Consider the following 114,148-nt stretch of genomic DNA (forward strand, 5'->3'; position numbering starts at 1 on the left):
TCATTTTGCGTTCCTCGTTGCTGGGCCTGGTGGTCCCAACACCCCCGGGGCCCGGGGGCGGGGGGGGTGCCTTTTTGGCGGGGGGGTGTCTGGTCCTCCCGGGCGCGTGCCCGCTCGCCCAGATTGGCGCGATACCAGGACAGCAAGGCCAGCGCGTACGCATCGTCGCGGCGCACGTCGACATAACGTTGCGCCAGTTGCGCCGCGCGCCGGTATGGCACCTGCGCCTGGGCGGCGGTGTCCGGTGAGGCGGCCAGCGCATCGGCCAGATTGCCCCAGTGCAGATAGTCGTCCGGCTCCAGCACCGTGGCCTGCTGGAACAACCCTGCAGCGACGGCGTATTCGCCGCTGTCAAATTTCATCGCGCCCAGATTGGTCAGCGCCCCGGCATTGGGTTCGATCGACAACGACATGCTGAACGCCCGGCCAGCCTGGGCGCTGTCACCCTGGGCCAGATACAGACCGCCCAGGCTGCTCCACAGGCGACTGTCTTCCGGCTGCAGGAGGGTGGCGGTGACAAAGGCCTCGATCGCCTGGGGCAGCTCGCCGCGCAGCCAGTGGTGATAGCCGAGCAGACGGTAGATCTGCGCGTCGCTGGGCCGCGCCGCCACCGCCTGCTGGAAGTAGTCCAGCGCCCGCGCCTCCTGCCCGAGCGCGCCATAGGTGCGGGCCAACCCGACCAGTCCGTCGGCACGCAGCGCCGGGTCGTCGGTGGCCTGCCGGTACAGGGTCAGCGCGCGCGCGCTCTGGCCGCTGACCCGGGCGATCTCGGCCATCGCCAGGCTCACCTCGCGCAGCCCCGGATCCATCGCCTGGGCCTGCGCGCAGGCCTGCCGCGCCCGCTCGAACGCCACCGCATCGCTGACTCCCTCCAGCCGGGCGATTTCCGCCCGGCAGATGCCAGCCTGGGCGCGGGCGAAATGCGGATCGGCCGCCAGCGCCTGGCGGAAATTGGCGATCGCCCGTTCATTGCCGGTCTCACCGACCGGACGCTGCAGCAATGCCAGTCCGCGCAGATAGGCATCGTAGGCGTCGACGTCGTTGGTGGGCGTCAAGCGCTGCGCCAGCCCCGGGACTTCCCCGGGCAGGTGCCCAAGCAGTTCATGCACCACCTGGCCGGCAATCTCACTCTGCAAGGCGAACACGTCGTGGATCTCGCGGTCATAGGTATCGGTCCACAGCGTGAATCCGGTCGTGGTGTCCGACAGCCGCGCACTGATCCGCACCTTGCCGCCCTCGCGGCGTACGCTGGCATCCAGCAACGTGGCCACCCCCAACCGGCGTCCGATCCGCCGTACATCGTCCTCGTCCTCGGCATTGGCCGGCGCCGCCAGCTGCCGCGCCGCCACCTTCAGGCCCGGCACATCGGCCAGTGCATCGTGCATTTCCACCGCCAGGCCATCGGCGAAATAGCGGTCATCGGCGTTGTCGCTGAGGCTGCTGAAGGGCATCACCGCGATGGAGGCCTCGGCCACCGGCGGTTGCCCGATGGTGGTATGGCTCCGCCACCATCCGCCGGCAGCCAGCACCAGCAGCGCCAGCCCGGTCCCGATCAGCATCCCGCGCGAGCGCAGCCACAACGGCAGCGGCACATTGGCGGCCTGACGCCCCCCGGACAGCCGCGATGCCGGCCTGGGCGCCGGCTCCAGCATCAGGGGCGACTGCGCCGCAGCTGCGCTCTCAGCCAGCGTGGACAGCCCGGTCCCGGGTGGCAGCGGCTCGGTCAGGGCCGGCGTGGCGGTTGACGGCTCTTCGGCCGGCAACAGTTTGCCGATGAACCGGTATCCCAATCCGTGCTGGGTCTGGATATAGCGCGGCTCGTGCGAGTGGTCATCCAGAGCCGCACGCAGCTGGGCGATGGCGCGGGTCAGCACGCCCGGGGTGACGTGCCGGTGGCCCCAGACGGCGTCGAGCAACTGGTCGCGCTCCAGCAATTCATCGGCGTGCCGCAGCAACAGCAGCAATACCGCAAACGCCTTGGGCTCCACGGAATGGAACTGGCCGTCGCGGCTGAGCGTATGCGCGACCGCGTCGACCACGATGCCGTCAAAACGGTAGCGTTCGGTCGCGTGACCAGTGTTACCCGGGTCTCCGGTCGACCCCATCGGCAAGCCCTCATCAAAACCTCAGAAACCAGCGCAATGACTGTCTGAAGGCTCCGCCTGCCATCATGACCCATGCTACGCCCAAGCGGATGCTGGTGCTGCACCGTTCTTCACGGGCGCCCCCCCTTCCCCGCCTGGAGCACCACCATGTACGCCACCTTCGACTCCACCGCCTTCGACGGCCGCCTTCCGCTTCCGCAGGTGCTCGATCAGTCCCCCGGCAGCAATCCCCACCGCCGCAACCATGTGAACGACTTTGTGCTGCTTCCGCGGGAAGTCGAACGCTTCAACCAGCTGCTGGCCCGGTTGGGCCGCACCCGGCCACTGGAAGTCGACCAGCTGGCCACCGCTGCCCGCATCCTGGGCAGCAGCAACACCGCTCCGTCGGCCTGCATCCGGCAGCGGCTGCAGCAGGCCCGGCTCGTGGAGCAGATGCTCCAGGACGATGACTGGGAACCGGTCGCCGAAGCGGTGAGCTGCGCCCGTTGCGTGCTCGGCTATCTGCATGAGAACCGCCAGCTGATTCCTGACTCGGTCCCCGGGGTCGGCCAGCTCGACCAGGCCATCGTGATCGACACGGCATGGCCGCAGCTGGCCGGTGAGGTCGCCAACTTCCTGGACTACCAGCGCCTGCGCCGCATCGAGGCCGAACGCCAGGGGCGCGATTACACGGAAATCGCATTCAGCCGCAGCCTTTGGCTGGAGCTGCGCGAGATCGAAGCGCGCCTGCACGAGCACCAGCGTCGGGTCCGCGAAAACAGCTACGCTCCCGAGCCGATGCGCTACTTCCGCGTCCACTGACACTGCCGGGATGTCGGTTGGCCCCGGTTGCCTGGCCGGGTCGTCCGTCGCCCGGACGGCCACCCGGGCACATGCACATGGTCCTGTACCGCCTGCGGACCCCACGCCGCGGTACAGGAGGCCCATCCCCGCCCGTACCGGCACGGTCGCCAGCGCGCCGCCGGGCGGTCGTCCGGCTCCCGGACCACGAGCCGGCAACCGCCCACGGTGATGTCAAGCCTTGTCCCCACCGGCCCCCACCGCTACCCTGCCCGGGCATCATTCTGGCACAGCATGTCCACTTCCCGTTTCGTCCATCTCCACGTCCACACCGAGTTTTCGCTGGCGGATTCGACCATCCGTGTCCCGGCGAAGCCCGATCAGGCCGACCCCAAGAAAGCCAAACAGGCCAACCTGCTCAGCCGCTCGGTAGAGATGCAGGCGCCCGCGCTGGCCGTCACCGACCTGAACAACATGTTCGCGCTGGTGAAGTTCTACAAGGCCGCCGAAGGCGTGGGGGTCAAGCCGATTGCCGGTGCCGACCTGCTCATCGCCGAGGAAGGCCAGGACCCGTGGCGGATGACGCTGCTGTGCCGCGACCGCGAAGGCTACCTGAGCCTGTCGCGCCTGCTCACCCGGGCGTGGATGGAAGGCCATCGCCCCGAAGGCGGGGTGGCGGTGCATCCGCAATGGCTCAAGGACGGCTGCCAGAACCTGTTCGCGCTGGCCGGCCGCGAGAGCCTGGCCGGACGGCTGGCCGCCGAAGGCCGCCACGACCTGGCCGAACAGCAGCTGGCCGACTGGCAGCGCGTGTTCGGCGATGGCCTGCACCTGGAGCTGACCCGCACCAAGCGCGACGGTGAAGAGGCCTTCAACCAGTTCGCGCTGATGGCCGCCGGCCAGCGCGGCCTGCCGGTGATCGCCAGCAATGACGTGCGTTTCCTGTCGCCGGAGGATTTCGACGCGCACGAAGCGCGCGTGTGCATTTCCACCGGCCGCGTGCTGGATGACCCCAAGCGTCCGCGCGAGTACAGCCGCGAGCAGTACCTGAAATCGCCCGAGCAGATGGCCGAGCTGTTCGCCGACATCCCCGACGCGATCGACAACACGCTGGCGCTGGCACAGCGCTGCAATCTCGAGATGCGGCTGGGTACCTACTTCCTGCCCAACTACCCGGTCCCCGACGACGAGACCCTGGACACCTGGATCCAGAAGATGTCGCGCGACGGTCTGGAAGAGCGCCTGCAGAAGAATCCGCTGGCGCCGGGCATGAGCCGCGAGGACTACTTCGAGCGGCTCGAGTTCGAACTCAACACCATCATCAAGATGGGCTTCCCCGGCTACTTCCTGATCGTGGCCGACTTCATCCAGTGGGGCAAGAACCAGGGCATTCCGATCGGCCCGGGCCGCGGTTCCGGTGCCGGTTCGCTGGTCGCGTGGGCACTGAAGATCACCGATCTGGACCCGCTGCCCTACAACCTGCTGTTCGAGCGTTTCCTCAACCCCGAACGCGTGTCGATGCCCGACTTCGACATCGACTTCTGCATGGACCGCCGCGACGAGGTGATCGACTACGTCGCGCGCAAGTACGGCCGCGAGCGCGTCAGCCAGATCATCACCTACGGCACCATGGCCGCCAAGGCGGTGGTGCGCGACACCGGCCGCGTGCTCGGCTTCCCGTACGGGCTGGTCGACGGCGTTTCCAAGCTGATTCCGAACATCCTCGGCATCCATCTGAAAGATGCGCTGGGCATGGGCAAGGAAGGCGCCAATTCGGAAATGGCCTCGCCGGAGCTGATCGCCCGCTATGAGAGCGAGGACGATGTCCGCGACCTGATCGATCTGGCATTGCAGCTGGAAGACCTCACCCGCAACGCCGGCAAGCACGCCGGCGGCGTGGTGATCGGCCCCGAGCCGCTGAGCGAGTTCTGCCCGCTGTACGCCGAACACGACGAGAACGGCCAGGGCAAGAATCCGGTCACCCAGTTCGACAAGAACGACGTGGAAGAAGTCGGGCTGGTGAAGTTCGACTTCCTCGGCCTGCGCACGCTGACCATCATCGACTGGGCGGTCAAGGCGATCAACAAGCGCCACGAGCGCGCCGGCATCCCGCCGGTGGACATCACCCAGATTCCGCTGGACGACGCGCCGACCTACAAGGACATCTTCGCCAACGGCAACACCGGCGCGGTGTTCCAGTTCGAATCCTCGGGCATGCGCCGCCTGCTCAAGGACGCCCGTCCTGACCGCTTCGAAGACCTGATCGCGCTGGTGTCGCTGTACCGCCCCGGCCCGATGGACCTGATTCCCTCCTTCAACGCGCGCAAGCACGGGCAGGAAGAAATCATCTATCCCGATCCGCGCACCGAAGCCATCCTGAAAGACACCTACGGCATCATGGTGTACCAGGAGCAGGTGATGCAGATGGCGCAGATCGTCGGCGGCTACTCGCTGGGCGGCGCCGACCTGCTGCGCCGTGCGATGGGCAAGAAGGTGCCGGCCGAAATGGCCAAGCACCGCGAGATCTTCCGCGAAGGTGCGGCCAAGGGCGGCGTCGACGGACCCAAGGCCGACGAGATCTTCGACCTGATGGAGAAGTTCGCCGGCTACGGTTTCAACAAATCGCACGCCGCCGCCTACGCGCTGGTCAGCTACCAGACCGCGTGGCTCAAGCGTCACTATCCGGCCGAGTTCATGGCCGCGACGCTGTCCTCGGACATGGACAACACCGACAAGGTGGTCGGCTTCCTGGCCGAAGTGCGCAATCTCGGCCTGACGGTGCTGCCGCCGCGCGTGAACGAATCGGCCTACATGTTCGAGGCCGCCAACGCCGACACCATCCGCTACGGCCTGGGCGCGATCAAGGGTGTCGGCCAGGGCGCCTGCGAGGCGGTGGTCGAAGAGCGCGAACGCAACGGCGAGTACGCCTCGCTGCTGGATTTCTGCGCGCGCATCGAATCGGGCAAGCTCAACCGGCGCACGCTGGAAGCCATGATCAACTGCGGCGCGCTCGATGGCCTGGGCACGAACCGCGCCACGCTGATGCTGCAGCTGCCCGAAGTGCTCAAGGCCACCGAGCAGATGGCGCGCGAGAAGGCCTCCGGACAGAATTCGCTGTTCGGCGCTCCGGATCCGGTCAACACCGCGCTGCAGCTGGACCTGCCGGAAAGCAGGGAATGGGCACTGGGCCAGCTGCTGGAAGGCGAGCGCGAGACACTGGGCTTCTACCTCAGCGGCCACCCGTTCGATCCCTTTGCCGACGACGTCAAAGAGCTGGTCGGCACCGATCTGGGCGGGCTGGAAAAGCTGATCCCCCCGGCGCGTCCTGGCAAGGACGGCGAAAAGCGCGCCTGGCGCCAGGAAGCCCCGGTGATCCTGGCCGGCATGGTGGTGGGGGTGCGCCGCAAGGGCGAGAGCCAGGTCTTCATGCAGCTGGAAGACGGCAAGGGCCGCGTGGAATGCAGCGCGTTCACCGATGGCCTGGCCGAGTTCGGCCACCTGATGACCAAGGACCGCATCCTGGTGGTCAAGGGTGGCCTGCGCGAGGACGAGTTCAACGGCGGCTATGCGTTGCGCATCCGCCAGTGCTGGGACTACGAGCAGCTTTGCGCCGACCATGCGATCCGCCTGTCACTGCGCGTGGATGCACGCGACGGCCCGGTCTGGCAGCGCATCGATGCACTGCTGGACACCCATCGCCCCGGTCGCACACCGCTGCGTGTGGACCTGCTGCTCAAGGATAAGACCGGCAGCATCGCCGGCATGCTCGATCTGGGCGGCAGCGGTGCGGTCCGTGTCAGCACCAAACTGATCGATGCACTGCGCGAAGATCCCGCAGTGCGCACGGTCAAGGTCAAATGCAGCCCGCCGTGGGCCAATTGACCGGACGCACGCGTACGGGTTGATCTGACGCGTTCGGCTACACTTCCCCCCTTTAGAATTCATGACGGTTTCCGATGAACCCGAACTACCTCGATTTCGAGCAACCCATCGCTGATCTGGAAGCCAAGATCAAGGACCTGCGCAGTGCCAGCGCCGGGCCGGCGGTCAATGTCGATGCCGAGGTCAAGGCGTTGGAAGACAAGCTGCGCCTGCGTACCGCGCAGATCTTCCGCAACCTCACGTCGTGGCAGGTACTGCAGGTGGCGCGCCATCCGTCGCGCCCGTATCCGCTGGATTACATCCGCATCTTCTGCGATGAATTCCAGGAACTGGCGGGCGATCGCGCCTTCGCCGATGACAAGGCCATTGTTGGCGGCCTGGCCCGTATCGGCGGCCGCCCGGTGATGCTGATCGGCCACCAGAAAGGCCGTGATACCAAGGAAAAGGTACGTCGCAACTTCGGCATGCCCAAGCCCGAGGGTTACCGCAAGGCGCTGCGCCTGATGAAGATGGCCGAGCGCTTCAAGCTGCCGGTGCTGACCCTGATCGACACCGCCGGCGCCTGGCCCGGCATCGACGCCGAGGAGCGTGGCCAGTCCGAGGCGATTGCCCGCAATCTGATGGAAATGGCCGAGCTGAAGGTGCCGGTGATCTGCACCGTGATCGGCGAAGGCGGCTCCGGCGGCGCGCTGGCACTGGGCGTGGGCGACCGTACCCTGATGCTCGAATACAGCGTCTACTCGACCATCAGCCCGGAAGGCTGCGCCTCGATCCTTTGGAAGGACGCCGGCAAGGCCAAGGATGCGGCCGAGCAGCTGGGCATGACCGCCTCGCGCCTGAAGGGGCTGGGTCTGATCGACAAGGTGATCCGCGAGCCGATCGGCGGCGCCCACCGCAATCCGACGCAGATGGGCAAGCGCCTGAAGGCCGTGCTGCTCAACGAGCTGGACGCGCTGGAAAAGCTGGGCGTGGAGGAACTGCTGGAGCAGCGCTACAAGCGCCTGCGCAGCTACGGAGCCTACGAGGCGGCCTGAGCCCGCCGGCGCAACCGCGCTCTGACAGAAGGCCGGCATTGCCGGCCTTTTTGTTGACTCCCACACGACACCGCCAGGTCCACAATCCTCACCAGCACCCGTCAAGGGCAAGGCGATGAATACCGGAACGAAAGTGGTGGCCAGCGCCTCGGCCGTGGTCGCCGGCATCTATCTGCTGGCCTGCGGCTTTCTGGCCGTCAATGCCCGCGCCCTGCTCTACCACCCTGCCCCGCGTGATCCCGCCACGCCCCACTGGACGCTGCAACGCGACGATGCGCGGATCCTGATCAGCAGCAATCAGCGGCAAAGCCCGCATCTGGTGCTGTACTTCGGCGGCAACGCCGAGGACGTGGCGCAGACGCTGCCGCTGCTGGAGCGCGCCTTCCCCGATGCCGGCATCCATGCCATGCACTATCGCGGCTACGGCGGCAGCTCGGGCATGCCGAGCGAGTCGGCGCTGATCGCCGATGCGTTCTCGCTGTATGACACCCTCGCCGCAGATGCCGGTCGTATCACCGTGATCGGCCGCAGCCTGGGCTCGGGTGTCGCCGTGCAGCTGGCCGCCGCGCGCACTGCCGACCGGCTGGTGCTGGTCACGCCCTACGGCAGCATCGCCGGGCTGGCGGCGCGGATGTTCTCGCTGTTTCCGGTGCGCTGGCTGCTGCGCGACCACTACGAGTCCTGGCGCTTCGCCGGCCGCATCCGCGCCCCCAGCACGCTGATCATCGCCGGCCGCGATACGGTGATCCCCAACGACAGCTCGTTGCAGCTGGCCCGTCATTTCCGCCCAGGCCTTGCCGAGGTCATCACCTTCGCCGACGCCGACCACAGCGACATCACCCGGCACCCGCAATTCGTCGCCGCTCTGCGCCACGGCACCGCGCCGGTGCCATGAGCACGTCCGCTGCGGCGTGGGGTGTGCAACAAAAAGGCCGTCAATGCCGGCCTTTTCATCTCATTTCCTGATCCCCTCAGAACGGCTTGGCCAGCACCAGGTAGACGATGGCGATGAACAGCACCAGCGGCAGCTCGTTGAACCAGCGCAGCGCGCGCGAAGACGGCAACGCCTTGCCCTTGAGCGTGCCCTTCAACCAGCGCCCGGTGACGCTGTAGTAGACCAGCAGCAACACCACCAGTCCGAGCTTGGCATGCAGCCAGCCGGCTGCCCCCGGTGCGACCATGGTCGGGAAATCGGGCAGCACCTTGTAGCCCAGCCACAGCACCAGTCCAAGCAGGAAGGCGATGCCGAACATGATGTGGCCGAAGCGGTACAACCGCTTGCCCATCAGCTGCAGCCGCTCCACCACGGCGGCCTGCCCTGCGGTTTCGGTGAGGTTGACCAGGATGCGCGGCAGGTAGAACACGGCCGCCATCCATGCCACCACGAACACCAGATGGAACGTCTTGACCCAGAAGTACGACTGCATGCACTGGCCCCTTTGGCGGCGTAGGATGATCGCCATTTTCACCGATCCACCTCCCCTGCGCACATGCACGACAAACAGTACGACGCCGCCTACTTCCAACGCTGGTACCGGCGCGATGACATCGGCGGTCCCGCGCGCCTGGCGCGCAAGGTGCAGCTGGCCGTGGCCACGGCCGAGTACTACCTGGAACGTCCGGTCCGCAGCGTGCTGGATATCGGCTGCGGCGAGGGCGCCTGGCGCGCGCCACTGCTGAAGCTGCGGCCGAAACTGCAGTACATGGGCTTTGACAGCAGCGCGTACGCGGTGCGCCGCTATGGCCGCACCCGCAACCTGCATCTGGCCGGCTTCGGTGATTTCCAGTGGCTGCGCCCGTGCGCACCGGTGGACCTGCTGGTGTGTTCGGATGTCATGCACTACGTGCCCAGCCGCGAGTTGCGACAGGGGCTGCAAGGCCTGGCCGAGCTGTGCGGCGGCGTCGCGTTCCTGGAAACCTTCACCGCCGAAGACGACTTCCATGGCGACCACGACGGTTTCCAGCAGCGTCCGGCCCGCTGGTATCGCCGCCAGTTGCGTCGCGCCGGCTTCCAGTCCGTGGGCTCGCACTGCTGGCTCGGGCCGGCCTTCGACGAGGATGTCGCCGCGCTGGAACAGGGCCGCTGAGCCTCGACGCCCGCTTTTAACGCCGCCAGCGCTGGAGTGCGCTATGCTGCGCAGCAACATATGACCATACATAATCAGTGATCCATGCTTTATCAATTGCATGAGTTGACCCGCAACCTGCTCGCGCCCTGGGTTCACCAGGCCCAGGCCAATGCGGCGTTCTTCAACAATCCTGGCCACTGGTGGTCATCCATGCCCGGGGCCGATCGGCTGGCAGCGATGAACGAGCTGTTCCACCGCATCGGCAAGGACTACGAAAAGCCCGAGTGGAACATCCACGAGCTGGAACTGGACGGCGAGATCGTGCCGATCGCCCAGCTCACCGAGGTGGAAAAGCCGTTCTGCAAGCTGCTGCGCTTCAAGCGCCACAGCAACGAGGCTTCCAAGGTCGAGGAACTGCTGGCCCAGCCGATCGTGCTGGTGGTGGCGCCGCTGTCCGGCCACCACGCCACGCTGCTGCGCGACACCGTGCGCACGCTGCTGCGCGACCACCGCGTCTACGTCACCGACTGGATCGACGCGCGCATGGTGCCGGTGGAACAGGGCGAGTTCGGCCTGGACGATTATGTGGAGTATGTGCAGGAGTTCATCCGCCACCTCGGCGCGGAGAACGTGCATGTGGTCAGCGTCTGCCAGCCGACCGTGCCGGTGCTGGCCGCCGTCTCGCTGATGGCCAGCCGCGGCGAAGCCACCCCGCGTTCGCTGGTGATGATGGGCGGCCCGATCGATGCGCGCTGCAGCCCCACCGCGGTGAACAACCTGGCCACGCGCAATCCGCTGTCGTGGTTCGAGAACAACGTCATCCACACCGTGCCGGCCCCGTTCCCCGGCCAGGGCCGCCGGGTGTACCCGGGCTTCCTGCAGCATGCCGGCTTCGTATCGATGAATCCCAGCCGCCACCTGATGTCGCACTGGGATTTCTATACCGATCTGGTCAAGGGCGACATGGACGATGCCAACGCCCACCGCCAGTTCTACGACGAATACAACGCGGTGCTGGACATGCCGGCGCAGTTCTACCTGGACACCATCAAGGTGGTGTTCCAGCAGTTCCTCTTGCCACGCGGCGAGTGGTATGTGCGCGGCGAGCGCGTGGATCCGTCGGCCATCCGCAACACCGCATTGCTGAGCATCGAAGGCGAGCTGGACGACATCGCCGGCCTCGGCCAGACCGAGGCGGCGCAGGCGCTGTGCACCGGTATTCCGGCCTCGCGCCGCAGCCACTTCATCGTCGAGGGCGCCGGCCACTACGGCATCTTCAGTGGCCGCCGCTGGCGCGAGGTGGTTTACCCCACCGTGCGCGACTTCTTGGCCCGCCATGCGCAGCCGACCACTGCTGCCAAGCCACGCAAGAAGGCCGCCGCCGGCAGCAACGTCACCCCGCTGCGGCGTCGCGCGCAGCGCTGACGCCGGAAGTGGAACGCAAAAGGGCGGGATGCGCGAGCACCCCGCCCTTTCTGTTTGCCCGGACGGCTTACAGGCGAACCAGCAGATGCTTGGCCAGCGCGCCGTGCAGCTTGCCGATGCCGCGTGCCAGATGCAGGGTGCCCAGCAGCAGCAGCAGGCCGGCCACCACCGTCAACGGCCACATCCAGAACGGCGAGCCGATATTGACGCCATCGATCCAGATCCCGACCGGCTGCCCGAACAGCAGATCGGCCAACGGTGCGAACACCAGTGCCAGCGACGTCGACAGCAAGGCCGTTGCCAGCGTGAAGTACAGCGTTCCCAGCGGCAGCATCAGCAGGAAATACAGCATCGTCAGCCAGGTCCGGCCGTCGGAGAACATCGCCCCGATGCGCTGCAGCCAGCCCTGGCTGCGATCGGTATAGGCCGGCCGGCGCGGCATGCGCACCCCCAGCAGGGTCTCGATGATGCGACCTTCCAGCAGCGACAGCACCCTCACCGAGCCCAGGAACAGCAGCAGGATCGGGATGCCGATGATCAGGATCAGCAGGCCCAGCGACAGGCTCATGCCCGTCACCACCCAGGTGAAGAAGAAGGTGCCGGTCACCAGCGACAGCAGCATGTAGAACAGCGCGCCATAGGTGTGCGGATCGAGCACCACCCCGAACAGCCGCATCAGCAGCGAACGCGGCGGCGCGGCAGGCGGCTCGGCCTGTGCGGCTCGCGCTGAAGCCGGTTCCGGTGGTGCCGCAGCTGCGGCCACAGCCGCCGCCATCACCGGCACCACCGGTCCAGCGCTGGCACGCGGCGTGCGCAGGGCGCGGTTCACCGTCACTTCGGTCTCGCGGTAGATCTCGGCCACTTCCTCCGGTGCGCCGTAGCTGCCGGCGACCCCGGCAATCACCTCGGCCTCGCTCTTGCCCGGCTGCTCGGCCAGTTCCGAGCGCAGGTATTCCTCGGCGTCGTACAGCGCGTCCTGGATCATCGCCGGGTCCGCGCCGGCCAGCGCCGTGCGCAACTGCTCCAGGTATTCGGGAATCGTCGTCGGCAGCTGCCGCGCGGTGTTTTCGATGTTCATCAGTTGATTCCTTCCAGTACGGACTCGACCGAGTCGCGGGTGGCCTTCCAGGCGGCGATCCACTGCCGCAGAACGGCACGACCGTCGTCATTGATGCGGTAATAGCGGCGCGGTGGACCGGCCACCGACGGTTCAACGTGACTTTCCAGCAGCCCGGCGCCTTCCAGATTGCGCAGTACCGGGTACAACGCGCTCTGCTTGCCGCTGAGCACCCCCTCGCCCACGCGCTCGAGTTCCTTGGCGATCAGGTAGCCGTACAGTGGCTCGGGCGCCTTGGCCAGCACCGCCAGCAACGCCAGCGACACCGTGCCGGTACTGAGTTCTTTCTGGAACTTGCGTAGCTGGGCATCAAGCTCACTCATGGCCCTCACTCCTGCACACTAGCCTGAAGGCAACACTAGTGTTTAGTTCGCTATAGTGAATGTGCCGATAGTCACCCCATCCTGCGCATGGACTGGCCGCGGGGCCCGGCGATCCCGCAGAATCGCCCCACACCCGTTCAGGAAAGTGCCCGATGACGCTTCGCCGTTCGCTGTTGACCCTGGCCTTGGCCCTGTCTCCGCTTTCGCTGCTGGCCGCCGACGCACCGGCCAAATACCGCAGCGCGCAGGAGATCATCGACGCCTCACCGGCCAGCGACTGGCACACGCCGGCGCCGGAAAACCTCCTCTATATGGACGTGGACGGCGGCCGGGTGATCATCGAGCTGGCGCCGGACTTCGCCCCCGAACACGTCGGCAACATCCGCACATTGGCGCGCGAGCACTTCTGGGACGGGCTGAGCATCTACCGCGCGCAGGACAATTTCGTGGTCCAGTTCGGCGATGCCGAGGCCGATGACGCCGCCAAGGCCAGGTCCATGGGCAGCGCCAGAACCCACCTGCCGGCCGAATTCCAGCGCCCCGCCCAAGGCCTGGCCTTCACCGCCCTGCCCGACCGCGATGGTTGGGCCACACAGACCGGCTTTGTCGGTGACTTCGCCGTGGGCAGCGATGGCCAGCACAGCTGGCTGGCGCACTGCTATGGCGCGCTCGGGGCCGGACGCAACAACGCCGAGGACAGCAGCCTCGGCGCCGAGCTGTATGTCGTCATCGGCCAGTCGCCGCGCCAGCTGGACCGCAACATCACCTTGGTCGGCCGTGTGCTCAAGGGCATGGAGCTGCTCAGCGCGATCCAGCGAGGCCCCGAGCCGATGGGCTTCTACGACGATGCCGCGCAGCGCACACCGATCAAGGCCATCACCCTGGGCAGCACGTTGCCGGTCGAGCAGCGCGTACCGCTGCAGGTGCTGCGCACCGATTCGAAAACCTTCGCCGCCACCGTGGAAGCCCGCCGCAACCGCGTCGATGGTTTCTACAAACGCGCCGCCGGCCATATCGACCTGTGCAACATCCCGCTGCCGGTGCGCGTTGGCAGCGCCGTGAAGTAATTCCCCCACCGATTGAGAACCACTATGTCCGAGCTCGCCCCCGCTCCCGAACTGGCCCCGGGCCGCTACCGCCACTACAAGGGCATGGACTACGAGGTCCTTGGCGTCGCCCGCCACAGCGAAACCCTGGAGCCGGTGGTGGTCTACCGTGCGCTCTACGGTGAAGGCGGACTGTGGGTGCGGCCGTACGCGATGTTCTGCGAAACCGTGGTCATCGAGGGCCAGCCGGTGCGCCGTTTCGCGCCACTGGCGTCCGCCGCAGGATAAGCGCGGCGTCTGGTCCGGCATGGGTGTACCGCAGCGCGGCGGTTGCGCCCGCAGGCGGATGGGGAAACGCCTGAAGGCGTCCATCCCAACGTACGCGAGCGCTCGTCCACTGCACTGCACTGCACTGCACTGCAACAGGCTCCTCGCATACAGGCCGGCACCGGTCAGAACCGCCTGCACCGCGTGCGGGCCCGGCAAACACCCCGGTATGAAGCGCCGCGATTTCCCACGTGCGCTTCACCCGTCCTTTTCCGCGCCGTACCTATGCTGGCGCTCCATTGCCCGGAGGTTCCCAATGCCTATCCTGCGTATCCGCATTACCGGCAGCGCCGACGACGCGCGTGCCATCAGCAACCTGCTGTCCAGCCTGGAGGGCGTCGAACACATCGAGGAAACCGACGATCTGATGCCCCACCTGGATGATGAGGACTCCAGCTCGGCGGGGCTGTCCGATGAACATGGCCCGGGAATCCATGAGCTGGAAATCGAAGTCGGCAACGCCGCCACCTCCCAGAACGTGCATCTGGCGGTAGAGCGGCTCGCGCGGACGCTGGATGTCTTTGTCGAATACGAGCACGACGAAGGCTGACCGCGCCGCCAGCTCATGGCGGCAATACCGGCGTCATGCCGCCACGGGGATGCCCCTGGCTTCGCGGGGGCTCCCGGGCAGCGGCCGGTTGGCCTGCGGGCCGCCCCAGCACCGCTACACCAACCAACGGCAGGTGCAGCCGCCACCACAGCCACCTATGCTGGCCGACATCAATCGCCCCATAGGATCACCGATGCGCAAGCACCTGCTCGCCGCCGCCCTGCTCGCCAGCCTTGCCGGCTGCCAGAGTGGCGAAGCCCCCACCACCCCGTCCGCCGCCACCGAGCAGGCCGGGCAGAGCCAGGCCGACGCCCAGTTCGCCGAACTGTCCAAGAAGGCCCTGGACACCTGGATGCAGCTGTCCCCGGTCAGCGCCACGCAGATCGGCGATCACCGCTTCGATGCCGAACTGGACGACGTCAGCGCCGCCGGCCAACAGAAGAGCCTGGAAGCGAGCAAGGCGCTGCTGGCCGATCTGGAGAAGATCGACGTGAGCAAGCTCGGCCGCGAGAACCAGGTCGATGCCGCCATCCTGCGCAACCAGCTGCAGTCGGACATCTGGTCCAACGAGACCCTGCAGTCCTGGCAGTGGGACCCGCAGGTCTACAGCGGCCTGGCCGGCAGCGCCATCTACGGCCTGATGGCGCGCGAATTCGCACCGCTGCCCGAGCGCCTGAAATCGGCCACCGCGCGCATCGAGAAGATCCCGCAGATCTTCGCCGCCGCCCGCGCCAACCTCGATCCGGCGCGGGTACCGAAGATCCATGCCGAAACCGTCGCCAAGCAGAACCGCGGCATCCTCAGTCTGGTGGAAACCTTCATCGTGCCCAACCTCGGCCAGCTCGAAGCGGCCGACCAGGAGCGCCTGAAGACCGCCATCGCCGGCCTGACCAAGGCGGTGGAAGAGCAGCAGACCTGGCTGGACAGCACCCTGGTACCCAACGCCAAGGGCGAGTTCCGCATCGGTGCGGAAAAGTACGACCAGAAGCTGAAGTTCTCGCTCAACTCCTCGCTGTCGCGCGCCGAGATCGGCGAGCGCGCCCGTGCCGAACTGGCCCGCGTGCGCACCGACATGTACGGCATCGCCCAGGTGGTGTTGAAAGACAAGCCCGGCGCACCGCAGATGCCGGCCAATCCCACCGACGCCCAGCAGCAGGCGGCGATCGAAGCGGCGCTGGAACTGGCCTATGCCGACAAACCGGCCCGCGACAAGGTGGTCGAAGACGCCAAGGCCGCACTGGACCAGTCCACCGCGTTCGTGCGTGAGCACGACCTGATGACCCTGCCCGATTCGCCGGTGGACATCATCCTGATGCCCGAATTCCAGCGCGGCGTAGCCGTGGCCTACTGCGATTCGCCCGGCCCGCTGGACAAGAATCTCAAGACCTTCTACGCCGTCTCGCCGATTCCCGACGACTGGAACGACAAGCAGGTCGATTCGTTCCTGCGCGAATACAACAGCCGCATGATCCACCTGCTCTCCATCCACGAAGGCACGCCGGGCCACTATCTGGAAGGCTGGCACTCCGGCAAATTCCCCTCCACCCTGCGCGCCGTGCTGCGCTCGGGCCTGTTTGCTGAAGGCTGGGCGGTTTATACCGAACGCATGATGCAGGAACAGGGTTATCTGGATAACGACCCGCTGTTCCACCTGGTGCAGCTCAAGTTCTACCTGCGCACCATTGCCAATGCCATCCTCGACCAGGGCGTGCACGTGGACAACTGGAGCCGCGAGCAGGCCATGCACCTGATGACCCACGACGCCTTCCAGCAGGAAAGCGAAGCCTCGGGCAAATGGATCCGCGCCCAGCTCACCTCCGCGCAGCTGCCGACGTATTTTGTCGGCGCGCAGGAACACTTCGACACCCGCAAGGCCGTGGAAGAAAAGCAGGGCGCCAACTTCAACCTGAAGGCCTACCACGACCAGATCCTGTCCTACGGCGCCCCGCCGGTGCGCTTCGCCCGCCAGCTGATGCTGGACCAGCCGATCGAGTGATCGTGACCGCTGATTGATTGTCAAAAAGCCCGGCATTCGCCGGGCTTTTTCTTTAAAAAATGCCGTGGCCTCCCGGCGTTATCACCCGCTCTCGGGCTAATAGGTGCTTATCCAGCAAAATTGGGGGTTTTGCGGGGGAGCGTCGTGCGCGCTTATCCCTCCAGCAGCGGCCAAGCCACTGACCTGAAAGGCCTGCCATCCCTTTCCAACTCCTTGGATGTGGGGTAATACTCCGTGCTACACCCCACTTCTGGGGTCTACTTAGAGTTAGGCAGCACACCTCAAGGGGAGACGCATCATGAAGAAGGCTGCTCGCTGGACTTCCGTTACAGCGTTACTCGTCGTTGCATCTACTGTTAGCGCATCAACCCAGTACGAGATTGAGGTGTCGCACAACGACGATCTTTTCGTCATCAATGGCGAAAAGTACGAGGCAAAGACGTATTGTTTCAATATGGAAGAAGGTGATCGCGTGATCTTTCTGGAAGGCAGCCCTTACGGTGCTTGTGCTTCAGCAAAGATCCTAAACCTTCGCACAAAGAAGGTCTGTGAGGTTTGGTGCGAGTGATGCTGCCTAACAATTCATTCAAGCCGAAGCCGCTTCGCGGCTCGGCTTAATTCCGGCGTTAGCCTTTTGAGCAGCATTTCTCGACGTCAACAAAAATGGCGAGTAACGCTACGGAGGGAACGCCTGCTGCCCACACCGAGGGTCGCAGCGATCGCGTTTCCGGCCATATATCTGATTACATTCGCCGGGAAAATGCTTGCCCTAGGTTCGTGGCCCATCGGGCTTGGGCTGCTAGCTACAATCACCCTGTCGGTGTACTTAGCAAAGCTCCTTATTTGCTACTTACTTCAAGGGGACATCGCCGGGCGAAAAGGCGGCCCAATCATGCAGGGCGCAAGCCTCTACCCATTAGTTCTCGCGTCTTTCCTTCCAGGCTGCCTGCTTTTGATTTTCTGCTTCATTAAACTCTACTCCATGGTTCCTTCCGCTCCATTTGGAGGGCGAGGCTAACAATTCATTCAAGCCGACGCCGCTTCGCGGCGCGGCTTAATTCTGGCGTTAGGCTGCAAAAGACAATGCGTCGCTTCTCACTAAGAAACCCCGACTTTGAGATATCGCCTATCCACCATCTGGAACTGGAGTGGGCGGGAGCTGCTCATCAATCGCTGGCTAGGCAGCTAGGGTTCCAGGTCCAGTTCTCGCAGTTCTTCAAGTATCTTCTTGAGAACCTTCAGTCAGTGCCGGTGGAGCATCCTGATTGGCGGCCAATGAGCCTCTCGCTTTCTGTTCGGGCCGGAGCTATACGCACTTATGTGCTTCTGGCTGTTTCAATCGTAGAGGCGGCTCTGGCTGCTCTTGGCGAGGAGCGCGGCCTTGGTCGACGACCGGATGAACTTTACGACCGTACTTTCGGCGGCCTTCTAAAGGCGTGGGAGGACAACGGTCAACCCAGACCGGAGGTGGCGAGAATTTGGGATCACCTCCAACTACTTAAGGCTGTACGCAACTACATCCATCTTCCCAACGCTGCGGGCGCAGATGATGCCCACTGGCAAGAGATACTTGCTCGCCAAAACGACATATTGGTTGCGTGTGACACGGTGATCGATCATTTGCGAGACCTGTGCCATGTCTTTCGTGATTAGGCCGCTGCCGCAGATGCAGCCTAACAATTCATCCAAGCCGACGCCGCTTGGCGGCGCGGCTTAACTCAGGTGTTAGGCCGCATGGGAGAGTTATGAGGCTCGTACTGCAGTTCGTTCTCTACTTCCCGCTGCTGTACGGCTACTGGCACGTTCACTCACGACTCGCACTGTGGGTGCAGTGGCTCCCTGACTTGTTCACCTCACGCCCATTCCAGTTGTCTGGGCTTCTTGCGGCTTCCGCCCTCTGCGGCCTGCTCGCCGGCATCGCCTTCTCGGTTCCGGTTGCGCTGCTTTATCGCCAGTACGCCGTTCTTGCTGCGGCTACTATCTCGTTCATCGGCGCCGCCTTCGATTTCTATCTCATGTCGGCACCATCTTCTAGACCATTCACGGTTGCAGCTCTGGCAATAGACTTGCTTGTGTTCGCGGCTGCGCTTCCGGTTGTAGTTCTAACGCTCCGTCGGCTGCGGCCTAACAATTCATTCAAGCCGAAGCCGCTTCGCGGCTCGGCTTAATTCAGGCGTTAGGCCGCCATGTCGAAATTACTTGCTCTCATTGCCTATCTTCTCATGTCCACCCCCGCCGCGGCCATGTCGTGCGGCGGGCAGCAATCCGTAAGGCAGGCCTACTCGGCAGCAGAGAATGTCTTCTCGGCTCACGTCGAGGAAATCTATGCGGCACCCGGTTTTGGCCAAGACAGCTTCAACTTCGCAAGGCTACGTGTTCTTCAAGTCTGGAAAGGCGGTTTGGTTCCAGGGGACACTGTCCCGACAATCGCTGAAGACTCAATCAACTTTGTCGGTGATGGCTTCGTCCCCCTCCAAGGCTCCGACGTTCTTGTGTACACAGGCGGGAGAGAGCCCTTCGTCATCGCCACCTGTTCCAGATACGGTTTATTGGCTAGTACGCGCGACCTTTCGGCGCTGCAAAGGCTGTCCAGACGGGCCCATGGCAGCGAGTAGCCAAGGTAAGCAACGCGCACCCGGGGCTCAGTCAATGCCTGCATTGCGGTGTTTCCCCAAGTGCGGCCGATGGCCTTACCCGGGCCGAAGTACGGTGCCAGATCCACCTTTACAAAAGCAATTAGTTCAAACCTATTGCCCTGACCTGCGCGGCGCCTACAATTCCGCCTTCACCGCACAACAACTCGCAACTACGGGGACGGCTTCAACATGGAAACCAATGCAATTCTGGCCTGGACGCTGGTATCGGAATGCCCGATTCCGCAGGACGTGAACGAGATCCTGATGCCCGGCGAGACCGCCGTGGCGGCCTACAAGACTTTCCGCGATTCAGCGGTGTTCACCAACAAGCGGTTGATCGTGCGCGACGCGCAGGGCATCACCGGCAAAAAGGTGGAGATCTATTCGCTGCCGTACTCTTCGATCTACATGTGGTCGTCGGAGAACGGCCACGGCCTGTTCAACTTCAACTCCGAGATCGAACTCTGGACCAAGGCCGGTCACATCAAGGTCAACCTCAACAAGGGGCTGGACGTGCGCCGCTTGGACAACCTGATCGCCCAGGCGGTTCTGGGCGGCACAGTCGCACCGGCCGCCAGCATGGCTCAGGCGGCGCCCGGCAACCCACCGCCGTTGCCGTAACCAGCAAGTCGCCCGGGTAAGCAACGCGCACCCGGGACTTATTCAATGCCTGCATTGTGGCTTCTCCCCGGGTGCGGCCGATGACCTTACCCGGGCTACTCGGCTGATCAACGGCTCGGCCATTCGCTCAAGCCGCACCCGCCTGGCGGGCTTGCTCATTCCGATTGGCAGGTGCCAGGGACCGTACCGCCGATGCCACGGCGGCGACGCGCCCCAGACATCGGTTCGACTTACAGCACATAAGGAGACGACTCATGCGTTTGTGGATGATGCTTCTGCTCGCCCTGGGACTGGCAGGCGGATTTAACTGGTGGAGCAAGCGTGCCCCCTCCGCCCTTCCCACGATCACCGCAGACAGCGGGGTCAGCAGCAATCGATTCATTCCGTTGGAAATGCCCGGCGGCACACCACGCAATACCGTATTGGTTCTGGCGCCACCCAACTGTCCTTCGGAGCAGGCGCAAAAGGCCGAAGCCCTGATCCATGCACTGAAAGATCATGGTATTCCCGTCACAAGGGGCAGCTCGATTTCCTTCGAGCTTGCAAATCCCGATGCGGAGCAGCGTGCGGCGGTGGATCGCACCGTCGAGGTTTTCAAGCAGGGCGCGCCAGCCGTATTTATCAACGGCATGGGAATGTCCAACCCCAGCTTCGCGCAGGTTGCCGCAGTTTACGAAGACAGCCGTCGCTAGAGCGGTTTGCGTCGAGGCGATGCAGGATATGGAAGATGCCCCGCCTGCTGGCGTTTGGGTCCGCCGCGCCAGCATCTGCGACGGGCGGCTCCCATCCGCCGGATAATCTCCGAGCTACTCCGTTGAGGTTTTTTGCGGCTCCGGTGAAGTTCGGAACCGGCGCTTCCGGGCCTGTGCGCGATCCAGCGGTGGCTTCCGGAGCGGTCCATACGTCGCCACCAGCTTTCTCCGTGCAGTCCACCTTGATGACCGGAAAGCCGGTCGCAGCCGCTGGATCTGGTTCGTGGTTGAAAACCGGACAGCTGAAAAAAAACGTTCCAGAAAGTTTGGCGTCCATCTATGGCCTTCAGATTGGACTTTCAGGATGAACATGAACCCGAGATCGGTGACGCTCAACGTCCATGTATTTGTGGCTGTCGCCAGTTACCTGGCCTGCTTCTTCTTTCCGGCCATCTATGTCGGTGGGAATTTTGAGCCGCAGTCGTCCCTTGGTCTGCTGCTTATGGGATGGGCAGCGGCACTTGAATTGAATTTCGGCTGGTTCGCCAATCCCGCATTTCTGATCGCGGCATTCCTGGCACAAAAGAAACCGCGGGCCTCGGCAATCCTGGCTATCGTGGCGCTGGCTTTGGCGCTTTCGTTCCCGCTGTATAGGCATGTGCGCGTGCACGAAATATCTTCACAGTCGCCGGTCAGCGCCTATGGTTGGGGATATGCACTGTGGGTGATGTCGATGGCACTGCTTGCGGCCGGACAGTTTGCCCGCCTCCGCCTTGGGCGTGAAAGCCTCGTCCTGCTGGCGGCCCTGTCAGCCGGAGGAATGGTTGCCATGATGTATGGAATCTATGGTGCTTCCGGATCTGGCGGACTGCAGGCGCACGCGAAGGAACGGGACCGCGTGTTTGATGCCAGCTGCGTCACTGCAGGCATGCAGGTTGTGCGGCGTGCCAAGGACGTGCGCAGTGTGTTCCTGGCACCGGATTGGAGTTGGACGATCGCACCACGAGGTTCGCCGGCATCCAAACTCAAATATCGAACGTATGGCGCAATCATGCGCAATGGCCTCCTGCGTAGTGGGAAGCTCGATTTTGTGGTGACGACCGCTCCCGAAGGACAGCAAGGCTACTTTCAGTTCACACCGGACAACATGGACGGCATCACAGTGCCGCAGCCACAAGGCAGGTATGCGGTGCTGACCCGGGCACGCGATTTCCCCTGGCCGCTGGGACTGCAAGGTGAAACCATTGAGATCAAGGATCGAGGCGACGGTTCATTGCTTGCCAGTGCCAGCTACGTGCTGGATACGCAATCGGGCCGCTATTGCGGTCCACCCGGAAATACTTTTTCGGCGCAGGCATTCGCTGCCGAGGTATTGGGGCTGTAGTCCCTCCCAGGCAGGGGCGGATGCCCGCTTCGCCTGAGCGCGGCACATTCGCCCCGGCCGCCCCCTCCCTGCCCGTCAGGATGTCCCGTCGATGCCCGTGTCCCCGGTGTCGGCCGGTGCGCAGACAGCCCCTCTGCGGTAGCCGCTTCAGAAGCTTCATCGCGGTATTCCCCACTTGGGCGGTTGCTGTGCCCCTCGGTCGCATGCCGGTGGCGAGGGGGCCACCACCGTGACAGGTTGCCCCACCTCTGCTCACAACGGATGTCTCCATGAAGCGGCACTTCCCGACCCTGTCGCTGGCGTCATCGCCGGCATCGATACGCAAGCGTTGGTGCCGGCACGCCATCGGGACAACGACCTTGCTGTGCTCCGTCAGCGCCCCGGCAATTGCAACCGATGCCTGCGCGCTGGCCGATAGGCCGGAGGCGGATTGGCAGCTGCGCGTGCCATTTGAGGTGATCGATGGCCGCATCTACGTTCCGGTGGGCGTCAACGGCCGCGGGCCGTTCCGGTTTGCCGTGGATACCGGCGCCAGCGGCATGGGCCGTGCGGACACCAGTCTGGTCTCGGCACTGGGATTGACGGTTCACGGGCAGGCGGACAACTCCGATGGCGTAACCCGTGCCCAGGCGGATGTGACGCGGCTGGATTCGTTGGCACTGGGCGGCCTCGTCCACCGCGATCTTGAGGTCATCACCCGCGATTACAGCGGCAACAAGCCGGCGACCGAGGCGTTCTCCGGCATCCTCGGCCGGGAGTTCTTCAGCGACGGGCTGCTGGTCATCGATTACCCGGAAAAGACCCTGTACTTCTCGCGGACGTTGGCGCTGGCTCAGGATCAGCCGGGCGCGATCGGCTACGAGCGCGCTTTCCGCATCCCGGTGACCATCGGCGGGGTGGCAACCAGCGGCAATCTGGATACCGGTGCGAACGTGAGCTTCGTGCTGCCGCAATCGCTGTACGCCCGGCTGTCCGACACCCCGCTGCAACGCGCCGGCACCGGCACGCTGTCCAACACAACCATCGAAACCGGGCGCGCGCAGCTGCCTGGCCCGTTCCGCCTGGGCGGCATGACGCTCGCCAACGTCGAGGTCCGTGTCTCCGGGCGCTATCCCGAACTGCTGGTGGGCGCCCATGTGCTGCAGCAGATGACAGTGATGATCGACCAGCGCTCCCGCGCCATCGCCCTTTGCCAGTAATCACGGCGCGCTCGGGGCCCGCTGTCCATCCGTATCAGCGCCAGAACGGCGCTGATCGGGCCGACCCGGCTCGCCGGGCTTGTTACTCGGACCGCCTGACAATTTGCTCGGACGACGGAGCAATCTGCCCGGTGGACGGAGCTTTTTGCCCGGAGCGCCGGGTACCTGAGCTCGGAACGCCGGGCAATTTGCCCGGAGCGTCGAGCTTTCTGCTCGGACGACGGAGCAATCTGCCCGATGGACGGAGCTTTTTGCCCGGAGCGCCGGGTAACTGAGCTCGGAACGCCGGGCTATTTGCCCGGAGCGTCGAGCTTTCTGCTCGGAAAGGCGGAGCAATCTGCCCGGTTGACGGAGCTTTTTGCCCGGAGCGCCGGGTAACTGAGCACGGAACGCCGGGCAATTTTCCCGGAACGCCGGGCTTTCTGCTCGGAAAGGCTGAGCAATCTGCCCGGTGGCCTGAGATTTTTGCTCGGGCTGCCGAGTAACTCAGTCCGGAACCCCGGGCTGTTTACCCGGACGACGGGGCGGTTTGCTCGAAGGGCCAGGCTTTTTGCCCGGTGCGTCAAGGCTTCCACCGCGGCCCCGGACAGCACGGCGCTGTCCCGCCGGTCCTCACCATCGCCTTCTCCCCGCTCCCATAGAGTCGGTCTTCCCAACGCCCTGCAACCTCCACCGGCGTCCCAGCCCCCATCCCAGGAGATCCCCATGAGCAACACCTCCCCCGAAGACCGCCGCCCCACCCCCGATCCGGCCGAAGACAACGCGTTCTTTCCGTCGCCCTACTCGCTGAGCCAGTTCACCTCGCCCAGGTCCGACCTGGACGGTGCGGACTATTCCACGCCCTACACCGGCGGGCGCTGGAAGCTGCTGATGATCGGCGCCGATGAGCGCTATCTGCTGACCGACAACGGCACGCTGTTCTCCACCGGCAACCATCCGGTGGAGACCCTGCTGCCGATGTACCACCTAGACAAGGCCGGCTTCGCCTTCGATGTCGCCACGCTGTCCGGCAATCCGGTCAAGTTCGAATACTGGGCGATGCCTTCAGAAGACACCGAGGTGTTGGGGCTGTTCGCCAGGTACCGCGAGGCATTCAAGCAACCACTGAAGCTGGCCGATGTGGTCGAGAGCGCACTGGGCGAGGAGTCGGACTACCTCGGGGTGTTCATCCCCGGCGGCCATGGCGCGCTGATCGGGCTGCCGGAAAGCCCGGAGGTCAAGGCGGTGCTTGAATGGGCTGCGGCAAAGGACAGGTTCGTGATCTCGCTGTGCCATGGCCCGGCGGCGTTTCTGGCCGTGGGCGACAGCCCGATCTACCGGGGCAAGAAGATCGTCGCCTTCCCGGATGCGATGGACGCGCAGACGCCCGACATCGGCTATATGCCCGGCCACCTGACCTGGAAGTTCGGCGAGCAGCTCAAGGCCCTGGGCTTCGACATCCTCAACACCGGTATCTCCGGGGCGGTGCACCGCGAAGGTACCCTGCTGACCGGCGACAGTCCGCTGGCCGCCAACCCGTTGGGCAAGCTGGCCGCCACCACGCTGCTGGAGGCCGTCCACAACCGATAGCCGGCAGCCATCACCGCGCGGCGTTTCGCCGCGCTTGCAGCTTCGCGCCCGATCATTAAGCTGACGCCCCCGGTGGGGAGCGGACACGCAATGCGCTGCACGCGGCATGTGCAACCGTGCAATGCGCCCTTCCCTCCCGCAACCGCGCCGCTCCGGCGCAACTGGTGGTATTTGTGAGTAGTGCGCTCGTGGATGCCGTTGTTTGATACCCACGAGTTCCGATGAAACACGTAATTGCTTTTGTCCTGCTGCTGGCCGTCAGCGCCAGCGCACATGCCGATTTTGATGGCCGGGTGGTCAAGGTCGCCGATGGCGACACGGTCACAGTGCTGCACAACCGCGAGCAGGTGCGGGTGCGCCTGGGCAGTATCGACGCCCCGGAAAAACGCCAGGCCTTTGGCACCCGTTCGCAGCAGCATCTGTCGGCGCTGGTGTTCGGGCGCACGGTGCGGGTGGTCGAAGACGGCAAGGACCGCTACGGCCGCACCATCGGCGTGCTGCATGTGCAGGGCGTCAACGTGAACCGGGAAATGGTCAGGGCCGGCATGGCCTGGGCCTATACCGACTACTTGAATGACCGCCTGATGCCGGTACTGGAAATCCAGGCGCGCGTGAGCGGCACCGGTCTGTGGGCCGATCCCCGCCCGGTGGCGCCGTGGCAGTTCCGCCGCAATGAAGCGGCGGCACGACGCGCGAAGAAGACGCAGAACTGACGGCCAAGGTCGGCGGACGCCGCGCATAGCCGGCTCCGGCCGGCGGCATGACATGCTGCGTTCCACGATCCACCGGCCAGGGCGGCAACCTGGCGGCAGCAGAGCGCCTATGCTGTGGGGACTTTGATTACACGCGTGGTCCCGCCCGCGTCGGCTTTCCCCTCTCAAGGAGTTCCACCATGTCCCTTTCGATGTACAGCGCCTCGGTTCCCGTTCTCAAGCAGATGCTCTCCGCCCTGTCCGAGGTGTTGGCCAAGGCCGAAGCCCACGCCACCGAAAAGAAGATCGACCCCAACGCGCTGCTCGGCGCGCGCCTGTTCCCGGACATGTTCCCGCTGGTGCGCCAGGTGCAGATCGCGGCCGATTTCGCCAAGGGCATCAGCTCGCGTCTGGCCAATACCGAAGTGCCCTCGTGGCCGGACAATGCCGAGGCCGGCTTCGCCGAGCTGCAGGCGCTGATCGCCAGAACGCTGGCACATGTGGACAGCTTCAGTGCCGAACAGTTCGAGGGCAGCGAGTCGCGCGAGATCGTGCTGCGCGCCGGCACCCCGAAGGAGAAGAAGCTGCAGGGCAGCGTGTATCTGCTGCAGTACGGGCTGCCGCAGTTCTTCTTCCACGTGACCACCAGCTACGCGATCCTGCGCCACAACGGTGTGGAGCTGGGCAAGCGCGATTACATGGGCAGCTACTGAGTCTGCCGACCCGGCAGGCTTTGCCACATTGAGGAAACCCCGGGTGCGCTCCGCTTACCCGGGCTACCCGCTGAAAGCCTCCGCCGGCGCTGCTGGCGGGGGCTTTTTGTTGCCGGCAGACAACAGGCCGTTGTCCGGGCAAGGCCAACGGCCGCGCCCGGGAACGCCACCTCAGTCTTCCGCCGCCACAAAGCCGCCGGTCTGCCGCGCCCACAGCCGCGCATACAGGCCTCCGGCGGCGATCAGTTGCGCATGGGTGCCGGTCTCGACGATGCGTCCCTGGTCCATCACCACCAGCCGGTCCATGCGCGCGATGGTGGACAGGCGGTGGGCGATGGCGATCACCGTCTTGCTGCCCATCAGCTCGTCCAGGCTCTCCTGGATGGCCGCCTCCACTTCCGAATCCAGCGCCGAGGTCGCCTCGTCCAGGATCAGGATCGGCGCGTCCTTGAGCAACACGCGGGCAATGGCGATGCGCTGGCGCTGGCCGCCGGAGAGCTTCACGCCGCGCTCGCCGACATGGGCGTCGTAGCCGTGGCGGCCATCGCTGTCGTGCAGCTCGGCGATGAAGCCATCGGCACGCGCCTTGGCCACCGCCGCGCGCATCTGCGCCTCGCTCGCGTCGGGGCGACCGTACAGCAGGTTCTCGCGGATCGAGCGGTGCAGCAGCGAGGTGTCCTGGGTGACCACGCCGATGTGTGCGCGCAGCGAATCCTGCTGCACAGAGGCGATATCCACGCCATCGACGAGGATGCGGCCGCGTTCGACGTCGTGGAAGCGCAGCAGCAGGTTGACCAGGGTGGATTTGCCCGCGCCCGAGCGCCCGACCACACCGATCTTCTCGCCGGCACGCACGTGCAGGTCCAGCCCTTCGATCACGCCCTGATGCTTGCCGTAGTGGAAGGACACGCCCTCGAAACGGATGTCGCCGGCCAAGTGCGCCAGTTCCGGAGCGCCGGGCGCATCGTCCACCGTCGGCGGCAGCGAGATCGAGTTGATGCCGTCATGCACGGTCCCGATGTTCTCGAACAGCGACGACAGCTCCCACATGATCCACTGCGACATGCCCAGCATGCGCAGCACCAGCGCCACGGTCACGGCGATCGCACCGGCGCTTACCACACCGCCCTGCCACAGCCACAGCCCCAGCACCACCGAGGAAAACAGCAGCAGCATGTTCAGCGCATACAGCAGCGAGTAGACCCGCGTTGCCAGACGCATCTGTGGATGCACCTTGTCCAGGAAGCCGGCCATCGCTTCGCGTGCGTAGGCCTGCTCGCGCCGCGAATGCGAGAACAGCTTGACCGTGGCGATATTGGTGTAGCTGTCGACGATGCGCCCGGTCATCTCCGAGCGCGCGTCGGCCTGCTCGCGCGAGATGCGTTCCATGCGGGGCACGAAATGCCACATCAACAGCGCATACCCGATCAGCCAGGCCACGAACGGCAGCATCATCCGCCAATCCGTGGCACCGGCCACCACCAGCGTGCCGATGAAGAACACCAGCACGTAATTGCCGATGTCGAACAGTTTGACCACCGTCTCGCGCACCGCCAGCGAGGTCTGCATCAGCTTGGTGGCGATACGCCCGGCGAACTCGTCCTGGAAGTACCCCATCGATTGCCGCAACAGGTAGCGGTGCACGCTCCAGCGGATCCGCATCGGGAAATTGCCCAGCAGGGTCTGGTGCTGCACCAGCGAATTGACCATCACCAGCAACGGCAGCCCGACCAGCACCAGCAGCGCCATCCACAGCAGGCGCGGGCCTTCGGCCGCGAGAAAGCTGGCCGGCGTGCTGCTGCCGAGCCGGTCCACCAGCGCGCCGACATAGGCGTAGAGCGCCAGCTCGGCCACCGCGATGCCGGCGGTGGTCAGCGCCATCAGCAGCAGCCATTTTTCCGCGCCACGCGTGTAGTGCCGGCAGAACGCATACAGCCCGCGCGGCGGCTGCGCGGGCGGATCGGACGGGAACGGGTCCAGGCGGGATTCAAACCAACGGAACATGGAAGCAGGCCAGCGATCAGACGAGGTGGGCCATTGTCGCGTATCCCCGCAATACAGAGGGCACAGGGCACGCGCCTGGCTGTTCGCCACTACCACGGCCAGGCCCGCCTGCGGGCGGAACCGTCCCGCTATCGCCGGTAGTTCGGCATGCCGGACTGCCGGCAACAACCGGTCGCGCTAACTGCCCCGCCGGTGGTGACCCGGCAGCGCCGGCGTGATGGAACCGGCCTGCCGCTTGGCGACCACCGGCCTGACCGATGGCGCCGTGGCACTCATTTCTTGTCAGACACCGGCACCAGCAGCAGATCCTGGAAGTCGAAGCTGAAATCGGTCAGCGAAGACACCGCCTGCATGCGCACCTCGCGCACCTTGCCGTCGGGGTCGAGGCTGAAAGTGACGAAGGCGTCGGCGTTGAGCGAGCGGTTGTCCCAGCGCACGATGAAGGTGTCGTGCTGCCAGTGTTCCATGGTGCCGACCAGATCGGCGGTGGCACCGAAGCGCAGCCGCAGCTTGCCGCTGCGCTGCTCGACGAACACATCGCCATACCACGCATCACGGTACGCGCCGGCATAGCCGGCCAGCGGCAGCGAGGGCTTGGATTTGGCATCGCGCGCGGCCACATGGTTGGCCCAGCTTTCATCGGCCTTGTCCTGCGACTTGGCCACGGCGGCGGCATAGGCACCCACCCAGTCGTGCGCCGGCGCCTCGAGCATCGCGTCGAGCACGCTCATGGTGATGGCGTTGAACGCGGCGCCGGACTCGGCATTGGTCAACACCACCACGCCCAGCTCCTGCCCCGGCACCAGGGTGAGCCGCGACACCTGTCCCGGCCAGCCGCCGGTGTGCCAGACCAGTTTCTGTCCGCGGTAGTCGCTCAGGCTCCAGCCCTCGCCGTAGCCGGCGAAGTTCGGTCGCGCCACTTCCAGCTCCGGGACCGACGGCTTGGGCACGACCTGCGGAATCTGCATCTGCCACATCTGCTGCTGGGTCTTCTCGCTGAACAGCGGCGTGCCTTCGGCGAGACGGCCTTCGGCCAGCTGCACGTTCATCCACTTGGCCATGTCCTGCACGCTGGAATACAGGCCACCGGCGCCGGCGGCGTTGGACCAGGTCAGCGGCGGCACCGGGCGCAGGTCGGTGAAATCGAACTTGGCGTGGCCGACGGCGGCCTTGTCACCGGGCTGGAGGTGATTGGCGTTGTAGCGGGTGCCGGCCATGCCGACCTTGTCGAAGATGCGCTGCTGCAGGAAAGCATCGAACGACTGCCCGGACACGGTCTCGATCACCTGCTGGGCCACGGCATAGAGGATGTTGTCGTAGGCGTAGCGGTCGCGGAAGCCGCCCTTGAGTGGCACCTTGGCCAGCCGCGCCACGACCTCGGCATTGGAGTAGGTGGTGGTCGGCCAGAACAGCAGGTCACCGGCCCCCAGGCTCAGGCCGCTGCGGTGCGAGAGCAGATCGCGGATGCGCATCTCGCCGGTGACATAGGAATCGGACATACGGAACGAGGGCAGGTGGTCGATCACCCGGTCGTCCATTTTCAGCTTGCCGTCCTCGGCCAGCAGATTCAGTGCGGTGGCGGTGAAGGCCTTGGTGTTGGAAGCGATGGCGAACAGCGTGTCGGCCTGCACCGGCTCGGGCTTGCCCAGTTCTCGCACGCCCCAGCCGCGCTGCAGGATGACCTTGCCGTCCTTGACCACTGCCACCGCGACGCCCGGCACGTCGAACTGCTCACGTACCCGTTCCACGGTGGCATCGAGCTGCTGCAATTGCGCCGGCGTCACGGTTTCCTGCGCCAACGCGGCCTGTGCGGCCATCCCCATCGCGAGCACCAGCCCGCCGCCCAACCAGTTGTTCAATGTGTGTTCCCTCTGGATCGATACCCGCCCCGCACGGGCCGGCCTTCCCGCGATGGTAACGCGCGCACGCGCACGCTCGCCTTCCACCGCCCGCAGGAACGCCCCATGGAACTTGCCGCCCGCACCACTGCCACCTTGTTCCGTGCCTGCGCTACCGCGATGCGCCAGCCGCCATCGACTGGCTGTGCCACGCGTTCGGTTTCCAGCGCCATGCGGTGTACCGGGACGGTGACATCGTCCACCACGCGCAGCTGGTGTTCGGCAACGGCATGCTGATGCTCGGCTCGGTGCAGCCCGGCCCATGGGGTGCGAACATGGTCCAGCCCGATGAGGTGGGCGGCCGGGAAACCCAGAGCGTCTGCGTGATCGTCTCCGACGCCGATGCCCACTGCGCCCGCGCCCGGGCCGCCGGCGCGCAGATCGTCATCGCGCTCGCCGACCAGGACTACGGCGGCCGCGGCTATGGCTGCCGCGATATCGAAGGCCATCTATGGTGGTTCGGCAGCTACGATCCCTGGCAGGCACCGACGGCTCCCTGACCCGGCACAATGGTGCTTTGCGTGGACACGTTGCGCATGGATGACCTGTTTTCCCGCGATGTCCGTTCGCCGTCCGGCTTCCACGTCGGCATCGGCGGCTGGACCTATGCCCCCTGGCGTGGCGGCGCGTTCTATCCGCCCGGGCTGGTGCAACGGCGCGAGCTGGAGTTCGCCAGCCGCCAGCTGACCAGTATCGAGATCAACAGCACCTACTACGGCGCGCAGAAACCGGCGATCTATGCCGCCTGGCGCGATGCCACGCCGGAAGGTTTCGTGTTCTCGGCCAAGGCGCCCAAGCGCATCGTCACCGCACGCAAGCTGGCGTCCACCGGTGCGCAGGTCGAGGATTTCATCGATGGCATCAGCCATCTGGGTGACCGGCTGGGGCCGCTGCTGTGGCAGTTCGAAGCCGGGCGTGCGCTGGAAGTGCGCGAGCGCAGCGTGTTCACCGCGCAACTGGTGGCCCTGGCCCGGCAGCACGGCATGGCACTGATCTATACCGACTCGGCCACGCATCCCAACGCCGCCGACCTGTGCGGCGACTTCGTCTATGCGCGGCTGATGGACAGTCGCGACGCACACCCCAGCGGCTACCCGTTGCCGGAACTGGCCCAGTGGGCCGAACGCGCGCACCGCTGGCGACAGGGGGCTGCGCCTGGCGATCTGCCGTACCTTGTGCCGCCGGACACCGTCGCCAGCACCCCGCGTGAGGTGTTCATCTACTTCATCAGTGCCGCCAAGCACCGCAACCCGGCGGCGGCGCAGGCACTGTTGCGGCTTCTGGGCGAAAAGTGACGGAAGCGGCACAGCGACCGGACCAGGCATCGGCGACAATTCGCCCATGCCGATGAACGACACCCGCAAAGCCCTGCTGCAAATCCATTTCTGTGTGCTGTTGTGGGGCGTGACCGCCATCCTCGGCAAGCTGATCACCCTGCCCGCCCTGCCGCTGGTGTGGTGGCGGATGCTGCTGGTGGTGGCGATGCTGGCGCTGCTGCCGCGGGTCTGGCGCGGGCTGTCCAGCCTCAGCACACGGCTGGTACTCGGCTATGCCGGCATCGGCGCGCTGGTGGCGTTGCACTGGCTGACCTTCTACGGTGCGGTGAAGCTGGCCAACGCCTCGGTGGCGGCGACCTGCATCGCGCTGGCGCCGGTGTTCACCGCGATCATCGAACCATGGATCGCCCGGCGTCCGTTCCAGCTGCGCGAACTGGCGCTGGGTGTGGTGGTACTGCCGGGCGTGGCGCTGGTGGTCGGCGGCGTGCCCGATGGCATGCGCCTGGGCGTGGCGGTGGGCGCGCTGTCGGCGTTGCTGGTCGCCATCTTCGGCTCGTTCAACAAGCGCATGGTCGGCCACGCCGACCCGCTGACGGTGACCGCGCTGGAGCTGGGCGCCGGCACCCTGACTCTGACCCTGCTGGCGCCGCTGCTGCCGTTCCTGCTGCCGGCCCTGGCCAGCGATCTGTGGGTTCTGCCGGATCTGCACGATGGCCTGCTGCTGCTGGCCCTGTCGGGGCTGTGCACGCTGCTGCCGTTCGCGCTGGCACTGGTCGCGCTGCGCCACCTGAGCGCCTACACGGTGCAGCTGGTAACCAACCTGGAGCCGGTGTACGCCATTGTGCTGGCGATGCTGTTCCTGGCCGAGCAGCATGAACTGTCAGCGCAGTTCTATCTGGGTGTGACGATCATCCTCGGTGGCGTGTTCCTGCATCCGCTGCTCAACCGCCTGCGGCCGGCCGCCACCGCCAGCTGAGCGCCACACACGGCAACGAGCTCGCTCCGTCCTGCCGGCAGGGCCGGCTCAGTCGGCCAGCACGACCCGGTCGCGGCCCTGGGCCTTGGCCTGGTAGAGCGCGGCATCGGCCCGGCGCAGGGTATCGGCCGGGGTTTCCCCGGCACGGTGCGCGGCCAGACCGATGCTGACCGACAACGGCAGCCCGATCGGCAACAGGCGCACGGCCTCGCGCAGGTAGTGGCATTGCAATTCGGCCTGGTGCAGCGGGGTCCCGGGCATCAGGATCACGAATTCCTCGCCACCGAAGCGGGCAGCCATGCCACGTCCGGCAAACTGCGCGCGCAGCACATCGGCCAGCTCGGTCAGCACGCGGTCGCCCTCGCTGTGGCCGTGGATGTCGTTGACCCTCTTGAAGTGGTCGATATCGACGATGGCCACCGCCGGCGGCCCTTCGACGGCGCGTTCGATCGAGGCGGACATCGCCGCGGCCAGGGCGCGGCGGTTGGGCAGGCCGGTCAGCGGATCGGTGCGGGTCTGTTCGGACAGCTCCAGATTGGTCTGTTCCAGCTGCTGGTAGTACTCGGCCAGCCGTGCCTCGTACCACGCGTGCTCGCGATGGTGATGGTCGATCTCGCGGCGCAGCAGACGCATTTCCATCATCCGTCCCACCTGCCGCGACAGCGCGCGCAGGGCGCTGGCACGGTCCGCATCCAGCATGCCGGGCGCCGAATCGAACACACACAGGGTTCCCAGCGCATGGCCGTCACTGCTCAACAGGGGGGCACCGGCATAGAAGCGGATGTTCGGTTCCCCAACCACCGCCGGATTGCCGCAAAAGCGGGCATCCTGCCGCGCATCCCGAACCACGGTCAGCTGCCCCGGCTGGAGAATGGCATGGGCGCAGAACGCCTCGTCACGCGTGGTCTGCTCGCTCTCAAACCCCTGCAGCGCTTTGAACCATTGGCGGTCCTGATCGATCAGGGTCACCGCGCCCATCGCCGTCCCGCACAGTGTGCGGGCGATGGTCACCAGATCCTCGAACTCCTGCTCACGCGCGGTATCCAGGATGCGGTAGCGGTGCAGCGCCGCCAGACGTTCGGCTTCATTGGCGGGAAGCGCGGGTTTGATCATGCTCGGTTTCCGATCCGGCGGCTGGCATCAGGTGGGCATCTGGGATTCTAGCCACCGCACGCAGAGACGGCAGCGAGCCGGTCACACTTCACCAATCGGTCTGTTGCGGCAGCAGGCCGCGCAACTCCTGTTCGGTGAGATTGCGCCACTGTCCGGGCTTGAGTGCACCGAGCTTGATGTTGTCGATGCGCACGCGCCGCAGCTGGGTGACGCGGTAGCCGAACTCCGCGGCCATCAGCCGGATCTGCCGGTTCAGACCCTGCTCGAGAATGATGCGGAAGCCGAATTTGGCGATGCGCGAGGTGCGGCACGGCAGCGTCATCTCGTTGTGGATGCGCACACCACGGGCCATGCCGCGCAGGAACTGGTCGGTGACCGGCTTGTTGACGGCCACCAGGTATTCCTTCTGATGGCCGTTTTCTGCACGCAGGATCTTGTTGACGATGTCACCATTGCTGGTCATCAGGATCAGGCCTTCGGAATCCTTGTCCAGCCGGCCGATCGGGAAAATCCGCTGCTCGTGCCCGACGAAGTCGACGATGTTGCCGTTGACCTCGGTCTCGGTGGTGCAGGTGATGCCCACCGGCTTGTTCAGCGCGATATAGACATGGCGACGGCCAGTGCTCTTGTGAACGGCGCGGGTGCGCAGCGGCTGGCCATCGACCAGCACCTGATCGCCCTCGCCCACCACGGCGCCGGTGCCGGCAACGATGCCGTTGACGGTGACGCGGCGGGCGGCGAGCAGGCGATCGGCCTCACGGCGGGAACAGAAGCCGGTTTCGGCAATGTGCTTGTTGATTCGGATTGTCATCGGGCGATTATCCGCCATCGCCTGCTGCCCGAACAGCGCGCGGCCGGTTCAGGCGGTTTCCAGCTCCGAGCCCGCATCCACCACGCGATTGCGGCCCGCGCGCTTGGCCCGGTACATCGCGTTGTCGGCCCGCCGCATCAGCCCGGCCACATCCTCGTCCCGCGCCTGCAGCTGCGCCAGCCCGATGCTGACCGTCACCACCAGCCCTTCATGCTGCAGATTCCGGGCGTTGTGCGTGATTTTCTCGCGCATCTGCTCCAGCCGCGGCGCAGCCACGCCGGCCGTTGTGCCCGGCAGCAGCACGAGGAACTCCTCGCCGCCCATGCGGATCACATCCATCTTGTTACGCACGCCTTGCGCCAGCGTCCTGGCGACCAGCACCAGCACCTCGTCGCCCACATCGTGGCCGTAGCGGTCATTGATCTGCTTGAACAGATCGATATCGAGAAAGCCGATCGACAGCGGCTGTGCACTGGCGCGCGCCTGCTGCATGTACTGCTCCAGCTGGCGCAAGCCGGCGCGACGGTTGGGCAGACCGGTAAGCGCATCGGTGTCGGCCAGATGCCGCATCTCGTCGCGCTGCTGGCGCAGACGGCCCAGGCCACGGTTGAGTGAATAGGCCGAGACCATCAAAAACCAGGTGACCGACAGCTGGATGATTTCGACCCGGTACTGGACCAGCAGCCGGCTGCCGAACAGATCCGCCAGTTCGATCACCAGCAGCGGCAGCACCGCCGCCAGCCCCTCCAGCGCCCTGAAATTGCGCCGGCACAGCGATACGCCCCCCAGCAGGAAGGTCAGCGCGCAGATCAGCAGGAACAGGTGGTCCAGGGCCATTCCCACCCACGACAGCAGTGGCCACGGCATCGCCGGCGCGCCCAGCGCGAGCACGACCAGCACAGCCAGCAGGCCCTTCATCACCGGCCGCGAGCGCTGCAGCACCCGCGGTCCCCCGCACAGCCGCCACATGATCCAGCCCATCACCGCGACCCGCAGCGAGGACAGCGCGACCTGCCACCACGCCGCCGTGCGCCCCACCGGCAACCACGGCTCGGGATAGCCGCTCAGCCCGCTCAGTACCGACTGCCAGACCACCAGCAGCACGCACACCAGCGCGTACAACAGGAATTCGCGCCCGAGCGTGGTGAGAAAACCAATCAGCGCCGACAACGCCAATGCCAACGCGATGGCGATGCAGGCGGTGCGGATCAGCAGTCGCACGGTATCGATCTGCTGCACCGGACTGGGGGCCCCCAGTCGTACCGTCGGAATCCAGCGGGCCTTGAGCGGCGGCTCCCAGGCGACCTGGATCGGCTCACGGCTGCCGGCCTTGGGCACCACCACCATGCCGATACCGGCCCGGAACCGGGAATCGCGGGTGCGCGCGTCCTGCATGTGTCCGCAGACCTGGCGGTCACCGTGATGGATCATCACCTCGCCGGCGAACACGTTGAACACATCCACCGCCTGCGGGGCGCCGGACCAGCCGCCGGCGGGCGCCGGAATATCGATGCCATCGTTCAGCCGCGCCAGCGCCTCCGGCGAACAGGTCCGTATCGGCGCCGGTTGATCGGTGGCCGCGCCAACCAGCAGATAGTCACGGTCAAGCTGCAGCGGCCCAGCATTGCCTGCCCCGGACCAGACCACACCTACCAGTGCCAGCAGGAGCATGGCGACGATCATCGTTGCGCCACGTGCACCTGCCACCTTGCATCCTTCCACCATGCCATCCCCAACGCGCACTCCAATGCGCCGGATCGGATTATCGCAAGAACCCGGCGCATCCATCACGTGAAGGCGTCGTGGCACCTGCCCCAGGTCCGGAAAGTGACCATTGCACCCGATTTGTCAAGTCAACCAGCGCCCCCCCCCGACCGCAGCCTTTCCCGCCCCAATCCCCTGCCCCGTTCCCGCCGGCCGTGACCTCCATCCCGGTTCACCGCTAAAGTACTTGCCCTTTCTGCCGATAACGGCTGCTTACCTTGAGCAGTCGCGCACTCTGTCATGCACAGCATTACCGCCGTTTCGTCCGCTATCGACACCGAGAATCCGGCGCTGGTTGCCGCCTGGCAACGCGGACTGACCGAAGCCGGCCCTGCCGCGACGCAGGTGTTGGCCCAGCTTGCCGATACCGGCGCGGCCGAAATGGCGGTGCATTTCTATCAGGTGATGCTGGATGACAAGCGGGCCTCACGGCTGCTGTCACACGACCAGGTGCGCACGCGCCTGCAGCCGGCCATGCAACGCTGGGTGCGGGATCTGCTGCTGGCCACGCCGGAACGGGTGGAATCGCTGATCGCCGCCCAGCGCGTGGTGGGCGATGTCCACGCCCGGGTCGGTATCCCCGTCGACCTGGTGACCCGCGGCATGCGGGTGCTGAAACAGCGGCTTTTCCAGCTGATCAGCGAGCAGGCCGGACACAGCGAGCAGGCGCACGCCGCCGTTGCCTGCCTTACCGCCTCGTTCGACATCGCACTGGAATGCATGACCCTGGCCTACTCCAATGCACGCGAACGCTCCTCGCGCACGGATGCGGCATACCGGCTGTTCTCGCTGGTGCAGAACGTGGGTACCGAGCGCGAACGACAGCGCGCCCTGCTGCTGGACTGGGAAAACACCTTGCTTTATGCGTTGGCCAGCCAGAACGAGACGCCGGAGTTCCAGTCGCTGGCCGGCTCCGAGTTCGGCCTGTGGCTGACCCACAAGGGCATTCCCAGCTTCGGTGAAAGCTCCGAAACCCAGCAGATCTGCGCGCTGATGGCCGCAGTGGACCAGACCCTGCATGACACCCTGGATACAAAGCGCGACCTCAAGGTGCGTTCGGCCCATCTGCAGGAAGTGCGTGCCCGCGTCGGCCAGATACGCAACCTGCTGGGGATGCTGTTCGAGCGTATCGGTGAACTGGACGCCGGCTGCGATGCCCTGACCAACCTGCTCAATCGCCGCTTCCTGCCTACCGTCCTGCGCCGGGAAATCGAGCTGGCGAGCAAAAACAAGGCCGGCTTTGCAGTGTTGCTGCTGGATCTGGATCACTTCAAGAGCATCAACGACCAGCACGGCCATGAGGCCGGCGACCGCGCCCTGCAGCACATCGCCGGCATGCTCAGCCAGTTCACCCGTGGCAGCGACTACGTGTTCCGCTATGGCGGCGAGGAGTTCGTGGTGGTGCTGGTGGCGGTGGACGAGCGTCAGGCGCTGGTCATCGCCGATGGTCTGTGCCGGCGTATTTCCGATTCACCCGTGCCCCTGGCCGATGGCCAGCCATTGGCGATCACCACCAGCATCGGGGTCGCCCTGTATGACGGGCACCCGGATTACGAGCGGGTCATGGCACGCGCCGATGCCGCGATGTACCAGGCCAAGAAACAGGGCCGCAACCGCATCGTGCTGGCCGACGACAGCCTGCCGGAAGCCCCGGACCGTGCTTCCCTGCAGAACCGCTGACTTCTCTGCGCCGGCGCAGGGCCGGTAGCACATTAGCTTCGCCGGTCCGGCCAACCAATGGCCGATGCCCGCACGCGTGCGGCCACGTAGCATGGGGTGGCGGATGCCCACCCCCGCCTGCCCCCTCGTCTGCCGGATGTCGTCCATGTCATTTGCCCGTACCGTTACCCGCTGGGCCGCCCTGCTGCTCCACGCTGCCCTGCTGCTGCCCGGCGTGGCCAGCGCCAGAGAGGCCTCCGCCCCGGCGGCGCACGTGGACAGCGACGGTCCCTATATCTTCCGCAACGGGCGACAACTGCAGGCGCGATGGATCTGCAATGACCGGGTGGTCGAGCGCACGCTCACCCGCCGCGCCACCACCACGGTTCCGTCGCAGTGCGGCTACCCGCGCCCGCTGACCGTACTGCAGCCACTGCCGGCTTCAGCCTCCTCGCTGCCTGCCGCGGCCCGCATCGTGGCCCTGTCCGATATCCATGGCCAGTACGGGCTGCTGGTGCGGCTGCTGCGCGCCAACAAGGTGATCGATGGCAAGGACCGCTGGGCGCTGGGCCGCGACACGCTGGTGATCGCTGGCGACGTGTTTGATCGTGGTCCGCAGGTCACCGAGGCGTTCTGGCTGCTGTACAGCCTGCAGCAGCAGGCGGCAAAGGCGGGCGGCGCGGTGCACTTCGTTCTCGGCAATCACGAGACGATGGTGCTCTACGACAACCTGAGCTACGTCAATCCCAAATACCTGCGCAGCGCGCAGCTGCTGGGCCAGAGCTATCCGCAGCTGTATGGCGCCGATTCGGTGATCGGCCAATGGCTGCGCACCCGCCCGGTGCTGCTGCGCATTGGCGATACCCTGTTCCTGCACGGTGGCATTTCGCCCGAGGCGATCCAGCTGGCGCTGGACCCGGCTGCCACCAATGCCGCCTACCGGGCTTCGCTCGGCCGTCCCCGGGCCGAGCTGAAAGCCGATCCCAAGCTTGCCCCGTTGTATGACGGCAAGACCAGCCCGATCTGGTACCGCGGCTATTTCGATGGCCAGCTGGACACTGCCGGCGTGCAACAGGTGCTGGAGCAGCTGGACCTGCGGCGGATCGTGGTCGGCCACACCTCGATGCCGCACGTGAGCAGCTTCCACGGTGATCGCATCATCGCCATCGACAGCAGCATCAAGAACGGTGAGAACGGCGAACTGCTGTTCATCGAGAACGGCAAGCTCAGCCGCGGCCTGCTCGACGGCTCGCGGGTGCCGCTGGCCGAAGGCCGCGGCAACTGAACGGCCAAGCCCGGCCGTCGTCCCGCCCTCAGGCTGCCCCTACAATGACGCCTTTGTGGCAGCCCGGCTGCCCGGCAATCGAAGTGGAAAGCGCGTGACCGAGAAAAAGCCCGAACACACCCCGCTGATGAAGCAGTTTTTCGCCGCCAAGTCCGACTACCCGGACCTGCTGCTGTTCTTCCGGATGGGCGATTTCTACGAGCTGTTCTACGACGATGCACGCAAGGCCGCGCGCCTGCTGGATATCACCCTGACCCAGCGTGGCAGCTCCGGCGGCGCGCCGATCCCGATGGCCGGCGTGCCGGTGCACTCCTTCGAAGGCTATCTGGCGCGCCTGGTGGCGCTGGGCGAATCGGTGGCGATCTGCGAGCAGATCGGCGACCCGGCGCTGGCCAAGGGCCTGGTCGAGCGCAAGGTGGTGCGCGTGGTCACCCCCGGCACCGTCACCGACGAGGCCTTGCTGGACGAGCGCCGCGACACCTTGCTGATGGCAATTTCGTGCAACAAGGCCGGCTACGGCCTGGCCTGGGCTGATCTGGCCGGTGGCCGCTTCCTGGTCAACGAAGTCGACAGCGACGACGCACTGGAAGCCGAACTGGCCCGCCTGGAACCGGCCGAGCTGCTGGTCCCCGACGAAGACGGCTGGCCGGAATTCCTGCGCCAGCGCAGCGGCGTGCGGCGGCGTGCGCCGTGGCTGTTCGATGCCGACAGCGGCCGCCGCCAGCTGTTGAATTTCTTCAAGCTGCATGATCTTTCCGGCTTCGGTATCGACGACAAACCGCGCGCGACCGCCGCCGCCGGCGCGTTGCTGGGCTATGTCGAGGAAACCCAGAAGCAGCGCCTGCCCCATCTGACCTCCATCGCGATGGAAAACGCCGGTGAGGCGATCGCGATGAACGCCGCCACCCGCCGCCATCTGGAACTTGACACGCGCGTGGACGGCGACACCCGCAACACCTTGCTGGGCGTACTCGACAGCACCGTCTCGCCGATGGGCGGGCGCCTGCTGCGGCGCTGGCTGCACCGTCCGCTGCGACTGCGCGAGGTGCTGCAGCAGCGTCACCACGCGGTCGCCACACTGATCGATCGCGGCGCCGACACCGATCTGCGCGAGAGCTTCCGCGCGCTGGGTGATATCGAACGCATCCTCACCCGCATGGCGCTGCGCTCGGCACGCCCGCGCGATTTTTCCACGCTGCGTGACGGCCTGGCACTGTTGCCGGCGATCGCCGCGCAACTGCAGCCACTGGATTCGCCGCGCCTGCAACAGCTGCGCGCCGAACTGGGCTCCCATGATGAAAGCGCGCAGCTGCTGGCCCGCGCGATCGCCGAACAACCGCCGCTGAAGCTGGCCGACGGCGGCGTGATCGCCGAAGGGTTCGACGCCGAGCTTGACGAGCTGCGCCGGCTCTCGACCAATGCCGACCAGTTCCTGATCGATCTGGAGCTGCGCGAGCGCGAAGCCAGCGGCATTGCCACGCTGAAGGTCGGCTACAACCGGGTACACGGCTACTACATCGAGATCAGCAAAGGCCAGGCCGACAAGGCGCCGGTGCACTACACCCGCCGACAGACCCTGACCAATGCCGAGCGCTACATCACCGAAGAGCTCAAGAACTTCGAGGACAAGGTGCTGTCGGCCCGCGAACGTTCACTCAGCCGCGAGAAACTGCTGTACGAAGGCCTGCTCGACACCATTGCCGTGCATCTGGAGCCGCTCAAGCGCTGCGCCGGCGCCCTCAGCGAACTGGACGTGCTGGCCGGCTTTGCCGAACGCGCGCAGGCGCTGGACTGGTCACCGCCGCAGCTGCAGGAAGAACCGTGCCTGCGCATCGAACGCGGACGTCATCCGGTGGTGGAAGCCGTGCGCGAAGCGCCGTTCGAGCCCAATGATCTGGACCTGCATCCGGACCGCCGCATGCTGGTGATCACCGGCCCGAACATGGGCGGCAAGTCGACCTATATGCGGCAGAACGCGCTGATCGTGCTGCTGGCGCATATCGGCAGCTTCGTGCCGGCCAGCCGTGCGGTGATCGGCCCGATCGACCGCATCCTGACCCGCATTGGCGCCGGTGACGACCTGGCCAAGGGCCAATCCACCTTCATGGTGGAAATGGCCGAGACCAGTTACATCCTGCACCATGCCACCGCGCATTCGCTGGTGCTGATGGACGAGATCGGCCGTGGCACCTCGACCTATGACGGTCTGGCCCTGGCCGATGCGGTCGCCCGCCATCTGGCCTACCAGAACCGCTGCTACACGCTGTTCGCCACCCACTATTTCGAATTGACCGCACTGGCCGACGAGAGCCACGAAGGCGGCGCCAGCGGCATCGCCAATGTGCATCTCGATGCGGTCGAGCATGGCGAGGCGCTGGTGTTCATGCACGCGGTGAAGGACGGCCCGGCCAATCGCAGCTTCGGCCTGCAGGTGGCCGCACTGGCCGGGCTGCCCAAGGCCACCGTGGCGCAGGCACGACGCCGACTGGCCGAGCTCGAACAGCGCGGCGGCGAAACCCAGAGCGCGGCCATGGCGCCACAGGCATTGGATGCACCACAGCAGTTTGGTCTGTTTGCCGCACCGAGTTCGGCAGCGTTGGATGCCCTGCAGGCCATCGACCCGGATGAACTGACTCCAAAACAGGCGCTGGAAGCGCTGTACCGGGTGAAATCCCTGCTGTAATCGATGCGATGGATATCCGCGGGGATCGTGCCCTGCACTCGACCGCTTAACGAAGGGCCGCCCCAGTGCGGCCCTTGCGTTTCTAAGACCGCAACGTCGATAACCCGCACGCGAGGCCGGGTTCTGTGCACCGCCTTGTTTGCGATCTGCGACACCGGAGTGGTCGAGAAGGCCGCCGGCAGCTACCGCTACGCGAAATTTTCACATCAACCGAACGCTTGCCCCGCCCGGCACGGGTAGCAAGAGGGCCCGCGAATTCCAACTGGAACTTTGATAGCCAATCACTATCACTGCGAGCACATCATTCGATTACCCATTTCACCACGGCATGGCTACAGTCAGGGCTGGAAACCCATCCCCCGCCCCGCTGGAGCCAGCCATGAGCAGCAACGACACCAAGCCGACCTGTCCGTACCACAGCGCCCCCTCCCCCGAGCAGGCCGCACAGTCGCAGCGTGACACCAGCACCACCCCCAAGCAGCAGCATGGCGACGCGGCGGTAACGCCGCTGACCACCGCCTTCGGTGCGCCGGTGGTGGACAACCAGAACAGCAAGACCGCCGGCCCGCGCGGCCCGTTGCTGATGGAAGACGTGTGGCTGCTGGAGAAGCTGGCCAACCTCAACCGCGAGATCATTCCCGAGCGTCGTATGCACGCCAAGGGCTCCGGTGCATTCGGCACCTTCACCGTCACCCATGACATCAGCAAGTACACCCGCGCCAAGCTCTTCTCGGCGGTGGGCAAGCAGACCGAGATGTTCGCCCGCTTCACCACCGTGGCCGGCGAGCGTGGCGCCGCCGACGCCGAGCGCGACATCCGGGGCTTCGCGCTGAAGTTCTACACCGAGGAAGGCAACTGGGACCTGGTCGGCAACAACACCCCGGTGTTCTTCCTGCGTGATCCGCGCAAGTTCGGCGACCTCAACAAGGCGGTCAAGCGCGACCCGCACACCAACCTGCGCAGCGCCCGCAACAACTGGGACTTCTGGACACTGCTGCCGGAAGCCCTGATGCAGGTCACCGTGGTGATGAGCGACCGCGGCATCCCGCGCAGCTTCCGCCATATGAACGGCTTCGGCTCGCACACCTACAGCTTCACCAATGAAGGCGGCGAGCGCTTCTGGGTGAAGTTCCATTTCATCACCCAGCAGGGCGTGCAGGCGCTGACCGATGCGCAGGCCGAAGTGCTGGTCGGCAAAGACCGCGAAAGCCATGGCCGCGACCTGTTCCAGGCGATCGAGCGCGGCGAGTTCCCGAAGTGGAAACTGTTCGTGCAGGTCATGCCGGAGCTGGAAGCGGAAACCTACCGCATCCATCCGTTCGACCTTACCAAGGTCTGGCCCAAGAGCGATTACCCGTTGATCGAGGTGGGCGAGTTCGAACTCAATCGCAACCCGGTGAACTGGTACCAGGACGTGGAGCAGTCCGCATTCGCCCCCAGCAACCTGGTACCGGGTATCGGTCCGTCGCCGGACAAGATGTTGCAGGCACGCCTGTTCGCCTACACCGATGCGCAGCGTTACCGGCTGGGCGTCAACCACCACCAGATCCCGGTCAACGCCGCCCGCTGCCCGGTATTCAGCAACCATCGCGATGGCGCCATGCGTGTGGATGGCAACTACGGCGGTCTGCCGCATTACGAGCCCAACAGCTACGGCCAGTGGCAGGAACAACCGCAGTACCGCGAGCCGGCATTGAAGATCCGTGGCGATGCCGACTTCTGGAACTTCCGCGAAGACGACAACGACTACTTCAGCCAGCCGGGCGCGCTGTTCCGCAGCTACAACGCCGAGCAGAAGCAGCGCCTGTTCGACAACACCGCCCGCGCCCTGGGCGATGCGCCGGACTTCATCAAGCAGCGCCACATCGACAACTGCAACAAGGCCGACCCGGCCTATGGTGCCGGCATCGCGGCGGCGCTGCAGAAGCTGGCCGCGGCAACTGCCCCGGCCGATCCGTTCGCGCCCCCGCCGCACCCGGGCAGCGATTTCCCCACCGCCACCCCGGGCGCCGAAGACATCGAGCTGTAAGCACCAACGACCGACACTTCCCTGCCATCACCGCCCGCCCAGCGCGGGCGGTGGTGCTTCCGGACCGCGCCACGCTGCAGACCTTCTTCCCGCAGCCGCCTCTGCCCTGGCTCTTCCGCCCGTGCCCGGGGGTACCATGCAAACAGCCTCCCACCGCAAGGATCCGTGCCGATGAGCCTGACCGACGATCTCCTCTCCCAGTTGCAGGGCGCACCGCTGCAACAGGTTTCGCAGCAACTGGGCATCGACCGCCAGCAGGCGTCTACCGCGGTCAGCGCGGCGCTGCCACTGCTAATGGGCGCCCTGGGCAACAACGCGGCCAAGTCGCAGGGCGCCGAGGCCCTGTTCGGCGCCCTGCAGAACAATCACAGCGGCCTGGACATCGGCAGCGTGCTGGGCGCGGTACTGGGCGGCAATAGCGCGACTCCGGCCGCCAATGGCGCCGGCATCCTCGACCACATCTTCGGCAGCAACCAGGCCCGCGCCGAAGCCGGCCTGGCCCAGGCCACCGGCCTGAGCCCGGGCACGTCGAGCCAGCTGCTGAAAATCCTGGCACCGATCGTGATGGCCTTCATCGCCCAGCGCATGAGCGGCGGGGGCACAGCCAACGCGGACGGCCTGGCGCAGATTCTGGGCCAGGAAAAACAGCAGGTGTCGCAGGCTGGGGGCATCGCGGGTGGGCTGCTCGGCAGCGTGCTGGACCAGGACGGCGACGGCCAGTTCGGTGTCGCCGACCTGATCAAGCTGGGCAGCGGCCTGCTCGGCAGCGGCAAACGCTGAACCTCACTGCCACTCACAAATCAACGCCACCGCTCCGGTGGCGTTCCGTTGTTGAAGATCCGCATCGGGTGATAGCAGCCCGCGCTGCTCGACGCTAATGCGCGTCAATATCCCCCAACGCCCGGATCAGCCGGCGCGCGCGCTTGTCCGGACGATGTTCCGGCGCCTGATAGCCGGTCCGCTCCGCAGCACGGCGCAGGCGCAGCGCTTCGCGCGCCTGTTTCGATGCAGCGGTCTCCTCGTAAAGCGCCTGCGCTACCGGTGCCGGTCCACGGCTATCACTCAGCCCGCGCACATTGAGCTGGACCACCTCTTCGCCACGCTGCACGCGCAAATCATCGCCTATCCGTATCGCCCGCGAAGATTTGGGTCGCTGTCCGTCCACCTCGACCTTGCCGGTGTCCACCGCCTGTTTGGCCAGGCTCCGGGTCTTGAAGAAGCGCGCGGCCCACAGCCACACATCCAGGCGGATACTCTCCACGGGAACTGCTGGGTGATTCATCGTAGTGCCCCGGCCTCCAATTTGTGACCGGGCGGTGGATACCCGCCTTCGGCCCCCTCATCTGCAAGGTGCTAGTGTGCCAGCCCCGAAACCGGCAGCCGCATCCATGTCGAAAGCCACGCATGCCCGCTCACTGACCGAAGGCCCGATCGGGCGCAGCCTGCTGCTGTTCGCGCTGCCTATTCTGGCGGGCAACATCGCCCAGTCGCTGAATGGCTCGGTCAATGCGATCTGGGTCGGCAAGTTCCTGGGCGAGGCCGCACTCACCGCGACGGCCAACGCCAACAACATCATGTTTTTCCTGATCGGTTCGGTGTTCGGCATCGGCATGGCCGCCACGATCCTGATCGGCCAGTCCATCGGTGCCAGGAATCTGCCGCAGGCGCGCCGGGTGATGGGTACCAGCGCCACCTTTTTCGTCGGTCTTTCGGCCGTGATTGCGGTACTGGGCTGGTTCCTGTCGCACCGGCTGCTGTTGGCGATGGGCACCCCGGCCGAATCGCTGCCGTTGGCTGACGCGTATCTGAAAGTGATTTTTCTGGCGATGCCGCTGCTGTACGCCTTCGCCTTTATCAGTGCCGCGTTGCGTGGCGCCGGCGATGCACGCACGCCATTCGGCTTCCTGCTGCTGGCCGTGCTGCTGGATATCGCCTTCAATCCGCTGCTGATCTTCGGGATCGGTCCGTTCCCCGAACTGGGCGTGGCCGGCTCGGCATGGGCCACGTTCTTCTCGCAGGCCTTGGCGCTGACCGCGCTGCTGCTGTATCTGCGCAACAAGCGGCACATGCTGTGGCTGGGCCGAAAGGATGCCCGGCTGCTGAAAATCGACCCGGTCATCCTCACCTCACTGATCCTCAAGGGCGTGCCGATGGGCCTGCAGATGATCCTGATCTCGCTGGCAATGATCATGATGATCACCATGGTCAACGGCTATGGCGTAGAAACCGCGTCGGCCTATGGCGCCGCGCTGCAGCTGTGGACCTATGTGCAGATGCCGGCGATGGCCATCGGTGCGGCCTGCTCGTCCATGGCCGCGCAGAATGTGGGTGCCGGCCGCTGGGAGCGGGTAGATTCCACCGCGCGGACCGGTGTGTTGTTCAATTTCCTGCTTACCGGCGCGCTGATCGCACCGATCATCCTGTTCGATCGCAGCACGCTGGCGCTGTTCCTGCCGGCGGCCAGCCAGTCACTGGAGATCGGCCGCCACCTGAACCACATCGCGGTCTGGTCGTTCCTGTTCTTTGGGGTGAACTTCGTGGTTGCCGGCGTGGTGCGCTCCACCGGTGCGGTGGTGCCGCCGCTGCTGATCCTGGCCGTGGCGATGTGGGGCATCCGTGTGCCCTTCGCCAAATGGCTGCAACCGCTGATGGGGGCCGATGCGATCTGGTGGAGCTTCCCGGTCAGTGCGTTCTGCTCGATGCTGATGATCATGGCCTATTACCGCTGGGGAAACTGGCGCAAGGCGAGCATGCTGGTCACGCCCGAGACCGACACTGTGGCCACGCCGGCGGAGATCGGCGCCGCGCCCCCGGCGCCCGTGGCCGATGTCGATATCGGCCTTGGGATGGAACCTGCTCCCGGCGATACGACAGCACGCTGATCCCCGGACGCCGTGTCCAGGTGCGGCAGTCTGTGCCGGGAGATTCCGGATTCAGTGCGATGCGGGAGATCGTGAGGACTCCAGCGCTCGTCGCGCCACGGCAAACGACGGCCAAACCATGCGCCCACGATCAGCCGGCCGACAACGCACTGAACCGGTCAGATCCAGCCAGGCTGCTACCGCACTGGACAAAACATCCCCTGATATAGCGATAACGCCACTGCCAGCAGGAAGCAACCCCCAACTTGCGCCGGCTTCCACCTCCGCCCGGAAGTATCTGTTCTGCCATAAACGCAAACGGCCACCCGAAGGTGGCCGTTGCTGCAGACTGGGTTTGAACCAGCCGGCGGGTATTACTCGGCAGCCTGACGGGCGGCCTTGGCGCGGGCGTTGCCGGCCAGGTCTTCCTTGATGCGCGCCTTCTTGCCTTCCAGGCCACGCAGGTAGTACAGCTTGCCGGAACGGACCTTGCCGCGGCGCTTCACTTCGACCGAGTCGATGATGGAGCTGTGGGTCTGGAACACGCGCTCGACGCCGTAGCCGTGCGAGATCTTGCGCACGGTGAAAGCGGAGTTCAGGCCGGCATTCTTGGTGCCGATCACGACGCCTTCGTAGGCCTGCACACGCTCGCGGTTGCCTTCCTTGACCTTCACGTTCACCACGACGGTGTCGCCCTGGCTGAATTTCGGCAGTTCGCGGGTGATCTGGGCGGATTCGAATTCCGCGACGATGGACTTGTTCAGCTTGCTCATTGGATTACACCGATTGTTTTCGGGTGGGCGTGTCGATTCGACAGCTTGGACTGATGCAGTCACCGGATTGCGCTGCACGTTTGTTGTTTTGTCTCCATCACCAGCCGATACCGGCTGGCGGGAATCGGAAATTATAGCCTACTAGCTGCCGTCGGCGCCAGTAGGCGGTGTCTGGATTTCCAGACCTGCCACAGCCTCGGCCAGCAGCTTGCGGTCAGCCTTGCCCAGCCCGGCCTCATCGAGCAGATCAGGCCGCCGCAAGGCCGTCCGGAGCAATGACTGCTGCCGACGCCAGCGGGCAATGGCGGCATGGTTTCCTGATCGCAACACCTCCGGCACGTTCCCCAGCGCATGGCTGGCGGGGTGGCTGTAATGCGGGCAATCCAGCAGGCCATCGCCCTCGAAACTGTCCTGCACCGCCGATTCGGCGTCGTTCAGGGCTCCCTCCTGCAGGCGGGTTACGGCGTCGATGATCACCGCCGCGCCCAGCTCGCCGCCCGACAGCACGTAATCACCGATAGAGATCTCCTCGTCCACCTCGCTGGCGATAAAGCGCTCGTCCACGCCCTCATAGCGACCACAGAGCAGGATCATCCGTGGCAGCGCCGCCAGTTCCCGGACCTTGGCCTGGCACAGCGGACGCCCCTGCGGGCTGAGGTAGATCAGCGGCGCCGGCTGTGGATCGGCGGCACGCGCGGCCGCCAACGCAGCCCGCAGCGGCTCGATCAGCATCACCATGCCAGGGCCGCCACCGAATGGACGGTCATCCACCCGCCGGTAATTGCCCTCGGCGTAATCGCGCGGATTCCAGCCATGCAGCTCCAGCAAGCCGCGCTCCTGCGCCCGCCCGACCACGCCAAGCGCGGCCGACTGGGCCAGAAACTCCGGAAACAGGCTGATCACATCCACACGCATGGGACTCAGAACTCCGGATCCCAGTCGACGACGATCAAATCGGCATCGAAATCGACCGATTTGACGAAGTCGTCCATCACGAACGGGATCATGCGCTCGCGGTCCCCGCGCACCACCAGCACATCGTTGGAGCCGGTACTGAACAGATGCGAGACCTGCCCCAGCTTGACCCCCTCCATCGTCTGCACGTCCAGGCCTTCCAGGTCGACCCAGTAATACTCGTCGGGCTTGGGCGGTGGCAGCGCACTGCGGGCGACATAGACCTCGGTGCCACGCATGGCTTCGACCACATCACGGTCGGTCACGCCCGGGAAGCTCGCGACCAGATGCTTGCCGGAATCACGGCCACGTACGCCGCTCACCTCGGATTCCTGCCCTGCAGGCGTACGCAGAATCCAAGGCTGGTAGTTGAAAATAGCGGAACGCGGCTCGGTCCAGGACTCGAGCTTTATTTCGCCGCGCACACCAAAAGCGCCGGCAACCCTGCCCAGCAGGATCCGGCGCTCAGAATCTTTCTTCATGACTTGTGACTGGGCCACGCTTTCGCGTGGCCCGTCAGAATCAGGCCGCAGCGGCCTGAGACTTGGTCGCTTCCTTGTACAGGTTGCGGACCTTGTCGGTCATCTGGGCGCCGTTGGCAACCCACTTGTCGACGCTGGCGATGTCCAGCACGATGCGCTGCTCTGCACCCTGGGCAACCGGATTGTAGTAACCGACGCGCTCGATGTTGCGGCCGTCGCGGGCGCTACGGACGTCGGTGACGATGATGTGGTAGAACGGACGCTTCTTGGCGCCGCCGCGGGTCAGTCGAATCTTGACCATGGTCGTTTTCCTTTGTTGCCCAGTCGCCAGGATGGCGCGGTAAGCCGGCGATTATAGCGGCGCTATTGCTCCATTCCAACCCCGGTCACCCGCAAAAACTGAACCGGCACCCTCGCCTACAGCGGCTGCCAGGCGGCATGGGCCTGTGCCTGCTGCAAGCGCAGGAGCAACTCGTCCGAGCCGCAGAAGTGCTGATCGCCGATCCGCGCCAACGACCACACACCGCTTGCGTTGCAGGCGGCGGCACCGCGGAACGCCGGGAGCGCATCCAGCATCACCTCCCGGCGGAGCTGCCGCTCACCTTGCCGCTGCAGGCCGTCAACCAGCAGCTGTTCGGTGGTGCCGCGCAGAGCTGCCGCCTGCGGCCAGACCACCTGGGCGCCATCCCAGAAAACGATGTTCCAGGTGCTGCCCTCGCTGATCCGGCCGGCCGTATCGACAAATACCGCGTCGTCGAAACCCTGCTGCACGGCCTGGCGGCGATGGTGGAAAAGCGGAAACGTTCCAAGATGCTTGATATGCGGCAAGTCACGCTGATAGGCCAGCGGCAGCACCGAGCGCGCCAGGGCCGGCCTCGCGGCCGGTGCACCGACCGCTATGAGCACATCCACGGGTACTGCGCGCAATGGCCGGCGGAAGTCGAAATTCCGCGCGAATACCGTGATCCGCACCGAGGCATCCACCAGCTCGCCGTGTTGCAATGCCTGCCGCAACCAAGCCCGCACCTGCACTTCATCCAGCGTCGCGTCGAACAGCTCGCGCGTCCCGTGCTGCAATCGCTGCATATGCAGCGCCCAGCCCTGTACCGCGCCGCCGCGTACCTGCAATGAAGTGAAGTGTCCGTAATTGACCAGCGCCGCACTGACCAGCGTCGCATCCACAGGCTCGCCGTTGCAGAACATTCCGCTCACAGCAATTCCCTTGCCTGCGTCCACAGCGAACGCTGGATGCCAGCCGCCGGCGCGCTGCGCGCCATCCATGCCGACTGGCCGGCCCAGGCCTGCATCGCGTCCAGCCGGTTTTCGATAGCAGCCTGTTGCCGCATCGGGGCGGTAAGCCCGCGCTGCACCGGATATGGGCGCGGCGGCGGTACATCGCCCGCGTCGGCCGCCTGCACATAGGCAGTAGCCAGCGCACGTCCCAGACGGCCACTGAATGCCCGGGTCGCGCAGGTGGCCTCCGGCTCCGCGGCGGCCAAGCCCTGCCGCCAGGCAACCGGGATATCGGATTCATCGGCGGCCAGAAACGCGGTGCCCACCTGCACCGCACTGGCGCCCAGCATCAATGCCGCTGCAACCCCGCGCCCGTCGGCGATGCCGCCCGCAGCGATCACCGGCACCTGCAAATGATCGACCAGACGCGGCAGCAGCGCGAACAGGCCCACCATCTGCCGCTCGGCCTGCGCGGCATCGAACGCGCCGCGATGACCGCCGGCCTCCATGCCCTGCGCGACCACCGCATCGGCACCGGCCGCTTGCGCCTGCATGGCTTCATCCAGGGTTGTGGCGCAGGCGAACCAGGCGATCCCTGCCGCCTTCAGCCGCTGCACCTGTTCAGTGGAAAGGATACCCATGATGGTCGAGGCCACCGCGGGGCGAGCGGCGACCAGCGCCTCGAACTGGGCAGCGAAATCAGGCGGCACAGTGTCACCGGCAGCCACCGGCACGGGCGGCCCCCACTGCGCGAGAAATCCGCGCGTGGTCGCCTCAGCGGCCGCATCACGCTGCGGCGCAGGATCGGGCAGCCACAGATTGATCTGCACCGGACCCGACGATTGCTCGCGGAACGCCGCCATCCACTGGCCGATCTGTTCCGGCGTGGACAGCACCGCGCCCATCGCGCCCATGCCACCGGTATTGGCCAGCGCCGCCGACAACGACACCGGGCAGGCGCCTGCCATGGGCGCCAGCAGGACCGGCAAGCCAACGCCAAAGCGCTGGCAGAAACGATCAACGCGCTGCCGGATACCGGGATTCATTACAAAACCCTATACAGGTGTCGGGAAACCACGGGCACGCGTTATCGCAGGCTCCCTGCGCGGCCTGCAGCGCCCCGCCGTCGGCCGGATCAGCGGAACGGCAGGCCGCCACGGCCCCCCATGGCGCCGAGCATGCCCTTCATGTTGCGCATCATGCCCTTCATGCCGCCACCGGCCAGCTTGCCCATCATCTTTTCCATCTGCATGTATTGCTTCATCAGCTTGTTGACGTCGGCCGGCTGGGTGCCGGAGCCGCGCGCGATGCGGGCACGACGCGAACCGTTCAGAAGGCCCGGATTGCGCCGCTCCTTCTTGGTCATCGAGTTGATGATGGCGATCATGCGCGGCACTTCCTTGCTCTGGCTGACCTGCGCCTTGAGGTGCTCGGGGATCTGTCCCAGGCCCGGCAGCTTGTCCATCAGGCCACCGATGCCGCCCATGTTCTGCATCTGCTCCAACTGGTCGCGCATGTCGTTCAGGTCGAACTTCTTGCCCTTGGCGACCTTCTCGGCGAGCTTCTGCGCCTTGTCCTTGTCGACCTGCTGCTCGACCTGCTCCACCAGCGACAGCACGTCGCCCATGTCGAGGATGCGGCTGGCCACACGCTCGGGATGGAACACATCCAGGCCGTCGACCTTTTCACCGGTACCGGTGAACTTGATCGGCTTGCCGGTGATGTAGCGCACGCTCAGCGCGGCACCACCACGGGCGTCACCGTCGGTCTTGGTCAGCACCACGCCGGTCAGCGGCAGCGCCTCGCCGAAGGCCTTGGCGGTGTTGGCCGCGTCCTGGCCGGTCATGGCATCGACCACGAACAGGGTCTCGGCCGGGTTGACCGCGGCATGCAGGGCCTGGATTTCGGCCATCATCGCTTCGTCGATGGCCAGACGGCCGGCGGTATCGACCAGCAGCACATCGGCGAAGGACTTGCGCGCGTCATCGATGGCGGCGCGGACGATGTCCACCGGCTTCTGCTCCGGGCTGGACGGGAAGAACAGTACGCCGACCTGGTCGGCCAGCGTCTTCAACTGCTCGATGGCGGCCGGACGGTAGACGTCGGCCGAGACCACCATCACCTTCTTCTTGCGCTTTTCCTTCAGGTGCTTGGCCAGCTTGCCCACGGTGGTGGTCTTGCCCGCACCCTGCAGGCCCGCCATCAGGATGATGGCCGGCGCCGGCACATTGAGGTTCAGATCGGACGCCTGCGAGCCCATCACCGCGGTCAGCTCGTCGCGCACGACCTTGATCAGCGCCTGGCCCGGGGTCAGCGACTTGAGCACTTCCTGACCGACCGCACGGATCTTGATCTTCTCGACCAGCGCCTGCACCACCGGCAGGGCGACATCGGCCTCCAGCAGGGCGATGCGCACCTCGCGGGTGGCCTCGCGGATGTTTTCCTCGGTCAAACGGCCGCGCCCACGCAGGCGCTCGATGGTGCCGGAAAGGCGCTGGGTCAGTGACTCGAACATGCGGCGGAACCTGCGGAAATCGTGGAAACAGAGTGGGCAAGTATAACGACCCCTCGCCGCGATCGCCGGTTCGCATCGCCAGCGGCAGGCCCGTATGCGAAACTGTTGCGATGACAATCGTTCTCATTGCCGCCCTGCTCTACCTATTGGCTACAGGCCTGCTGATCCGCGGACTGACAGCCGGCGCCAGCGCTCCAGCGCGCGGCTGGCTCGTCCCGGCCGTCACCGCGGAAGTCCTGCACGCCGGTTATCACGTGCTGGTGGCGCTGAACACTGTCGGCGGCCCGGATATGCACTTCTTCGCCGCACTGTCGCTGGTCGGGCTGGGCATGGCGCTGCTGACGACTCTGGTGGGTGCACGCGGCCGCATGGCGGCACTGGGCGTGGTGGCGTTTCCGTTGGCCGCGATCCTGCTGGTCATCTACCACGGCTACGGGCATGCACCGAGCAAGGCGCTGGGCTGGCAGCTGGCCACCCATGCGTGGCTGGCGTTGCTGTCCTATGCCACGCTGAGTATCGCCGCGCTGCTGGCGATGATGCTGTGGCTGCAGGAACGCGCACTGCGGCAGCGCGAGTTCCGCCCCTGGCTGCGCGCGCTGCCACCGATGGCGGACCTGGAAACCCTGCTGTTCCGCACGATCACCGTAGGCTTCAGCCTGCTGACCCTGACCCTGCTCACCGGCGTGCTGTTCGTCGACAACCTGTTGGCGCAGAAGCTGGTGCACAAGACCGTGCTCAGCGTGCTGTCGTGGATCGTGTTCGGCACCTTGCTGATCGGCCGGCGCCGTTATGGCTGGCGTGGCATCAAGGCCGTGCACTGGACACTGAGCGCGATGGTGCTGTTGTTGCTGGCCTTCTTCGGCAGCCAATTCGTCATCGAACTGGTGCTCAAACGCGGCTGATCGACTGCGGCGACGTCATTCCGCCGCCGCTTCCAGTGCCTGCGACAGGCGCTCCACCGCGATCACTTCCATGCCCTTGACCGATCCGGCCTTGGGCGCATTGGCCTTGGGCACGATGGCACGCTTGAAACCATGCGTGGCCGCCTCGCGCAGCCGGTCCTCGCCATTGGGCACAGGCCGGATCTCCCCGGACAAGCCGACCTCGCCGAAGGCGATGGTCTTGTCGGCCAGCGGCCGGTCCTGCAGCGAGGACAGCACCGCCAGCAGCACCGGCAGGTCCACCGCGGTTTCCTGCACGCGGATGCCACCGACCACATTGACGAACACGTCCTGGTCGCCAACCAGCACGCCCCCATGCCGGTGCAATACCGCCAGCAGCATCGCCAGCCGGTTCTGCTCCAGCCCCACTGCTACCCGGCGCGGATTGGACAACGGCGAGGAATCCACCAGCGCCTGCACCTCCACCAGCAAGGGACGGGTGCCCTCGCGCGTGACCATCACACAGCTGCCCGGCTGTCGGGTACTGCCACCGGAGAGAAAGATCGCCGAGGGATTGGGCACTTCCTTCAGGCCCTTTTCCCCCATCGCGAATACACCGAGCTCGTTGACCGCACCAAAGCGGTTCTTGAACGCGCGCAGCACGCGAAAGCGGCTGCCGCTCTCACCTTCGAAATACAGCACTGCATCGACCATGTGCTCCAGCACGCGCGGCCCGGCGATGCCGCCTTCCTTGGTCACATGCCCGACCAGAAACACGGCGGTACCGGTCTCCTTGGCGAAGCGCACCAGACGGGCGGCGCTCTCGCGCACCTGGCTGACCGAACCGGGCGCGGCGGTCACCGTCTCGGTCCACAGGGTCTGCACCGAGTCGGCCACGATCAACTTCGGGCGTGCGCTGGCGGCGTGCTGCAGGATGTGCTCGACGCCGGTTTCAGCCAGTGCATTGACGCCTTCCAGCGGCAGGTCCAGACGTACTGCGCGACCGGCCACCTGCGCCAGCGACTCCTCGCCAGTGACATAGAGCACCGGCAGCGTGCCGGCCATCTTCGCCACCGCCTGCAACAGCAACGTGGATTTGCCGATACCCGGATCTCCCCCCACCAGCACCACTGCGCCTTCGACCAGACCGCCACCCAGCACCCGGTCGAACTCGCCGATACCGGTGGACACACGCAGATGATCGGTCTGCTGGACATCCTTCAGCGCGGTGATCTTCGGCGCCTCGACCTTGCCAGCCCAGCCACTGCGGCGCGAGGCCGGCGATTTCGCCGCCGCCGCGCTTTCCAGCACGATCTCGCTGAGCACGTTCCAGACGCCGCACTCGGTGCACTGGCCCTGCCACTTGCTGTACTCCGCGCCACATTCGCCGCAGACATACGCGGTGCGGGCCTTGCTCTGGGTCTTGGCCATTGCCGGTTCCGTGAAGGGATGGCCGGCTACTTTAGCGCGGGCGATTCGCGCTGGCTGAGACCGAACAGGCAATGCACCATTGCGCCAGGTAGTAAGTGGACAGAACCAGCAACAGGGCCAGCGGCACGCCACCGGTGAAGCGGTCCCAGGCCAGTACCGAATCACTGGCGATGAACAGCACTCCCCCCAGCGCCGCCCGACCGCTCGAGTCGCGCGACGCACCACGCACCGGCTGCTGCAGGCGCCGCCCCAGGGCCGCGATCGCCATCAACGCCAGCACCCCCACGTAAACCAGCACCGGCAGTCGCAACGCAGCGGGCAGATAGGGCCACAGCAGCCACACATACCCCACCGCGTACGCAGCCAGGCACAACGCCGCCGGCAGCGCCGCGCGCCGATGCAACCCCGGCAGGAAGGCGCTGATATAGGCCAGATGCGCCAGCAGGAACGCGATCAGCCCGGCGACGAAATAGTCCCCGGGCAGCATCAGCCATACATCGCCCATCAGCGAGAACACCAGCCCCAGCACAATCCACCGGCGATACCGTCTGTCGGCATCGACCGCGGTGGCCGCCACGCCCAGGATCAGCAGTGTCGCCAGTGGCTTGCCTACGTAGTGCAGCGGCAGCCAGGCACCACCCGCCATACCCCCCAGGATCGCGCCTGCGGCGGCGATCACGATTCCTGCCGTCAGCACCTTGCGTCCGCCCATCGCCCCCCCCTTTTTTCGCACAGCATCGCCCCGCTGCCGGAAAAAACAAAGGCCGCCTTGCGGCGGCCTTTGTCGGCGAGGAGCGTCAGCCCACTCAGTGCATCATGTGGTAGTTCATGTTCCACATCACCCACATCGTGCCGGCGAGAATGATGCCGATCACCACCAGGGTGAACAGACCTGCATTGACGTTCCAGCGTGCGGCCGAGGAGCGGTCCAGGTGCAGGAAGAACACCAGGTGCACCAGCAGCTGCAGCACGCCGGCGACCAGAATCACCATGGCGGTGGCAAAGGTCGAGGACAGGCCGCCACTCATCACCGCCCAGAACGGGATGATGGTCAGCGCTGCCGCCAGCACGAAGCCGGTCAGGTAGGACTTGACGCTGCCGTGGCTGGAGCCACCGGCGGCATGGTCGTGATTGTCATGTGCGGACATCAGAGGGCTCCCGACAGATAGACGACAGAGAACACGCCGATCCAGACCAGATCCAGGAAGTGCCAGAACAGGCTCAGGCACGCCATGCGGGTCTTGTTGGTCTCGGTCAGGCCGTTCTGCTTGAGCTGGACGAACATCACCAGCAGCCACAGCAGGCCGGCGGTCACGTGCAAGCCGTGGGTGCCGACCAGCGCGAAGAACGCCGACAGGAACGCACTGTGGTCCGGGCCATAGCCCTGGTGCACCAGGTGATTGAACTCCCAGATTTCCATGGCCATAAAGCCGGCGCCCAGCAGCCAGGTGAAGCCGAGCCAGCCGAACATCTGGCCCATCTTCTTCTGGTGCATGGCGATCATGCCCAGACCGAAGGTCAGCGAGGACACCAGCAGCAGCGCGGTTTCACCGGCCACGAACTTCAGGTCGAACAGTTCCTTGGCACCCGGGCCACCATTGGTCGCGCCGGCCAGAACCACATAGGTCACGAACAGGGTGGCGAAGATGAGCAGATCGCTCATCAGGTACACCCAGAAGCCGAAAACGGTGCTTTCGCCGGCGTCGTGATGGTGCTCGTGCTCATGGCCGGCCGCGTCTGCGGCCGAACCGTGGGTCATCGTGTGGGCGTTTGTGCTCATGCCTTCACCTCGGTCTTCACCAGCCCCTGAGCGATCAGGTGCTTGCGGTGCTCATTCTCGATACGTTCGACTTCAGCCGCAGGCACCCAGTAATCCACGTCCTTGTCGAAGGTGCGGACGATAAAGCTGGCGATCATGCCGACCAGGCCAACGATGGCCAGCCACCAGATGTGCCAGATCATCGCGAAACCGAACACCAGGCTGAAGGCACCGATCACGACACCGGCGCCGGTGTTGCGCGGCATGTGGATATCGCTGTACTTGGCCGGCTTCGGCCAGGCTTCGCCACGCTGCTTGCGTTCCCAGAAATCATCCAGCTCTTCACCCTTCGGCAATACAGCGAAGTTGTAGAACTGCACCGGAGAAGTGGTCTCCCACTCCAGGGTACGGGCGTCCCACGGATCGCCGGTCAGGTCCACATTCTTCTTGCGATCACGGATCGACACGATGATCTGGATGAACTGGCACAGGATGCCCGCGCCGATGATGAACGCACCGATCATCGCCACGATGAAGAACGGCTGGTGGTCGGTGTTCGGATAGCTCTGCAGACGGCGCGTGACACCCATGAAGCCCAGTGCGTACAGCGGCATGAAGGCGACATAGAAACCGATGAACCAGCACCAGAACGCACGCTTGCCCCAGGTCTCATCCAGCTTGAAGCCGAACATCTTCGGGAACCAGTAGGTGATACCGGCAAACATGCCGAACACCACGCCGCCAATGATGACGTTGTGGAAGTGCGCGATCAGGAACAGCGAGTTGTGCAACACGAAGTCGATCGCCGGAATCGCCAGCATCACGCCGGTCATGCCGCCGATGACGAAGGTGACCATGAAACCGATCGTCCACAGCACCGGCGAGGTGAAGTGCACGCGGCCACGGTACATCGTGAACAACCAGTTGAAGATCTTCACGCCGGTCGGGATCGAGATGATCATCGTCGTGATGCCGAAGAAGGCATTGACGTTGGCACCCGAGCCCATGGTGAAGAAGTGGTGCAGCCACACCAGGAACGACAGCACGCCGATCGCCGCGGTGGCGTAGACCATGCCCTTGTAGCCGAACAGGGTCTTGCGCGAGAAGGTGGCGATCACTTCAGAGAACACACCGAACGCCGGCATCACCAGGATGTAGACCTCCGGGTGACCCCAGATCCAGATCAGGTTGATGTACAGCATGGCGTTGCCGCCAGCATCGTTGGTGAAGAAGTGCATGCCCAGGTAGCGGTCCAGGGTCAGCAGCACCAGGGTGATGGTCAGCACCGGGAACGCGGCGATGATCAGCACGTTGGTGACCAGTGCGGTCCAGGAGAACACCGGCATCTTCATCAGCGGCATGCCCGGGGTACGCATCTTCAGGATGGTCACCAGGAAGTTGATGCCGCTCAGCGTCGTACCCAGACCGGCAACCTGCAGACCCCAGATGTAGTAGTCCACACCCACACCCGGGCTGTACTCCAGCCCCGACAACGGCGGGAACGCCAGCCAGCCGGTCGCGGCAAACTCACCCACGCCCAGCGAGATCATGATCAGGGCGGTGCCTGCCATGAACAGCCAGAAGCTGAGGGAGTTCAGGAACGGGAACGCAACGTCGCGCGCACCGATCTGCAGCGGCACGACCAGGTTCATCAGGCCGGTGATCAGCGGCATCGCCACGAAGAAGATCATGATCACGCCATGGGCGGTGAAGATCTGGTCGTAGTGATGTGGCGGCAGGAAACCTTCATTTCCGCCGGCAGCCATTGCCTGCTGCGTGCGCATCATGATCGCGTCGGCAAAGCCGCGCAGCAACATGACGAAAGCGACGATGAGGTACATCGCGCCGATCTTCTTGTGATCCACCGAAGTGAACCACTCCTTCCACAGATAACCCCACAACTTCGCCTTGGTGATCAGCGCCAGCACCAGCAGACCGACCAGCGTGGCGCCGATCAAGGTGGTGATGATGATCGGGTCGTGTGGAATCGCCTCAAACGAGAGTTTTCCCAACATTGTCATTCTCCCGAGCCGCTGTGACCGGCATGACCGGCTGCAGCGTGCTCGCCTGAGTGGTGTTCAGCCTGCGGTGCGGTATCGCCGGCAGCAGCCGGCGCGGCCGCTTCGTGCTCCGCATGCCCGGCAGCGCCGGCATCGTGACCTTCATGGCTCACGCCATTTGCCGCGGCATCGCTACGGTCATGCTTCATACCGTAGTGATGGTTGTCACCCATGTGCCGGGCGATCATCGCGTCGAACAGGCCCGCCTGTGTGCTGGCGTAGTAGGTCACCGGGAACCAGTCGTGGTTCTTCTGGGCACCCAACTCGGTCAACGAGGCCTGATCCAGCACCGAACCTTCGGCACGGACCTTGGCCAACCATTGCTGGTACTGCTCGTCGGTAACGGCATGGGCCTTGAAATGCATCTTGTTGAAACCCGCACCGCTGTAATGCGATGACATGCCATCGAACGAGCCGGCTTCATCGGCAATCAGATGCAGCTTGGTTTCCATGCCCGCCATCGAGTACACCATGCTGCCGAGGTGCGGAATGAAGAACGCATTCATCACCGTATCGGAGGTCAGCTTGAAGTTCAGCGGCGCACCGACCGGGAAGGTCAGCTCGTTGATCACAGCCACGTTTTCTTCCGGATAGATGAACAGCCACTTCCAGTCGAGCGAAACCGCCTCGATGGTGATGGCCTTCTTGTCCGATTCCAGCGGCTTGTACGGATCCAACGCGTGCGAAGAACGCCACGTCAGCACCGCCAGTACCAGCACGATCATGCACGGGATCGACCACACCACCACTTCGATGGCGGTGGAATGCGACCACTTCGGCTCATAACGGGCACTGGTATTGCTGGCACGGTACTTCCATGCAAACACCAGCGTCATGATGATCACCGGAATCACCACCAGCAGCATCAGCACCGTACAGGTGATCAGCAGCGTGAGTTCTTCACGGGCGATATGACCCTTGGGGTCAAACAAGGACCAGTCGCAGCCCGTCATCAAGACGGTCATCGCGACAATTAAGCCCGGACGCAGCATGCGTCCAAGAGTTTTCAACGGAATCATCGGTCGATCCAATTGCGAGGGAGTGCTCAGCCCGACAACCCCTTAGCGCACTTGCGCGGACGACCACCCGGGGATTGCCCGCCGGGGGGAACACGTACACAGGACTGCCAGATTTCAGCCCCGCAATTTTAGGCCTTCACGCACTGCTTAAGAAAGCCGTTGACAATGATTTCGCACAAGAATCGCCATTTCCGGCATGCGACATGTTGTCGCACCAGACGCGCGCGGCGCGTAAAAACAAGAACGCCGACTGCGGACAGTCGGCGTTCTTGTTTACTGGTGCCGGAAATAGGAATCGAACCTACGACCTACGCATTACGAATGCGCCGCTCTACCAACTGAGCTATTCCGGCGAAGGCGCGAATTCTAAGTGAACGTGATGTGCCCGGTCAATCGATCAAACGCAGACGCAGCTCCTTGGGCAACGCGAACACCATCGATTCAGGCTCACCATCGAGCTCGCGGACGCTGGCTGCGCCCAATTCACGCAGACGGGCGATAACCCCATCCACCAGCACCTGCGGCGCCGAGGCGCCCGCGGTCAGGCCGATGCGCTGCTTGCCGGCAACCCACTGCGGGTCGATCTCCTCGGCACCATCGATCAGATACGACTCCACGCCTTCACGACGGGCCAGCTCACTGAGGCGATTGGAATTGGAGCTGTTCACCGAGCCCACCACCAGCACCAGATCACACTGCGAAGCCAGTTCGCGCACCGCATCCTGGCGGTTCTGCGTGGCATAGCAGATGTCGTCGTTTTTCGGCCCCTGGATCGCCGGGAAGTGCTTGCGCAGGGCATCGATCACGGCGCGGGTGTCATCCACCGACAACGTGGTCTGGGTGGTGTAGGCGAAGTTTTCCGGCTGCGAGACCTGCAAGGCCTCCACATCCCCGACACTTTCCACCAGATAGATGTGGCCGACCCCGTTCTCGCGGTTCCACTGGCCCATGGTGCCCTCGACCTCCGGATGGCCCTGGTGGCCGATCAGCACCACATCGCGACCGGCCCGGCAATGGCGTGCGACCTCCAGGTGCACCTTGGTCACGAGCGGACAGGTGGCATCGAACACCTTCAAGCCACGGCGACCGGCTTCCGCGCGCACCGCCTGCGAGACGCCATGCGCGCTGAAGATCACGGTATTGCCGTCCGGCACTTCGTCGAGTTCTTCGACAAAGATGGCACCGCGCGCCTTCAGGTCGTCCACCACAAACCGGTTGTGCACCACCTCATGGCGCACGTAGATCGGCGCACCCAGCGTCTCGATCGCACGCTTGACGATCTCGATGGCGCGATCGACACCGGCACAGAAACCACGGGGATTGGCGAGCAGAACGTCCATCAGTCAAATACTCCGGCCGGCGACGGCCGGTTTCGGTGAAACAGGGAGGAATTATCCGGCTTTTGGGCTGGACTTGCCTTCGAACAGCCCCGACAGGGCGATGCCGATGGCGCCGGCGACGATCGCCGAATCGGCGATATTGAACGACGGCCAATAATGGTTGCCGACGTACCACTGGATGAAGTCGATCACGTGGCCATGGATCTGGCGGTCGATAACGTTGCCCACGGCGCCGCCGATCACCAGCGCGTACGGCAACGCGCTGCGCCAGTTGGCGCGTGACGTGCGCGACAGCCAGAAGGCCATCAGGCCACTGATCGCCACTGCCAGGAAGGTGAAGAACCACAGCTGCCAACCGCCGGCGTCACTGAGAAAGCTGAACGCGGCGCCGGTGTTGTAGGTGCGGTACCAGTTCCAGAAACCCTCGATCACCACCACTGGCTGGTATTCCGGCAGGCTCGCCAGCACCCAGGCCTTGCTCCACTGGTCCAGACCGATCACGGCTGCTGAAACCAGCAGCCAGATCAGCGCATCGGGCTTGGGACGCGCAGCCGACATCAGAACCAGCGCCGGCTTTCACCGGCCCCCTCGATGTTGGTGACGCACCGGCCGCACAGCTCCGGATGCGCCTCGACCGAACCGACATCGGCGCGGTAATGCCAGCAACGCACGCACTTGGACTTGCCAGTCGGTTGCGCGCTGACAAACACCTCGTCGGTGGTCGCCGGACGCACGCTGACATCACCACTGATGAACAGGAAGCGCAGCTCCTCGGCCAGCGGCTGCCAGCGCGCGGCCTGCTCTTCATTGGCGGCGACGGTGATCTCCGCTTCCAGCGCGGCACCGATGGCGCCATTGGCGCGCATCGGCTCCAGCACCTTGGACACCTGCTCGCGCAGCGCCAGCAACTGGTCGAAATCGGCAGCGGTCAGCTGGGCATCGGCCGGCAGCGGCGCCAGGCCGTCGTACCAGGTGGTGAACAGCACGTTGTCGACACGCTTGCCCGGCAGGTAACCCCACAGCTCTTCGGCGGTGAAGGTCAGGATGGGTGCCACCCAGCGCACGAACGCCTCGGCGATATGGAACATCGCCGTCTGCGCCGAACGACGGCCGCGCGAATCTTCCTGCATCGTGTACAGGCGGTCCTTGGTCACGTCCAGGTACAGCGACCCCAGATCCACGCTGCAGAAATTCAGCAGCAGCTGCACGATCTCGGCCATGTTGTAGTTGGCGTAGGCGGCCTTGATCTTCTCCTGCAACTCGAACGCGCGATGCACGATCCAGCGGTCCAGGGCCACCATGTCCTGCAAGGCCACCTGGTGCTGCAGCGGATCGAAACCATCCAGGTTGCCGAGCAGGAAGCGTGCGGTATTGCGCAGGCGCCGGTAGGCGTCGGCGTTGCGCTTGAGGATTTCCTGCGACAGCGACATCTCGTTGCTGTAGTCGGCCGAGGCGATCCACAGGCGCAGGATGTCCGCGCCTAGGGTGCGCATGATTTCCTGCGGCTCGATGCCGTTACCCAGCGACTTGGACATCTTGCGGCCGTGCTCGTCCACGGTGAAACCGTGGGTCAGGCACTGCTTGTACGGAGCGTGCTTGTCGATGGCCACGCCGGTCAGCAGCGAGGACTGGAACCAGCCGCGGTGCTGGTCCGAGCCCTCCAGGTACAGGTCGGCCGGCTTGCCGTAGCCACGTGCCAGCAGCACGCCTTCATGGGTGACGCCGGAGTCGAACCAGACATCGAGGATGTCGGTGACCTTTTCGTACTGCGCCGCTTCATCGCCGAGCAGATCGCTGGCGTCCAGCGAATACCAGACGTCGATGCCGCCCCGCTCCACACGGTCGGCCACCTGCCGCATCAGCTCGACGCTGCGCGGGTGCGGCTCACCGGTTTCGCGGTGGGTGAACAAGGCAATCGGCACGCCCCAGGTGCGCTGGCGGCTGATGCACCAGTCCGGGCGACCGTCGACCATGTTGCTGATACGCGCCTTGCCCCAGCTCGGGAACCAGCCGACGTTGTCGATGGCCGCCATCGCGTCATTGCGCAGGTTGGCCTTGTCCATCGAGATGAACCACTGCGGGGTGGCGCGGAACACCACCGGCGTCTTGTGACGCCAGCAATGCGGATAGCTGTGCTGGATTTCGAAGAAGGCAAGCAATGCGCCGCTCTCACGCAGCACCTCGACGATCAGCGGCTGCGCCTTCCACAGGTGCTGGCCGGCCAGTTCGACCGTACCGGCCGGCGGCGTCGACGGCAGGTAGACGCCGCGGCCATCGACCGGATTGACCTGGCCGGCGTTGTACTTGTCCATCAGCCCGTACTGCTGGCTGACCGCAAAGTCTTCCTGACCATGGCCGGGCGCGGTATGCACCGCACCGGTACCGTCGGCATCGGAGACGTGCTCGCCGTTGAGCAGCGGCAGGTCGCGGCTGGCGTAGAACGGGTGCGCCAGCAGCTGGTTCTCCAGCGCCGAGCCCTTGGCATGGCCATGCACGACCATGTCGGTCACGCCATAGCGCGACAGCGAACGCTCGGCCAGCGCCGAGGCCAGCACCAGCCAGCGCGGCTGGCCGTTGTGGGCCGGGCCTTCGACCAGCACATATTCGATATCCGCACCCAGCGACACCGCCAGCGAAGCCGGCAGCGTCCACGGCGTGGTGGTCCAGATCGGCACGGCCACTTCCACACCGGCCGGCAGCTCGACACCGAAACTGGCCGCCAGCGCCTTGGAATCACGCGCGGCATAGGCCACGTCGATGGCCGGGGAGGTCTTGTCCTGGTATTCGATTTCCGCCTCGGCCAAGGCCGAGCCGCAGTCGAAGCACCAGTGCACCGGCTTGGCGCCGCGCACCAGGTGACCGTTGGCCACGATCTTGGCCAGCGCACGGATTTCATTGGCCTCGAAGTCGAAGCTCAGCGTCTTGTAGGGGTTTTCCCAATCGCCGATCACGCCCAGGCGCTTGAAATCAGCGCGCTGCAGGTTGATCTGCTCTTCGGCGTACTCGCGGCACTTCTGGCGGAACTGCTCGGCATCGAGCTTGACGCCCACCTTGCCCCACTTCTTCTCCACCGCGATCTCGATCGGCAGGCCGTGGCAATCCCAGCCCGGGATGTAGGGCGCATCAAAGCCGTCGAGGTAACGCGACTTGACGATGATGTCCTTGAGGATCTTGTTGACCGCATGGCCCAGGTGGATCTGGCCATTGGCATACGGCGGGCCGTCGTGCAGCACGAACAGCGGACGGCCCTTCGCGTTCTCGCGAAGCTGCGCGTAAATGCCCTGCTCTTCCCAACGCGCCAGGATGCCCGGCTCACGCTTGGGCAGGTCGCCACGCATCGGAAATTCCGTTGCCGGCAGATGGAGGGTGGCTTTGTAATCCTGGCTCACGCGGTGGCTCGCAATCTGTGTTCGGAAAGGATGCGACGCGCCTGTTCGGCGTCGCGGTGCATCTGCGCGGTCAACGCCGGCAGATCATTGAATTTCTCTTCATCGCGCAGCTTGGCGACAAATTCCACTTCGATATGGCGGCCGTACAGGTCGCCCTGGAAATCGAACAGATGGGCTTCCAGCAGCGGCTCCACTCCCTGCACGGTCGGGCGCGTGCCGAAGCTCGACACCGACGGCCAGGGCTGCTCGAACACGCCGTGCACCCAGGTGGCGTAGATACCAGAAAGTGCGGGCGTTTTCGGAAAACGCAAATTGGCCGTGGGAAAGCCCAGGGTGCGTCCGAGCTGCTTCCCGCGCACGACCCGGCCGCCGATGGCGTATGGATGCCCCAGCAGGTCGCCGGCATGGGCAAACTCGCCAGCCACGATCAGCTCACGGATACGGGTGCTGGAAATGCGCTCGCCGTTCAGGTGAACCGGCTCGATCTCACCGGCGACAAAGCCCAGCTCGGCGCCCATCGCCTGCAACAGCGCGATATCGCCGCCACGACGGTTGCCGAAGTGGAATTTGGGGCCGATCCAGACCTCGCGTGCGCACAACCGCCGCACCAGTACTTGGCGGACGAAATCCTCGGCCGAGGTCGCAGCCATCTTCGCGTCGAACCGCAGCAGGCCGATGCTGTCCACACCCAGCCCGCGCAACGCGCCGACCTTGTCCCGGGCCAGCATCAGCCGCGGCGGCGGGTTGCCTTTGGCGAAGAACTCGCGCGGCAGCGGCTCGAAGGCCAGTGCCACAACCGGGACTCCCAGCGCACGGGCACGGGCGACTGCGTGGCGCACCAGCGCCCGGTGGCCCAGGTGCAGGCCGTCGAAAGCACCGATGCAGACCACGCTTCCCTGCGGGAACAACACCCCGCCGTCGACGTCTCTAAAAAGCCTGCTCATTCCATCCGGATCCGACCCACACGGGCCGGCTCTGTCGTGTGTAGCCCGGAAGTATAACGGTGCGGGCCGCGCTGTCGGCTTACTGGCCACGCAGCTCGCGGGGCCGGTAGCCCATCAGCAGCAAGCCGGCGGCGTACACCGCGCCACCACTGCCCACCAGCACCGCCAGGCGCCAGCCGCGCTCCCACCATGCCCACGGCGTCCAGTCGACCCAAAGCAGCCGTAGCGCAAGCACCGCCACCAGCATCAGCACACTGGCGACCAGCAGCTGCAGTAGAAAGCGCCCCCAGCCCGGCTGCAGCTGGTACACCCGCGCCCTGCGCAGATACCACCACAGCTGCAACGCATTGGCCCAGCCAGCCACGGCAATGGCCAGTGCCAGCAGGGCATGCGCGCCCTCCACGCGCTTGAGCGCCTCCAGCCAGTCACCCCCGGCCGCCGCCAACGCCGCCTGCCCCATCGGACTGAACCGGAGCAACATCGCGAACAGCAAGACGGTGCTGAGGACATTGATCGCGATCGAGGCGAGCGCCGCCTTGACCGGGGTGCGGGTGTCCTGCCGCGAATAGAACGCCGGCGCCAGCACCTTTACCAGCAGGAAGGCCGGCACCGCCAGCGATTGCGCCATCAGGCTCAGACTGCTCATGCGCATGTCCTGCTCGGAAAACTCTCCGTACTGGAACAGCGTGGCCAGCAATGGCTGAGCGCACAGCACCAACCCCAGACAGGCCGGTATGCCGATCAGCAGGCACAGCCGGAAGCCCCAATCCAGCCCCTTGGAATACCCCGCCGGATCAGCATCCACATGGCGATTGGACAGATGCGGCAGGATCACCGTGCCAATGGCCACGCCAAACATGCCCAACGGGAACTCCAGCAACCGGTCGCTGTAATACAGCCAGGTCACACTGCCGCCCATCAACAGCGATGCCGCCAGCGTGTTGAACAGCAGGTTCACCTGCGCCACCGACGAGCCGAACAGTGTCGGCACCATCAGCCTCATGATCTTGCGCACGCCCGCATGGGCCAGATCGAACCTGGGCCGCGGCAGCAGCCCCAGTTTCGCCAACGACGGCAGCTGGAACGCCAACTGCAGAATGCCCGCCACGAATACCCCCCAAGCCAAAGCCAGCACCGGCTCATAGCCCCAGGCCTTCATATACGGCACCAGGCACAGCGCCGCAGCGATCATCGAGATGTTCAGCAGAATCGGGGACAGCGCAGGTATGGCAAACCTTTGATAGCTGTTCAGCACCCCGCCCACCAGCGATGCCAGTGAAATGAACAGGGCATAGGGAAAGGTGATCTGCAGCATCAGCGTGGCCAACCGGAATTGGTCGCTGTCGGGCTCGAACCCGGGCGCGAAAACCCTCATCACCCAAGGCGCCAGCAGCACGGCCAGCGCCGTCGCAACCAGCAGAACCGCAGCCAGCACACCCGCCACCCGGTCCACCAGCGCTTTGACGGCGGCGTGATCGCCCTTGGCCTTGTACTCGGCCAGCACCGGCACAAACGCCATCGAGAAGGAGCCCTCGGCGGAGAGCCGGCGCATGAAGTTTGGAATCCTGAATGCGACGACGAACGCATCCATCGCCGTGCCGGCCCCGAAAACCTGCGCATAGATCTGATCACGGACCAGCCCACTGATACGCGAAAGAAACGTCATTGCACTGAAAACTGCAGTGGATCTGAGCAACCGGCCGCTCACTAAACTTCCCCTTGACAACCTGACTTGACGTTCGCCCTGACCATCATCATACTTGCGTGCTTGCTGTTCCCACCACACCGATTTTCAGGAAACCACCACCGTGGCCAATATCAAGTCCGCCAAGAAGCGCGCCAAGCAGACCGTCGTGCGCAACGCGCGCAACGTGGCTCAGCGCTCGATGCTGCGCACCGCTGTCAAGAAAGTGATCAAGGCGCTGGACGCCAACGATGCCGCCGGCGCCGAAGCCGCCTTCGCTGTCGCCCAGCCGATTCTGGATCGCTTCAGCGCGCGTGGCCTGATCCACAAGAACAAGGCTGCCCGCCATAAGAGCCGCCTGAATGACCGCATCAAGGCCCTCAAGGCTGCCTGAATAGCGAGTCCACCAGAAGCCGCAAGGCTTCCGGCTTGAAAAACCCGGCCCAAGCCGGGTTTTTTATTGCCTGAAATCCGCCACCACAACGCCAAAAGCCAAGCAGGGCCCGCCGTGGCGCGTGCCAAGCAGATCAGGACACGCCACCCAAACGTTGCAAGCACCTGCGCACGCACGGGCGGGCAACCCCAGGATTGCCAAATGAAAAACCCGGCCAGCAGCCGGGTTTTTCACAGGTGATGACAGCGGGGAAACCGGATCCAGCCGCCCGTGCAATTTACAGTGCCGCGTCGCGCGCCTCGGCCTCCAGCAGTTTCTGCTGGTCGAAGAACGCCATGATGTCCTTCATGATCGGCCAGGTGCCCTCACGCCCCAGCGCCGACACCAGATACCACGGCCCGGTCCAGCCCAGATCTTTGACAATCTGCTCGGCCGCGACCTGCGCCTCATCTTCGAACATCAGGTCGGCCTTGTTCAGCACCAGCCAGCGCGGCTTCTGCAGCAACTCCGGATCATGCTTGCCGAGCTCGCGCTCGATGGCACGCACCTGCTCGACCGGCGAAACCCCGTCGACACCACCCTCCATCGGCGAGATATCCACAAGATGCAGCAACAGGCGGGTGCGCTGCAGGTGACGCAGGAACTGCGCCCCCAAGCCCGCACCATCGGCCGCACCCTCGATCAGGCCCGGAATGTCGGCGATCACGAAACTGCGGTAATTTTCGACCTTCACCACACCCAGGTTCGGGTACAGCGTTGTGAAAGGATAGTCCGCCACCTTCGGTGTCGCCGCTGAAACCGCACGGATCAACGTGCTCTTGCCGGCATTCGGGAACCCGAGCAGACCAACGTCGGCCAGCAGCTTCAGCTCGAGCTTGAGCAGGCGCTCCTCGCCCTCCTCGCCCGGCAGCGACTGCCGCGGCGAGCGGTTGGTCGAACTTTTGAAATGCATGTTGCCCAGGCCACCCTTGCCGCCCTTGGCCACCAGCAGACGATCACCATGCCGGGTCAGATCGCCGATCACCTCATCGGTATCGACGTTTATCACCACCGTCCCCACCGGCACGGTAATGGTCAGATCCTCGCCACCCTTGCCATACATCTGGCGCCCCATGCCGTTTTCGCCACGCTGCGCTCTGAAGATGCGGTCATGGCGGAAATCGACCAGAGTGTTCAGGTTCTCGTCGGCGCGGACCCACACGCTGCCGCCGTCACCGCCGTCACCGCCATCCGGGCCGCCCAGCGGAATGAACTTCTCGCGGCGAAAGCCGACGCAGCCGTTACCGCCGTTGCCAGCGATGACCTGGATCTCCGCTTCGTCTACAAGTTTCATGATTCTGGTTGCCTACTGATGGCGGCAGGCACATTGCCCGACCGCAAATTCTAACGATCCCGGCTACCCCGGGGAAAACAGGGCTGCAAGCCCTCACAACAGATTTCCGCCAACGAAAAACCCCGCCTAAGCGGGGCTTTCGTCAGCTGCCCACACCGGAGTATGGGCGCTTGCACCTGCGAAATTAAGCTTCCGCGACGATGCTGACGGTACGGCGCTTGTTGGCACCCTTCACCGAGAACTCAACCTTGCCATCGACCAGCGCAAACAGCGTGTGATCGCGACCCAGGCCGACGCCGGTACCCGGATGGAACTGGGTGCCGCGCTGACGCACGATGATGTTGCCGGCCTCGATGGCCTGGCCACCGAAGATCTTGACGCCGAGGTATTTCGGGTTGGAATCGCGACCGTTGCGCGAGGAACCTACGCCTTTTTTATGTGCCATGACGAATTCTCCTTAGCAATTAGCCGGCGATGCCGGTGATTTCGATTTCGGTGTAGTACTGACGGTGACCCTGACGCTTCATGTGGTGCTTGCGGCGACGGAACTTGATGATCCGGACCTTGTCGGCGCGGCCGTGGGACACGACCTTGGCGGTTACCGAAGCACCCTTCAGCGCATCACCCAGCTTGATGCCATCGGCATCGCCGAGCATCAGGATGTTGTCAAACTTGATCTCGCTGCCGGCTTCGACTTCGAGCTTTTCGACGCGGAGGGTTTCACCCTGCGCGACGCGGTACTGCTTACCGCCAGTTACCAGAACTGCGTACATGACCAGACTTCCTCTGTAGTTATTGTGGTCGCCGTGCCCGCCATCGAAGGCGGACAGGAGCGGGATTTTACTGGCCGCAACAGGTTCGGGTCAAGTCGCCGCCCGCTCTGACTGTCCATCGCCTGAACAGCGCCGGATGCCGGCCTCCCCGCTCTGGGGAATCCGGCAATTGCCCCCAAATCACAAGCTCGCTAGGCTGACTGGCTGCCGTCAGCGACGCCCCCACACCTCCTGTTACCGGCCCCGCCGGCAGCAGTCCAAATCGGATTTCCCATGGCGATGGATTTCATCCGCATCCGCGGTGCGCGGACGCACAATCTCAAGAACATCGACCTCGACCTGCCCCGCGACAAGCTGATCGTGATCACCGGCCTATCCGGCTCGGGCAAGTCCTCGCTGGCGTTCGACACGATCTATGCAGAAGGCCAGCGCCGCTATGTCGAGTCGCTGTCGGCCTATGCGCGGCAGTTCCTGAGCGTGATGGAAAAGCCCGACCTGGATCATATCGAGGGCCTGTCGCCAGCGATCTCGATCGAGCAGAAGTCCACCTCGCACAACCCGCGCTCGACCGTGGGCACCATCACCGAGATCTACGACTACCTGCGCCTGCTGTACGCCCGCGTCGGCAGCCCGCGCTGCCCGGACCACGGCTATCCGCTGGAGGCGCAGACGGTGAGCCAGATGGTGGACCAGGTGCTGACACTGGATCCGGAACAGCGCTACATGCTGCTGGCACCGGTGATCCGCGAGCGCAAGGGCGAGCATGTGCAGGTGTTCGACCAGCTGCGCGCACAGGGCTTTGTGCGTGTCCGGGTCGACGGCGAGCTGTATGAAATCGACGAAGTTCCGCCACTGGGTCTGCGCCAGAAGCACACCATCGAGGCGGTGATCGACCGCTTCCGCCCGCGCGAGGACATCAAGCAACGGCTGGCCGAAAGTTTCGAGACCGCGCTCAAACTGGGCGATGGCATGGCTTCGGTGCAAAGCCTGGAGGCGGCCGATGCCGAACCGCAGCTGTTCTCCTCCAAGTACAGCTGCCCGGTCTGCGACTACGCGTTGCCGGAACTGGAACCGCGCCTGTTCTCGTTCAACTCGCCGGTTGGCGCCTGCCCGGGCTGCGACGGTCTGGGTATGGCCGAGTTCTTCGATCCGGCGCGCGTGGTCGTACATCCGGAACTGTCACTGTCAGCCGGCGCGGTGCGCGGCTGGGACCGGCGCAACGCCTACTACTTCCAGCTGATCGCCTCGCTGGCCAAGCACTACGATTTCGACGTGGACGCCCCGTGGCAGTCCCTGCCCGAGCATGTGCGCAAGGCGGTGCTGTACGGCAGTGGCGAGGACAGCATCACGTTCACCTACTTCACCGAGGCCGGCGGCCGCAGCCAGCGCAAGCACCGCTTCGAGGGCATCATCCCCAACCTCGAACGCCGCTACAAGGAAACCGAATCGCCGGCGGTGCGCGAGGAACTGGCCAAGTACATCAGCGAACGGGCCTGCCCCGAGTGCCAGGGCGCGCGCCTGAACAAGGCCGCGCGCAACGTGTTCGTCGCCGACCGGCCACTGCCGGAAATCGCGGTGCTGCCGATCGACGAGGCCAAGCGCTTCTTCAGCGAGCTGAGCCTGCCCGGCTGGCGCGGCGAGATCGCCACCAAGATCGTCAAGGAGATCGGCGAGCGACTCGGCTTCCTGGTCGATGTCGGGCTGGATTACCTGACCCTGGAGCGCAAGGCCGACACCCTGTCCGGCGGCGAAGCCCAGCGCATCCGGCTGGCCTCGCAGATCGGCGCCGGCCTGGTGGGCGTGATGTACGTGCTCGATGAGCCGTCCATCGGCCTGCACCAGCGCGACAACGAGCGTCTGCTGGGTACCCTTACCCGCCTGCGCGATCTGGGCAACACGGTGATCGTGGTCGAACACGACGAGGATGCGATCCGCCTGGCCGACTACGTGCTGGACATTGGCCCGGGCGCGGGCGTGCATGGCGGCGAGATCGTCGGCCAGGGCACGCTGCAGGACATCCTCGATGCGCCGCGCTCGTTGACCGGCCAGTACCTGTCGGGCAAGCGCGCCATCGAGATTCCCGCGCGCCGGCACACGCCCAATCCGAAGATGACGCTGCACCTGCGCGGCGCCACCGGCAACAACCTCAAAGATGTCGACCTGGATATTCCCTCCGGCCTGCTGACCTGCGTCACCGGCGTGTCCGGCTCGGGCAAATCGACCCTGATCAACGACACCCTGTTCTCGCTGGCCGCCAACGAGATCAATGGCGCCTCGCATCCGGTCGCCCCGTTCCGGGAGGTCGAGGGCCTGGACCTGTTCGACAAGGTGGTGGACATCAACCAGTCGCCGATCGGCCGTACCCCGCGCTCGAACCCGGCCACCTACACCGGCCTGTTCACGCCGCTGCGCGAGCTCTACGCGCAGGTGCCCGAAGCGCGTGCGCGCGGCTATTCGCCGGGCCGCTTCAGCTTCAACGTGCGCGGTGGCCGCTGCGAGGCCTGCCAGGGGGATGGCCTGATCAAGGTCGAGATGCATTTCCTGCCGGATGTTTACGTGCCGTGCGATGTCTGCCATGGCAAGCGCTACAACCGCGAGACGCTGGAGATCCTCTACAAGGGCTACAACATCAACGACGTGCTGGAAATGACCGTCGAGGATGCGCTGAAGCTGTTCGAGCCGGTGCCGTCGATCGCCCGCAAGCTGGAAACGCTGGTGGACGTGGGCCTGAGCTATATCAAGCTGGGCCAGAGCGCGACCACGCTGTCCGGCGGTGAGGCGCAGCGCGTGAAGCTGTCCAAGGAGCTGTCGCGCCGCGATACCGGCCGCACCCTGTACATCCTCGATGAGCCGACCACCGGCCTGCACTTCCACGACATCGAAGCGCTGCTGGGCGTGCTGCACAAGCTGCGCGACGAGGGCAACACGGTGGTGGTGATCGAGCACAACCTGGACGTGATCAAGACCGCCGACTGGATCGTCGATCTGGGCCCGGAAGGCGGCCACCGCGGCGGCACCATCCTGGTCACCGGTACGCCGGAAGACGTGGCCGCGTACCCGGATTCCTACACCGGCCAGTTCCTGGCGCGGATGCTGCCCTCCACCTGTGCGCGTCCCGAACAACCGGCCGCCGTGGCCAACAAGCCCGATGCGCGCCCACCGCGCAAGGAAAAGCCGGTCAAGAAGACCGCAACCAGGAAAGCAGCAACCCCCAGCAAGAAGAAGACGGACTGATGAGCACTGAACCCAAACAGCTGGCCCGCGTGCCGATCAGCGTGCGCTGGCGCGACATGGACGCGATGGGCCACGTCAACAACGCCAAATATGTGTCTTATCTGGAAGAAGCGCGTGTGCGCTGGATGCAGGGCGTGGAAGGCGTCTCGATGACCGACCGCATCGCCCCGGTGGTGGCCAACACCAATATCAACTACCGCCTGCCCATCGTCTGGCCCAACGACATCGTCGTGGAGCTGTTCGTCGAGCGGCTGGGCACCAGCAGCGTGACCATCGGCCACCGCATCATCGATCAGCAGGACAGCAGCAAGCTGTACTCTGACGGCAACGTGGTGGTGGTGTGGATGGACACGCAGACCGGCAGGAGCGCGCCACTGCCCGAGGCCATCCGCAACGCCTCGAGCTGACGCCCTCCCCGCACACCGCAAAAGCCGCCCGCCGGGCGGCTTTTTCATGCAGCTCGGATACCCGATAAGCGCTCCTGCGGAGCACCGCATCATGAGCCCCTTCCACGCCGACTCCCACGACTGGCACCGCCCGGTCGTTACGGCCGCGGCGGCGACTGCCGCCTGACCTGCAAACGGCCCTCCACCGTGCTGCCATCGGCCAGACGCAACCGCAGCGGCAGTTGCCCCCCTTCGGTCAGCGCCAACTCCGGTCGCATCAGCATCAGGTGCAGACCGCCGGGCTCCAGTTCGACCCCCTTGCCGGCCGGCACCGGCAGGCGCGTGATCTCGCGCATCCGGCTGACCCCGTCCACCCGCGTGGTTTCGTGCAATGACACTTCGGCAAACGCGCGACTGTCTGCGCCCACCACCACCACCTCCGCGCGGCAGTCGTTGCGGATGCGCGCGTAACCGGCGGTCATCGGCATCGGGCCCGGCGGCAGCCGCACCCAGCCGTTGTCGATCGTCACGCAGGCCGGCGCCGTGGTTTGTGCGGCGGCAGTGGACGCACACACGGCCAACAGTACGCACGCGAATGGTTTGGTTATCATCGAAACCACAACTCCCTGCCGTACGAGAAGCCGCAGCATGACCACGCTCATCGAAGTGATCAACCATGGCCCGATCCGCGAACTGCGCCTGGCGCGACCGCCGGTCAACGCGCTGGATACCGAGCTGTGCCGCGCCCTGATCGCCGCACTGAACCAGGCGATGGCCGACGATGTGCAGGGCATCGTGCTGTCCGGTAGCGAGCGCATCTTCACCGGCGGCATGGATGTGCCCCACCTGCTCGGCCACGGCAATGACCGGCACAAGCTGCTGGACAGCTGGCAGGCCTTCTTCGGCGCCGCCCGGGTGATCGCCGAAAGCCGCATCCCGGTGGTGGCCGCATTGACCGGCCACTCCCCGGCCGGCGGCTGCGTGCTGGCGCTGTGCTGCGACTACCGGGTGATGGCGCGCAGCGTGGATCCGGCCAAGCCCTATGTGATCGGCCTGAACGAGGTACAGGTGGGACTGGTCGCGCCGGAGGGCATCCAGCGCCTGCTGCGGCGCGTGGTCGGCGCCCACCGCGCCGGCGTGCTGCTGGCCGGCGGTGAGCTGGTCAGCGCCGAGCGGGCACTGGAGATCGGTCTGGTCGATGAACTGGCCGATGACGCCACACAGGTCGTGGCCGGCGCCATCGCTTGGCTGCAGACCCAGCTGGCGCTGCCGCACCAGCCGATGCTGCAGACCCGCGCCATCGCCCGCGCCGACCTGCACGAGGCGATGCAGGCCGAACACATCCAGCTCGAGCGCTTCGTCGAGGCCTGGTATTCGGCCGATGCGCAGGCCGCGCTGCAGGCGCTGGTGGCGCGGCTGGGCAAGCGCTGACCGCGGACCGGCGGGCAGCCGGCGACCGCTATAATCGCGGCCTGTCGAATTGAAGGTCGCCGTCTTGTCCGCCAACGCCGAACCCGTGGTATCCGAACTGATTGACCTGCTGTCGCTGGAGCGGCTGGAGGACAACCTGTTCCGCGGCCAGAGCCGCGATATCGGCACCAAGTACGTGTTCGGTGGGCAGGTGCTGGGGCAGGCGCTGGCCGCCGCCCAGGCCACGGTCGACAACGGCCGTCATGTGCATTCGCTGCACGCCTACTTCCTGCGTGCCGGCAACATCGACCACCCCATCGTCTATGACGTGGACCGCACCCGCGACGGCGGCAGCTTCTCGGTGCGCCGGGTCACCGCGATCCAGCACGGCAAGGTGATCTTCTTCTGCGCGGCCTCGTTCCAGCAGGCCGAAACCGGCGCCGAGCACCAGCACAAGATGCCCGAAGTGCCGCAGCCCGAAGACATCGAGCCCAACCGCCCGTTGCCGGCCGAGGTGCTGGAGCGGCTGCCGGTGAAAGTACAGCGCTGGCTCTCGCGCGGCGGCCCGTTCGAGTTCCGCCATGTGTACCCGCGCGACGAGCTGAACCCGCCCAAGCGCCCGCCCTATCACCAGGTATGGCTGCGCCTGACCGAACCGGTCGGCGATGCACCGGAACTGCACCAGGCGCTTCTGGCCTATGCCTCGGACTTCCACCTGCTGGGCACGGCCACCTTCCCGCACGGCATCAGCTACTACCAGCCGCATGTGCAGATGGCCTCACTGGACCACGCCATCTGGTTCCACCGTCCATTCCGCGTGGACCAGTGGCTGCTGTATTCGCTGGACAGCCCCAACGCGCAGGATTCGCGCGGCCTGGCGCGCGGCCAGTTCTTCACCCGCGACGGGGTGCTGGTGGCCAGCACCGCGCAGGAAGGCCTGATCCGGGTCACGCCGGACGCCAACGAAACGAGCAAGGGCTGAACCATGCGCAAGATTTTCAGCAGTCAGCGGGTCGAGAACGCCGAGGGCGTGGCGCAGATGCTGCGCGATGCCGGTATCGAAGTGCGCGTCACCAACGGCCGCTCGTACCAGAGCAAGCGTCGGGGCCAGTTCAGCTATCTGGACAGGACCAGCGCCGGCAATCTGCCGTCGGTGTGGGTGGTGCATGCCAATGACCAGCCGCGGGCGCGCGAGATACTGCGCGAGGCACGCCTGCTGGACACCACCCGCCGCGACCATCCCACCGCCGAGTACGCCTTCAGCGCCCCCCCGGCGGCCACCGGCAACGGTCGCAGCTGGGCCTGGCGCATCCGCTTCATCCTGATGGCGGTCATTGCCGCAGTGATCCTGATGATGGTGCTGCGCCACCGCAGCGCCCCGGAACCGGTGGTCGCCGCGCCCGCGCCACAGGCACAGCCGGCCGCACCGGCGCAGGACCGGACCGACGAGGTCCGTGTGCGCATCCAGCCCAGCGCGCAGCCCCCGCGCAACTGAGCAGCGGTCACATCCGGCGCCGGCGTCCGTCATGCCTTGCATCGTCCACCGGAGCCGCCGATGACCACCGCCCAGCTGGAAGCCACCCTGCAACGCGACCTGCCTGCCGCCCGCAATGGCTGCATGCAGTCCTATGGGCGCATCGTGGCGGTCTGCCAGAACACGGTGACGGCGATCGCACTGGCGATCACCCGTGACGTGCACGCCAGCGAGGACATCGCCCAGGAAGCTTTCATCAAGGCCTGGCAGCAGCTCAACCAGCTCAGCAACACCTCCAGCTTCCTGCCATGGCTGCGGCAGATCACCCGCAATCTGGCCCGCGACTGGCTGCGCGCCAACCGCAACCGCCCGCTCAGCGGTGAGGCGGCCGAGATCGCCATCGGCATGGCGGCCGACCCCTCGCCCAATGGCGCCGACGTGCTGATGCGGGTGGAAGAAGAGCTGGCGGCGGCGGAGATCATCTCCGCGCTGCCCGAGGACAGCCGCGAAACCCTGCTGCTGTTCTACCGCGAAGGCCAGAGCTCGCAGCAGGTCGCGCTGCTGCTGGGCCTGAGCGATGCGGCCGTGCGCAAACGCCTGTCGCGCGCCCGCGCCAGCGTGCGCGGGGAGATGCTCAAGCGCTTCGGCGAGTTCGCCCGCGCCAGTGCGCCGGGTACGGCGTTCGCGGCAGTCGTCAGTTCGGCGGTGATGTTGGCGGCGCCCGGCACCGCCAGCGCCATTGCCATCGGCAGCATGGCGGGCGCCGGCAAGCTCGGGGCCGGCGGACTGGGCGCCAACACCGTCAGCGGCGGCGCCGCCGGAGGCTCGATCGGTGCCGTCGCCAACAGCTTGATGCACAACCCCCACGACCTCTGGCTGATCGCCGTCGGCATCGGCATCGGCATGCTCACGGCGTGTATTGCCAGCCTGTACCTGCTTCGTTATGCGGAGACCGCCGACGAGCGCGAACGGGTCCGTCGCTTCCTGCGCCTGCACAACGTGACCACCGTGCTGTTCTGCGGCAGCATTCTGGCCGTGGTGGTGCTGAACCTGGGGCTGGCGACAGGCCTGGGCATCATGGCAGCCGGCATGATCGCGTTGAACTACCAGTACCTGGTCACCCTGCCGCGGGTGATGGCACCCATGCTGGCACGCGATGCGGCCCGTCATGGCCGCACTGGACCCAGCTGGGTCTATCGCAGCATGTTCGGCCGCACCGCAATGGTCAGCGCCACCGTGTTCACGGTGGGGGCGGTGTTGTTCTCACTGCTGACCAAGTAAGCCAGCGCACGCAGCTGCTGCATTTCCGGCAAGGTTGAACGCCACACACGCAACACCCCCGCTGAGTCCAGCGGGGGTGTTGTCGTTGGTTGCTTGGCCAGTACCTACTTCGCCGCCGGCGTATGCGAAGGCATTGCGCGATGCGCGCCATGCCCGCCACGCGGGCCATCCTTGCGCGCCGCCTCCAGCTCGGCCGGGCTCAGCTTGCCGTCCTTGTCGGTATCGGCCTTGGCAAACCATTCGGCGCGACGCTGCTCGGCCCGGGCCACGCGATCGGCCTGGTCGATGTAACCGTCCTTGTTGACATCCAGCTTGTCGAAGTGGGCGCGGTACTCGGCGGCGCTGATACGCCCGTCATTGTCCGCATCCATGCCGCGCATCATGAAGCCGCCATCGCGACCGCCATGATGACGGCCGTGGCGCATGCCATGGCGGGGTGCCGGCATCTCGTCGCGGGCCAGTTTGCCGTCCTTGTTCTTGTCCAATTCGTCGAAACGCTGGGCCAGACGCGGATGCGCGGCGGCCTCCTGCCGATCAATCACGCCGTCGCCGTTGGCATCCATCCGCGGCGCCATCGGCTTGGCCGGGGTCGGACTGGCGGCCACGGCCAGGCCGGTTACGGAGGTCGCCAGCAGCATGGCCAGCAGGAGAAGGGGCTTGCGTCGGGTCATGGTATGACTCCCTGGGGTGGTGGAACGGACGCGACAGTGCGTCCTCGTTACCGTCAACGCGCGGTGGCCTGCGCCGTTGACCGCGAACCGGGCCGTATTCATCACTCAGACAGGCGCAGGATTTGCGACCGCTGGCGGCTATGCTGTGGACATGGCACTGCAAGGCAACCCGAACGAAGAGCTGCGCCTGTTCCAGACAGGAGAGCACCCCTGCGGCTACTGGCCGGACCGGCAGGCCCGCGACCTGGTGCTGGATCCGCAGGACGCCCGGCTCGGAGCGCTGTATCCGACGGCGCTGGGCTGGGGCTTTCGCCGTTCCGGGGATCTGGTCTACCGCCCGCACTGCGCCCACTGTCACGCCTGTGTGCCGGTACGAATTCCGGCAGAACGTTTCCTGGCCGACCGCAGCCAGCGCCGCTGTCTGGCACGCAATGCGGATCTGGAATGCCGGGTGGTGCCGGCCGAACGTACCGAGGAACAGTTCGCGCTGTACCAGCGCTATCTGGGCCAGCGGCATGCCAACGGTGGCATGGACAACCACGGTCCGCACGAGTTCGACCAGTTCCTGATCGGCAGCTGGCCGCACAGCCGGTTCCTGGAAATCCGCGCCGCCCGGATCGACGATCAGCGCGGACGCCTGCTGGCGGTGGCGGTCACCGATGTCACCGAGCAGGGGCTGTCGGCGGTCTATACCTTCTTCGACCCGGGCGAGCAGGCGCGCAGCCTGGGCACCTACGCGATCCTCCAGCAGATCGCCTGGGCACAGCGCGAATCGCTGCCGCACCTGTACCTGGGCTACTGGATCCGCGGCCACCGCAAGATGGACTACAAGCGTCGCTACCAGCCGCTGGAAGCCTATGACGGCCGACGCTGGGTCGATTTCGGCGCATTGCCGGACAGCCCCTGACAAACGCCTGACACCTCAACCGGTACACAATAGCGGCATGAAAGCCCATGCCCTGATCGCCGCCGCTGCCCTGCTGTGCAGCGCCTGCGCACAAACCGACGAGCGGACATCCGCGATGCCCGACACCTCCGCCAGCCAGTTGCGTCTGGCCACCTACAACACCTCGCTGTATTCGGATGAGACCGGCGGACTGATCCGCCAGTTGCAGGGCGACAGCGCGCATGCGCGCAAGATCGCCGCGGTGCTGCAGCAGACCCGCCCGGATCTGGTGCTGCTCAACGAGTTCGATTTCGACGAGGCCCACCGTGCGGCCGACCTGTTCCAGCAGCGCTATCTGGAAGTCGCCCAGCCTGGCGGCGGCCAGCCACTGCACTACGCCTACCGCTACCTGGCCCCGGTCAACACCGGCGTGCCCAGCGGGCTGGATCTGGACAACAACGGCGAGATCGGCGGCACCGGCCGCGACCGCGGCAACGATGCCTGGGGCTACGGTCTGCATCCGGGCCAGTACGGCATGCTGGTGCTGTCCCGGTACCCGATCGACGCGGCGGCGGTACGCACTTTCCAGCTGTTGAAGTGGAGCACGATGCCCGGCGCACTGCGCCCGGTCGATCCGGAAAGCGGCGCCCCGTTCTGGAACGATACGGTCTGGTCACAGCTGCGGCTGTCGTCCAAGTCCCACTGGGATGTGCCGGTGAAGACCCCGCTGGGCACCGTGCACGTGCTGGCCTCGCACCCGACTCCGCCGGTGTTCGATGGCAAGGAGAAGCGCAACGCCGCCCGCAACCACGACGAACTGCGGCTGTGGAAGGAATATCTGGATGGCGGCGACAAGCCGTGGCTGTGCGATGACCAGCACCGCTGCGGCGGTCTGGCCGGCGACGCGCGCTTTGTGATCGTCGGTGACCTCAACAATGACCCGGTCGATGGCGATGGCCGCCACGAGGGCATCCTCGAACTGCTCGAACATCCGCGCGTGCTGCGCTACCCCACGCCCAGCAGCAAGGGCGCCGAGGAGACCGGACTGAGGTATGCCGGCAAGGGCCTGCTCCGCCACGGCGCGCCACAGCATGCCACCGGCGATTTCGGCCCGCGCTCGGGCACGATGCGGCTGGACTACGTGCTGCCCTCGACCGGATTCCAGCACGTGGGCAGCGGCGTGTTCTGGCCGGCCAGCGACCGTCCCGAGGCGAAGATCGCCGATGGCAGCGACCATCACCTGGTCTGGGTCGACGTGCGCTGACCCGCCTCCACCCTGAACAAAAAACGCCGGCAATCGCCGGCGTTTTTCATTGCGCTGCGGTGTGTACTCAGCTGCGCAACTCGATGCCGATGGCCGCTGCGGCATCCCGCGCGATCGCACGCGCCTGCTCCACATCCGCCGCGCGCGCCAGAGTCACACCGACCCGGCGCTGGCCTTCCACCACCGGCTTGCCGAACAGGCGCAGTGCCGAATCCGGATGGACCAGTGCTTCGGTCACATTGCTGAAGAACGGCACGCCATGGCCCTGTGCCAGCAACGCGCAGGAGGCCGACGCCCCGTAGTGGCGGATGGTCGGGATCGGCAGGCCGAGAATGGCGCGTGCGTGCAGCGCGAATTCGCTCAGCTCCTGCGACACCAGGGTCACCAGTCCGGTATCGTGCGGGCGGGGGGAGACCTCGCTGAACCACACCGCGTCGCCCTTCACGAACAACTCCACGCCGAACAGGCCCCAGCCGCCCAGATCGTCGGTGATGGCGCGGGCGATCTGCTGCGCACTCTCCAGCGCCCTGGCCGACATCGCCTGCGGCTGCCAGCTCTCGCGGTAGTCGCCATCCTTCTGCAGATGCCCGACCGGATCGCAGAACGCGGTACCCCCCGCATGGCGCACGGTCAGCAGGGTGATCTCGTAATCGAAATCGATGAAGCCTTCGACGATGCAGCGGCCGGCACCGGCGCGGCCGCCGGTCTGCGCGTAGTCCCAGGCCGGGCCGATATCGCCCTCGCTGCGCAGCGTGCTCTGGCCCTTGCCCGAGGACGACATCACCGGCTTGACCACGCAGGGCAGGCCGATCGCGGCCACCGCCTCGCGGTACTCGGCCTCGGTATCGACGAAGCGGTACGGCGAGGTCGGCAGGCCCAGGGTTTCGGCCGCCAGCCGGCGGATGCCTTCGCGGTCCATGGTCAGGCGCGCGGCCCGCGCGGTCGGGATCACCCGCAGGCCCTGCGCGGCTTCCAGCTGCACCAGGGTTTCGGTATGGATGGCCTCGATCTCCGGCACCACCAGATGCGGCTGCTCCTGCGCGATCAGCGCCTTCAGCGCGACCGGGTCGAGCATGTCGATGACATGGCTGCGGTGCGCCACCTGCATCGCCGGCGCGTTGGCGTAGCGGTCGGCAGCGATGACCTCCACCCCGAAGCGCTGCAGCTCGATGGCCACTTCCTTGCCCAGTTCGCCGGAACCGAGCAGCAGGACGCGGGTGGCGGACGGAGACAGCGGGGTACCAAGGGTGATCATCAGACGGTTCCGGGAAAGCGCGAAAGAGGGTGCACATTCTAGGCAACCCTGGCGGAAACCGCCCCCTGCGAGCCGTTCCCCGCGCCGCTGCCCGAGGCGTCCGACTGCCCATCAGCAGCGGCAACAGAAACCGCGGCCGTTGGCCCAAACCCAGGCCCGCGCGACACCGGGTCACGCCGGCGCAGCACTGCTGCCCGCCCGCCACCGGCACCCACTTGCATGTTGATATCAATTTGATATCTTCCCATCCAACTACCACGGAAGATGTGCCATGAAAGAGAAGTCGATCGGTTCCCTGTCCGGCATTCCCACCCTGCTCGGCACACTCGCGCTGATGCTGGCGGGCGCGGCCGCCATCATTTTCGCCGTGGTACTGACCAAATCCGGCGCGGGTGGCGGTGGCCTGCTGGTACTGGCCGGCATCGTGCTGGTGAGCCTGGGCCTCTTCCTGAGCTGCGGCCTGTACATGGTGCAGCCCAACCAGGCCGCGGTGCTGAGCCTGTTCGGCAAGTACGTCGGCACGGTCAAGGACAACGGCCTGCGCTGGAACAACCCGTTCTTCACCAAGCGCAAGGTCAGCCAGCGCGTGCGCAATTTCGAGAGCGGCAAGCTCAAGGTCAACGAGCTGGACGGCTCGCCGATCGAGATCGCCGCGGTCATCGTCTGGCAGGTCGTGGACGCCTCCGAGGCGGTCTACAACGTCGACGACTACGAAAGTTTCGTGCATATCCAGTCCGAATCGGCGCTGCGCGCGATGGCCACCAGCTATCCGTACGACCAGCACACCGCTGGCCAGCTCGCGCTGCGCAGCCATGCCGCCGAGATCTCCCAGCACCTGAAAAACGAGTTGGCCGAGCGTCTGGCCGATGCCGGCGTGCAGGTGCTGGACGCACGCATCAGCCACCTGGCCTACGCCCCGGAAATCGCCCAGGCGATGCTGCAGCGGCAGCAGGCCAGCGCGGTGATCGCCGCCCGCACGCAGATCGTGGCCGGCGCGGTGGGCATGGTCGAAATGGCCCTGCTGGAGCTGCAGAAAAATGCCGTGGTACAGCTGGACGAGGAACGCAAGGCGCAGATGGTCGGCAACCTGCTCACCGTGCTGTGCTCGGATCGTGGCACCCAGCCGATCGTCAACGCCGGCTCGCTGTACTGAACAACATCCTGAGGTGACCGCAGTGAATGTCTTCGCCCCCCTGATCATCGCCGCCACCGGCATTCCGGCGCTGTGCTTCGCGGTGTGGAGCGGACGCCCCGGCACCGCCCACGCCCGCGGCATCGGCCTGCGCTGGGCGCTGATCGCGCTGTGCCTGTTTGTCGGCGGCATTGGTCTCCACCTGGCCGGCGACCAGCAGACCATCGTCTACGGAGTGATCGTCGCGCTGGTGATCGCGGTCAATGCGCTGGGCATCTCGCTGGTGATGCACCTGCGCCGCGGCGGCGATGGAGCGCCACGCCCGTGAGCGAGAAGAAGGCCTATCCGCTGCGCATCAACGCCGAAGTCCTGGCGGCTGCCCAGCGGTGGGCCGACGACGAGCTGCGCAGTCTCAACGCGCAGATCGAGTACGTGATCCGCGACGCCCTGCGCAAGGCCGGGCGCCTGCCCCGACCCGCACCGGATGATTCGAACAAGGAGGAGTCATGAGCAAGCAGTGGAAGTATCTGGTCGTCAAAGCCGAAACCAGCATGTGGGGCACGTTCAAGCCCGAGAGCCTGCAGGAGCAGCTGGACAAGCATGGGCGCCAGGGGTGGGAGCTGGTGAACGTGGTCCATGCCCTGCCCACCACTTCCTCGCCCACGCTGGTGTTCAAGAAGGAGCAGTGATGCCCAGGCTCAACGCGTGGATTGCGGGCACGCTGCTCGCCTTCTCCAGCACCGCCTTTGCCGCGGACCCGGCCGCGTTGGCCACGCGCCTGCTCGACCAGCTCGATGCCGGCCGGTACAGCACCGCCGAGGCGATGTTCTCGCCGCAGATGAAGGCCGCGGTTCCGGCCGACAGGCTCAAGGCGGTATGGGAATCGCTGACCGCGCAGCTGGGGGCCACCGGCAAGCGCGGCGAGGCCCGCACCAGCGAGGAAGGCGGCTATCGCATCGTCATCGTCCCGCTGGACTACGCCAACGGCCAGCTGCAGGCGCGGATCGCATTCGACGAAGACGACCGGATCACCGGCTTTCTGGTGCAACCGGCGGCGCCACCGCCCGCCGCCGCCCCGGCCGCCGATGCCGGTTTCAGCGAACAGGCTTTCAGCGTGCCGGCCCCGCATAGCGCCAAAGCCGCCCTGCCCGGCACGCTGGCACTGCCCAAGGGCCCGGGCCCGTTCCCGGCGGTGGTACTGGTCCATGGCTCAGGCCCGCAGGACCGCGACGAGACCATCGGTCCGAACCGCCCGTTCCTGGATCTCGCCCGCGGCCTGGCCGCGCAGGGGATCGCCGTACTGCGCTACGACAAACGCACTTATGCGCGACCGCAGGAGTTCAACGGCGCTTTCAGCATCGATGATGAGACCACCGACGATGCCGTCGCCGCCGTGGCGGCGCTGGCTGGCAGCCCGCGGATCGATCCCGACCACATCTATGTGCTCGGCCACAGCCAGGGCGGCCTGCTGGCCGGTCGCATCGCCAACGCCAGCGGCAAGATCGCCGGTCTGGTGCTGCTTGCCGCGCCGGCGCGGCCGATCCTCGATCTGCTGGCCGAACAGAACCGCTACATGGCCGGGCTGGACGGCAGCATCAGCACTGCCGAACAGGCGCAGCTGGACGCGCTGGCAGCCGCGATCGCCACCGTACGCCGCGATCCGGATGCCACGTTGATGAACCTGCCCGGGCGCTTCTGGCAGCAACTGGAACAGGTGGACCCCGTTGCCGATGCCCGCAGCACCGCCCTGCCGGTGTTGCTGCTGCAGGGCGGCCGCGACTTCCAGGTGATCGATGCCGACTGGCAGCGCTGGAACCAGGGACTGCAGGGGGAGCGCTACCAGTTCCGGCATTACCCCGCGCTCAACCATCTGGGTATCACCGGCGAAGGCAAAAGCTCACTGGAGGAATACTCCCGGCCCGGCCATGTGGAACAGGTGCTGATCGGCGACATCGCGCGGTGGATCAAGACCCGGCCATGAGACCGCAGACCCCATCGATTCCAGCGCAGTCCATCCCGCTGGCCGCACCGGCGGCGACGTCCCTGCTGTGGCTGTGGGGTCCCGTGCTGCTGGTGATCTGCATCAACCCACTGATCCAGCTGTTCGCAGGCAAGCCCCCGGTCACCGCCGCGTTCGCCTCTTGGGGCCCGTTGCTGGTTCTGCCACTGATCACTGCCGGCTTGACCCTGGCCTACCGGCGGCGTCATCTGCAGCTGGATGCCCGGCAGCTGAAAATCGCCAGCACGCTGTACAGCAAGCAGGTGCCGATCAGTGCCATGCGACTGGACCGCGCCCGCGTGGTCGACTTCGACGAGAACCCGGACTTCAAACCCGCCGTGAAAACCAACGGTTTCCAGATGCCCGGCTTTCGCGCCGGCCACTTCCGCATGAAGGACGGCAGCAAGGGCTTCTGCCTGATCACCGACAACCGCCGCGTGCTGGTGCTGCCCCTGCGCGATGGCAGCAGCGTGCTGCTCAGCCCGGTGCAGCCGCGCGCCCTGCTGGAGGAACTCAAACGGCTGGCCGACAACCTGCCCCGTGCCTAAGCTGCCCCCATGCGCAATGTCCCTCATATCCTGATCAACACGCCCGATATCGAGATCTGGCCCGGTGGCCTGCTGCGGGCGCGCAGCAACCACGATGCCCGCCTGCTGTCACAGGCAAGTCACGTGCTGCGCCGCAAGCGCGATGGCCGCTATCTGGCGGTGCAACTGCCGCATGGGCTGATGCCGCTGGTCAGCCGCCTGCAGACGGAGCCCGGCATCGAACCGGCAATGGCGGCACTGGATGCCACGCTGGCAACCCCGGCCCGTGTTCCGCCACCGGAGGGCGAACTTCCGCTGCACCAGCTGCAGCAGCGTCTGGACCAGCTCGGCCTGCACAGTACCGGCTACGCCAGCCACACCGGCCTGTGGCTGATCGCCGAACCGGCGCACCTGCATCTGGCCGGATTCGACCGCTACCGCCGGCCACTGTGGCTGACCCGGGGCGCCAGCCGTGCCTGGCAGCGCATGCAGCACACCGCCTCCCTTGACGGCATCGCACTGGAGGCGATCTCAGGCTACCGCAGCCATGCCTATCAGCTCGGAATTTTTGAACGCAAGCTGGCGCGCGGTCTGGACGTGGCGCAGATCCTCACCGTCAATGCCGCGCCCGGTTACAGCGAACACCATGGCGGCAACGCGCTGGACATCAGCGCTCCGGACGCACCGGCGGCCGAGGAGTCGTTCGAACACACCGCCGCCTTCAGCTGGCTGCAGAGACGGGCCGGCGACTTCGGATTCCACATGAGCTATCCGCGCGACAACCCGCACGGCATCGTCTACGAGCCCTGGCACTGGTGCTTCCGCCGCACCACTCCCTGAGCGGCCTCTGGGCGTCGCCGGCACGGGCCTCACGCCGGCGTGCCACGCCGGCCGTGGCGATGACCACCAGCGATATCGCCCGCCCTGTTCGCAGGCGCCAGCGTCCCCCGTTTTGCGGGGGTAAGCGACGGGCAGGAACCCGCCTGCCGTCGCCGCGCCCATCCCCTGCATCGTCTGCCGCCAGCATGCAGACTCGCTCGTTGCCAGGAACCGGCCCGCGGGCCGTTGGCGCTGCCGATCGCGCTGACGCCTGCAAACGACCGGTTTCCGCACGTGAGGCTTCGGGGAAATCGGCTATCCGCCACAGGGACCGGATGGCCCAGCTGCGATCCAGGCCCCGGCGCTCGCCCCGGGCCGGCAGTGCGCGCGGCGTGGGCGACGTGGGCGGCGCTGCGCTCCCGTCCACCCGTTGCACTTTCTTGCCGATGCCATGGCCGTCGATGGGCAGGATATCGGTCCGGCCCAGCGGGAACATCGGCAGCATCGCCACCGCCCAGCCTTGGCCGCCGCGGATCGGCCCCAGTCGCCTGATCCCGACCCCAGCGCGGTGATCACGCAGCGGATGGGGATGCGCAAGGCCGGGGTCGAACCCGCGTCGACGGCGGGACCTGACGTCAGCGCCGCAGCGCGGCAATGGCCAGCAGCACCCAGCCGCCCATCAGCAACATGCCGCCCGCGGGCGCCAGCCGCGTCGTCCAGCCCGCCAGCACCCCGGCGGCCAGACTGCCGGAAAACAGCAGCACCCCCAGCAGCAGCACGTAAAGCGCACTTCGCCCCAGGGTGTTCAGCGAGGCCGGGCCGAGTATCGCCAGCACTGCGCCATGCCCGAACAGGTACAGCGCGGCAGTGTTGAGGTTCGACTGCGCCAGTGGCTCATTGAGCCCATGTGACGCGTAGGCCGAAAGACCGATGGCCAGCGCCGCCAGCAGCCCGCCACTGAACGCCAGGAAAGAAGATTTGCGCGCACGTCGTTCCAGCCCCAGCATCATTCCACTTCTCCACTTGCGCCTTGGCGCGGCTCAAAAAAAAACGCGCCGCAAGAAGCGGCGCGTTTCAGGGCAGATCAGTTCATCCGCTGTGACAGCGAATTACTTCACCGACCAGTAAACGTCATACGTACCGTCAGTGGTGAACGCCTTGTCGACGCCACCCTTCCAGGATTCGTACGGACGGTCGATCACTTCGTTGCCGTGGGTGGTCGCCCAGGCACGCAGTGCGTTGCGCGCGATATCCAGGCCCGCCATGTGACCGGCGTAGGAAGCGAAGGCCGAACGGTGCGCCGGAACGTGCGAATACGTCACCGGGTTGCCGGCCGGAATCTTCACGTTCAACTTGCCGTCGGTCGCAGCCACAGCGGCCGGAGCCTCGGTCTTGGCAGCATCACCTTCCTGCTTGTCGGCAGCGGCGGCGGCACCACTCTTCTTGCGGACCGGCTGGGCCACGTCGAAGGCGTACTTGTCAGCGGCAAAGTCGGTGGTGACGATGCGCACCGGACCGGCAGCTTCCAGGCCATTAGCCTCCATCGTGCGCTTGATCCATTCCTGGTTGTCCTGGATGGACTTGCGGATGGTGTCGTTGTTGCGATCGATGTTGCCGGCATTGACGACCAGCAGATCCTCGGCCGGAACGTCAACGATCTTCAGATCGGTCAACGGGGCTTCGGCAGCGCGGTAGTCGACGTTCGGTACCGTCGCCAGCATGTTGGCCATGCGTGACAGACCCAGCTTGACGTCATCACCGATATGGCGGCTCACGTACAGGCCGGCGTAACGACCAAACAGGTCCATGCCGTACTTGACGGAGTAGTCCTGGGTGATCTTGACGTTGCGGTCGTTCTTGCCGGTCGGCTCAAGAGTGAAAGTGGTGACCTTGTCGTGGCCCCGGGTCGGGTCCTCGATGGCGATACGCACCAGCTTGTTCTTTTCGCTTTCCTTGATTTCCCAGCTGCCGCTACCCAGCGCGCTGTCCTTGGAGCTGTAATCCAGGCGGGCGCCGACGCCGGCGTCCGGACCGCTGAGCTTCAGTTCCATGCCCTTGTCGCGCAGCACCAGCGGATTCCAGTCCTTGAAACGGCGCAGGCTGTTGACCGTGTCATACACGATCGTCATCTTGCGGTTGGTTTCGATGCTTTCAGAAATATGGCGCTCGCCCGGCAGGCACACGCCAATGATGACGAACAGGCCAGCCACGATCCCCAGGGCAATCAGGAACTCGATAATACGGGTCATTCAGAGAGTCTCCGTGGCCGATCCCACGGCCGGGTTGATTGAAGCGAAGCCGCCATCCTATCAGGCTTTGCGCAGGTTGTTGACAGAATTGACGCACCGGTTTCCCTGCCTGGTACGGAACATGGGTTGAGGGCTGCAAAGCGCGGCGTTCCGCTCCCGGATCAGGAGCCCCGCCACCTGCGGACCCGACACGGCCGAGGGCCGGTTGCGGCTATTTTCCATCCTCACCGGACCCTAACGCCAGCACGGAAACCGGCCGGGCCCGATTTTTCACTCCCACCACTTCAGACCAGCTGGAGTTCGAAGGCTTTGAGCACCGCCCGCGTGCGGTCGCGCACCCCCAGCTTGGACAGGATGTTGGACACGTGGTTCTTGATGGTGCCTTCGGCCACGCCCAGCGAGTTGGCGATCTCCTTGTTGGAGAAACCGCTGGCCATCAGCCGCAGGATTTCGGTCTCGCGGTCGGTGAGCGGATCGGGGCGGTCCAGGCTGACAAATTCGTTGCGCATGTGCTCCAGCCCCGACAGCAGCCGCTGGGTGACGGCCGGCTGCACCAGCGAGCCGCCATCGGCGACGGTGCGGATCGCACCGACCAGCTGCTCCAGGGTCACATCCTTGAGCAGGTAGCCCTTGGCCCCGGCCTTGAGCCCGGCCAGCACCAGCTGGTCGTCATCGAAGGTCGTCAGGATGATCGCCGGCGGCAACTGGCCCAGCCGCGACAGCGTCTGCAGCGCCTCCAGGCCGGACATCACCGGCATGCGCATGTCCATCAGCACCACATCGGGCGCGACCTGCGGAATGATCTCCACCGCCTGGCGGCCATCGGTGGCCTCGGCCACCACCTCGATACTGTCATCCAGCGCCAGCAGCGAACGGATGCCCTGCCGTACCAGGGTTTGGTCATCGACCAGGCAGACACGGATCATCAACTCACTCCTTGGGGCCCGGAGGCCAGCATCATATTGGTTACGCCCGGCAATGAGGCGCGAAGACGGAAGCCCTCACCGCGCCGCATGGACACCTCCAGCGCCCCCCCATATTGAACCAGGCGCTCACGCATGCCACGCAGACCGTTGCCCGGCAGTATCTCGTCCACCTCGCCACCGATCCCGTCATCATGCGCGACGATCACGACCTGGCCATCTTCCCGATGGACCCGGATCCACAGGTTGCGGGCACCGGCGTGGCGCACCGCGTTGGTGATGATCTCCTGGGTACAGCGCAGCAGCACATGGGCGCGCTCGGGGTCCTCCACGTTCAACGGCTCGTCCATCTCCAGATGGATGTCCAGCGAGGGCACCCGCTCGGTCAGCGGCCGCAGCGCCGCCGCCAGATCGATCGCGCCGCTCTCCCGCAGCTGGCTCACAGCTTCGCGCACGTCGGTCAACAACAGTTTGGCCAGCGTATGCGCCTGACGGACATGCTCCTGGGCCTGGCCCTCGGTGATATGTCCGGCCACCTCCAGATTCAGGCTCAGCGCGGTCAGGTGGTGGCCCAGCAGATCATGCAGCTCGCGCGAGATGCGGGTGCGCTCATTGACCCGGGCGCTTTCGGCCAGCAATAGACGGGTGGCCCGCAGCTCCGCATTCAGCCGGCGCTGCTCCTCCCGCGCCTGGGTCTGCTGGCGCGCCACCAGGCTGGTAACGAACAGGAACATGGAAAAACCGCCGTACAGCAGCGACTGCAGCAGGGCCTCGAACAACGGCAGGCCGAGGATCAGGTTGTAGACCGGAAACACCGCCAACTGGCTCAGGACCAGCCAGACGATCCCCACCCGCTTGCTCAGCAGCCATGGAATCACCCCGGCGGCCACCATCATCAGGATGCTGCCCAGGCCGGTGGCCGAGAGATAGCTCACCGCCAGCGCCGAAACCGTCAGCACCAGCAGCACCGTGCGGTCATACCAGTTGGTATGGCCGGAGGCTTTCAGCCCGCGGGTGAGCCAGAAGTAGCAGCCGCCGAACACCAGATAGGCCACAAACAGCCATGCCGCCTCTCCGGCCGCCGGCTGCGCCACGCCCTCCTCCGGCGCGTACTGGGTGTAGATCAACGGCAGGCTGACCAGCGCCCAGGTGAAAAGGCCGGCCAGGCGGAGAACGCGGGTGTGGCTGAGGTATCCCAACATCCCGGCATAGTAAGGATATGCGGCAGGTTGCGCCCTCCCTCGGAAGTCATGCCCGCGCCGGCTCGCCCGGCTCCGGCCACCCATGCGATAATTCGCCGCACAGCCTCCACAGGCCGACCGTTTCACCCCACGGAGTCACAATGTCGATTGTCATCCGCGACGTGCTCGAGCATGAGCTCGATTCCGTTCTGGCACTGAACAACAATGCCGGCTTGGCGATCCTCCCGCTGGACGCGGCAAAACTCCGCCGTTTCTACGAAACCGCCGAATATTTCCGGGTGGCCGAGCGCGATGGCAACCTGGCCGGGTTCCTCGTCGGCTATGGCAGCGGCAGCGCCCATGACAGCTGCAACTACGCGTGGTTCCAGCAGCGCTATCCCAGCTTCTTCTATATCGACCGCATCGTGGTGGCCAGCCGTCGCCGCGGCGGTGGCGTGGGCCGCGCGTTCTATGCCGATGCGCAGAGCTATGCGGAACTTCGCTATCCACAGATGGCCTGCGAGGTGTTCCTGGACCATGGCGCCGACGCCGCACTGCTCTTCCATGGCAGTTTCGGCTTCCGCGAAGTCGGCCAGAACACCATGCCCGACGTGGACGTGCGCACCAGCATGCTGCTCAAGGACCTGTGCAGCTACGAATGGGTGCATCAAACCTATGGCGACAACCTGCCCGACGTACCGTGGGTGGGCCACACACGCCGACCGCTGCAGCAGCGGCCGACGGGAACTTGAGATGGCAGTGAATTTGGATTTCGAACAGGCGGGTGAACTGAAAATCGGGCAGGTCGGCATTGCCAACCTGCGCATCCGCACCCTGGATGTGGAGCGCCTGAGCCAGGAAATGCGTGATCGCGTCACCCGCGCGCCCAAGCTGTTCGGACGCGCGGCGGTGATTCTGGATTTCGGCGGGCTCAGCCAGGTGCCGGATCTGGCGACCGCACAGGCCTTGTTGAACGGACTGCGTGAGGCAGGCGTGCTGCCGGTGGCATTGGCCTATGGCACCCAGGACACCGAAGTGCTGGCCCAACAGCTGGGGCTGCCCCTGCTGGCCAAGTTCCGCGCCCAGTACGAGCGCGCTGATGCCGAACCGGCCGCAGCGCCCGCGCCGCAACGCCGTGCGCCGGAACCTGCGCCTGCAGCGCCCGTCCCCGCCGCAGCGCCCGCGCAGCCAGGACGCATGCAACTGGGCACGGTCCGCTCGGGCCAGCAGCTGTATGCCGAAAACTGCGACCTGACTGTACTTTCAACCGTGGGTGCCGGTGCCGAGGTGATCGCCGACGGCAGCATCCATATCTACGGTACGCTGCGCGGCCGGGCATTGGCCGGCGCGCAAGGCAACACCGCGGCACGCATTTTCTGCCGCGACTTCCACGCTGAACTGGTCGCCATTGCTGGACGTTATAAGGTGCTGGACGATATTCCCGACACCCTGCGCGGCAAAGCCGTGCAGGTGTGGCTGGAACAGGACCAGATCATGATTGCCGCGCTGGATTGACGCGGCCCAAAACGAATACCCAGGAGAAGTCCTTTGGCTGAAATCATCGTAGTCACCTCCGGCAAAGGCGGCGTCGGCAAGACCACCTCCAGCGCCAGCCTCGCCTGCGGGCTCGCCCGTCGCGGCAAGAAAGTCGCCGTCATCGACTTCGACGTGGGCCTGCGCAACCTCGACCTGATCATGGGCTGCGAGCGCCGCGTGGTGTACGACTTCGTCAACGTTGTCCACGGCGAAGCCACACTGAAGCAGGCCATGATCAAGGACAAGCGCTTTGACAACCTGTACGTGCTGGCCGCCTCGCAGACCCGCGACAAGGACGCACTGAACAAGGAAGGCGTGGAGAAGGTACTCAAGGACCTGGCTGCCGACGGCTTCGATTTCATCATCTGCGACTCGCCGGCCGGCATCGAGAAGGGCGCCTTCCTGGCGATGTACTTCGCCGACCGCGCCGTGGTGGTGGTGAACCCGGAAGTGTCGTCGGTGCGCGACTCGGACCGCATCATCGGCCTGCTCGACTCCAAGACCGCCCGCGCCGAAGCCGGCAAGGACGTCCCGGCCTACCTGCTGCTGACGCGCTACAGCGCGCCGCGCGTGGAAACCGGCGAGATGCTCAGCATTGCCGACGTGGAGGAAGTGCTGGGCCTGAAAGCCATTGGCGTCATTCCCGAGTCCGGCGACGTGCTCAATGCATCCAACAAGGGCGAACCGGTGATCCTGGACAGCGAATCCCCGGCCGGCCAGGCCTACGAGGACGCGGTCAGCCGCATCCTTGGCGAGGAGCGCCCGATGCGCTTCATTTCGGTTGAGAAAAAGGGCTTCTTCAGCAAGCTGTTTGGAGGATAAGCATGGGACTGCTCGACTTCCTGAAACAGAAGAAGAACACCGCCGAAACCGCGAAAAACCGCCTGCAGATCATCATCGCGCAGGAACGCAGCACCCGTGGCGGCCCCGACTACCTGCCACTGCTGCAGCGCGAACTGCTGGAAGTGATCAAGAAGTACGTCAATATCGACGCCGATGCGGTCAAGGTCGACCTCGTCAAGGATGGCGCCAACGACGTGCTCGACATCTCCGTCGCCCTGCCTGACGACAAGTGATCTCCACCCGGCGGCGCTGGCCGCCGGGAGTGTGCCTTCCGTGAACCCATCCCCCCTCTCCGGGCCAGACGTGGCCGTGACCTGTGTCGGCGATATCCAGTGGGGCGATGCCGTCGCGCTGCTCGCCGGCCATGGCCTGCGCCTGAACCATATCGCCGCCGGCGGGACGATCCCGGGCAGCTACTGGGGCGAGCCGGAAGCCGGCATCATCGGCAGCGACGTGTACGTGCGTGATGACACTCCCGTGCATTCGATGTTGCACGAGGCCTGCCACCTGATCGTGCTGCCGCCGGAGCGTCGCGCCCTGGTGCATACCGATGCCACCGATTCGGTGGCCGAGGAAGATGCCACCTGCTATCTGCAGATCGTGCTGGCCGGACAGCTGCCCGGCGTCGGCAGCACGCGCCTGATGGCCGACATGGATACGTGGGGATACACGTATCGACTGGGGTCTACCCGGGCGTGGTTCGAGCAGGATGCCGAAGACGCCAGGGCGTGGCTGATCGAACGCGGCTTGCTGGACGCGTAAAACCGCCCCATCCCCCGGTAAAACATGGCGCGCGGCAACGAGCCACGTCGCACCGGCGTCGCACAATCAGCCCGTTGCGGTTCGCGCAGGAGGGCCAGGAACTCCAGGCGTAGCTGATCGGCCCCCGCTTGCCTGCCGCGCAAAGCCACCGCCTCGGCCAGACGCGGGCGCCTGGCGAGGCGATGGACTCCATCGGCGCCTCGCGATCAGTGTGGCGCCCGCGCCGGCTGCGATGCGCGCATATCCAGCACCACGCGGGTACCGCGCTCCGGCTGCGAGTGGATATCCAGCGTCCAGCCCAGGTGGCCGCACAGTCGCGCAATCAGATCCAGCCCGATGCCCGCGCTCGGATCGCGCTCGCCCCGGGCCATCCGCGCGTACAGCTGGGCGACCTCTTCCGGACTCATGCCGTGACCCGGATCTTCAATGGTGACCAGCGCCTGCGCAGAAACACCCAGGCGGATCACGCCACGGTCGCTGTTCTCGATCGCGTTGCGCAGCAGGTTGCCGATCGCCGCCTGCACCACGCCCAGCGGCGCCAGGATCTGGCACGGCTCGGCCTGCACCAGTTGCAGCTGCAGCTCCTTGCCATTGGCCAGATGGCGATGGTCCTCGATGATCTCCGGCACCAGCTGCTCCAGCGCCAGCAGTTCGCTCATCGCCGCCAGCCGGGCCGGATCGCGGGCCAGCACCAGCAGCAGCTGGATCAGCTGCTCGACGCCGGATGCGGTGCCACGGATGCGCTGCAGCTGCTGGCGTGCCCGCGCCGGCAGCTGCGGCTGTTCCAGGGCCAGTTCGGCGGCACCGGTGATGACGGCGATGGGCGTGCGCAGTTCATGGCTGGCGGTGCTGATGAACATCCGCTCGCGCTCGACGAAATGCTCGTTGCGTTGCAGATAGTCGTTCAGCGCGCCGGCGATCACTTCCAGCTCGGCGCTGCCCCGCTTGTCGACCTGCACCTGCTGGCCACGCCGCTCCGGGCGCAGGTGGCCGATGTCCTGGGCCAGGACCGACAACGGCCGCACCAGCCGGTTCATCCCGACCCAGGCCATCAGCAAAGTGACCAGCAACAACGCCACGCCGGCCAGCAGCGCCCAGCGGGTGACGAAATGCTCCAGCGCCGCGAAATCGGTGATGTCCAGCACCAGCATCACGCGCCCGAAATCGTCGGTGTCGCGCACCATCGCCGCCGCGTTCCGGCCGGCCAGCAGCGCGCCGTCATGCAGGCCCGGCTTCAGATGCGCCAGCGCGTCCGGAATGCCCTTTTCATCGTGCTCGCGGAACAGGTGCAAGGTGTCCGAATCCTGCCAGCGATAGTCTGGATCGCTGCGCATATGGCCGATGACACTGTCCAGCTCGGTGTTCAGCAGCGCGCGCCACACCGCATGTTCGGCGCGCTCATGCACATAGTTGGCCGCGCTGAACACCGCCAGCGTCACCAGCGCCACATACACCGCCAGCCAACCCAGCAATTTGCGCCGCAGCGTGGGCCGGGTCATGACGGGATGCTGCCGGTCGCCGGTGCCGACAGCCGATAACCCACCCGCGGCAGGGTGTGCAGCAGCTTCTGCTCGAACGGACCATCCACCGCACGCCTCAGCTCGTAGATATGCGAGCGCAGCATGTCGCCATCGGGCGGTTCCTCGCCCCACAGCGCGTATTCGAGCTGGTCGCGCGTCACCGCCGCGGGACTGGCGCGCATCAGCACTTCCAGCAATTTGCGGCAGGCCGGATACAGGTGCAGCACCTGGCCGCCGCGCTGGGCCTCCAGCGTACCCAGGTCCAGCCGCAGATCGTGCACTTCCAGCACCTTGCGCGGATTGCGCCCCCGCGTGCGCGCCAGCACCGCATCCAGCCGCACCTCCAGCTCGGGCAGCGCGAAGGGTTTGGTCAGATAGTCGTCGGCACCGGCACGGAAGCCGGCAATCTTGTCCGGCAGCTCGTCACGCGCGGTGAGCATGATCACCGGCACCTCGGAACGGTGCTCCTCGCGCAGCTTGCGCAGCACCTCCGGCCCTTCCATGCGCGGCAGCATCCAGTCCAGCAGGATCACGTCGTAGGACTGGGTTATCGCCAGGTGCAGGCCGGTGACTCCGTCCGGGGCCACGTCCAGCACATGCCCGCGCGCCTCGAAGTACTCGAACAGGTTGGCGATCAGGTTGCGATTGTCTTCGATGACCAGCAGCCGCATGGACGGAACCTTTGCAAAGCCCCGCCAGCGGCGGGTATCGGCCGATATCGTAGACGCGGGGTGGTCAGAATGTCGTCGAAACAGGTAACAATGGTTGCGACACGCTTCCCACGTCGTCCCCGCGATCATCGCGCCTGTCCTTCCGAGAACGAGTCGCCCGTGCGCCCGACACCTTCCCGCTCCTCCCCGAATTCCCTGTGGTTTGTGATGCTGATGGCGCTGGTGGTGGCCAGCCTGGTGGCCGGGCTGGGCATGCGCTCGCCCAGCCCGCCCGACGAGCCGCGCTTCGTGCTGGCGGCGCGGCATATGGTCGAGACCGGGCAATGGCTGCTGCCCCATCGCGGCAGCGAGCTGTACGCGGAGAAGCCGGCCACCTTCATGTGGCTGCAGGCGGCGACCTACAAGGTGCTCGGCGACTGGAACCTGTCCTTCCTGGTGCCCTCGCTGCTGGCCGCGCTGCTGACCCTGTGGCTGACCTGGGACCTGTCGCGGCGGCTGTGGAACCGGCAGGTCGCGCGCTATGCGGTGCTGGCGCTGTTTGTCTGCATCCAGTTCGGATTGATGGCCAAGCGCGCACAGATCGACATGGTGCTGGTGGGCATGACCACGCTGGCGCTGTGGGGGCTGATGCGGCACCTGCTGCTGGGCCCGAACTGGGGTGCCTTCGCCCTGGCCTGCTTTGCCGCCGGCGTCGGCACGGTGACCAAGGGCGTGGGCTTCCTGCCTTTGCTGATCCTGCTGCCGTGGGCGCTCTGGCGCTGGCGCCATCCGCAGGCTGCGGGCCCGGGCCGCAGCTGGAACTGGTGGCTGCTGCTGCCGATGTTCCTGCTCGGCACGGCGGTGTGGCTGGCCCCGCTGGGCATCGCGTTGTTGAACAATCCCGATCCCGCGCTGAAGGCCTACGCGCACGAGCTGCTGTTCAAGCAGACCGGCACCCGCTACACCTCGGCCTGGCACCACACCCAGCCGGCCTGGTACTACCTGCAGGTGATCGCCACGATGTGGCTGCCAGGCAGCCTGCTGCTGCCATGGCTGGTCCCGGCCTGGTGGCGCCGCTGCCGCCGCGCCGATCCGCGCTATGTGCTGTTGCTGGGCTGGGCGCTGCTGGTGCTGCTGTTCTTCAGCGCCAGCCCGGGCAAACGCGAGGTGTACATCCTGCCGATGCTGCCCGCACTGGCCGTGGCCGCCGCACCGCTGCTGGCCGGGCTGCTGCGCCGCACCGGCGTGCGCTGGCTGCTGCTGGGCTATGTGGTCCTGCTGGCCGTGGCGATGCTGGTGATCGGCTATGGCGCGGTGCATGGCGATGGCTGGGCCCAGCGCAACGCGGCCAGGCGGGCGATCGACCTGTCGGTGCTGCCAACGGTCGGCGGGTGGCTGATCGGCGTCGGCGCGGCCTGCCTGCTGCTGGCCATCACCCTGCGCCTGCGCCGGGCGGGTCTGGCGGTGGTGCTGACCACCGTGCTGCTGTGGTCGATGTACGGGCTGGGCGCGATGCCGGCGCTGGGTCCCTACAGCTCCGCCTCGAAGGTGATGGACAAGGTGCGCGCGCGCATCGGCCCGGAGGCCGAGCTGGGCATGGTGGCCTGGCGCGAGCAGAACCTGCTGCAGACCGATCCGCAGGCCGCCGATTTCGGTTTCAAGCGCCCGGTGGCCGAGCAGTGGCAGGATGCGGCCCGCTGGGTCGCACAGGATCCGCAGCGGCGCTGGCTGTTCGTGCTGGACAAGGCGATGAGCCCCTGCGCCGATCATGCCCGGGTCATCGCCATCGGCAGTGCCAACCGCAACAACTGGCAGCTGCTGCCGGGCACGGCACTGGATGTGGCCTGCGTCGAAAGAACCCATGGCAACGTTGACGGGGGCGATACCGCGCCGGACGACGACGGCAACTGAGCCGCGCCCGCCCACCCGGCGGCGGCAAGGACCGGCAACTGTCTTAACACCCGACAGAATTTCCACATCCTTCCGACCGCATTCCGACATCCGGCGGAACAGCATCGCGCCATCCCATCCGATGGCCCCTGCTGCATGCCCGCCCCCGCCCCCTCCCACCTGCTGTCTTTCCCGGCCACGGCCCCCTCGCGGGGATCCGCCAGCCGCACCGTCTGGGTCCCGCTGGTCCTGGCCGTCGCCGCCAGTGTGCTGCTGATGGCCGGCAACGGTGACCTGTGGGTGGCCGACCAGCTCTACCGCTGGCAGGGCGACCAATGGGCGCTGAAAGACGCCTGGTGGACCAGCCAGCTGATCCACAAGGGCGGCCGGGATCTCACCTGGGCCGTGGCGCTGCTGGTCATGCTGGCGCTGGTCCGCAGCCGCCTGGACGCCCGCTGGCGCCCGCTGGGCCGGCCGCTGCTGTACCTGCTGCTGTCCGTGGGCCTGTCCACCGGCCTGATCGCCCTGCTCAAATCCGGCACCCACATGGATTGCCCCTGGGATCTGGAGCGCTATGGCGGGCTGCGCCCGTTCGTCGGCCTGTTCGAGGCGCGGCCGGCCGCGCTCGGCAATCCAGCCTGCTTCCCGGCCGGCCATGCCGGCTCCGGCTACGCCTGGGTGGCGCTGTTCTTTTTCATGCGCGAAGTGCGTCCGCAGTGGCGCTGGCCGGCCCTGCTGACGGCGCTGGCGGTCGGGGCTATATTCGGCCTGGCCCAGCAGCTGCGCGGTGCGCACTTCCTGTCCCATGACCTGTGGTCACTGGCGATCAGCTGGGCCGTTGCCTCGACGCTGTACCTGCTGCTGTTCGCCCCTGCCGTCGCTCCATCCGCCTCACCCGCACCGGTCAGCGTCCTGGAGGAAGCCGCATGAGCACTGCCGTTCCTGTTGCCCGCACATCGCGCCTGTCCTGGCGCCAGCTGCGCAGCTGGCGTCCGCAAATCAGCACCGAAACCCTGATCCTGCTCAGCAGCGCGTTCTTTGCGCTGGTCTGCAACGGGCTTTTCTGGCGCAGCGCGATGGCCACCAACCCCGGCAATGTGCTGCTCGCGGTCTCGCTGTTCGCCTTGCTGCTCAGCGTGCACGCGCTGCTGCTGGGCCTGCTGGTCTGGCGCTGGAACGCCAAGGTGCTGCTGGCCGTGTTGTTCGTCACCACCGCCTTCGCCACGCATTACATGAACAGCTACAACGTCTATCTGGACGCGGACATGCTGCGCAACGTGCTGGCCACCGACCACAAGGAATCGCGCGAGCTGATGACCCCGGCGCTGATCCTGCCGCTGCTCGGCTACGCGCTGCTGCCGACCCTGCTGCTGTGGCGGGTGCGGCTGCGCAAGCGCAGCTGGGGCAAGACGCTGCTGTGGCGGGTGCTGCTGCTGGCCGGCGTGATGCTCATTGGCGGTGGCGGCGCGATGGCCTCGTTCCAGGACCTCTCGGCACTGATGCGCAACCATCGCGAAGTGCGTTATCTGGCCACGCCGGTCAATTACCTGATCGCGCTCAAGCAGAACCTGGCCACCGCCAGCCCGATCAAGCGGCAGCCCAAACTGCCGCTGGGCACCGATGCCAAGGCCACGCCGCGCGCGGCCAGCAGCAAGCCGCGCCTGCTGGTGCTGGTAGTGGGCGAAACCGTGCGCGCGCAGAACTGGGGCCTGAACGGCTACGCCCGCCAGACCACACCGGAGCTGGCGCAGACCGGCGCGATCAACTTCCCGGACATGCATGCCTGCGGCACCAGCACCGAAGTCTCGCTGCCGTGCATGTTCTCCCCGTTCGGCCGCCGCAACTACGACGAGAAGCAGATCCGCGGCAACCAGTCGCTGCTGCACGTGCTCGAGCACGCCGGCATCGCCACGCTGTGGCGCGACAACCAGTCCGGCTGCAAGGGGGTGTGCGAGGGACTGCAGACCCAGCACCTGGACGATGCCACCACGCCCGGCCTGTGCGCCGATGGCCGCTGCATGGACGAGATCCTGATTGACGATCTGGCCGCGCAGGTGCGCGCCAAACCCGGTGACCGGGTGGTGGTGCTGCACCAGCTGGGCAACCACGGCCCCAGCTACTTCCAGCGCTACCCGGCGCAGTTCCGCCAGTTCGTGCCCACCTGCGATACCGCCGACCTGGGCCAGTGCAGCCGCGAGCAGATCGTCAACAGCTACGACAACTCGATCCGCTACACCGACCACTTCCTCAGCCGCACCATCGCCACGCTGCGCGGCATCGAGGACTACGACACGGCGATGATCTACCTGTCCGACCACGGCGAATCGCTCGGCGAGAAAGGCCTGTACCTGCACGGCATGCCCTACGCCATCGCCCCGGAAGAGCAGACCCGGGTGCCGATGCTGATGTGGTTCTCGCCCGGCTTCGCCGCCGATCGCGGCATCGACCTGGCCTGCCTGCGCGAGCGGGCCGCACAGCGCGCCGACCACGACAACCTGTTCCCCTCGGTGCTGGGCCTGATGCAGGTCAAAACGGCGGTGTACGACCGTTCGCGTGACGTGTTTGCCGGCTGCCAGAGCCCCCAGCCACGCCATGTAGGAGCTGCGTAAGCTGCGACCCGCGGCGCGACACTACCGCGATGCAACGGAGTCGCGACTTACGTCGCTCCTACAATGGTTGTACGAGCGACGTAAGTCGCGACCATCCTCCCTTTACCCCCCAAACCCCACCACCCGGCTCCCACCCAAACACCCCCGTCGTCACAGAAAGGACACCCGATGGCCACCTTCCCGCACTGGCTGCCCTGGGCGCTGCTGTCGGCGGTGTTCGCCGCGCTGACCGCGATCTTCGCCAAGCTCGGCCTGCAGGGCATCGATCCGGATCTGGCGCTGCTGCTGCGCACCGCGATCATCGTCGTGGTGCTGGCGATGTTCGTGACCGCCACCGGCAAATGGCACAACCCGCTGCAACTACCCGCCACCACCGCCGGCTGGCTGGCGTTGTCGGCGCTGGCCACCGGCGCCTCGTGGCTGTGCTATTTCCGCGCCCTGCAACGCGGTCCGGCCGCGCAGGTGGCGCCGGTGGACAAGCTCAGCGTGGTGCTGGTGGCGCTGTTCGCGGCGGCCTTCCTGCACGAGCGGCTGGCGTGGCGGGAATGGCTGGGCGTGGTGATGATCGGCGGCGGCGTGCTGCTGATGGCGATCAGGCGCTGACCTTTGTCCACTTGCGGCGCTGACGCGGCCGCTCTACCTTCGCCGGACTTGAAATCACTCCGGGGATCACCGTGAAGAATCGTCATCTGGTATTGGCCGCCGCGGTTGGCGTGGCCGTGCTCTCGCTGGCCGCCTGCAAGAAGGACGCCGCGCCCGACGCCGCCGCGCCGGCCGCCAGCGCCGCCGCCCCGGCCGAAAGCGCCGACCAGTTCATCGCCCGCGTGAATGCCGAATACAAGGCCATGTACCCGGAGATGACCTCGGCGCAGTGGCTGTCCTCCACCTATATCAATGACGATTCGGCGCGTGTGGCCGCCAAGGCCAACGAGCGCTGGCTGACCACGCTCAACGGCTGGATCGAGCAGGCCAACAAGTACGAAGGCCAGCCGATGAGCGCTGACACCAAGCGCGCCATCAGCCTGCTCAAGCTGATGACCGCCATGCCCGCCCCGCGCGATCCGGCCAAGCTGGCCGAGCTGGCCGGCATCGCCACCAAGCTGGAAGGCGACTACGGCGCCGGCACCTACTGCGTGGGCGAAGGCGATGCCAGGAACTGCCGCCAGCTCGGCGACCTGGAAAAGGTGCTGGCCACCTCGCGCGACTACAACCAGCAGCTCGACGCCTGGCAGGGCTGGCACTCCACCGCCGTGCCCTCGCGCGCCAGCTACCAGCGCTTCGTCGAACTGGTCAACGAAGGCGCCCGCGAGCTGGGCTACAGCGACGCCGGCCAGATGTGGCGCAGCGGCTATGACATGCCGGCCGAGCAGGTCGGCCCGGAAACCGACCGCCTGTGGGAGCAGGTCAAGCCGCTGTACGAGCAGGTGCACTGCTACACCCGCGCCAAGCTGGACAAGGAATACGGCAAGGACAAGGCCGAAGTGGGCGGCGGCATGATCGCCGCGCACCTGACCGGCAACATGTGGCAGCAGGACTGGAGCAACCTGTGGGACATGACCGCGCCCTACCCGAATGCCGGCAGCCTGGACATCACCGCCGCGCTGGAAAAGCAGTACCAGGGCAACCTGAGCGCGGCGCTGGCCAAGGCCGGTGGCAGCGATCCGGCAAGCCGTTTCAAGGCCCAGCGTGAGGCCGAACTGGCCACCGCGCGGCAGATGACCGAGCGCGCGCAGGACTTCTACGTGTCCCTGGGCATGCCCAAGCTGCCGGAGAGCTACTGGGCCAACACCCAGTTCATCAAGCCGCTGGACCGCAACGTGGTCTGCCACGCCAGCGCCTGGGACATGAACATGGGCGGCAACGGCAAGGATATCGGCCCGGACGTGCGCACCAAGATGTGCATCACCCCGACCGAAGAGAACTTCACCACCATCTACCACGAGCTGGGCCACATCTATTACGACCTGGCCTACAACCCGCTGCCGCCGCTGTTCCAGAACGGCGCCAACGACGGCTTCCACGAAGCCATCGGGGACACCATCGTGCTGGCGATGACGCCCAAGTACCTCAACTCCATCGGCCTGGTCGGCGCCCAGCAGGAAAGCCGCGAGGCCACCATCAACGCGCAGATGCGCATGGCCATGAGCGGCGTGTCGTTCCTGCCGTTCGGGCTGATGATCGACCGCTGGCGCTGGGGCGTGTTCGACGGCTCGATCAAGCCGGACCAGTACAACCAGAAGTGGTGGGAACTGAAGGCCCAGTACCAGGGCGTGGCCCCGGCCACCGCCCGCGGCGAGGAATTCTTCGACGCCGGCGCCAAGTACCACGTGCCGGGCAATACCCCGTACCTGCGTTACTTCCTGGCGCGCATCCTGCAGTACCAGTTCTACAAGGGCCTGTGCGATGCCTCCGGTTATACCGGCCCGCTCAACGAGTGCAGTTTCTACGGCAACAAGGAAGCCGGCCAGAAGTTCTGGGCGATGCTGAGCAAGGGCGCCAGCCAGCCGTGGCAGGCCACGCTGAAGGAACTCACTGGCGAGGAGAAACTCGACGCCGGCCCGATGCTGGAATACTTCGCCCCGCTGCAGGAATGGCTCAAGCAGCAGAACGAAGGCCAGATGTGCGGCTGGACCGCGCAGGCGCCGGCGGCCAGCGCACCGGCAGCACCGGCTACCACTGCTAAATAAAATCTGCGGGTGGTTTGAAGACGAAGGGCGCCTTTATGGCGCCCTTTGTTTTTTGCGAGTTCATCCTGCTATTTCGAGTCCACTGACTTCTACGCAACCTCGTTACGCCGGCGAACTGGAGGGTGTAATCGTTACACCGTCATTTTTGCGGCATAAAAACGGCGCAAAGCACCCTGCCCGCTATCCACAGACCCATCAAGCCAATGGAATACAAGGAAAGCTCCTTGGATTGCCAGCAACATTGAACTCGGCCATGATCGACGCCATGCCGCATTTGGGCGGTCCAATAAGTGTTAGACGAAACGACAATGCAATCGATCATTTCAAGCCTTAAAGATCCCGCGTGGTGGTTCACCGTCTTTGTGGCGGGAATCATCGTGAGTATCGTTGCGGGCTTTCTCAAAGACTGGGTTGCGAGAACGTTTGCCACGCACTCGGCAAAGCTTCGCGAGCGCCAGAAGGCGAAAGCACAGCGCAGAGAGGAATTGTTTGAGGTGCTTGCGACCAACGACACCTATCTTATTCTCTCCATGATTAGGCTGATGGGATTGGTAATATTCTCGTTCGTCATCATGCTGTTCTACTTTTCCCTGCCACTCATGGCGGAGATAAAAGAGATTCTTTGCACGATTGCTCCGCTTGGTGGCAAGTGCGCACGTGCGGCTCATCCTTCAGCAGAAAGATCCATAATTGCACTTTCTGGCATTTTAACAATGCTAACTAGCTACAAGGCCAGCAGCCGCTTCGCGCTTGTTATGGAAGGCCTTAAGCGCTACAGGAAGAAAAACAACTTTCCGCGCATCGTCTAACAATTCATTCAAGCCGAAACCATTTCGCGGATCGGCTCAACTCAGGTGTTAGCTCTCTCTTAGGAGGCATCGTGTACAACTTGGTGGTAAGCGGAAACGATACAGCGTGGGACCTGCCTGCTTACGAGTTTCCGAGGAATCGGTTTCTCGAGTACACCATTGATTCGATCAAGAACCAACACAAAGAGTTAACCACCCAGATTGTCTCCAACCTCAAGTCTTACCCTTCTCTTTTCATGTATGAGAGATACGACCGAGAAGCAAAAGTCGGCTACATCCGAAACATTGTTGAGCGCGGAAACTCCGTATCTATTGAATACGAGTTCGATCCCGCAATCGAGCCCGTAATACCAGACAAGCTTAGAGAACTAGCATCGACCCTACAGATTGATGAGTACCACGGAGAACAATACCGAACACATTGGGCGGTAAAGCCAGTCGACCTTCTCGCAACTCTCAATGCAGCTGGCCTTGTCAGTAAAAGCATTGAAAACACCGATGGATCTTTGGGGCGACTGGAAGAACTACGTTTCAGGGTCGCTTTCTCGTTTCCCGGTGAACTACGAGACTATGTTGAGGGCATCTCAAACCACGTGAAGAAAGCACTTGGTCCGGGTAGCGTTTTTTACGACAACGACTTTCAAGCCCAGCTGGCCCGACCAAACTTAGATACCCTGCTGCAAACCGTCTACCTGAAGAGCTCTGATTTGGTGGTGGTCTTTCTGTCGAGTGACTATGACAAAAAGATGTGGTGTGGAATTGAGTGGCGCGCAGTGCGCAGTTTCATCAACAGTCGCAGCGATGAAACCGTAATGTTCTTTCGCGCTGACAACGCAGAGGTTCCAGGAGTCTTTGCTCATGACGGCTACATTGATGTTGCTAAGTTCCCGCCAGAGCAAGCTGCCAAATTCGTACTAGAGCGCGTTCAGCTATTGCGGTAAGAGCAAAACAAGGGTCAGAGTTAATGAAATAAATGCACTCTGTCACCGGGGTGCCATCTGATATTGAAAACCCTGTATCTGCCTCGAAGCCCAGCCCGGCGCGGTGTTTGCCAGCATGCTGATCGGGGAACCGGCCCAGCCAAGGTGACTTCCCAAGTTCCAGGGTTTTTGCTTGGGTGACAGAGCAAATTGCTCGGAGTCTCGAGCTTTTTTAAAGAATGGGGTCAGGTTCACCTTTACAGCCCACGGGACTTAACCTGAACCCGCTACTGGAAACACCCATGCGACCCAAGTCCAATACGCTTTTTCACTTTACTAAGAGTCCCGAAACGCTCAAGAGCGTATTACGAGGCGGATTCTGGCCGCGATACTGCTTGGAAGACGTGGGCTGGCTCGGGTACAGCACGTATGAGTACATTGCTTATCCAATGGTCTGTTTTTGCGAGATTCCGCTGTCTCGTATAGCTGATCACGTAGAGTTCTACGGAGAATTTGGGCTGGGCTTAACGCGCGAGTGGGCGGAAACGCAGGGACTGAATCCCGTCTTCTATACGGCGCGGTCAAGCCAAATCGCTAAGGCGTTCAAGGAAGTCAGTACGCACGCGGGCCTGCTGCCGGATCAAGGAATGCAAGACGCAGCCTATGCGACAACCCGTTATCTACTAGCGCACGCGAAGCCAACCTCCGGCAAGATGCGCCTCAATGGCGAACCCGTGGATAAGGTCTTCTATCAAGAATCAGAGTGGCGCTACGTGCCGCGGGCATCGGAGTTCCCTGACTATCTACACCAAGCAGCCTTTGATGATCCTTTAGAAGTTGAACGAGCCAACCAACTGACTAAAGCTAACGCCATTCTTGAGTTCAGCCCTCGGGACATCCGGTATGTGTTCGTCAAAGCAGACTCAGATATCCCGGACATGGTTGATTTCATCTACACGCAGATGCGGCACCTCATCGCCTCTGATCAACAGATGCTCATGAGTCGCGTCGTGTCGTTAGAGTCGTTGCGTTACGACCTGTAGCCCTAACAGGACCAACAAAACAGGGGGCAGAATGAATTAAATAAAAACACTCTGGTGCGGGAGGACCGTAGGCTGGGTTAGCCCTACCAACCCAGCGCCTTTGACGTGCTTTGCGCTGCTGGGTTGATGGAGCCAACCCAGCCTACGGCCCTAGCGCCTTGACTGCACCGCACCCTAGTTAGGCCGGCGAATTGAACGGCGTAATCGTTACACCGTCATTTCCCGGAATAAGACGTAACCCAAGGCCTCCCTGCCCGACCTATTTCACCCTAAAATTTAAAGAACACGCAATTTCCATGCATTGCCTACGATTTGGAAGTCGGTCATGATCGAGACTATGCCGTGACTAAGCGGCCCAATGGGCGTCAGGTACTCCATGACCATTATTCGTAAGCAAGGGATTTTTTGTATTGAAGGTGAGTGGGAGAGAGAGCTAACAGACCGAAGCACAATTCAGCCTCTGATTGAGTTCTTGTCCAACAGCGACGAACTGCTACCACCTATTCACAGACGAGTCGCGACAGTAGAAAGCTTCCACTACTTTGTTAAGCGATGGGAAGAATGCAAGAACCACAGCATCGGTTACCTGTCATTCCACGGACAGAAGGGTGCACTATGCCTCGGCAAGGAGATCGTCAGTCTCAAACAGCTTGGTGAGCTTCTAAAGGACTCATGCGACGGCAAACACCTGATATTTGGTAGCTGCGAGACACTTTCAGTTACCCAATGCGAACTTGATTTTTTTCGTCGACTCACTGGCGCAAGATCCGTCTCTGGCTACCAAAAGCGCCCCGACTGGATTGAATCGTCGGCCTTCGATGTGATTTTAATGACCAACCTTCTTTATCACGACTCCCCCTCCAGAACTGAAAAATGGCTACGCAAGCGTTGCGAAGGCCTTATGGATAATTACGGGTTTATCATGAATTACCGAACCCGAAGATCGAGCACCTAATAATTCTGCATTGACGCCCCTCAAGTAGGACCGTAGCCTGGCTTGGCCTTATCAACCCAAGAATATCGGGGTCGCATAGCAGGGGCAGAGCGAATTAAATAAAAGCACTCCGGCGTGGGAGTGCTATCTGATATCGAGAACCCTACCCCTGCCTCGAAGCCCATGCCAGCGCAGTGTTTGCCAGCATGCTGATCGGGGAACCGGCCGAGCCAAGGTGACTGCCCAAGTTCCAGGGTTCTTGCTTGGGTGACGGAGCAATCTGCTCGGATTCCCGGGCCTTTTGCTCGGCGCGCGGAGCAATTTGCTCGGACCGCCGAGCACCTGAGCCCGGAACGCAGGGCTTTTTGCTCGATCAATGGAACAATCTGCTCGGAAGTCCCGAGCTTTCTGCTCGGCGCACGGAGCTGTTTGCTCGGGGCGCCGAGTACCTGGGCTCGGAACGCAGGGCTTTTTGCCCGGACGATGGCGCAATCTGCTCGAAGTCCCGAGCTTTTTGCTCGGGCGGCCGAGGCCCGTAGGCTGGGTTAGCCCTACCAACCCAGCGCCCTTGACGTGCATTGCGATGCCGGGTTGCTGGAGCCGACCCGGCCTACGGCCCTCGGGTTTTCTGCTCCGTCCCCTCGCCGGACATTCCGGTGGGTCACTCCCTGACCCGTAGCCACCGGTAACCCGACGCCTGGCGCAGTTGCAGCGAGTAGCCCGGGTAGGCGACGCGCACCCGGGACTTGTTCGATGCCTGCCTTGCGGTGTGTCCCCGGGTGCGGCCGATGGCCTTACCCGGGCTACTCGGCTGGCGGGGTGTCTGGGCGGGGTTGTCCACCAGCTCCGGCGCCGATCAGACGCCGAACTATTCCGGTGAGGCTTTTTGCTGGTCCGTTAAGGCTTTTTGCTACTCCGGAGACGCTCGGAGCTGAACAATTAAGGATTTTTGCTATTCCGGATAGGTTCCGAGCTATTCCGTTAAGGCTTTTTGCTGTTCCGGATAGCTTCCGAACTATTCCGTTAAGGCTTTTTGCTGTTCCGGATAGTTTCCGAACTATTCCGTTAAGGCTTTTTGCTGTTCGGGAGAAATCACGGGCAGCGCAGTGATGCTGCCCCGGCTTCCGGCGCCGTCTGCATGATTCACAGCCCGCCCCGCCCCCCCCATACGACAAGGGCGCCCTGCGGCGCCCTTGTGATTCACGCTCTGGGCCGATGGCCGCTCAATGCGTGCCGGCGGTGCCCTTGGCGCCTGCGCCCAGCTCGGCGGCGAGGTTGCGCTTGTAGGTGTCGAAGTCGATGCCCTGCTCCGCGGCCTCGGCGTGGGCGGCGTCCTTCAGTGCATCCGAATACATCAGGCGCACGGGGGTGTTGTTGTTCTCGTGCCATTCGGCCGCACGCATGATCAGCGCCAGCACGCGCGCGGCGCTGGGGGTCTCGCCGGCGATCTTGCCGTCCATGCCCAGCACCCATTCGCCGTCGCGGCGGACGATGCCGGCCAGCAGCGTGCGGTGCTGGTCGCGCAATTCGGCATGCGGCTCGACTTTCGCCTTGGGTTCGGGATTGGCCGCGGCCTGGTTGCGCTCGCGCTCGGCCAGCTTCTTCTTCGCCTCGCGGCGGCCCTTGGATTGGATCGACATCGGTGTGTGCTCTTGAACGGCCGCCGGTGATGGCGGCGCGGCTATTGTCCCTTATCGGGATGACAAGGCGGTGGAGCCTCAGGAATGTGTGGCCGCACGCTGCGCGCGCAGGCTGCGGCGTTCCCATTTCCATGCGATACCGCTGGCGACGGCGAACAGCCCGGCGCCGATGGCCAGCCACAGCCCGCTGCGGCTGAGCAGCGGCGACAGCACGCCGGCGATGACGGAGTTGGTCAGCAGCGTGCTGAAGGCCTGCATCGAGGAGGCGGTGCCACGCTGGCGCGGGTACATGTCCAGGATCGCCAGGCTCAGGATCGGGAAGATCAGCGCCACGCCGAAGGAGGTCAGCGGCAGCGACAGCACCGCCCACGGCACGCTCATCTGCGGGGCCAGCGCGTTGTAGCCGATGTTGTACAGGGTGGCCACGGCAATGCAGCCATAGCCGATACGCACCGCACGGACACCGTCCATGCGCCCGGCCGCCCGCCCGGAGGCGTAGGCGCCCAGCGCCATGCCGCCGATGGTGGGAATGAACAGCCACGCGAACTGGCGCTCGTTCAGGTGCAGCAGGTCCAGCACGAAGGCCGGCGCCGAGGCGATGTACAGGAACAGGCCGCCGAAGCCCAGCGAGCCGGCCGCGGCCAGCCGCAGGAAACGCGGATTGCGGGCGATGCCCAGGTAATCGCGCAGCAGCCGTGCCGGGTGCAGCGACAGGCGTGCGTGCGGCGGATGGGTTTCCGGCAGCCAGATCATCGTGATCAGCAGCAGCGCGCTGGAGAACGCCACCAGAAACCAGAAGATGCCCTGCCAGCTGCTCCAGCCCAGCAGCCAGCCGCCGATGATCGGGGCGATGGCCGGGGCGATGGAGAAGATCATCGACACCTGGCTCATCAGCCGCTGCGCGTCGTCGCCGTCGTACAGGTCGCGGATCACCGCGCGGCCGATGATGTAGCCCACGCCGGCCGACAGCCCCTGCAGGCCACGGAACAGCAGCAGCGTGGCCATGTCGGTGGCCAGCGCGCAGCCGATGGAGGCGCCGATGAACACCGCCAGCCCGCCCAGGATCACCCGCTTGCGGCCCAGCGCATCGGACAGCGCGCCGTGCAACAGGCTCATCAACGCGTAGGCCAGCAGATAGACGCTGATGACCTGCTGCATGGCCAGCTTGTCGGCACCGAGCTCGGCACCGATGTGGGGAAAGGCGGGGAACACCGCGTCGATCGCGAACGGACCGAACATCGACAGTCCGCCGACCAGCACGGCGATACGGCGCAGCGAGACCTGCTTGCTTGCTTGCATGGATTCCAACAACCGGAAAACGCACCGGCCGGCGACCGGTGCGGGACAAAAACGGGGATGAACAGGACCGGGCGCGGGCGATGCGACACGGCCATGACGGACTCAGGGTATTGGCCTGGTTCCGCATCGTTCAGCGAGATCAAGCCTTCAAGACCGCCGGGCACGGGGCGCGGCCCCAAACACCGGGATGCCGATGGTAATCCAAGCCGGTGCGCGGGTCTGCCCCGGGCTATAATCGGCGCGCTGTACGTAACACGGTGGGAGAAGCGGCTCACCCCGCTGCCGAAGGCGCAAAAGCCCGTAATCGCTCAGGCCCGATACCACCTGCAACAAAACTCTGGAGAGACCGGGTTACCGGCGCCGAAGGGGCAAGAAGCACACGATCCTCGTCGCGGCGCTTCCAAACTCTCAGGCAAAAGGACAGAGGGGCGCAAGACACGCCACCGGCTTGCCGGCTGTGGCGCCGTTTGCGCGGCGCTGTGGTCTGCCGGTGCGGGCCTTGCCCACCCCGCCTTTGCCCGCACGCCTTCTCCGGACGTCAGCCATGACCCAGAACACCCCTTCGTTGCGCGACCTCGAACATTCCTCCGCCTTCGTCGAGCGCCACATCGGCCCCAACGATGCCGAAATCGCGCAGATGCTGCGCGTGGTCGGCCACGACTCGCTTGAAGCGCTGACCGACGCCATCGTGCCGGGCTCGATCAAGTCGCCGGCGCCGCTGGCACTGCCCGAATCGCTGACCGAAGTGGAAGCGCTGGCCAAGATCCGCGCCATCGCCCGCAAGAACACCGTGCTGCGCAGCTTCATCGGCCAGGGCTATTACGGCACCCACACGCCGAACGTGATCCTGCGCAACATCCTGGAAAACCCGGCCTGGTACACCGCCTACACCCCGTACCAGGCGGAAATCTCGCAGGGCCGCATGGAAGCGCTGATCAACTTCCAGACCCTGTGCGCCGACCTGACCGGCATGGAGATCGCCAACGCCTCGCTGCTGGACGAAGCCACCGCCGCGGCCGAAGCGATGACCCTGGCCAAGCGTTCGGCCAAGTCCAAGTCCAACCTGTTCTTCGTGCATGACGCGGTGCACCCGCAGACGCTGGAACTGCTGCGCACCCGCGCCGAGCCGATGGGCATCGCGCTGCAGGTCGGCACCCCGGCCGAAGCGATGACCGCCGATGCGTTCGGCGTGCTGCTGCAGTACCCGGACACCTTCGGCCATATCGGCGACCACAAGGCGCTGGCCGAGGCCGTGCATGCGCGCCAGGGCCTGGTGGCGGTGGCCACCGACCTGCTGGCGCTCACCCTGATCGCCGCCCCGGGCGAATGGGGCGCGGATATCGTGGTCGGCAACAGCCAGCGTTTCGGCGTGCCGTTCGGTTTCGGCGGCCCGCACGCGGCGTTCATGGCCTGCCGTGACGCCTACAAGCGCTCGATGCCGGGCCGCCTGATCGGCGTGTCGGTCGATGCGGCCGGCAATCCGGCCTACCGCCTGACCCTGCAGACCCGCGAGCAGCACATCCGCCGCGAGAAGGCTACGTCCAACATCTGCACCGCGCAGGTGCTGCTGGCGGTGATGGCCTCGATGTACGCCGTCTACCACGGTCCCGAAGGGCTGACCCGCATCGCCCGCCGCACCCACCGCCTGGCCGCGATCCTCGCCGCCGCGCTGCGCGACGCCGGCGTGGCCGTGGGCAATGATTTCTTCGACACCCTGCACATCACCGGCGTGGACGCCGCCGCGCTGCAGGCCAAGGCCGTGGCTGCCGGTTACAACGTGCGCGTGATCAATGCCGGCTCGGTCGGCATCAGCCTGGACGAGACCGCCACCCGCGCCGACATCGTGGCGCTGGGCCAGCTGTTCGGCGCCAGCGTGGATGTGGAAGCACTGGATGCCAGCACCGCCGATGCGCTGCCGAAGGCACTGCTGCGCCAGTCCGCGTTCATGACCCACCCGGTGTTCAACACGCACCACAGCGAGCACGAGATGCTGCGCTACCTGCGCTCGCTGGCCGACAAGGATCTGGCGATGGATCGCACGATGATCCCGCTGGGCAGCTGCACGATGAAGCTCAACGCCACCGCCGAGATGATCCCGATCACCTGGCCGGAGTTCGCCAACATCCATCCGCTGGCCCCGGCCGACCAGGCGCAGGGCTACAAGGAACTGATCGACGGGCTGGAAGCGATGCTGGTCGAATGCACCGGCTATGACGCGGTGAGCCTGCAGCCGAACTCCGGCGCGCAGGGCGAGTACGCCGGCCTGCTGGCGATCCGCGCCTATCACCGCTCGCGCGGCGAAGGCCATCGCGACATCTGCCTGATCCCGGATTCGGCGCACGGTACCAACCCGGCCTCGGCGCAGATGTGCGGCATGACCGTGGTCGTGACCAAGACCGATGCCAACGGCAACGTCGATGTCGAGGACATCCGCCGCAACGCCGAGAAGTACAGCGACCGTCTGGCCGCGCTGATGATCACCTACCCGTCCACGCACGGCGTGTTCGAGGAAGAGGTGGTGGAGATCTGCGAGATCATCCACAAGCACGGCGGCCAGGTGTACACCGACGGCGCCAACATGAACGCCCTGGTCGGCGTGGCCAAGCCCGGCAAGTGGGGCTCGGACGTGTCGCACCTGAACCTGCACAAGACCTTCTGCATTCCGCACGGCGGCGGCGGCCCGGGCGTGGGTCCGTGTGCGGTGAAGTCGCATCTGGCCCCGTTCCTGCCGGGCAAGCTCGGTGACAACGGCCCGGTCGGCATGGTCAGCGCGGCCAGCTTCGGCAGCGCCTCGATCCTGCCGATCAGCTGGATGTACATCACCCTGATGGGCACCGCCGGCCTGCGCAAGGCGACCCAGGTGGCGCTGCTCAACGCCAACTACATCGCCACCCGTCTGGCTCCGCACTACAAGACGCTGTACACCGGCCGCAACGGCCTGGTGGCGCACGAGTGCATCCTGGATGTGCGTCCGCTGGAGAAGGCCACCGGCATCGGCGCCGAGGACGTGGCCAAGCGCCTGATCGACTTCGGCTTCCACGCCCCGACCCTGAGCTTCCCGGTCGCCGGCACGCTGATGGTGGAGCCGACCGAAAGCGAATCGCAGCACGAGCTGGACCGTTTCATCGACGCGATGATCCAGATCCGCGAGGAAATCCAGGCCATCGAAGACGGCAAACTGGACCGCGAGGACAACCCGCTCAAGCACGCCCCGCACACCGCCACCCAGGTGTCGGCCAGCGAGTGGGCCCACGCCTACCCGCGTGAACTGGCCGCCTTCCCGCTGCCCTCGCTCAAGCTGCAGAAGTACTGGCCGCCGGTGGCACGCGTGGACAACGTCTACGGCGACAAGAACATCATGTGCGCCTGCATCCCGGTGGATGCGTACAAGGATGAAGTCGAAGCCTGATTCGACCGGCTGACCAGCTGAGTAAAACAAAACCCCGCTTCGGCGGGGTTTTTTATGCGCGGATATTCCACCCTCGTGACCGCCCTACCAGGGCGGCAAGACGACCATTCGCTGCCCAAGACAGTGGAACAGGGACTTTTCCTACAGAAATCCCGAGTTGTGCCATGGCATAAACCCGGTAGCAGGACCCGGATCGCCCCATCTGACTCAAGGACAGAGAGATGCCACAGTTCGACATCAATACTTCAGCCGATGAAGTGGTCACGCTGCTGCGGCAGGGACGCGTGCGCGAAGCGGCTGTCCACCTGGAAGCATTGCGCCAAGAGCAGCCACCGGTAATCCAGGAAGCAATGGATCGCTACGTGGCGGTTCGCGCGGAAACGCAACTTGCCGCTTTGCGCCAGCCAGGCGGTATTCCCTCCGCAGATACCGTGCTCCTGCAGCCACTGCTGGACCGCATGGCAGGTACCACGCGTCCACCCCGCTTTCCCGCTCCAGGTGAAACCAGCAACTTGTCGCAGGCACAGCAACACGATGTCTATGCCAGCATCATTGGCACCCGCGGAAACAACGCGGCTCGTGATGCCTTGGCGACTCAAGACAGGGTGATACTTGGGCTGCGCAACGAAGACCAGACCACTCAAGCCCGCGGCAAAGGCGTCTATAACGATCGCATCGTGGTGCTGTGGACCGACGTTGACGGCAACCGCCGTGCCCGCGAGTTCAACGAGGCCACCACCGAGCCCACCGCACAGTATGACGGCCATGCCAAGACCACGCCGCGTAGCCCTGCCTTTGAAAACGTAGCCACGCGTACCAAGACCGAGGGTGCGGATGTGAACGGAGACGGCGTCCGCGACCTCGGCCGGCTGACCGAAGGCAGCACCGAGATGCAAGCCACCACACACCCCCGCCGCGGTCATGCTGATGAGTTTTCCTTGCGCCCCACAGCTGCTGCCATAGCCGCAGGCGGCAGACGCATTGAACGCGACAGCAATGGCGACGGCTGGTTCGACTCACGTGACACCCATGGCGTGCAGGATCTCAATAGAACCTTCAAGATGCACCGTGGCAGCCGTGAGAACACCGACTCAGCCGGCTGCCAGACCATCCACACAGTCGACTACGATGACTTTTTACGCGTTGTCCGCGGCACACCCGGGCAGGACCGCTGGCAGTATGTACTGACCTCGGTCGCCCCCGGCCAAGCCCTGCGGCACAGCCTCGACACTCCGTTGGATCCAGCGAACGATCCACGCCAGCGCCGGCATATTGATCACGCCTTGCAGCAACAGATCAGCAGCCGCCTGCAGGATCTGGGCGGCCGTTATGCTGATCAGGCCGAGGCCTTCAGCCTCAGTCTGCTGTACGACGCCAAGGCGAATGGGGTGACCCGCGTGGATCAGATCGTGACCAGCAATG

General features: G+C 65.2%; 105 protein-coding genes, 1 tRNA gene and 1 riboswitch (1 of these 107 cut by a window edge). Of the genes, 63 read left to right on the forward strand and 43 right to left on the reverse strand.

Annotated elements, in window-relative coordinates:
• A partial coding sequence (locus tag ACVOMC_RS08335) for a winged helix-turn-helix domain-containing protein (protein ID WP_481523578.1) occupies positions 1-2,105 on the reverse strand: 2,105 nt, incomplete at its 3' end.
• A gap of 147 nt (positions 2,106-2,252) precedes the next feature.
• Here ACVOMC_RS08335 and ACVOMC_RS08340 point away from each other — a divergent pair.
• From ACVOMC_RS08340 to ACVOMC_RS08355, 4 genes are all read left to right on the forward strand, one after another.
• Complete coding sequence (locus ACVOMC_RS08340; RefSeq protein ID WP_481523579.1) at positions 2,253-2,906, forward strand: hypothetical protein; 654 nt, start codon at positions 2,253-2,255, stop codon at positions 2,904-2,906.
• Positions 2,907-3,179: 273 nt separating this feature from the next.
• Positions 3,180-6,767 (forward strand): DNA polymerase III subunit alpha, encoded by a 3,588-nt coding sequence (gene dnaE / locus ACVOMC_RS08345; protein WP_481523580.1) that lies wholly within the window; start codon positions 3,180-3,182, stop codon positions 6,765-6,767.
• 74 nt (positions 6,768-6,841) lie between these two features.
• Positions 6,842-7,801 carry an acetyl-CoA carboxylase carboxyltransferase subunit alpha gene (locus ACVOMC_RS08350; protein ID WP_481523581.1) on the forward strand — a complete coding sequence of 320 codons (960 nt, stop codon included), beginning with the start codon at positions 6,842-6,844 and terminating at the stop codon, positions 7,799-7,801.
• A gap of 115 nt (positions 7,802-7,916) precedes the next feature.
• Positions 7,917-8,696 carry an alpha/beta hydrolase gene (locus tag ACVOMC_RS08355; protein WP_481523582.1) on the forward strand — a complete coding sequence of 260 codons (780 nt, stop codon included), beginning with the start codon at positions 7,917-7,919 and terminating at the stop codon, positions 8,694-8,696.
• A gap of 76 nt (positions 8,697-8,772) precedes the next feature.
• Here the strand turns inward: ACVOMC_RS08355 and ACVOMC_RS08360 are convergent, their stop codons facing one another.
• Entirely contained in the window at positions 8,773-9,228 is a 456-nt protein-coding gene (locus ACVOMC_RS08360) for a CopD family protein (protein WP_057505801.1), read from the reverse strand.
• A gap of 63 nt (positions 9,229-9,291) precedes the next feature.
• Here ACVOMC_RS08360 and ACVOMC_RS08365 point away from each other — a divergent pair, with 63 nt between their 5' ends.
• Together ACVOMC_RS08365 and ACVOMC_RS08370 are read left to right on the forward strand one after the other, a co-directional pair.
• Positions 9,292-9,888, forward strand: a complete 597-nt coding sequence (locus tag ACVOMC_RS08365; RefSeq protein WP_481523583.1) for a class I SAM-dependent DNA methyltransferase — start codon at positions 9,292-9,294, stop codon at positions 9,886-9,888.
• 84 nt (positions 9,889-9,972) lie between these two features.
• A complete protein-coding gene (locus ACVOMC_RS08370) occupies positions 9,973-11,295 on the forward strand; it encodes a polyhydroxyalkanoate depolymerase (RefSeq protein ID WP_481523584.1) in 1,323 nt (440 codons plus the stop codon).
• Positions 11,296-11,362: 67 nt separating this feature from the next.
• On the opposite strand, the gene ACVOMC_RS08375 is transcribed toward ACVOMC_RS08370, so the two are convergent.
• Positions 11,363-12,373 (reverse strand): sensor domain-containing protein, encoded by a 1,011-nt coding sequence (locus tag ACVOMC_RS08375; RefSeq protein ID WP_481523585.1) that lies wholly within the window; start codon positions 12,371-12,373, stop codon positions 11,363-11,365.
• On the reverse strand, positions 12,373-12,735 hold the full coding sequence (locus ACVOMC_RS08380; RefSeq protein WP_054660281.1) for a PadR family transcriptional regulator: 363 nt from the start codon (positions 12,733-12,735) through the stop codon (positions 12,373-12,375). Before ACVOMC_RS08380 ends, ACVOMC_RS08375 begins: the two co-directional genes overlap by 1 nt.
• Before the next feature lie 152 nt (positions 12,736-12,887).
• On the opposite strand from ACVOMC_RS08380, the gene ACVOMC_RS08385 reads away from it, so the two are divergent.
• The 15 genes from ACVOMC_RS08385 (at position 12,888) to ACVOMC_RS08455 (ending at position 26,160) form a co-directional block, all read left to right on the forward strand.
• Positions 12,888-13,802, forward strand: a complete 915-nt coding sequence (locus ACVOMC_RS08385; protein WP_481523586.1) for a peptidylprolyl isomerase — start codon at positions 12,888-12,890, stop codon at positions 13,800-13,802.
• A 24-nt stretch (positions 13,803-13,826) separates the two neighbouring features.
• The gene (locus ACVOMC_RS08390; protein WP_481523587.1) at positions 13,827-14,069 is read left to right on the forward strand and encodes a DUF1653 domain-containing protein; all 243 of its coding nucleotides are present in this window, start codon (positions 13,827-13,829) and stop codon (positions 14,067-14,069) included.
• A 295-nt stretch (positions 14,070-14,364) separates the two neighbouring features.
• Complete coding sequence (locus tag ACVOMC_RS08395) at positions 14,365-14,658, forward strand: hypothetical protein (RefSeq protein ID WP_054660288.1); 294 nt, start codon at positions 14,365-14,367, stop codon at positions 14,656-14,658.
• A 193-nt stretch (positions 14,659-14,851) separates the two neighbouring features.
• Positions 14,852-16,654 carry a DUF885 domain-containing protein gene (locus tag ACVOMC_RS08400; RefSeq protein ID WP_481523588.1) on the forward strand — a complete coding sequence of 601 codons (1,803 nt, stop codon included), beginning with the start codon at positions 14,852-14,854 and terminating at the stop codon, positions 16,652-16,654.
• Positions 16,655-16,952: 298 nt separating this feature from the next.
• Positions 16,953-17,222 carry a hypothetical protein gene (locus ACVOMC_RS08405; RefSeq protein WP_481523589.1) on the forward strand — a complete coding sequence of 90 codons (270 nt, stop codon included), beginning with the start codon at positions 16,953-16,955 and terminating at the stop codon, positions 17,220-17,222.
• A gap of 515 nt (positions 17,223-17,737) precedes the next feature.
• Positions 17,738-18,307, forward strand: a complete 570-nt coding sequence (locus ACVOMC_RS08410; protein ID WP_481523590.1) for a hypothetical protein — start codon at positions 17,738-17,740, stop codon at positions 18,305-18,307.
• Between the two features lie 92 nt (positions 18,308-18,399).
• On the forward strand, positions 18,400-18,822 hold the full coding sequence (locus ACVOMC_RS08415; RefSeq protein WP_481523591.1) for a hypothetical protein: 423 nt from the start codon (positions 18,400-18,402) through the stop codon (positions 18,820-18,822).
• Positions 18,823-18,840: 18 nt separating this feature from the next.
• Complete coding sequence (locus ACVOMC_RS08420; RefSeq protein ID WP_481523592.1) at positions 18,841-19,269, forward strand: hypothetical protein; 429 nt, start codon at positions 18,841-18,843, stop codon at positions 19,267-19,269.
• 210 nt (positions 19,270-19,479) lie between these two features.
• Positions 19,480-19,911, forward strand: coding sequence for a PH domain-containing protein (locus ACVOMC_RS08425; RefSeq protein WP_481523593.1), 432 nt, complete (start codon positions 19,480-19,482; stop codon positions 19,909-19,911).
• Positions 19,912-20,165: 254 nt separating this feature from the next.
• Positions 20,166-20,603 carry a hypothetical protein gene (locus ACVOMC_RS08430; protein ID WP_481523594.1) on the forward strand — a complete coding sequence of 146 codons (438 nt, stop codon included), beginning with the start codon at positions 20,166-20,168 and terminating at the stop codon, positions 20,601-20,603.
• Between the two features lie 364 nt (positions 20,604-20,967).
• Positions 20,968-21,987, forward strand: coding sequence for a hypothetical protein (locus ACVOMC_RS08435; protein WP_481523595.1), 1,020 nt, complete (start codon positions 20,968-20,970; stop codon positions 21,985-21,987).
• A 269-nt stretch (positions 21,988-22,256) separates the two neighbouring features.
• Complete coding sequence (locus tag ACVOMC_RS08440; protein ID WP_481523596.1) at positions 22,257-23,186, forward strand: aspartyl protease family protein; 930 nt, start codon at positions 22,257-22,259, stop codon at positions 23,184-23,186.
• Positions 23,187-23,891: 705 nt separating this feature from the next.
• Positions 23,892-24,755 (forward strand): glyoxalase III HchA, encoded by an 864-nt coding sequence (gene hchA / locus ACVOMC_RS08445; protein WP_481523597.1) that lies wholly within the window; start codon positions 23,892-23,894, stop codon positions 24,753-24,755.
• Between the two features lie 221 nt (positions 24,756-24,976).
• On the forward strand, positions 24,977-25,468 hold the full coding sequence (locus tag ACVOMC_RS08450; RefSeq protein WP_481523598.1) for a thermonuclease family protein: 492 nt from the start codon (positions 24,977-24,979) through the stop codon (positions 25,466-25,468).
• Between the two features lie 179 nt (positions 25,469-25,647).
• On the forward strand, positions 25,648-26,160 hold the full coding sequence (locus ACVOMC_RS08455; RefSeq protein ID WP_481523599.1) for a DUF1993 domain-containing protein: 513 nt from the start codon (positions 25,648-25,650) through the stop codon (positions 26,158-26,160).
• Between the two features lie 171 nt (positions 26,161-26,331).
• Here the strand turns inward: ACVOMC_RS08455 and ACVOMC_RS08460 are convergent, their stop codons facing one another.
• Positions 26,332-28,164 (reverse strand): ABC transporter ATP-binding protein, encoded by a 1,833-nt coding sequence (locus ACVOMC_RS08460; protein WP_481523600.1) that lies wholly within the window; start codon positions 28,162-28,164, stop codon positions 26,332-26,334.
• 272 nt (positions 28,165-28,436) lie between these two features.
• Positions 28,437-30,023 (reverse strand): serine hydrolase, encoded by a 1,587-nt coding sequence (locus ACVOMC_RS08465; RefSeq protein WP_481523601.1) that lies wholly within the window; start codon positions 30,021-30,023, stop codon positions 28,437-28,439.
• 146 nt (positions 30,024-30,169) lie between these two features.
• Here ACVOMC_RS08465 and ACVOMC_RS08470 point away from each other — a divergent pair, with 146 nt between their 5' ends.
• Genes ACVOMC_RS08470 through ACVOMC_RS08480 form a run of 3 tightly spaced genes read left to right on the forward strand, consistent with a single transcriptional unit; the run spans position 30,170 to position 32,315 of the window.
• Positions 30,170-30,562: a VOC family protein gene (locus ACVOMC_RS08470; RefSeq protein WP_481523757.1), complete on the forward strand. Its 393-nt coding sequence runs from the start codon at positions 30,170-30,172 to the stop codon at positions 30,560-30,562.
• A 36-nt stretch (positions 30,563-30,598) separates the two neighbouring features.
• Complete coding sequence (locus tag ACVOMC_RS08475; protein WP_481523758.1) at positions 30,599-31,357, forward strand: DUF72 domain-containing protein; 759 nt, start codon at positions 30,599-30,601, stop codon at positions 31,355-31,357.
• A gap of 46 nt (positions 31,358-31,403) precedes the next feature.
• Positions 31,404-32,315 (forward strand): DMT family transporter, encoded by a 912-nt coding sequence (locus ACVOMC_RS08480; protein ID WP_057506582.1) that lies wholly within the window; start codon positions 31,404-31,406, stop codon positions 32,313-32,315.
• A gap of 48 nt (positions 32,316-32,363) precedes the next feature.
• Here ACVOMC_RS08480 and ACVOMC_RS08485 read toward each other — a convergent pair whose 3' ends face one another.
• The 3 genes from ACVOMC_RS08485 to ACVOMC_RS08495 all read right to left on the reverse strand — a co-directional run bounded on the left by ACVOMC_RS08485 (position 32,364) and on the right by ACVOMC_RS08495 (position 35,946).
• Complete coding sequence (locus tag ACVOMC_RS08485; protein ID WP_481523602.1) at positions 32,364-33,428, reverse strand: GGDEF domain-containing protein; 1,065 nt, start codon at positions 33,426-33,428, stop codon at positions 32,364-32,366.
• Between the two features lie 88 nt (positions 33,429-33,516).
• Entirely contained in the window at positions 33,517-34,239 is a 723-nt protein-coding gene (locus ACVOMC_RS08490) for a pseudouridine synthase (RefSeq protein WP_054657347.1), read from the reverse strand.
• 48 nt (positions 34,240-34,287) lie between these two features.
• Positions 34,288-35,946, reverse strand: a complete 1,659-nt coding sequence (locus tag ACVOMC_RS08495; RefSeq protein ID WP_481523603.1) for a GGDEF domain-containing protein — start codon at positions 35,944-35,946, stop codon at positions 34,288-34,290.
• Between the two features lie 297 nt (positions 35,947-36,243).
• On the opposite strand from ACVOMC_RS08495, the gene ACVOMC_RS08500 reads away from it, so the two are divergent.
• The 5 genes from ACVOMC_RS08500 (at position 36,244) to ACVOMC_RS08520 (ending at position 44,439) form a co-directional block, all read left to right on the forward strand.
• Positions 36,244-37,683 (forward strand): GGDEF domain-containing protein, encoded by a 1,440-nt coding sequence (locus ACVOMC_RS08500; protein WP_481523604.1) that lies wholly within the window; start codon positions 36,244-36,246, stop codon positions 37,681-37,683.
• A 145-nt stretch (positions 37,684-37,828) separates the two neighbouring features.
• The gene (locus tag ACVOMC_RS08505; RefSeq protein ID WP_481523605.1) at positions 37,829-38,947 is read left to right on the forward strand and encodes a metallophosphoesterase; all 1,119 of its coding nucleotides are present in this window, start codon (positions 37,829-37,831) and stop codon (positions 38,945-38,947) included.
• A 127-nt stretch (positions 38,948-39,074) separates the two neighbouring features.
• Entirely contained in the window at positions 39,075-41,630 is a 2,556-nt protein-coding gene (mutS, locus tag ACVOMC_RS08510; protein ID WP_481523759.1) for a DNA mismatch repair protein MutS, read from the forward strand.
• A gap of 379 nt (positions 41,631-42,009) precedes the next feature.
• Positions 42,010-43,659 carry a catalase gene (locus tag ACVOMC_RS08515; protein WP_481523606.1) on the forward strand — a complete coding sequence of 550 codons (1,650 nt, stop codon included), beginning with the start codon at positions 42,010-42,012 and terminating at the stop codon, positions 43,657-43,659.
• A 171-nt stretch (positions 43,660-43,830) separates the two neighbouring features.
• The gene (locus tag ACVOMC_RS08520; RefSeq protein WP_481523607.1) at positions 43,831-44,439 is read left to right on the forward strand and encodes a DUF937 domain-containing protein; all 609 of its coding nucleotides are present in this window, start codon (positions 43,831-43,833) and stop codon (positions 44,437-44,439) included.
• A 94-nt stretch (positions 44,440-44,533) separates the two neighbouring features.
• Here ACVOMC_RS08520 and ACVOMC_RS08525 read toward each other — a convergent pair whose 3' ends face one another.
• A complete protein-coding gene (locus ACVOMC_RS08525) occupies positions 44,534-44,941 on the reverse strand; it encodes an RNA-binding S4 domain-containing protein (RefSeq protein WP_054659037.1) in 408 nt (135 codons plus the stop codon).
• 106 nt (positions 44,942-45,047) lie between these two features.
• Here ACVOMC_RS08525 and ACVOMC_RS08530 point away from each other — a divergent pair, with 106 nt between their 5' ends.
• Complete coding sequence (locus ACVOMC_RS08530) at positions 45,048-46,541, forward strand: MATE family efflux transporter (protein WP_054659039.1); 1,494 nt, start codon at positions 45,048-45,050, stop codon at positions 46,539-46,541.
• Positions 46,542-46,894: 353 nt separating this feature from the next.
• Here the strand turns inward: ACVOMC_RS08530 and rplS are convergent, their stop codons facing one another.
• The 7 genes from rplS to ffh all read right to left on the reverse strand — a co-directional run bounded on the left by rplS (position 46,895) and on the right by ffh (position 52,477).
• Positions 46,895-47,293: a 50S ribosomal protein L19 gene (gene rplS, locus ACVOMC_RS08535; protein WP_057506378.1), complete on the reverse strand. Its 399-nt coding sequence runs from the start codon at positions 47,291-47,293 to the stop codon at positions 46,895-46,897.
• Positions 47,294-47,434: 141 nt separating this feature from the next.
• Positions 47,435-48,208 (reverse strand): tRNA (guanosine(37)-N1)-methyltransferase TrmD, encoded by a 774-nt coding sequence (trmD, locus tag ACVOMC_RS08540; protein ID WP_481523608.1) that lies wholly within the window; start codon positions 48,206-48,208, stop codon positions 47,435-47,437.
• 5 nt (positions 48,209-48,213) lie between these two features.
• On the reverse strand, positions 48,214-48,729 hold the full coding sequence (rimM, locus tag ACVOMC_RS08545; RefSeq protein WP_481523609.1) for a ribosome maturation factor RimM: 516 nt from the start codon (positions 48,727-48,729) through the stop codon (positions 48,214-48,216).
• Between the two features lie 40 nt (positions 48,730-48,769).
• Positions 48,770-49,030 carry a 30S ribosomal protein S16 gene (gene rpsP, locus ACVOMC_RS08550; RefSeq protein WP_054659045.1) on the reverse strand — a complete coding sequence of 87 codons (261 nt, stop codon included), beginning with the start codon at positions 49,028-49,030 and terminating at the stop codon, positions 48,770-48,772.
• 116 nt (positions 49,031-49,146) lie between these two features.
• Positions 49,147-49,932 carry an aminotransferase class IV gene (locus ACVOMC_RS08555; RefSeq protein ID WP_481523760.1) on the reverse strand — a complete coding sequence of 262 codons (786 nt, stop codon included), beginning with the start codon at positions 49,930-49,932 and terminating at the stop codon, positions 49,147-49,149.
• A gap of 5 nt (positions 49,933-49,937) precedes the next feature.
• Positions 49,938-51,008 carry an NAD(P)H-dependent flavin oxidoreductase gene (locus tag ACVOMC_RS08560; protein WP_481523610.1) on the reverse strand — a complete coding sequence of 357 codons (1,071 nt, stop codon included), beginning with the start codon at positions 51,006-51,008 and terminating at the stop codon, positions 49,938-49,940.
• Between the two features lie 89 nt (positions 51,009-51,097).
• On the reverse strand, positions 51,098-52,477 hold the full coding sequence (gene ffh / locus ACVOMC_RS08565; protein WP_057506380.1) for a signal recognition particle protein: 1,380 nt from the start codon (positions 52,475-52,477) through the stop codon (positions 51,098-51,100).
• 110 nt (positions 52,478-52,587) lie between these two features.
• Between ffh and ACVOMC_RS08570 the strand changes: the two genes are divergently transcribed.
• The gene (locus ACVOMC_RS08570) at positions 52,588-53,379 is read left to right on the forward strand and encodes a cytochrome C assembly family protein (RefSeq protein ID WP_481523611.1); all 792 of its coding nucleotides are present in this window, start codon (positions 52,588-52,590) and stop codon (positions 53,377-53,379) included.
• A gap of 15 nt (positions 53,380-53,394) precedes the next feature.
• Here ACVOMC_RS08570 and radA read toward each other — a convergent pair whose 3' ends face one another.
• The 12 genes from radA to murJ all read right to left on the reverse strand — a co-directional run bounded on the left by radA (position 53,395) and on the right by murJ (position 67,008).
• Positions 53,395-54,789, reverse strand: coding sequence for a DNA repair protein RadA (gene radA, locus ACVOMC_RS08575; RefSeq protein ID WP_054657078.1), 1,395 nt, complete (start codon positions 54,787-54,789; stop codon positions 53,395-53,397).
• Between the two features lie 31 nt (positions 54,790-54,820).
• Positions 54,821-55,501, reverse strand: a complete 681-nt coding sequence (locus tag ACVOMC_RS08580; RefSeq protein WP_057506382.1) for a lysoplasmalogenase — start codon at positions 55,499-55,501, stop codon at positions 54,821-54,823.
• Positions 55,502-55,595: 94 nt separating this feature from the next.
• Positions 55,596-55,937 (reverse strand): cytochrome o ubiquinol oxidase subunit IV, encoded by a 342-nt coding sequence (cyoD, locus tag ACVOMC_RS08585; protein WP_054657081.1) that lies wholly within the window; start codon positions 55,935-55,937, stop codon positions 55,596-55,598.
• Positions 55,937-56,569, reverse strand: a complete 633-nt coding sequence (gene cyoC, locus ACVOMC_RS08590) for a cytochrome o ubiquinol oxidase subunit III (protein ID WP_054657083.1) — start codon at positions 56,567-56,569, stop codon at positions 55,937-55,939. The genes cyoD and cyoC overlap by 1 nt, the downstream gene beginning before the upstream one ends.
• Positions 56,566-58,563, reverse strand: a complete 1,998-nt coding sequence (gene cyoB / locus ACVOMC_RS08595) for a cytochrome o ubiquinol oxidase subunit I (protein WP_054657085.1) — start codon at positions 58,561-58,563, stop codon at positions 56,566-56,568. The genes cyoC and cyoB overlap by 4 nt, the downstream gene beginning before the upstream one ends.
• A 2-nt stretch (positions 58,564-58,565) precedes the next feature.
• Positions 58,566-59,627 carry a ubiquinol oxidase subunit II gene (gene cyoA / locus ACVOMC_RS08600; protein WP_481523612.1) on the reverse strand — a complete coding sequence of 354 codons (1,062 nt, stop codon included), beginning with the start codon at positions 59,625-59,627 and terminating at the stop codon, positions 58,566-58,568.
• A gap of 277 nt (positions 59,628-59,904) precedes the next feature.
• Positions 59,905-59,980: transfer RNA gene (locus ACVOMC_RS08605), tRNA-Thr, on the reverse strand.
• 36 nt (positions 59,981-60,016) lie between these two features.
• Positions 60,017-60,967: a 4-hydroxy-3-methylbut-2-enyl diphosphate reductase gene (gene ispH, locus ACVOMC_RS08610; RefSeq protein WP_481523613.1), complete on the reverse strand. Its 951-nt coding sequence runs from the start codon at positions 60,965-60,967 to the stop codon at positions 60,017-60,019.
• Positions 60,968-61,018: 51 nt separating this feature from the next.
• Entirely contained in the window at positions 61,019-61,525 is a 507-nt protein-coding gene (gene lspA / locus ACVOMC_RS08615; RefSeq protein WP_481523614.1) for a signal peptidase II, read from the reverse strand.
• Complete coding sequence (gene ileS, locus ACVOMC_RS08620) at positions 61,525-64,356, reverse strand: isoleucine--tRNA ligase (RefSeq protein ID WP_481523615.1); 2,832 nt, start codon at positions 64,354-64,356, stop codon at positions 61,525-61,527. Before ileS ends, lspA begins: the two co-directional genes overlap by 1 nt.
• Positions 64,353-65,300 (reverse strand): bifunctional riboflavin kinase/FAD synthetase, encoded by a 948-nt coding sequence (locus ACVOMC_RS08625; RefSeq protein ID WP_481523616.1) that lies wholly within the window; start codon positions 65,298-65,300, stop codon positions 64,353-64,355. The genes ileS and ACVOMC_RS08625 overlap by 4 nt, the downstream gene beginning before the upstream one ends.
• Before the next feature lie 79 nt (positions 65,301-65,379).
• Entirely contained in the window at positions 65,380-67,008 is a 1,629-nt protein-coding gene (murJ, locus tag ACVOMC_RS08630; protein WP_481523617.1) for a murein biosynthesis integral membrane protein MurJ, read from the reverse strand.
• Positions 67,009-67,108: 100 nt separating this feature from the next.
• Between murJ and rpsT the strand changes: the two genes are divergently transcribed.
• Positions 67,109-67,378, forward strand: coding sequence for a 30S ribosomal protein S20 (gene rpsT / locus ACVOMC_RS08635; RefSeq protein ID WP_005408560.1), 270 nt, complete (start codon positions 67,109-67,111; stop codon positions 67,376-67,378).
• A gap of 277 nt (positions 67,379-67,655) precedes the next feature.
• Here rpsT and obgE read toward each other — a convergent pair whose 3' ends face one another.
• From obgE to rplU, 3 genes are all read right to left on the reverse strand, one after another.
• Positions 67,656-68,711, reverse strand: a complete 1,056-nt coding sequence (obgE, locus tag ACVOMC_RS08640) for a GTPase ObgE (RefSeq protein ID WP_481523618.1) — start codon at positions 68,709-68,711, stop codon at positions 67,656-67,658.
• A 184-nt stretch (positions 68,712-68,895) separates the two neighbouring features.
• A complete protein-coding gene (gene rpmA / locus ACVOMC_RS08645; RefSeq protein ID WP_054657099.1) occupies positions 68,896-69,156 on the reverse strand; it encodes a 50S ribosomal protein L27 in 261 nt (86 codons plus the stop codon).
• Between the two features lie 19 nt (positions 69,157-69,175).
• Complete coding sequence (rplU, locus tag ACVOMC_RS08650) at positions 69,176-69,484, reverse strand: 50S ribosomal protein L21 (RefSeq protein WP_054657101.1); 309 nt, start codon at positions 69,482-69,484, stop codon at positions 69,176-69,178.
• Positions 69,485-69,757: 273 nt separating this feature from the next.
• Between rplU and uvrA the strand changes: the two genes are divergently transcribed.
• Both uvrA and ACVOMC_RS08660 read left to right on the forward strand, forming a co-directional pair.
• The gene (gene uvrA, locus ACVOMC_RS08655) at positions 69,758-72,718 is read left to right on the forward strand and encodes an excinuclease ABC subunit UvrA (RefSeq protein WP_057506384.1); all 2,961 of its coding nucleotides are present in this window, start codon (positions 69,758-69,760) and stop codon (positions 72,716-72,718) included.
• Positions 72,718-73,125: an acyl-CoA thioesterase gene (locus tag ACVOMC_RS08660; protein ID WP_054657103.1), complete on the forward strand. Its 408-nt coding sequence runs from the start codon at positions 72,718-72,720 to the stop codon at positions 73,123-73,125. Before uvrA ends, ACVOMC_RS08660 begins: the two co-directional genes overlap by 1 nt.
• A 137-nt stretch (positions 73,126-73,262) precedes the next feature.
• Here ACVOMC_RS08660 and ACVOMC_RS08665 read toward each other — a convergent pair whose 3' ends face one another.
• Positions 73,263-73,715, reverse strand: coding sequence for a copper chaperone PCu(A)C (locus ACVOMC_RS08665; RefSeq protein ID WP_481523619.1), 453 nt, complete (start codon positions 73,713-73,715; stop codon positions 73,263-73,265).
• Positions 73,716-73,752: 37 nt separating this feature from the next.
• Between ACVOMC_RS08665 and ACVOMC_RS08670 the strand changes: the two genes are divergently transcribed.
• From ACVOMC_RS08670 to ACVOMC_RS08685, 4 genes are all read left to right on the forward strand, one after another.
• A complete protein-coding gene (locus ACVOMC_RS08670) occupies positions 73,753-74,535 on the forward strand; it encodes an enoyl-CoA hydratase/isomerase family protein (RefSeq protein WP_481523620.1) in 783 nt (260 codons plus the stop codon).
• A gap of 64 nt (positions 74,536-74,599) precedes the next feature.
• Positions 74,600-75,496, forward strand: coding sequence for an acyl-CoA thioesterase II (gene tesB, locus ACVOMC_RS08675; protein ID WP_481523621.1), 897 nt, complete (start codon positions 74,600-74,602; stop codon positions 75,494-75,496).
• A 3-nt stretch (positions 75,497-75,499) separates the two neighbouring features.
• Positions 75,500-76,009, forward strand: a complete 510-nt coding sequence (locus ACVOMC_RS08680) for a putative signal transducing protein (protein ID WP_481523622.1) — start codon at positions 75,500-75,502, stop codon at positions 76,007-76,009.
• A gap of 60 nt (positions 76,010-76,069) precedes the next feature.
• Positions 76,070-77,269 carry an RNA polymerase sigma factor gene (locus ACVOMC_RS08685; RefSeq protein ID WP_481523623.1) on the forward strand — a complete coding sequence of 400 codons (1,200 nt, stop codon included), beginning with the start codon at positions 76,070-76,072 and terminating at the stop codon, positions 77,267-77,269.
• A 104-nt stretch (positions 77,270-77,373) separates the two neighbouring features.
• On the opposite strand, the gene ACVOMC_RS08690 is transcribed toward ACVOMC_RS08685, so the two are convergent.
• Positions 77,374-77,940 (reverse strand): EF-hand domain-containing protein, encoded by a 567-nt coding sequence (locus ACVOMC_RS08690; protein WP_481523624.1) that lies wholly within the window; start codon positions 77,938-77,940, stop codon positions 77,374-77,376.
• A gap of 151 nt (positions 77,941-78,091) precedes the next feature.
• Here ACVOMC_RS08690 and ACVOMC_RS08695 point away from each other — a divergent pair, with 151 nt between their 5' ends.
• Both ACVOMC_RS08695 and ACVOMC_RS08700 read left to right on the forward strand, forming a co-directional pair.
• The gene (locus tag ACVOMC_RS08695; RefSeq protein ID WP_481523625.1) at positions 78,092-78,847 is read left to right on the forward strand and encodes an arginyltransferase; all 756 of its coding nucleotides are present in this window, start codon (positions 78,092-78,094) and stop codon (positions 78,845-78,847) included.
• A 37-nt stretch (positions 78,848-78,884) separates the two neighbouring features.
• Positions 78,885-80,090, forward strand: coding sequence for an endonuclease/exonuclease/phosphatase family protein (locus ACVOMC_RS08700; RefSeq protein ID WP_481523626.1), 1,206 nt, complete (start codon positions 78,885-78,887; stop codon positions 80,088-80,090).
• 67 nt (positions 80,091-80,157) lie between these two features.
• Here the strand turns inward: ACVOMC_RS08700 and purT are convergent, their stop codons facing one another.
• Entirely contained in the window at positions 80,158-81,345 is a 1,188-nt protein-coding gene (gene purT, locus ACVOMC_RS08705) for a formate-dependent phosphoribosylglycinamide formyltransferase (RefSeq protein ID WP_481523627.1), read from the reverse strand.
• 271 nt (positions 81,346-81,616) lie between these two features.
• Here purT and ACVOMC_RS08710 point away from each other — a divergent pair, with 271 nt between their 5' ends.
• From ACVOMC_RS08710 to ACVOMC_RS08740, 7 genes are read left to right on the forward strand one after another with little or no spacing between them, the layout of a single operon-like run.
• Entirely contained in the window at positions 81,617-82,498 is an 882-nt protein-coding gene (locus ACVOMC_RS08710; RefSeq protein WP_481523628.1) for an SPFH domain-containing protein, read from the forward strand.
• 22 nt (positions 82,499-82,520) lie between these two features.
• Entirely contained in the window at positions 82,521-82,805 is a 285-nt protein-coding gene (locus ACVOMC_RS08715; protein ID WP_481523629.1) for a hypothetical protein, read from the forward strand.
• Positions 82,802-82,987, forward strand: coding sequence for a type II toxin-antitoxin system antitoxin (locus tag ACVOMC_RS08720; RefSeq protein ID WP_054660374.1), 186 nt, complete (start codon positions 82,802-82,804; stop codon positions 82,985-82,987). The genes ACVOMC_RS08715 and ACVOMC_RS08720 overlap by 4 nt, the downstream gene beginning before the upstream one ends.
• Positions 82,984-83,166 (forward strand): DUF4177 domain-containing protein, encoded by a 183-nt coding sequence (locus ACVOMC_RS08725; RefSeq protein WP_054660372.1) that lies wholly within the window; start codon positions 82,984-82,986, stop codon positions 83,164-83,166. Before ACVOMC_RS08720 ends, ACVOMC_RS08725 begins: the two co-directional genes overlap by 4 nt.
• On the forward strand, positions 83,166-84,458 hold the full coding sequence (locus tag ACVOMC_RS08730) for an alpha/beta hydrolase (protein ID WP_481523630.1): 1,293 nt from the start codon (positions 83,166-83,168) through the stop codon (positions 84,456-84,458). The genes ACVOMC_RS08725 and ACVOMC_RS08730 overlap by 1 nt, the downstream gene beginning before the upstream one ends.
• Positions 84,455-85,024, forward strand: a complete 570-nt coding sequence (locus ACVOMC_RS08735; protein ID WP_481523631.1) for a PH domain-containing protein — start codon at positions 84,455-84,457, stop codon at positions 85,022-85,024. Before ACVOMC_RS08730 ends, ACVOMC_RS08735 begins: the two co-directional genes overlap by 4 nt.
• A 9-nt stretch (positions 85,025-85,033) precedes the next feature.
• Positions 85,034-85,843, forward strand: coding sequence for a M15 family metallopeptidase (locus ACVOMC_RS08740; RefSeq protein WP_481523632.1), 810 nt, complete (start codon positions 85,034-85,036; stop codon positions 85,841-85,843).
• 614 nt (positions 85,844-86,457) lie between these two features.
• Here ACVOMC_RS08740 and ACVOMC_RS08745 read toward each other — a convergent pair.
• The 4 genes from ACVOMC_RS08745 to ACVOMC_RS08760 form a co-directional block, all read right to left on the reverse strand.
• Positions 86,458-86,829, reverse strand: a complete 372-nt coding sequence (locus tag ACVOMC_RS08745) for a DUF423 domain-containing protein (protein ID WP_054659610.1) — start codon at positions 86,827-86,829, stop codon at positions 86,458-86,460.
• A gap of 102 nt (positions 86,830-86,931) precedes the next feature.
• Entirely contained in the window at positions 86,932-88,071 is a 1,140-nt protein-coding gene (locus ACVOMC_RS08750; protein ID WP_481523633.1) for a polyketide cyclase, read from the reverse strand.
• A gap of 284 nt (positions 88,072-88,355) precedes the next feature.
• Positions 88,356-88,997 (reverse strand): response regulator, encoded by a 642-nt coding sequence (locus ACVOMC_RS08755; protein WP_054659606.1) that lies wholly within the window; start codon positions 88,995-88,997, stop codon positions 88,356-88,358.
• Positions 88,997-90,196: a sensor histidine kinase gene (locus ACVOMC_RS08760; protein ID WP_054659605.1), complete on the reverse strand. Its 1,200-nt coding sequence runs from the start codon at positions 90,194-90,196 to the stop codon at positions 88,997-88,999. The genes ACVOMC_RS08755 and ACVOMC_RS08760 overlap by 1 nt, the downstream gene beginning before the upstream one ends.
• A gap of 140 nt (positions 90,197-90,336) precedes the next feature.
• Here ACVOMC_RS08760 and ACVOMC_RS08765 point away from each other — a divergent pair, with 140 nt between their 5' ends.
• The 5 genes from ACVOMC_RS08765 to ACVOMC_RS08785 are packed head-to-tail and all read left to right on the forward strand — an operon-like array spanning position 90,337 to position 93,316.
• Positions 90,337-90,927, forward strand: coding sequence for a GNAT family N-acetyltransferase (locus tag ACVOMC_RS08765; protein WP_054659603.1), 591 nt, complete (start codon positions 90,337-90,339; stop codon positions 90,925-90,927).
• A 1-nt stretch (position 90,928) separates the two neighbouring features.
• Complete coding sequence (gene minC, locus ACVOMC_RS08770; RefSeq protein ID WP_481523634.1) at positions 90,929-91,690, forward strand: septum site-determining protein MinC; 762 nt, start codon at positions 90,929-90,931, stop codon at positions 91,688-91,690.
• 33 nt (positions 91,691-91,723) lie between these two features.
• Positions 91,724-92,533, forward strand: coding sequence for a septum site-determining protein MinD (gene minD, locus ACVOMC_RS08775; protein WP_054659532.1), 810 nt, complete (start codon positions 91,724-91,726; stop codon positions 92,531-92,533).
• A gap of 2 nt (positions 92,534-92,535) precedes the next feature.
• Positions 92,536-92,787 (forward strand): cell division topological specificity factor MinE, encoded by a 252-nt coding sequence (gene minE, locus ACVOMC_RS08780; protein WP_054659534.1) that lies wholly within the window; start codon positions 92,536-92,538, stop codon positions 92,785-92,787.
• Positions 92,735-93,316 carry a hypothetical protein gene (locus ACVOMC_RS08785; RefSeq protein WP_481523635.1) on the forward strand — a complete coding sequence of 194 codons (582 nt, stop codon included), beginning with the start codon at positions 92,735-92,737 and terminating at the stop codon, positions 93,314-93,316. The genes minE and ACVOMC_RS08785 overlap by 53 nt, the downstream gene beginning before the upstream one ends.
• A gap of 206 nt (positions 93,317-93,522) precedes the next feature.
• Here ACVOMC_RS08785 and ACVOMC_RS08790 read toward each other — a convergent pair whose 3' ends face one another.
• Together ACVOMC_RS08790 and ACVOMC_RS08795 are read right to left on the reverse strand one after the other, a co-directional pair.
• Entirely contained in the window at positions 93,523-94,815 is a 1,293-nt protein-coding gene (locus ACVOMC_RS08790) for a sensor histidine kinase (protein WP_481523636.1), read from the reverse strand.
• Positions 94,812-95,507 carry a response regulator transcription factor gene (locus ACVOMC_RS08795; protein ID WP_481523637.1) on the reverse strand — a complete coding sequence of 232 codons (696 nt, stop codon included), beginning with the start codon at positions 95,505-95,507 and terminating at the stop codon, positions 94,812-94,814. The genes ACVOMC_RS08790 and ACVOMC_RS08795 overlap by 4 nt, the downstream gene beginning before the upstream one ends.
• A gap of 207 nt (positions 95,508-95,714) precedes the next feature.
• Here ACVOMC_RS08795 and ACVOMC_RS08800 point away from each other — a divergent pair, with 207 nt between their 5' ends.
• The 9 genes from ACVOMC_RS08800 to ACVOMC_RS08840 all read left to right on the forward strand — a co-directional run bounded on the left by ACVOMC_RS08800 (position 95,715) and on the right by ACVOMC_RS08840 (position 106,399).
• Positions 95,715-97,397, forward strand: coding sequence for an ArnT family glycosyltransferase (locus ACVOMC_RS08800; protein WP_481523761.1), 1,683 nt, complete (start codon positions 95,715-95,717; stop codon positions 97,395-97,397).
• Between the two features lie 135 nt (positions 97,398-97,532).
• Entirely contained in the window at positions 97,533-98,306 is a 774-nt protein-coding gene (locus ACVOMC_RS08805; protein ID WP_481523638.1) for a phosphatase PAP2 family protein, read from the forward strand.
• Entirely contained in the window at positions 98,303-99,985 is a 1,683-nt protein-coding gene (locus ACVOMC_RS08810; RefSeq protein ID WP_481523639.1) for a phosphoethanolamine transferase, read from the forward strand. The genes ACVOMC_RS08805 and ACVOMC_RS08810 overlap by 4 nt, the downstream gene beginning before the upstream one ends.
• A gap of 168 nt (positions 99,986-100,153) precedes the next feature.
• Entirely contained in the window at positions 100,154-100,588 is a 435-nt protein-coding gene (locus ACVOMC_RS08815) for an EamA family transporter (protein WP_481523640.1), read from the forward strand.
• A 71-nt stretch (positions 100,589-100,659) separates the two neighbouring features.
• On the forward strand, positions 100,660-102,672 hold the full coding sequence (locus ACVOMC_RS08820; protein WP_481523641.1) for a M2 family metallopeptidase: 2,013 nt from the start codon (positions 100,660-100,662) through the stop codon (positions 102,670-102,672).
• Positions 102,673-102,980: 308 nt separating this feature from the next.
• Positions 102,981-103,481 carry a hypothetical protein gene (locus ACVOMC_RS08825; RefSeq protein WP_481523642.1) on the forward strand — a complete coding sequence of 167 codons (501 nt, stop codon included), beginning with the start codon at positions 102,981-102,983 and terminating at the stop codon, positions 103,479-103,481.
• A 71-nt stretch (positions 103,482-103,552) separates the two neighbouring features.
• On the forward strand, positions 103,553-104,422 hold the full coding sequence (locus ACVOMC_RS08830) for a TIR domain-containing protein (RefSeq protein ID WP_481523643.1): 870 nt from the start codon (positions 103,553-103,555) through the stop codon (positions 104,420-104,422).
• A gap of 281 nt (positions 104,423-104,703) precedes the next feature.
• On the forward strand, positions 104,704-105,444 hold the full coding sequence (locus ACVOMC_RS08835) for an abortive infection system antitoxin AbiGi family protein (RefSeq protein WP_481523644.1): 741 nt from the start codon (positions 104,704-104,706) through the stop codon (positions 105,442-105,444).
• Positions 105,445-105,820: 376 nt separating this feature from the next.
• Positions 105,821-106,399, forward strand: coding sequence for a DUF6642 family protein (locus ACVOMC_RS08840; protein WP_481523645.1), 579 nt, complete (start codon positions 105,821-105,823; stop codon positions 106,397-106,399).
• A gap of 1,202 nt (positions 106,400-107,601) precedes the next feature.
• Here the strand turns inward: ACVOMC_RS08840 and ACVOMC_RS08845 are convergent.
• Both ACVOMC_RS08845 and ACVOMC_RS08850 read right to left on the reverse strand, forming a co-directional pair.
• Positions 107,602-108,018, reverse strand: a complete 417-nt coding sequence (locus ACVOMC_RS08845) for a hypothetical protein (RefSeq protein WP_054657894.1) — start codon at positions 108,016-108,018, stop codon at positions 107,602-107,604.
• A 78-nt stretch (positions 108,019-108,096) separates the two neighbouring features.
• Positions 108,097-109,317 (reverse strand): multidrug effflux MFS transporter, encoded by a 1,221-nt coding sequence (locus ACVOMC_RS08850; protein WP_054657898.1) that lies wholly within the window; start codon positions 109,315-109,317, stop codon positions 108,097-108,099.
• 327 nt (positions 109,318-109,644) lie between these two features.
• Positions 109,645-109,751, forward strand: a riboswitch (glycine riboswitch).
• A gap of 110 nt (positions 109,752-109,861) precedes the next feature.
• On the opposite strand from ACVOMC_RS08850, the gene gcvP reads away from it, so the two are divergent.
• Positions 109,862-112,726, forward strand: coding sequence for an aminomethyl-transferring glycine dehydrogenase (gene gcvP / locus ACVOMC_RS08855; protein ID WP_481523646.1), 2,865 nt, complete (start codon positions 109,862-109,864; stop codon positions 112,724-112,726).
• Between the two features lie 221 nt (positions 112,727-112,947).
• Positions 112,948-114,148, forward strand: the 5' portion of a protein-coding gene (locus ACVOMC_RS08860; RefSeq protein ID WP_481523647.1) for an XVIPCD domain-containing protein. Its footprint extends 218 nt past the window's final position; 1,201 of the gene's 1,419 nt are visible here — the first part of the coding sequence; the start codon lies at positions 112,948-112,950; its stop codon lies beyond the right edge, outside the window.

This window comes from Stenotrophomonas sp. STEN014 (assembly GCF_056760315.1).

Bases quoted from the DNA above. Each gene is read 5' to 3' on its own strand.
- ACVOMC_RS08340 (WP_481523579.1), top strand. From the start codon at position 2,253: ATGTACGCCACCTTCGACTCCACCGCCTTCGACGGCCGCCTTCCGCTT.
- dnaE (WP_481523580.1), top strand. From the start codon at position 3,180: ATGTCCACTTCCCGTTTCGTCCATCTCCACGTCCACACCGAGTTTTCG.
- ACVOMC_RS08350 (WP_481523581.1), top strand. From the start codon at position 6,842: ATGAACCCGAACTACCTCGATTTCGAGCAACCCATCGCTGATCTGGAA.
- ACVOMC_RS08355 (WP_481523582.1), top strand. From the start codon at position 7,917: ATGAATACCGGAACGAAAGTGGTGGCCAGCGCCTCGGCCGTGGTCGCC.
- ACVOMC_RS08360 (WP_057505801.1), bottom strand. From the start codon at position 9,228: ATGCAGTCGTACTTCTGGGTCAAGACGTTCCATCTGGTGTTCGTGGTG.
- ACVOMC_RS08365 (WP_481523583.1), top strand. From the start codon at position 9,292: ATGCACGACAAACAGTACGACGCCGCCTACTTCCAACGCTGGTACCGG.
- ACVOMC_RS08370 (WP_481523584.1), top strand. From the start codon at position 9,973: ATGCTTTATCAATTGCATGAGTTGACCCGCAACCTGCTCGCGCCCTGG.
- ACVOMC_RS08375 (WP_481523585.1), bottom strand. From the start codon at position 12,373: ATGAACATCGAAAACACCGCGCGGCAGCTGCCGACGACGATTCCCGAA.
- ACVOMC_RS08380 (WP_054660281.1), bottom strand. From the start codon at position 12,735: ATGAGTGAGCTTGATGCCCAGCTACGCAAGTTCCAGAAAGAACTCAGT.
- ACVOMC_RS08385 (WP_481523586.1), top strand. From the start codon at position 12,888: ATGACGCTTCGCCGTTCGCTGTTGACCCTGGCCTTGGCCCTGTCTCCG.
- ACVOMC_RS08390 (WP_481523587.1), top strand. From the start codon at position 13,827: ATGTCCGAGCTCGCCCCCGCTCCCGAACTGGCCCCGGGCCGCTACCGC.
- ACVOMC_RS08395 (WP_054660288.1), top strand. From the start codon at position 14,365: ATGCCTATCCTGCGTATCCGCATTACCGGCAGCGCCGACGACGCGCGT.
- ACVOMC_RS08400 (WP_481523588.1), top strand. From the start codon at position 14,852: ATGCGCAAGCACCTGCTCGCCGCCGCCCTGCTCGCCAGCCTTGCCGGC.
- ACVOMC_RS08405 (WP_481523589.1), top strand. From the start codon at position 16,953: ATGAAGAAGGCTGCTCGCTGGACTTCCGTTACAGCGTTACTCGTCGTT.
- ACVOMC_RS08410 (WP_481523590.1), top strand. From the start codon at position 17,738: ATGCGTCGCTTCTCACTAAGAAACCCCGACTTTGAGATATCGCCTATC.
- ACVOMC_RS08415 (WP_481523591.1), top strand. From the start codon at position 18,400: ATGAGGCTCGTACTGCAGTTCGTTCTCTACTTCCCGCTGCTGTACGGC.
- ACVOMC_RS08420 (WP_481523592.1), top strand. From the start codon at position 18,841: ATGTCGAAATTACTTGCTCTCATTGCCTATCTTCTCATGTCCACCCCC.
- ACVOMC_RS08425 (WP_481523593.1), top strand. From the start codon at position 19,480: ATGGAAACCAATGCAATTCTGGCCTGGACGCTGGTATCGGAATGCCCG.
- ACVOMC_RS08430 (WP_481523594.1), top strand. From the start codon at position 20,166: ATGCGTTTGTGGATGATGCTTCTGCTCGCCCTGGGACTGGCAGGCGGA.
- ACVOMC_RS08435 (WP_481523595.1), top strand. From the start codon at position 20,968: ATGAACATGAACCCGAGATCGGTGACGCTCAACGTCCATGTATTTGTG.
- ACVOMC_RS08440 (WP_481523596.1), top strand. From the start codon at position 22,257: ATGAAGCGGCACTTCCCGACCCTGTCGCTGGCGTCATCGCCGGCATCG.
- hchA (WP_481523597.1), top strand. From the start codon at position 23,892: ATGAGCAACACCTCCCCCGAAGACCGCCGCCCCACCCCCGATCCGGCC.
- ACVOMC_RS08450 (WP_481523598.1), top strand. From the start codon at position 24,977: ATGAAACACGTAATTGCTTTTGTCCTGCTGCTGGCCGTCAGCGCCAGC.
- ACVOMC_RS08455 (WP_481523599.1), top strand. From the start codon at position 25,648: ATGTCCCTTTCGATGTACAGCGCCTCGGTTCCCGTTCTCAAGCAGATG.
- ACVOMC_RS08460 (WP_481523600.1), bottom strand. From the start codon at position 28,164: ATGTTCCGTTGGTTTGAATCCCGCCTGGACCCGTTCCCGTCCGATCCG.
- ACVOMC_RS08475 (WP_481523758.1), top strand. From the start codon at position 30,599: ATGGATGACCTGTTTTCCCGCGATGTCCGTTCGCCGTCCGGCTTCCAC.
- ACVOMC_RS08480 (WP_057506582.1), top strand. From the start codon at position 31,404: ATGCCGATGAACGACACCCGCAAAGCCCTGCTGCAAATCCATTTCTGT.
- ACVOMC_RS08485 (WP_481523602.1), bottom strand. From the start codon at position 33,428: ATGATCAAACCCGCGCTTCCCGCCAATGAAGCCGAACGTCTGGCGGCG.
- ACVOMC_RS08490 (WP_054657347.1), bottom strand. From the start codon at position 34,239: ATGACAATCCGAATCAACAAGCACATTGCCGAAACCGGCTTCTGTTCC.
- ACVOMC_RS08500 (WP_481523604.1), top strand. From the start codon at position 36,244: ATGCACAGCATTACCGCCGTTTCGTCCGCTATCGACACCGAGAATCCG.
- ACVOMC_RS08505 (WP_481523605.1), top strand. From the start codon at position 37,829: ATGTCATTTGCCCGTACCGTTACCCGCTGGGCCGCCCTGCTGCTCCAC.
- mutS (WP_481523759.1), top strand. From the start codon at position 39,075: ATGAAGCAGTTTTTCGCCGCCAAGTCCGACTACCCGGACCTGCTGCTG.
- ACVOMC_RS08515 (WP_481523606.1), top strand. From the start codon at position 42,010: ATGAGCAGCAACGACACCAAGCCGACCTGTCCGTACCACAGCGCCCCC.
- ACVOMC_RS08520 (WP_481523607.1), top strand. From the start codon at position 43,831: ATGAGCCTGACCGACGATCTCCTCTCCCAGTTGCAGGGCGCACCGCTG.
- ACVOMC_RS08525 (WP_054659037.1), bottom strand. From the start codon at position 44,941: ATGAATCACCCAGCAGTTCCCGTGGAGAGTATCCGCCTGGATGTGTGG.
- ACVOMC_RS08530 (WP_054659039.1), top strand. From the start codon at position 45,048: ATGTCGAAAGCCACGCATGCCCGCTCACTGACCGAAGGCCCGATCGGG.
- rplS (WP_057506378.1), bottom strand. From the start codon at position 47,293: ATGAGCAAGCTGAACAAGTCCATCGTCGCGGAATTCGAATCCGCCCAG.
- trmD (WP_481523608.1), bottom strand. From the start codon at position 48,208: ATGCGTGTGGATGTGATCAGCCTGTTTCCGGAGTTTCTGGCCCAGTCG.
- rimM (WP_481523609.1), bottom strand. From the start codon at position 48,729: ATGAAGAAAGATTCTGAGCGCCGGATCCTGCTGGGCAGGGTTGCCGGC.
- rpsP (WP_054659045.1), bottom strand. From the start codon at position 49,030: ATGGTCAAGATTCGACTGACCCGCGGCGGCGCCAAGAAGCGTCCGTTC.
- ACVOMC_RS08555 (WP_481523760.1), bottom strand. From the start codon at position 49,932: ATGTTCTGCAACGGCGAGCCTGTGGATGCGACGCTGGTCAGTGCGGCG.
- ACVOMC_RS08560 (WP_481523610.1), bottom strand. From the start codon at position 51,008: ATGAATCCCGGTATCCGGCAGCGCGTTGATCGTTTCTGCCAGCGCTTT.
- ffh (WP_057506380.1), bottom strand. From the start codon at position 52,477: ATGTTCGAGTCACTGACCCAGCGCCTTTCCGGCACCATCGAGCGCCTG.
- ACVOMC_RS08570 (WP_481523611.1), top strand. From the start codon at position 52,588: ATGACAATCGTTCTCATTGCCGCCCTGCTCTACCTATTGGCTACAGGC.
- radA (WP_054657078.1), bottom strand. From the start codon at position 54,789: ATGGCCAAGACCCAGAGCAAGGCCCGCACCGCGTATGTCTGCGGCGAA.
- ACVOMC_RS08580 (WP_057506382.1), bottom strand. From the start codon at position 55,501: ATGGGCGGACGCAAGGTGCTGACGGCAGGAATCGTGATCGCCGCCGCA.
- cyoD (WP_054657081.1), bottom strand. From the start codon at position 55,937: ATGTCCGCACATGACAATCACGACCATGCCGCCGGTGGCTCCAGCCAC.
- cyoC (WP_054657083.1), bottom strand. From the start codon at position 56,569: ATGAGCACAAACGCCCACACGATGACCCACGGTTCGGCCGCAGACGCG.
- cyoB (WP_054657085.1), bottom strand. From the start codon at position 58,563: ATGTTGGGAAAACTCTCGTTTGAGGCGATTCCACACGACCCGATCATC.
- cyoA (WP_481523612.1), bottom strand. From the start codon at position 59,627: ATGATTCCGTTGAAAACTCTTGGACGCATGCTGCGTCCGGGCTTAATT.
- ispH (WP_481523613.1), bottom strand. From the start codon at position 60,967: ATGGACGTTCTGCTCGCCAATCCCCGTGGTTTCTGTGCCGGTGTCGAT.
- lspA (WP_481523614.1), bottom strand. From the start codon at position 61,525: ATGTCGGCTGCGCGTCCCAAGCCCGATGCGCTGATCTGGCTGCTGGTT.
- ACVOMC_RS08625 (WP_481523616.1), bottom strand. From the start codon at position 65,300: ATGAGCAGGCTTTTTAGAGACGTCGACGGCGGGGTGTTGTTCCCGCAG.
- obgE (WP_481523618.1), bottom strand. From the start codon at position 68,711: ATGAAACTTGTAGACGAAGCGGAGATCCAGGTCATCGCTGGCAACGGC.
- rpmA (WP_054657099.1), bottom strand. From the start codon at position 69,156: ATGGCACATAAAAAAGGCGTAGGTTCCTCGCGCAACGGTCGCGATTCC.
- rplU (WP_054657101.1), bottom strand. From the start codon at position 69,484: ATGTACGCAGTTCTGGTAACTGGCGGTAAGCAGTACCGCGTCGCGCAG.
- uvrA (WP_057506384.1), top strand. From the start codon at position 69,758: ATGGCGATGGATTTCATCCGCATCCGCGGTGCGCGGACGCACAATCTC.
- ACVOMC_RS08660 (WP_054657103.1), top strand. From the start codon at position 72,718: ATGAGCACTGAACCCAAACAGCTGGCCCGCGTGCCGATCAGCGTGCGC.
- ACVOMC_RS08665 (WP_481523619.1), bottom strand. From the start codon at position 73,715: ATGATAACCAAACCATTCGCGTGCGTACTGTTGGCCGTGTGTGCGTCC.
- ACVOMC_RS08670 (WP_481523620.1), top strand. From the start codon at position 73,753: ATGACCACGCTCATCGAAGTGATCAACCATGGCCCGATCCGCGAACTG.
- ACVOMC_RS08680 (WP_481523622.1), top strand. From the start codon at position 75,500: ATGCGCAAGATTTTCAGCAGTCAGCGGGTCGAGAACGCCGAGGGCGTG.
- ACVOMC_RS08685 (WP_481523623.1), top strand. From the start codon at position 76,070: ATGACCACCGCCCAGCTGGAAGCCACCCTGCAACGCGACCTGCCTGCC.
- ACVOMC_RS08690 (WP_481523624.1), bottom strand. From the start codon at position 77,940: ATGACCCGACGCAAGCCCCTTCTCCTGCTGGCCATGCTGCTGGCGACC.
- ACVOMC_RS08695 (WP_481523625.1), top strand. From the start codon at position 78,092: ATGGCACTGCAAGGCAACCCGAACGAAGAGCTGCGCCTGTTCCAGACA.
- ACVOMC_RS08700 (WP_481523626.1), top strand. From the start codon at position 78,885: ATGAAAGCCCATGCCCTGATCGCCGCCGCTGCCCTGCTGTGCAGCGCC.
- purT (WP_481523627.1), bottom strand. From the start codon at position 81,345: ATGATCACCCTTGGTACCCCGCTGTCTCCGTCCGCCACCCGCGTCCTG.
- ACVOMC_RS08710 (WP_481523628.1), top strand. From the start codon at position 81,617: ATGAAAGAGAAGTCGATCGGTTCCCTGTCCGGCATTCCCACCCTGCTC.
- ACVOMC_RS08725 (WP_054660372.1), top strand. From the start codon at position 82,984: ATGAGCAAGCAGTGGAAGTATCTGGTCGTCAAAGCCGAAACCAGCATG.
- ACVOMC_RS08730 (WP_481523630.1), top strand. From the start codon at position 83,166: ATGCCCAGGCTCAACGCGTGGATTGCGGGCACGCTGCTCGCCTTCTCC.
- ACVOMC_RS08735 (WP_481523631.1), top strand. From the start codon at position 84,455: ATGAGACCGCAGACCCCATCGATTCCAGCGCAGTCCATCCCGCTGGCC.
- ACVOMC_RS08740 (WP_481523632.1), top strand. From the start codon at position 85,034: ATGCGCAATGTCCCTCATATCCTGATCAACACGCCCGATATCGAGATC.
- ACVOMC_RS08745 (WP_054659610.1), bottom strand. From the start codon at position 86,829: ATGCTGGGGCTGGAACGACGTGCGCGCAAATCTTCTTTCCTGGCGTTC.
- ACVOMC_RS08750 (WP_481523633.1), bottom strand. From the start codon at position 88,071: ATGACCCGTATTATCGAGTTCCTGATTGCCCTGGGGATCGTGGCTGGC.
- ACVOMC_RS08755 (WP_054659606.1), bottom strand. From the start codon at position 88,997: ATGATCCGTGTCTGCCTGGTCGATGACCAAACCCTGGTACGGCAGGGC.
- ACVOMC_RS08760 (WP_054659605.1), bottom strand. From the start codon at position 90,196: ATGTTGGGATACCTCAGCCACACCCGCGTTCTCCGCCTGGCCGGCCTT.
- ACVOMC_RS08765 (WP_054659603.1), top strand. From the start codon at position 90,337: ATGTCGATTGTCATCCGCGACGTGCTCGAGCATGAGCTCGATTCCGTT.
- minC (WP_481523634.1), top strand. From the start codon at position 90,929: ATGGCAGTGAATTTGGATTTCGAACAGGCGGGTGAACTGAAAATCGGG.
- minE (WP_054659534.1), top strand. From the start codon at position 92,536: ATGGGACTGCTCGACTTCCTGAAACAGAAGAAGAACACCGCCGAAACC.
- ACVOMC_RS08785 (WP_481523635.1), top strand. From the start codon at position 92,735: ATGGCGCCAACGACGTGCTCGACATCTCCGTCGCCCTGCCTGACGACA.
- ACVOMC_RS08790 (WP_481523636.1), bottom strand. From the start codon at position 94,815: ATGACCCGGCCCACGCTGCGGCGCAAATTGCTGGGTTGGCTGGCGGTG.
- ACVOMC_RS08795 (WP_481523637.1), bottom strand. From the start codon at position 95,507: ATGCGGCTGCTGGTCATCGAAGACAATCGCAACCTGATCGCCAACCTG.
- ACVOMC_RS08800 (WP_481523761.1), top strand. From the start codon at position 95,715: ATGCTGATGGCGCTGGTGGTGGCCAGCCTGGTGGCCGGGCTGGGCATG.
- ACVOMC_RS08805 (WP_481523638.1), top strand. From the start codon at position 97,533: ATGCCCGCCCCCGCCCCCTCCCACCTGCTGTCTTTCCCGGCCACGGCC.
- ACVOMC_RS08810 (WP_481523639.1), top strand. From the start codon at position 98,303: ATGAGCACTGCCGTTCCTGTTGCCCGCACATCGCGCCTGTCCTGGCGC.
- ACVOMC_RS08815 (WP_481523640.1), top strand. From the start codon at position 100,154: ATGGCCACCTTCCCGCACTGGCTGCCCTGGGCGCTGCTGTCGGCGGTG.
- ACVOMC_RS08825 (WP_481523642.1), top strand. From the start codon at position 102,981: ATGCAATCGATCATTTCAAGCCTTAAAGATCCCGCGTGGTGGTTCACC.
- ACVOMC_RS08835 (WP_481523644.1), top strand. From the start codon at position 104,704: ATGCGACCCAAGTCCAATACGCTTTTTCACTTTACTAAGAGTCCCGAA.
- ACVOMC_RS08840 (WP_481523645.1), top strand. From the start codon at position 105,821: ATGACCATTATTCGTAAGCAAGGGATTTTTTGTATTGAAGGTGAGTGG.
- ACVOMC_RS08845 (WP_054657894.1), bottom strand. From the start codon at position 108,018: ATGTCGATCCAATCCAAGGGCCGCCGCGAGGCGAAGAAGAAGCTGGCC.
- ACVOMC_RS08850 (WP_054657898.1), bottom strand. From the start codon at position 109,317: ATGCAAGCAAGCAAGCAGGTCTCGCTGCGCCGTATCGCCGTGCTGGTC.
- gcvP (WP_481523646.1), top strand. From the start codon at position 109,862: ATGACCCAGAACACCCCTTCGTTGCGCGACCTCGAACATTCCTCCGCC.